Annotated in this window: 110 protein-coding genes (1 of these 110 running past the window's edge); 51 read left to right on the top strand and 59 right to left on the bottom strand. The window is 54.3% G+C overall.

Going from position 1 to position 115,343, the window contains the following annotated elements:
- Positions 1–981, bottom strand: partial view of a TRAP transporter large permease subunit gene (locus Q0824_RS14170; protein WP_298452002.1) — the start only. It extends 1,083 nt beyond the left edge of the window; 981 of the gene's 2,064 nt are visible here — the first part of the coding sequence; its start codon is at positions 979–981; its stop codon lies beyond the left edge, outside the window.
- A gap of 27 nt (positions 982–1,008) precedes the next feature.
- Positions 1,009–1,956, bottom strand: a complete 948-nt coding sequence (locus tag Q0824_RS14165; protein WP_298452638.1) for a hypothetical protein — start codon at positions 1,954–1,956, stop codon at positions 1,009–1,011.
- 394 nt (positions 1,957–2,350) lie between these two features.
- Here Q0824_RS14165 and Q0824_RS14160 point away from each other — a divergent pair, with 394 nt between their 5' ends.
- Positions 2,351–2,629, top strand: a complete 279-nt coding sequence (locus Q0824_RS14160; RefSeq protein WP_298451999.1) for an HU family DNA-binding protein — start codon at positions 2,351–2,353, stop codon at positions 2,627–2,629.
- 77 nt (positions 2,630–2,706) lie between these two features.
- Here the strand turns inward: Q0824_RS14160 and Q0824_RS14155 are convergent, their stop codons facing one another.
- The 8 genes from Q0824_RS14155 to gshB form a co-directional block, all read right to left on the bottom strand.
- On the bottom strand, positions 2,707–3,744 hold the full coding sequence (locus Q0824_RS14155) for a putative solute-binding protein (RefSeq protein ID WP_298451996.1): 1,038 nt from the start codon (positions 3,742–3,744) through the stop codon (positions 2,707–2,709).
- A 219-nt stretch (positions 3,745–3,963) separates the two neighbouring features.
- Complete coding sequence (locus Q0824_RS14150; RefSeq protein WP_298451994.1) at positions 3,964–5,265, bottom strand: dihydroorotase; 1,302 nt, start codon at positions 5,263–5,265, stop codon at positions 3,964–3,966.
- A complete protein-coding gene (locus Q0824_RS14145) occupies positions 5,262–6,284 on the bottom strand; it encodes an aspartate carbamoyltransferase catalytic subunit (RefSeq protein ID WP_298451991.1) in 1,023 nt (340 codons plus the stop codon). The genes Q0824_RS14150 and Q0824_RS14145 overlap by 4 nt, the downstream gene beginning before the upstream one ends.
- Before the next feature lie 27 nt (positions 6,285–6,311).
- Entirely contained in the window at positions 6,312–6,821 is a 510-nt protein-coding gene (gene pyrR, locus Q0824_RS14140; RefSeq protein WP_298451988.1) for a bifunctional pyr operon transcriptional regulator/uracil phosphoribosyltransferase PyrR, read from the bottom strand.
- A gap of 15 nt (positions 6,822–6,836) precedes the next feature.
- Entirely contained in the window at positions 6,837–7,268 is a 432-nt protein-coding gene (gene ruvX, locus Q0824_RS14135; protein ID WP_298451985.1) for a Holliday junction resolvase RuvX, read from the bottom strand.
- Entirely contained in the window at positions 7,261–7,827 is a 567-nt protein-coding gene (locus Q0824_RS14130) for a YqgE/AlgH family protein (protein ID WP_298451983.1), read from the bottom strand. Before Q0824_RS14130 ends, ruvX begins: the two co-directional genes overlap by 8 nt.
- Positions 7,824–8,690, bottom strand: coding sequence for an energy transducer TonB (locus Q0824_RS14125; RefSeq protein WP_298451980.1), 867 nt, complete (start codon positions 8,688–8,690; stop codon positions 7,824–7,826). The genes Q0824_RS14130 and Q0824_RS14125 overlap by 4 nt, the downstream gene beginning before the upstream one ends.
- A gap of 45 nt (positions 8,691–8,735) precedes the next feature.
- On the bottom strand, positions 8,736–9,689 hold the full coding sequence (gene gshB, locus Q0824_RS14120; protein ID WP_298451977.1) for a glutathione synthase: 954 nt from the start codon (positions 9,687–9,689) through the stop codon (positions 8,736–8,738).
- A gap of 299 nt (positions 9,690–9,988) precedes the next feature.
- On the opposite strand from gshB, the gene pilG reads away from it, so the two are divergent.
- From pilG to znuB, 11 genes are all read left to right on the top strand, one after another.
- Complete coding sequence (gene pilG / locus Q0824_RS14115; protein WP_100637866.1) at positions 9,989–10,381, top strand: twitching motility response regulator PilG; 393 nt, start codon at positions 9,989–9,991, stop codon at positions 10,379–10,381.
- A gap of 35 nt (positions 10,382–10,416) precedes the next feature.
- Complete coding sequence (gene pilH / locus Q0824_RS14110) at positions 10,417–10,779, top strand: twitching motility response regulator PilH (RefSeq protein WP_298451969.1); 363 nt, start codon at positions 10,417–10,419, stop codon at positions 10,777–10,779.
- A gap of 19 nt (positions 10,780–10,798) precedes the next feature.
- The gene (locus tag Q0824_RS14105) at positions 10,799–11,344 is read left to right on the top strand and encodes a chemotaxis protein CheW (RefSeq protein ID WP_298451966.1); all 546 of its coding nucleotides are present in this window, start codon (positions 10,799–10,801) and stop codon (positions 11,342–11,344) included.
- 91 nt (positions 11,345–11,435) lie between these two features.
- On the top strand, positions 11,436–13,511 hold the full coding sequence (locus Q0824_RS14100) for a methyl-accepting chemotaxis protein (protein ID WP_298451963.1): 2,076 nt from the start codon (positions 11,436–11,438) through the stop codon (positions 13,509–13,511).
- A 27-nt stretch (positions 13,512–13,538) separates the two neighbouring features.
- Positions 13,539–14,438, top strand: coding sequence for a CheR family methyltransferase (locus Q0824_RS14095; RefSeq protein WP_298451960.1), 900 nt, complete (start codon positions 13,539–13,541; stop codon positions 14,436–14,438).
- Positions 14,439–14,449: 11 nt separating this feature from the next.
- On the top strand, positions 14,450–21,922 hold the full coding sequence (locus tag Q0824_RS14090; RefSeq protein ID WP_298451957.1) for an Hpt domain-containing protein: 7,473 nt from the start codon (positions 14,450–14,452) through the stop codon (positions 21,920–21,922).
- Positions 21,922–22,974, top strand: a complete 1,053-nt coding sequence (locus tag Q0824_RS14085) for a chemotaxis protein CheB (protein ID WP_298451954.1) — start codon at positions 21,922–21,924, stop codon at positions 22,972–22,974. Before Q0824_RS14090 ends, Q0824_RS14085 begins: the two co-directional genes overlap by 1 nt.
- Positions 22,975–22,985: 11 nt before the next feature.
- Complete coding sequence (locus Q0824_RS14080) at positions 22,986–23,447, top strand: chemotaxis protein CheW (protein ID WP_298451952.1); 462 nt, start codon at positions 22,986–22,988, stop codon at positions 23,445–23,447.
- A 76-nt stretch (positions 23,448–23,523) separates the two neighbouring features.
- Positions 23,524–24,015 carry a Fur family transcriptional regulator gene (locus tag Q0824_RS14075; RefSeq protein ID WP_298451949.1) on the top strand — a complete coding sequence of 164 codons (492 nt, stop codon included), beginning with the start codon at positions 23,524–23,526 and terminating at the stop codon, positions 24,013–24,015.
- A complete protein-coding gene (znuC, locus tag Q0824_RS14070) occupies positions 24,008–24,796 on the top strand; it encodes a zinc ABC transporter ATP-binding protein ZnuC (RefSeq protein ID WP_298451946.1) in 789 nt (262 codons plus the stop codon). The genes Q0824_RS14075 and znuC overlap by 8 nt, the downstream gene beginning before the upstream one ends.
- The gene (gene znuB, locus Q0824_RS14065) at positions 24,783–25,607 is read left to right on the top strand and encodes a zinc ABC transporter permease subunit ZnuB (protein WP_298451943.1); all 825 of its coding nucleotides are present in this window, start codon (positions 24,783–24,785) and stop codon (positions 25,605–25,607) included. The genes znuC and znuB overlap by 14 nt, the downstream gene beginning before the upstream one ends.
- Positions 25,608–25,625: 18 nt before the next feature.
- On the opposite strand, the gene Q0824_RS14060 is transcribed toward znuB, so the two are convergent.
- On the bottom strand, positions 25,626–26,708 hold the full coding sequence (locus Q0824_RS14060; RefSeq protein WP_298451940.1) for a patatin-like phospholipase family protein: 1,083 nt from the start codon (positions 26,706–26,708) through the stop codon (positions 25,626–25,628).
- A gap of 210 nt (positions 26,709–26,918) precedes the next feature.
- On the opposite strand from Q0824_RS14060, the gene Q0824_RS14055 reads away from it, so the two are divergent.
- Positions 26,919–27,983, top strand: coding sequence for a GGDEF domain-containing protein (locus tag Q0824_RS14055; protein WP_298451938.1), 1,065 nt, complete (start codon positions 26,919–26,921; stop codon positions 27,981–27,983).
- An 18-nt stretch (positions 27,984–28,001) separates the two neighbouring features.
- Here Q0824_RS14055 and Q0824_RS14050 read toward each other — a convergent pair whose 3' ends face one another.
- Entirely contained in the window at positions 28,002–28,883 is an 882-nt protein-coding gene (locus tag Q0824_RS14050) for an alpha/beta hydrolase (RefSeq protein ID WP_298452635.1), read from the bottom strand.
- Between the two features lie 242 nt (positions 28,884–29,125).
- On the opposite strand from Q0824_RS14050, the gene folE reads away from it, so the two are divergent.
- From folE to Q0824_RS14000, 10 genes are all read left to right on the top strand, one after another.
- Positions 29,126–29,695, top strand: coding sequence for a GTP cyclohydrolase I FolE (gene folE / locus Q0824_RS14045; protein WP_298451935.1), 570 nt, complete (start codon positions 29,126–29,128; stop codon positions 29,693–29,695).
- Positions 29,696–29,719: 24 nt separating this feature from the next.
- Positions 29,720–30,094, top strand: a complete 375-nt coding sequence (gene folX, locus Q0824_RS14040) for a dihydroneopterin triphosphate 2'-epimerase (RefSeq protein ID WP_298451932.1) — start codon at positions 29,720–29,722, stop codon at positions 30,092–30,094.
- 36 nt (positions 30,095–30,130) lie between these two features.
- Positions 30,131–30,562, top strand: coding sequence for a CoA-binding protein (locus Q0824_RS14035; RefSeq protein ID WP_298451930.1), 432 nt, complete (start codon positions 30,131–30,133; stop codon positions 30,560–30,562).
- Between the two features lie 95 nt (positions 30,563–30,657).
- Complete coding sequence (locus tag Q0824_RS14030; protein WP_298451927.1) at positions 30,658–32,931, top strand: EAL domain-containing protein; 2,274 nt, start codon at positions 30,658–30,660, stop codon at positions 32,929–32,931.
- A gap of 19 nt (positions 32,932–32,950) precedes the next feature.
- On the top strand, positions 32,951–33,271 hold the full coding sequence (locus Q0824_RS14025) for a hypothetical protein (protein ID WP_298451923.1): 321 nt from the start codon (positions 32,951–32,953) through the stop codon (positions 33,269–33,271).
- Between the two features lie 221 nt (positions 33,272–33,492).
- A complete protein-coding gene (locus Q0824_RS14020) occupies positions 33,493–33,924 on the top strand; it encodes a MerR family transcriptional regulator (RefSeq protein ID WP_298451920.1) in 432 nt (143 codons plus the stop codon).
- Between the two features lie 6 nt (positions 33,925–33,930).
- Positions 33,931–36,546, top strand: a complete 2,616-nt coding sequence (locus tag Q0824_RS14015) for a heavy metal translocating P-type ATPase (RefSeq protein WP_298451918.1) — start codon at positions 33,931–33,933, stop codon at positions 36,544–36,546.
- A gap of 141 nt (positions 36,547–36,687) precedes the next feature.
- The gene (locus tag Q0824_RS14010; RefSeq protein WP_298451915.1) at positions 36,688–37,137 is read left to right on the top strand and encodes a DUF411 domain-containing protein; all 450 of its coding nucleotides are present in this window, start codon (positions 36,688–36,690) and stop codon (positions 37,135–37,137) included.
- Positions 37,138–37,333: 196 nt separating this feature from the next.
- Positions 37,334–39,052 (top strand): diguanylate cyclase, encoded by a 1,719-nt coding sequence (locus Q0824_RS14005; protein ID WP_298451912.1) that lies wholly within the window; start codon positions 37,334–37,336, stop codon positions 39,050–39,052.
- Positions 39,053–39,122: 70 nt separating this feature from the next.
- Complete coding sequence (locus Q0824_RS14000) at positions 39,123–41,150, top strand: VacB/RNase II family 3'-5' exoribonuclease (RefSeq protein WP_298451909.1); 2,028 nt, start codon at positions 39,123–39,125, stop codon at positions 41,148–41,150.
- A 26-nt stretch (positions 41,151–41,176) separates the two neighbouring features.
- Here Q0824_RS14000 and Q0824_RS13995 read toward each other — a convergent pair whose 3' ends face one another.
- Positions 41,177–42,070 carry an acyltransferase gene (locus Q0824_RS13995; protein ID WP_298451906.1) on the bottom strand — a complete coding sequence of 298 codons (894 nt, stop codon included), beginning with the start codon at positions 42,068–42,070 and terminating at the stop codon, positions 41,177–41,179.
- 168 nt (positions 42,071–42,238) lie between these two features.
- Here Q0824_RS13995 and Q0824_RS13990 point away from each other — a divergent pair, with 168 nt between their 5' ends.
- From Q0824_RS13990 to Q0824_RS13970, 5 genes are all read left to right on the top strand, one after another.
- Entirely contained in the window at positions 42,239–43,390 is a 1,152-nt protein-coding gene (locus tag Q0824_RS13990) for an alpha/beta fold hydrolase (RefSeq protein ID WP_298451903.1), read from the top strand.
- Positions 43,391–43,438: 48 nt separating this feature from the next.
- Positions 43,439–44,350, top strand: a complete 912-nt coding sequence (locus Q0824_RS13985; RefSeq protein WP_298452632.1) for a LysR family transcriptional regulator — start codon at positions 43,439–43,441, stop codon at positions 44,348–44,350.
- A 220-nt stretch (positions 44,351–44,570) separates the two neighbouring features.
- Complete coding sequence (locus tag Q0824_RS13980; protein WP_298451899.1) at positions 44,571–45,791, top strand: multidrug effflux MFS transporter; 1,221 nt, start codon at positions 44,571–44,573, stop codon at positions 45,789–45,791.
- 124 nt (positions 45,792–45,915) lie between these two features.
- Positions 45,916–46,413: a thiol peroxidase gene (gene tpx, locus Q0824_RS13975; RefSeq protein ID WP_298451896.1), complete on the top strand. Its 498-nt coding sequence runs from the start codon at positions 45,916–45,918 to the stop codon at positions 46,411–46,413.
- A gap of 306 nt (positions 46,414–46,719) precedes the next feature.
- Positions 46,720–48,006: an MATE family efflux transporter gene (locus Q0824_RS13970; RefSeq protein ID WP_298452629.1), complete on the top strand. Its 1,287-nt coding sequence runs from the start codon at positions 46,720–46,722 to the stop codon at positions 48,004–48,006.
- Here the strand turns inward: Q0824_RS13970 and Q0824_RS13965 are convergent.
- Positions 47,992–48,417 carry a thioesterase family protein gene (locus Q0824_RS13965; RefSeq protein WP_298452626.1) on the bottom strand — a complete coding sequence of 142 codons (426 nt, stop codon included), beginning with the start codon at positions 48,415–48,417 and terminating at the stop codon, positions 47,992–47,994. The two genes, Q0824_RS13970 and Q0824_RS13965, sit on opposite strands and share 15 nt — an antisense overlap.
- Before the next feature lie 190 nt (positions 48,418–48,607).
- On the opposite strand from Q0824_RS13965, the gene Q0824_RS13960 reads away from it, so the two are divergent.
- Entirely contained in the window at positions 48,608–50,245 is a 1,638-nt protein-coding gene (locus Q0824_RS13960; RefSeq protein WP_298451893.1) for an MBL fold metallo-hydrolase, read from the top strand.
- Positions 50,246–50,285: 40 nt separating this feature from the next.
- Here the strand turns inward: Q0824_RS13960 and Q0824_RS13955 are convergent, their stop codons facing one another.
- Positions 50,286–50,444 carry a YqaE/Pmp3 family membrane protein gene (locus Q0824_RS13955; RefSeq protein ID WP_100638698.1) on the bottom strand — a complete coding sequence of 53 codons (159 nt, stop codon included), beginning with the start codon at positions 50,442–50,444 and terminating at the stop codon, positions 50,286–50,288.
- 190 nt (positions 50,445–50,634) lie between these two features.
- On the opposite strand from Q0824_RS13955, the gene Q0824_RS13950 reads away from it, so the two are divergent.
- The gene (locus Q0824_RS13950) at positions 50,635–52,044 is read left to right on the top strand and encodes a succinylglutamate desuccinylase/aspartoacylase family protein (protein ID WP_298451889.1); all 1,410 of its coding nucleotides are present in this window, start codon (positions 50,635–50,637) and stop codon (positions 52,042–52,044) included.
- 10 nt (positions 52,045–52,054) lie between these two features.
- On the opposite strand, the gene Q0824_RS13945 is transcribed toward Q0824_RS13950, so the two are convergent.
- Positions 52,055–53,236 carry a PatB family C-S lyase gene (locus tag Q0824_RS13945; protein WP_298451886.1) on the bottom strand — a complete coding sequence of 394 codons (1,182 nt, stop codon included), beginning with the start codon at positions 53,234–53,236 and terminating at the stop codon, positions 52,055–52,057.
- Positions 53,237–53,336: 100 nt separating this feature from the next.
- On the opposite strand from Q0824_RS13945, the gene Q0824_RS13940 reads away from it, so the two are divergent.
- Both Q0824_RS13940 and Q0824_RS13935 read left to right on the top strand, forming a co-directional pair.
- Positions 53,337–54,224: an AEC family transporter gene (locus Q0824_RS13940; RefSeq protein ID WP_298451884.1), complete on the top strand. Its 888-nt coding sequence runs from the start codon at positions 53,337–53,339 to the stop codon at positions 54,222–54,224.
- Between the two features lie 132 nt (positions 54,225–54,356).
- Positions 54,357–56,858, top strand: coding sequence for an acyl-CoA dehydrogenase (locus Q0824_RS13935; RefSeq protein ID WP_298451881.1), 2,502 nt, complete (start codon positions 54,357–54,359; stop codon positions 56,856–56,858).
- A 58-nt stretch (positions 56,859–56,916) separates the two neighbouring features.
- On the opposite strand, the gene Q0824_RS13930 is transcribed toward Q0824_RS13935, so the two are convergent.
- The 3 genes from Q0824_RS13930 to Q0824_RS13920 all read right to left on the bottom strand — a co-directional run bounded on the left by Q0824_RS13930 (position 56,917) and on the right by Q0824_RS13920 (position 60,722).
- Complete coding sequence (locus Q0824_RS13930) at positions 56,917–58,209, bottom strand: DSD1 family PLP-dependent enzyme (protein WP_298451878.1); 1,293 nt, start codon at positions 58,207–58,209, stop codon at positions 56,917–56,919.
- A 49-nt stretch (positions 58,210–58,258) separates the two neighbouring features.
- On the bottom strand, positions 58,259–59,644 hold the full coding sequence (locus Q0824_RS13925; RefSeq protein WP_298451876.1) for a D-arabinono-1,4-lactone oxidase: 1,386 nt from the start codon (positions 59,642–59,644) through the stop codon (positions 58,259–58,261).
- A 130-nt stretch (positions 59,645–59,774) separates the two neighbouring features.
- Positions 59,775–60,722 carry a LysR family transcriptional regulator gene (locus Q0824_RS13920; protein WP_298451873.1) on the bottom strand — a complete coding sequence of 316 codons (948 nt, stop codon included), beginning with the start codon at positions 60,720–60,722 and terminating at the stop codon, positions 59,775–59,777.
- 125 nt (positions 60,723–60,847) lie between these two features.
- On the opposite strand from Q0824_RS13920, the gene Q0824_RS13915 reads away from it, so the two are divergent.
- Positions 60,848–61,765, top strand: coding sequence for a DMT family transporter (locus tag Q0824_RS13915; RefSeq protein ID WP_298451870.1), 918 nt, complete (start codon positions 60,848–60,850; stop codon positions 61,763–61,765).
- A 135-nt stretch (positions 61,766–61,900) separates the two neighbouring features.
- Here Q0824_RS13915 and Q0824_RS13910 read toward each other — a convergent pair whose 3' ends face one another.
- Positions 61,901–62,464 carry a gamma-glutamylcyclotransferase gene (locus Q0824_RS13910; protein WP_298451867.1) on the bottom strand — a complete coding sequence of 188 codons (564 nt, stop codon included), beginning with the start codon at positions 62,462–62,464 and terminating at the stop codon, positions 61,901–61,903.
- Positions 62,465–62,473: 9 nt separating this feature from the next.
- Positions 62,474–63,112: a MarC family protein gene (locus Q0824_RS13905; protein ID WP_298451863.1), complete on the bottom strand. Its 639-nt coding sequence runs from the start codon at positions 63,110–63,112 to the stop codon at positions 62,474–62,476.
- A gap of 158 nt (positions 63,113–63,270) precedes the next feature.
- Between Q0824_RS13905 and Q0824_RS13900 the strand changes: the two genes are divergently transcribed.
- Together Q0824_RS13900 and pntB are read left to right on the top strand one after the other, a co-directional pair.
- Positions 63,271–64,848, top strand: a complete 1,578-nt coding sequence (locus tag Q0824_RS13900; RefSeq protein ID WP_298451860.1) for a Re/Si-specific NAD(P)(+) transhydrogenase subunit alpha — start codon at positions 63,271–63,273, stop codon at positions 64,846–64,848.
- A 12-nt stretch (positions 64,849–64,860) separates the two neighbouring features.
- Positions 64,861–66,258 carry a Re/Si-specific NAD(P)(+) transhydrogenase subunit beta gene (pntB, locus tag Q0824_RS13895; RefSeq protein WP_298451857.1) on the top strand — a complete coding sequence of 466 codons (1,398 nt, stop codon included), beginning with the start codon at positions 64,861–64,863 and terminating at the stop codon, positions 66,256–66,258.
- Positions 66,259–66,321: 63 nt separating this feature from the next.
- On the opposite strand, the gene Q0824_RS13890 is transcribed toward pntB, so the two are convergent.
- Positions 66,322–67,434 (bottom strand): NADH:flavin oxidoreductase, encoded by a 1,113-nt coding sequence (locus tag Q0824_RS13890; RefSeq protein ID WP_298451854.1) that lies wholly within the window; start codon positions 67,432–67,434, stop codon positions 66,322–66,324.
- 150 nt (positions 67,435–67,584) lie between these two features.
- Here Q0824_RS13890 and Q0824_RS13885 point away from each other — a divergent pair, with 150 nt between their 5' ends.
- Together Q0824_RS13885 and Q0824_RS13880 are read left to right on the top strand one after the other, a co-directional pair.
- On the top strand, positions 67,585–68,055 hold the full coding sequence (locus Q0824_RS13885) for a helix-turn-helix domain-containing protein (protein ID WP_298451851.1): 471 nt from the start codon (positions 67,585–67,587) through the stop codon (positions 68,053–68,055).
- Positions 68,056–68,214: 159 nt separating this feature from the next.
- A complete protein-coding gene (locus tag Q0824_RS13880) occupies positions 68,215–68,940 on the top strand; it encodes an OmpW family outer membrane protein (protein ID WP_298451848.1) in 726 nt (241 codons plus the stop codon).
- A 95-nt stretch (positions 68,941–69,035) separates the two neighbouring features.
- Here Q0824_RS13880 and Q0824_RS13875 read toward each other — a convergent pair whose 3' ends face one another.
- From Q0824_RS13875 to Q0824_RS13860, 4 genes are all read right to left on the bottom strand, one after another.
- A complete protein-coding gene (locus Q0824_RS13875) occupies positions 69,036–70,364 on the bottom strand; it encodes a DEAD/DEAH box helicase (protein WP_298451844.1) in 1,329 nt (442 codons plus the stop codon).
- Between the two features lie 274 nt (positions 70,365–70,638).
- Positions 70,639–72,165, bottom strand: coding sequence for an NAD(P)/FAD-dependent oxidoreductase (locus tag Q0824_RS13870; protein WP_298451840.1), 1,527 nt, complete (start codon positions 72,163–72,165; stop codon positions 70,639–70,641).
- 97 nt (positions 72,166–72,262) lie between these two features.
- On the bottom strand, positions 72,263–72,985 hold the full coding sequence (locus Q0824_RS13865) for an SGNH/GDSL hydrolase family protein (protein ID WP_298451837.1): 723 nt from the start codon (positions 72,983–72,985) through the stop codon (positions 72,263–72,265).
- Positions 72,986–73,000: 15 nt separating this feature from the next.
- Complete coding sequence (locus tag Q0824_RS13860) at positions 73,001–73,291, bottom strand: ferritin-like domain-containing protein (protein WP_298451834.1); 291 nt, start codon at positions 73,289–73,291, stop codon at positions 73,001–73,003.
- A gap of 156 nt (positions 73,292–73,447) precedes the next feature.
- Here Q0824_RS13860 and Q0824_RS13855 point away from each other — a divergent pair, with 156 nt between their 5' ends.
- Positions 73,448–74,482: a histone deacetylase family protein gene (locus tag Q0824_RS13855; protein ID WP_298451831.1), complete on the top strand. Its 1,035-nt coding sequence runs from the start codon at positions 73,448–73,450 to the stop codon at positions 74,480–74,482.
- Between the two features lie 55 nt (positions 74,483–74,537).
- On the top strand, positions 74,538–75,695 hold the full coding sequence (locus Q0824_RS13850; protein ID WP_298451829.1) for an iron-containing alcohol dehydrogenase: 1,158 nt from the start codon (positions 74,538–74,540) through the stop codon (positions 75,693–75,695).
- Between the two features lie 71 nt (positions 75,696–75,766).
- Here Q0824_RS13850 and rlmE read toward each other — a convergent pair whose 3' ends face one another.
- A complete protein-coding gene (gene rlmE, locus Q0824_RS13845; RefSeq protein ID WP_298451827.1) occupies positions 75,767–76,387 on the bottom strand; it encodes a 23S rRNA (uridine(2552)-2'-O)-methyltransferase RlmE in 621 nt (206 codons plus the stop codon).
- A 182-nt stretch (positions 76,388–76,569) separates the two neighbouring features.
- Here rlmE and Q0824_RS13840 point away from each other — a divergent pair, with 182 nt between their 5' ends.
- The 3 genes from Q0824_RS13840 (at position 76,570) to Q0824_RS13830 (ending at position 79,756) form a co-directional block, all read left to right on the top strand.
- On the top strand, positions 76,570–78,219 hold the full coding sequence (locus Q0824_RS13840) for an NAD(P)/FAD-dependent oxidoreductase (RefSeq protein WP_298451823.1): 1,650 nt from the start codon (positions 76,570–76,572) through the stop codon (positions 78,217–78,219).
- Positions 78,216–78,959: an RNA methyltransferase gene (locus tag Q0824_RS13835; RefSeq protein WP_298451821.1), complete on the top strand. Its 744-nt coding sequence runs from the start codon at positions 78,216–78,218 to the stop codon at positions 78,957–78,959. Before Q0824_RS13840 ends, Q0824_RS13835 begins: the two co-directional genes overlap by 4 nt.
- A 128-nt stretch (positions 78,960–79,087) precedes the next feature.
- Entirely contained in the window at positions 79,088–79,756 is a 669-nt protein-coding gene (locus tag Q0824_RS13830; RefSeq protein WP_298451818.1) for a transglutaminase family protein, read from the top strand.
- 93 nt (positions 79,757–79,849) lie between these two features.
- Here the strand turns inward: Q0824_RS13830 and ahpF are convergent, their stop codons facing one another.
- Positions 79,850–81,415, bottom strand: a complete 1,566-nt coding sequence (gene ahpF, locus Q0824_RS13825; protein ID WP_298451815.1) for an alkyl hydroperoxide reductase subunit F — start codon at positions 81,413–81,415, stop codon at positions 79,850–79,852.
- Positions 81,416–81,711: 296 nt separating this feature from the next.
- On the opposite strand from ahpF, the gene Q0824_RS13820 reads away from it, so the two are divergent.
- Complete coding sequence (locus Q0824_RS13820) at positions 81,712–82,443, top strand: DUF3581 domain-containing protein (protein WP_366521677.1); 732 nt, start codon at positions 81,712–81,714, stop codon at positions 82,441–82,443.
- A 109-nt stretch (positions 82,444–82,552) separates the two neighbouring features.
- Here the strand turns inward: Q0824_RS13820 and ahpC are convergent, their stop codons facing one another.
- The 4 genes from ahpC to Q0824_RS13800 form a co-directional block, all read right to left on the bottom strand.
- Positions 82,553–83,116, bottom strand: coding sequence for an alkyl hydroperoxide reductase subunit C (ahpC, locus tag Q0824_RS13815; protein ID WP_298451808.1), 564 nt, complete (start codon positions 83,114–83,116; stop codon positions 82,553–82,555).
- Positions 83,117–83,260: 144 nt separating this feature from the next.
- Positions 83,261–84,565, bottom strand: coding sequence for a TRAP transporter large permease (locus Q0824_RS13810; protein WP_298451804.1), 1,305 nt, complete (start codon positions 84,563–84,565; stop codon positions 83,261–83,263).
- Positions 84,555–85,049 carry a TRAP transporter small permease gene (locus Q0824_RS13805; protein WP_298451800.1) on the bottom strand — a complete coding sequence of 165 codons (495 nt, stop codon included), beginning with the start codon at positions 85,047–85,049 and terminating at the stop codon, positions 84,555–84,557. Before Q0824_RS13805 ends, Q0824_RS13810 begins: the two co-directional genes overlap by 11 nt.
- A 63-nt stretch (positions 85,050–85,112) precedes the next feature.
- Positions 85,113–86,123 carry a DctP family TRAP transporter solute-binding subunit gene (locus tag Q0824_RS13800; protein ID WP_298451797.1) on the bottom strand — a complete coding sequence of 337 codons (1,011 nt, stop codon included), beginning with the start codon at positions 86,121–86,123 and terminating at the stop codon, positions 85,113–85,115.
- Positions 86,124–86,331: 208 nt separating this feature from the next.
- On the opposite strand from Q0824_RS13800, the gene Q0824_RS13795 reads away from it, so the two are divergent.
- Positions 86,332–87,498, top strand: a complete 1,167-nt coding sequence (locus Q0824_RS13795) for an AI-2E family transporter (RefSeq protein ID WP_298451794.1) — start codon at positions 86,332–86,334, stop codon at positions 87,496–87,498.
- A gap of 14 nt (positions 87,499–87,512) precedes the next feature.
- A complete protein-coding gene (locus Q0824_RS13790) occupies positions 87,513–87,968 on the top strand; it encodes an MgtC/SapB family protein (RefSeq protein WP_298451791.1) in 456 nt (151 codons plus the stop codon).
- 26 nt (positions 87,969–87,994) lie between these two features.
- On the opposite strand, the gene Q0824_RS13785 is transcribed toward Q0824_RS13790, so the two are convergent.
- Together Q0824_RS13785 and Q0824_RS13780 are read right to left on the bottom strand one after the other, a co-directional pair.
- Positions 87,995–90,787: an EAL domain-containing protein gene (locus Q0824_RS13785; protein ID WP_298451789.1), complete on the bottom strand. Its 2,793-nt coding sequence runs from the start codon at positions 90,785–90,787 to the stop codon at positions 87,995–87,997.
- 5 nt (positions 90,788–90,792) lie between these two features.
- Positions 90,793–91,671, bottom strand: a complete 879-nt coding sequence (locus tag Q0824_RS13780) for a FecR domain-containing protein (RefSeq protein ID WP_298451784.1) — start codon at positions 91,669–91,671, stop codon at positions 90,793–90,795.
- Positions 91,672–91,848: 177 nt separating this feature from the next.
- On the opposite strand from Q0824_RS13780, the gene Q0824_RS13775 reads away from it, so the two are divergent.
- Complete coding sequence (locus Q0824_RS13775) at positions 91,849–93,327, top strand: ShlB/FhaC/HecB family hemolysin secretion/activation protein (RefSeq protein ID WP_298451781.1); 1,479 nt, start codon at positions 91,849–91,851, stop codon at positions 93,325–93,327.
- On the opposite strand, the gene Q0824_RS13770 is transcribed toward Q0824_RS13775, so the two are convergent.
- Positions 93,324–94,235, bottom strand: a complete 912-nt coding sequence (locus Q0824_RS13770) for a lysophospholipid acyltransferase family protein (RefSeq protein ID WP_298451778.1) — start codon at positions 94,233–94,235, stop codon at positions 93,324–93,326. The two genes, Q0824_RS13775 and Q0824_RS13770, sit on opposite strands and share 4 nt — an antisense overlap.
- Positions 94,236–94,400: 165 nt before the next feature.
- On the opposite strand from Q0824_RS13770, the gene Q0824_RS13765 reads away from it, so the two are divergent.
- Complete coding sequence (locus Q0824_RS13765; protein WP_298452670.1) at positions 94,401–94,565, top strand: hypothetical protein; 165 nt, start codon at positions 94,401–94,403, stop codon at positions 94,563–94,565.
- Positions 94,566–94,639: 74 nt separating this feature from the next.
- Positions 94,640–95,167: a shikimate kinase gene (locus Q0824_RS13760; protein ID WP_298452623.1), complete on the top strand. Its 528-nt coding sequence runs from the start codon at positions 94,640–94,642 to the stop codon at positions 95,165–95,167.
- Here Q0824_RS13760 and chrA read toward each other — a convergent pair.
- The 5 genes from chrA to Q0824_RS13735 form a co-directional block, all read right to left on the bottom strand.
- Positions 95,164–96,342, bottom strand: a complete 1,179-nt coding sequence (gene chrA / locus Q0824_RS13755; RefSeq protein WP_298451775.1) for a chromate efflux transporter — start codon at positions 96,340–96,342, stop codon at positions 95,164–95,166. The two genes, Q0824_RS13760 and chrA, sit on opposite strands and share 4 nt — an antisense overlap.
- Positions 96,343–96,348: 6 nt before the next feature.
- Positions 96,349–97,290, bottom strand: coding sequence for a M14 family metallocarboxypeptidase (locus tag Q0824_RS13750; RefSeq protein ID WP_298451773.1), 942 nt, complete (start codon positions 97,288–97,290; stop codon positions 96,349–96,351).
- 7 nt (positions 97,291–97,297) lie between these two features.
- Positions 97,298–97,963 carry a glutathione S-transferase gene (locus Q0824_RS13745; RefSeq protein ID WP_298451771.1) on the bottom strand — a complete coding sequence of 222 codons (666 nt, stop codon included), beginning with the start codon at positions 97,961–97,963 and terminating at the stop codon, positions 97,298–97,300.
- A 102-nt stretch (positions 97,964–98,065) separates the two neighbouring features.
- Positions 98,066–99,379 carry a DKNYY domain-containing protein gene (locus tag Q0824_RS13740; protein ID WP_298451769.1) on the bottom strand — a complete coding sequence of 438 codons (1,314 nt, stop codon included), beginning with the start codon at positions 99,377–99,379 and terminating at the stop codon, positions 98,066–98,068.
- Between the two features lie 276 nt (positions 99,380–99,655).
- Positions 99,656–100,444, bottom strand: a complete 789-nt coding sequence (locus Q0824_RS13735) for a DUF2071 domain-containing protein (RefSeq protein WP_298451766.1) — start codon at positions 100,442–100,444, stop codon at positions 99,656–99,658.
- A 139-nt stretch (positions 100,445–100,583) separates the two neighbouring features.
- Here Q0824_RS13735 and Q0824_RS13730 point away from each other — a divergent pair, with 139 nt between their 5' ends.
- A complete protein-coding gene (locus Q0824_RS13730) occupies positions 100,584–100,829 on the top strand; it encodes a type II toxin-antitoxin system CcdA family antitoxin (protein ID WP_298451763.1) in 246 nt (81 codons plus the stop codon).
- Positions 100,829–101,146 carry a CcdB family protein gene (locus Q0824_RS13725; protein WP_298451760.1) on the top strand — a complete coding sequence of 106 codons (318 nt, stop codon included), beginning with the start codon at positions 100,829–100,831 and terminating at the stop codon, positions 101,144–101,146. Before Q0824_RS13730 ends, Q0824_RS13725 begins: the two co-directional genes overlap by 1 nt.
- 73 nt (positions 101,147–101,219) lie before the next feature.
- Here the strand turns inward: Q0824_RS13725 and Q0824_RS13720 are convergent, their stop codons facing one another.
- The 6 genes from Q0824_RS13720 to Q0824_RS13695 form a co-directional block, all read right to left on the bottom strand.
- Entirely contained in the window at positions 101,220–101,483 is a 264-nt protein-coding gene (locus Q0824_RS13720; RefSeq protein WP_298451758.1) for a Txe/YoeB family addiction module toxin, read from the bottom strand.
- Positions 101,480–101,722: a type II toxin-antitoxin system Phd/YefM family antitoxin gene (locus tag Q0824_RS13715; RefSeq protein WP_223134566.1), complete on the bottom strand. Its 243-nt coding sequence runs from the start codon at positions 101,720–101,722 to the stop codon at positions 101,480–101,482. Before Q0824_RS13715 ends, Q0824_RS13720 begins: the two co-directional genes overlap by 4 nt.
- A gap of 177 nt (positions 101,723–101,899) precedes the next feature.
- On the bottom strand, positions 101,900–102,403 hold the full coding sequence (locus tag Q0824_RS13710) for a DUF2931 family protein (RefSeq protein ID WP_298451751.1): 504 nt from the start codon (positions 102,401–102,403) through the stop codon (positions 101,900–101,902).
- 126 nt (positions 102,404–102,529) lie between these two features.
- A complete protein-coding gene (locus tag Q0824_RS13705; protein WP_298451748.1) occupies positions 102,530–104,395 on the bottom strand; it encodes a DUF2235 domain-containing protein in 1,866 nt (621 codons plus the stop codon).
- Between the two features lie 104 nt (positions 104,396–104,499).
- Positions 104,500–104,991, bottom strand: a complete 492-nt coding sequence (locus Q0824_RS13700; protein WP_298451746.1) for a DUF523 domain-containing protein — start codon at positions 104,989–104,991, stop codon at positions 104,500–104,502.
- 107 nt (positions 104,992–105,098) lie between these two features.
- Complete coding sequence (locus Q0824_RS13695; RefSeq protein ID WP_298451743.1) at positions 105,099–105,479, bottom strand: VOC family protein; 381 nt, start codon at positions 105,477–105,479, stop codon at positions 105,099–105,101.
- Between the two features lie 160 nt (positions 105,480–105,639).
- Between Q0824_RS13695 and Q0824_RS13690 the strand changes: the two genes are divergently transcribed.
- A complete protein-coding gene (locus Q0824_RS13690) occupies positions 105,640–106,683 on the top strand; it encodes an IS110 family transposase (protein ID WP_298451740.1) in 1,044 nt (347 codons plus the stop codon).
- Positions 106,684–107,152: 469 nt separating this feature from the next.
- Here the strand turns inward: Q0824_RS13690 and Q0824_RS17370 are convergent, their stop codons facing one another.
- The 13 genes from Q0824_RS17370 to Q0824_RS13630 all read right to left on the bottom strand — a co-directional run bounded on the left by Q0824_RS17370 (position 107,153) and on the right by Q0824_RS13630 (position 114,893).
- Positions 107,153–107,446, bottom strand: a complete 294-nt coding sequence (locus tag Q0824_RS17370; RefSeq protein WP_366521676.1) for a lysozyme inhibitor LprI family protein — start codon at positions 107,444–107,446, stop codon at positions 107,153–107,155.
- Between the two features lie 142 nt (positions 107,447–107,588).
- Positions 107,589–108,431 carry an IS3 family transposase gene (locus Q0824_RS13685; protein WP_298451737.1) on the bottom strand — a complete coding sequence of 281 codons (843 nt, stop codon included), beginning with the start codon at positions 108,429–108,431 and terminating at the stop codon, positions 107,589–107,591.
- An 11-nt stretch (positions 108,432–108,442) separates the two neighbouring features.
- Positions 108,443–108,751, bottom strand: coding sequence for a transposase (locus Q0824_RS13680; RefSeq protein WP_216008835.1), 309 nt, complete (start codon positions 108,749–108,751; stop codon positions 108,443–108,445).
- Between the two features lie 570 nt (positions 108,752–109,321).
- Positions 109,322–109,669, bottom strand: a complete 348-nt coding sequence (locus Q0824_RS13675; RefSeq protein ID WP_298451732.1) for an antibiotic biosynthesis monooxygenase — start codon at positions 109,667–109,669, stop codon at positions 109,322–109,324.
- Positions 109,670–109,783: 114 nt separating this feature from the next.
- Entirely contained in the window at positions 109,784–110,059 is a 276-nt protein-coding gene (locus Q0824_RS13670) for a hypothetical protein (protein WP_298451729.1), read from the bottom strand.
- Positions 110,060–110,624: 565 nt separating this feature from the next.
- A complete protein-coding gene (locus tag Q0824_RS13665) occupies positions 110,625–111,029 on the bottom strand; it encodes a nuclear transport factor 2 family protein (protein ID WP_298451726.1) in 405 nt (134 codons plus the stop codon).
- 114 nt (positions 111,030–111,143) lie between these two features.
- On the bottom strand, positions 111,144–111,674 hold the full coding sequence (locus tag Q0824_RS13660; protein WP_298451724.1) for a hypothetical protein: 531 nt from the start codon (positions 111,672–111,674) through the stop codon (positions 111,144–111,146).
- A 93-nt stretch (positions 111,675–111,767) separates the two neighbouring features.
- A complete protein-coding gene (locus tag Q0824_RS13655) occupies positions 111,768–112,571 on the bottom strand; it encodes a glucose 1-dehydrogenase (RefSeq protein WP_366521665.1) in 804 nt (267 codons plus the stop codon).
- A 123-nt stretch (positions 112,572–112,694) separates the two neighbouring features.
- Positions 112,695–112,919, bottom strand: coding sequence for a hypothetical protein (locus Q0824_RS13650; RefSeq protein ID WP_298451722.1), 225 nt, complete (start codon positions 112,917–112,919; stop codon positions 112,695–112,697).
- 114 nt (positions 112,920–113,033) lie between these two features.
- Positions 113,034–113,591 carry a DUF3592 domain-containing protein gene (locus tag Q0824_RS13645; protein WP_298451719.1) on the bottom strand — a complete coding sequence of 186 codons (558 nt, stop codon included), beginning with the start codon at positions 113,589–113,591 and terminating at the stop codon, positions 113,034–113,036.
- 112 nt (positions 113,592–113,703) lie between these two features.
- Positions 113,704–113,946, bottom strand: a complete 243-nt coding sequence (locus Q0824_RS13640; protein WP_298451716.1) for a hypothetical protein — start codon at positions 113,944–113,946, stop codon at positions 113,704–113,706.
- A gap of 69 nt (positions 113,947–114,015) precedes the next feature.
- Positions 114,016–114,444 (bottom strand): hypothetical protein, encoded by a 429-nt coding sequence (locus tag Q0824_RS13635; RefSeq protein WP_298451713.1) that lies wholly within the window; start codon positions 114,442–114,444, stop codon positions 114,016–114,018.
- Between the two features lie 101 nt (positions 114,445–114,545).
- Positions 114,546–114,893, bottom strand: a complete 348-nt coding sequence (locus Q0824_RS13630) for a DUF3024 domain-containing protein (RefSeq protein ID WP_298451710.1) — start codon at positions 114,891–114,893, stop codon at positions 114,546–114,548.
- Positions 114,894–115,343 lie beyond the last annotated feature (450 nt).

The following is a 115,343-nucleotide window of genomic DNA, read 5'->3' as shown; positions in this document are numbered from 1 at the left end:
CCAGGGCCGAAACAGGTTGAATACCAGCGTAGCCAGGCGCGTTTGTTTAAGCATCATGCCGACCCAAACATACAACCCCACATTAAGGAACATGTCCGCTAGCTCGACCATCTTGCCAAGATAAATACCGATGCCTGAGGTGTGACCAATCAGCGCAAAGTAGCTTCCGGAAATCAGACACATCACCGTATACAGCGGCACCGCCAGGAATGCCTTGTTCGGTTGCCCGCCGGGAGCCAGATCTGCCGGCACGCGAACCAGTCGGTAAAGGCTGGCCAAGGTAAGGCATGCAAAACCTACGACCCAAAAGTTATGGAGCAGCAGATCGTCGGATGACACCGCCGTTTCTGTGCCCAAACTGGACTGGCGGAAAATCAGGCTGGACCCCAGCAACATAGCGTTAGCAATCGTCTGGAGCGTCAGCGAAACCGTATAGTCCAAACGGGTTTCCATAGCCCGCATGGCTATGTGGTGGCGCGTAAGCGTGGCTGTGGCAGCACACAGCATAACCAGCAGAACCAGAATGTAGCGTTGCGACTCAAGGCCAAAGGCAATCAAATCAGCAACAAACAGCTCTACTGCACGGTAGACCTTCACGCCGGGGGTAAGCTTATCCTGCAGGCTGTCGTAGCTTTGGTAGGCCGCTTTGCAATCGGCAACGGAGCGCTCAATCGCAAGCCGGACATCCGCAGGGTTTTTCTCCTGTGCGCCCAGCAACATTGCCATGGGGTCGTCGTCGGCTGGCTTTTGAGCAAGCTCTTGCGCCACTGCCGCATCAATGTCCCGATCTGCGTTACAGGTTGGCGCAACCGGGTCCATCCGCAGTTTGTAATAGCCACTCCAGAGCTGCTCACCACCACGCAGCATCTGGTTATGGATATCACTGCTTGTGGAAAAAAGCACCACAGACAATAAAAGCAGACAGGCAGGTAGTGATGAAAACCACTCCAGACCACTCCGACGAAAACTACCCTTGGTCATAACTCTACACTCTGGAACATTAACAAATTACAGCAGGCCATCCAGGCTCATGGTTTCAACTTCTTTCTGCTGGTCATCCCAGAAGGTGCCAAGCTGGCCCAAAGGGGTGCGGTGGCCGGTATTCTCTACCCAAAGGCGGTCGGAGATTGAGACGATGATATTGGTCGCCATGGCATCCACGAAGGCCCACTCTTCATTTGCAGGCTGCTCTTTGAGCGACTCAGCGTGCCGACGCACCACGGACTTCACCATTGCCTCGTCACCCTTGTTGGTGGCAGAAATTGCGTGGAAAACGTGGCTGAGGCGTACACCCGCTTCTTCACCCTTGCGGTCTGCTATGGCAAGCCGCTCGAAGGCATCTTCACCTTCCGGTTGTGCGCCCGGTATCATGGCCCATACCGTTGCTTTCAGCGCCATTGGCGCACCCCACCACTTGTCATTTTCAAGACAGCTGGACGCTCTGGCTACAATTGAGCCAATGTTCTTGGGAACACCAATAGACGATGTTGACTGGATCTCAGCATTAAGTGCCTGCAAACCAGACAACAAACCGGCAAGGTAAATGAACTCATCCAAATCGTCGTCAAAGTCCGGGCACTCACCGGTGCCGGGTTCTCCGTAATAGGTGTTGTGGTGCTGCCACGCCTTGAAGTAGCGCTTGGATGCCAGGGTGTAGGCGCGCTTCTGGCGAATCATGGCGTCTTCCGCGGCATTGCCTTTTCTTTCGTACATGGCGGCCAGTGCAGCCAGTTCATACTCACGGCCTTGATCTTCAGCGCAGCCACCCGCTGAAAGATAAAGCATTACTGCCAGTTGGTCGGGCTCGTCGGTCACTCGGCCGAAGGACATCAGTAGAGGCGCAGTGGCCTCACTCATGGCGCAACCCATGGCAAGATCGCCGCTTTCCATCAAGTAGGGAATCGTGTGCTCCCTGGAAAAGCCCTGCATTACATCGCCAGTGGTTTTGTACATCATGTTGTTGATCACGCCACAGCCTGACAACAGTGTACCGAGGCTCAATGCAACAACAACGCCCTTGCAGCGGGCGAACGAATGCCAAATTGACTGCCCGACAGATAGCGAGCGGGAATAATTCGGGTTGGAGGGGGCTGCTAATGGAATCCCGGTTTGCTTCATGGTTTTTAAACCTTCTTAACGTTTTAAATTATTATTCTGAACGCGCCGTTAGCCGGGCATTATGGCCTACAGCGCCTACTTATTTTGAGACCGGCACCGCAAATGACGCCTGTGTACACAGATTTTATGGCCCCTCGGATTTGCACAAAACGCCGCAAACCGCTATAGATTCAGGCAGCCGCACTCACGTTGAGTTGTGACTCCATTGGATAAAAACAAAAAGGAATACCCGATGCGCAAACCTGAACTTGCTGCAGCTATCGCCGAACGCACTGGCCTCACTCGAGAAAAGGCCGGCGAAGTGATTACCACAATTACAGACCAGATCTCGGCTGCTGCGGCTCGCGGAGAAGACACCACCCTTACGGGATTTGGCACCTTTAATGTCCGCGCCCGTGAGGCACGGGATGGCAGAAACCCTCAAACTGGAGCAACAATCCGCATTCCTGCCAGCAAAACCGTTGGTTTCAAAGCAGGTAAAGCATTCAAGGATGCGCTTCGCTCAAACTGAGAACCATATCGACTGCCAAAGCTGAAACGGCCCGCCCGCATTGCATCAGGCGGGCCTGTTTCAGGTTGCGCGTTAAATCAGGAAGCACACTCGGAACGTGTGGCGTCCACACGACACCGAATAGCCTTCATCAGCTTGATTGCACGCTCGTCGTACACACCATCGTCGACCAGTGACAAACGTACTTTCTGCAGCATTTTGTCGTACTCCGCTGTCACTTCCCTTGGCAATGTCATCCATACACTTTCCGGCATTTCGGCTTCTGCCTGGGAAATGATGTCATAGGCCTCACCCATGCGTTTGACGGCCTCGTCACGCACCATCTGGCCCGCGCTATCAGGGAAGCGATCGCGGTGGAGGATAATCTGGAAGTTCATATAGGCCAGTGCGTACTTAAGCACGCCGCCGTTTGGCTCAACGCCTTTGTACAGTTCCAGTGGCTGATAGGCCACGGCAGGGGCGTAGGCAATATCAACACTGCCATTATTGAACTTGCCGGCAAAGTTGGCGGAGTTGGAACCAACAACAGACGCACCCACATGACGAACCATGCGAACCGATGCCTGATCGAAATCCAGTGTTGCAACGCGTTTGCCCTGAAGTTTCTCTACGGAATCAATGCTGCGGTCACGGGTGTGGAGGTAAATCGCACCCGCCGGGAAAACTCCCGCGACTTCATAGGGCCCATCTATCAGCAATGGACGCGCGTTGGGCTGACTGAGCGTGTTGTACAGCAAACGCATTTCTTCTTGGCCCGGCACGGCACCCATGGCCTCCAGACTGCCGGTAAACTTGTTGAACTCACGAGCGCGGGTTCCGGTAAGGAAGACTGCATCACACTGACCAGCCTTGAAATCTTCTGCAGCAACTTTTTCGTCAGTGTAGGCACTCAGGTTCAGCTTGATGCCATTCTGAAGAGCAATGGGCTGAAAGGTTTTGGTGATGGTGAAAAGTGGGCCGTTAGCGCCAACCGGATCAAATACACAAAAGCTTCGCTCAATAATTTCATCGGCTGCTTTCGGACTGGTTTGGGCATTACCCACTGAGGGGAGCAAAAAGCTGGCACACAGGGCAGCCGCCAAGGCCACCTTTTGCGGGAAGAATACTGACGTCACGGGATGACTCCTGAATCATTATTGTCCGGCAGCAGTGCTTGCTATCTGAACTGACACGCTGCGCATTTTATTGAAGTCGACATTATGCCGAAAGGCATAAGAATACGTTGGCACAGGCGCCCCTTCTCAAGGGTTTTTAAGCAACATTTTGGATTATGTGATGGCGTCGACAAAGATTGGCGCAAACCCGGGCACTCTTTTCATACCCATCCAGAGACTTCAGGCGCTACGCCAGGCCTCTCGCCCTTCTACCAGCGTAAACCGAACAACGCCCGGCAACGGCCGATCGAGCACGGGCGCGTGGTGACCGGCCGAAATCAGGGTCTGCTTGCTCGGAGTCCAATGCGCATCAGGATCAAATACACACAGATCCGCTACATCATCCTGGCCAATCGTAGCATTGAGCCCGGCCACCGAGGCCGGACCGGAGGTAAGCCCACGAATCAGTTCGGTAAGGGTTAACTCACCTCGCTGCACCAGTTCAAGCCCGAGGGAGAGCAGACTTTCTATGCTGGAAAGACCAGGCTCGGTGTCTGGCAGCGGCGCCTGCTTGGCAGCGCTTTCATGGGGCAGATGCTGACTGACGATGGCATCAATGACGCCTTCGCGAACGCCGGCAACCAGCGCTTTTCGGTCCGCCTCTGAACGCAGCGGCGGGCGCAAATGGAAACGGCTATCAAAGCTCGACAGCGCCTCTTCCGTAAACACAAGCTGATGCATGGCTACATCAGCGGTGACGGCAATACCCCGGCGGCGGGCATCGGCAACCATTTCAACGCTGCGGCCGCATGAAAGCTGGCTCAAGTGCAGCCTTACGCCGGTTTCTTCAGCCAATAAAAGCATTTCCATTACGGATGCGGTTTCAGCCACTTCCGGAATACCCAGCAAGCCCAAACGAGCTGACACCAGACCATCATGGGCATAGCCATCTGCGGCCAGGGACTGATTCTCCGGGCGCAACATCACAATCAAACCAAAAGTCTGGGCATAGGCCATGCAGCGGCGCAGCACCCGGGCATTGCGCACACCGCGGGAACCGTTACCCACCGCAATACAGCCAGCGGCGGTCAGGCCCGACATATCACTGAGCATTTCTCCATCAAGCCCACGGGTCAGAGCGCCCACAGGCAACACACGAATCGGCGAGCTGACATAAGCGCCATCCCGAATCAGGTGAGTCACGGCCCGGGAATCGTTAACCGGGGACGTTTCGGGCGATACGCATACGGTGGTGAAGCCGCCCCGGGCAGCGGCACGGGTCTCGGACACCATGTTGCCTTTCTGGCCATTGCCCGGTTCACGCAGGTTGCAGTACAGATCAACAAAGCCCGGTGAAATCACGCAGCCTTTGGCATCAAATAATTGGTCTGCGTCGGCTTTTTCGGCCGCTTCGCCAATGGCCGCAATGCGCCCGTTCCGGATCAACAGGGCAGAATTTGGCGCTTCACTGCCATGGCCATCCAGCAGGCGGCCGCCAGTAATTTTGAGGCTGGCACCGGAGAATTGGTCGTTTCCGCTCATGCCAGGCCTCTCTCATTCATTTCGTTCAGTTTCTGCTGTCGTTCAGCCATCTGTCCACCCATGGCCATGGACATAACAGCCATACGAATGGCGATACCATTGGTAACCTGGTTCAGAATGACCGACTGAGGGCCATCCGCCACCGAGGATTCAATCTCGACGCCACGATTAATCGGGCCTGGGTGCATCACAATGCACTCCGGATGCGCCAGCGCCAGCTTCTCCTGACTCAAGCCGTAGAGCCGGTAAAACTCACGCTCGCTGGGCAGCAGAGCACCTTCCATACGCTCTTTCTGCAGGCGTAGCATGATCACCACATCCAGGTCCTTCATGCCCTTGGCCATGTCGTATTCCACCGTACAACCGAGGCTCTCCACATCTTTTGGCAGCAGGGTTCCGGGGGCAATAACCCGTATCTGTTCGGCACCCAGCTCGTTCAGCGCACGGATTTGGGATCGCGCTACCCGCGAGTGGAGAATGTCGCCCACTATGGCCACTTTAAGACCCTCAAAACGGCCTTTGTGCTGACGAATGGTCAGCATATCGAGCATGGCCTGAGTGGGGTGTGCGTGGCGACCGTCGCCGGCGTTAATAATCGCTACGCCTGGGGTCACGCTTTCAGCAATAAAGTGTGGCGCGCCGCTCTGGGCATGGCGCACAACAAACATATCGCTGGCCATGGCCTCAAGGTTGAGAAGCGTATCTGAAAGCGATTCGCCCTTGGACGTTGCGGAGGTGTTGATATCGAGGTTAAGTACGTCGGCAGACAGCCGTTTTGCAGCAAGCTCAAAGGTACTACGGGTGCGGGTACTGGCTTCAAAAAACAGGTTGACCACGGTTCGGCCTCGCAGCAAAGGCACCTTCTTGATACTTCGCTCTCCCACCTCGATAAAAGAATCTGCCGTATCCAGAATGTCGGTCAGTAGCTCCCTGCCCAGCCCGTCCAGAGTCAGAAAATGCCGCAACTGGCCATCCCGGGTAAGCTGCAAGTGGTTGGGAGAAGCTGCGTTTGCGGTCATGGAGTGCCTGCTATCGGTTTCGAGGGTTTACTGTTCAGTTGTCTGAATTTCTATCCGGAGTGGATCCGGGCCGCGAAGTTTTATGCGCTGCGGCGCATCCAGCGTCAGCGACTGCCCGGCCACATCGGGCTGGATGGGCAGTTCACGGGCACCGAGATCAATCAGCGTGGCGAGTATGATACTGGCTGGGCGGCCATAATCGAACAGTTCATTCATCGCCGCACGTATGGTACGGCCACTCATAATAACGTCGTCGACCAATATGATATCCCGATCTTCGGTATCAAACGGCAGGCTTGAGGGTGTGACCTTGGGATTCAGCCCAATCCGGCTGAAGTCATCCCGGTAGAAAGAAATATCCAACTCCCCGAACGGCTCTTCAATTCCAAGGCGCTTGCCAATGATATCGGCCACCCATACGCCCCCGGTGCGAATGCCAATAAGCACCGGCGACTTGATACTGCGCTCTTCAAGCAGGTTACGCAGCCCTGCTTCCAACTTGTCCAGAAGCTGGTCTACATCAAGCAATGCGCTCATTACATCCTCGCTTTATTATTCTGTTTGCAACCGACACCAGGTTTCCAGTATCAGCACCGCTGCGCGATCGTCTACGCCATGACGACCATAATCCCGGCTACCACCGACAGCCATTACCTGACCTTTCGCTTCGTAACTGGTCAGGCGTTCATCGACCATCTCTATCGGAACATGGAAGCGACCGTGCAGGCGCTTACCAAACTTTCGGGCGCGGCCACACATGTCATTTTCGCTGCCATCCATATTCAGGGGCAAGCCCACCAGCACCAGATCCGGCTGCCACTCCACCAACAGCTTTTCGAGCTGAGCCCAATCGGGGGTTCCGTTGTCGGCGGGGATCATGGTCAGGGGCTGGCCTGTCCCGATCATCTCCTGCCCCATAGCTACGCCAATACGGCGGAGACCAAAATCGAATGCCATCACACTGCGCTGGCCGCGTTCAGGCATGCCCCACCGTTTCACTGAGTTGATTAATATCTATCCCTATCAAGGCAAGAACGGCCTTATAGCGGTCAGCCCACGGTGTCCTGAACAGAATATCGGGAGTGGCAGGGCAGGTTAGCCAGGAGTTGCTGCCCAGCTCTTCCTCAAGCTGCCCCTCACCCCAGCCCGAGTATCCCAGCGCCATCAAAAACTCTTCCGGACCTTCGTTGAGGCCAATGCCGGCCAGTATATCGCGGGAGGTTGTCAGCATAACGTCGTCGGCGACCTTGGCGGTACTCTGCCAATCCGCTCCGGGGGAGTGCAGTACGAATCCTCGTTCTTGCTCCACCGGCCCCCCGCTAAACACAGGCAAATCAAGCTCGCCACCCTGAAGATCGAGCTGCTCCAGAATCTCTCCCAAATGAATATCGAGAGGTTGGTTGACCATCAACCCCAAGGCGCCGTCGCTGGAGTGCTCGCAAAGATAGATAACAGCACCATGAAAGCGAGGATCCGCGAGATAGGGCGATGCCACCAGAAAGTGGTGTCGCAAGCTGTGAGGAGAATGCTTAGATGCCGTCATCCGGATGTCAGCCCCCTTTGCTGAAAAGACCAGGTACGTATGATTTCCAGTTCGTCCACGTCTTTTCGCATTTCGTCAGGAAATGGCGCGAAGGGTGCAGCCATCCTGACAATACGAATTGCCGCATCATCCAGCAGCGTGCTCCCGGACGATTGCAGAATAGCTACTTCCTTGATTGTGCCATCTTTCTGCATGGATACCAGCATTCGCAGGGTGCCATAAACGCCGGCGCGCCGGGCTTCAGTGGGGTAGTTAATATTGCCAACCCGCGTCACTTTGCTCACCCAATTCTGCACATACCAGGCGTTACTGGACTTCAGGGTGGAAGCTGCCGTTACCCGCATCACTCTCGGCTTGCGGGCATAGGCCTGCTGCTGGGCGTCAAAGCGGGCCTCCAGGCTCGCAATTTCCAGACTGCGCTCCATCAGGCTTTTCTTTTCACGCACCGGCAAGGGCTCTTCTACGGGCTCAGCACGCTGCTCAGGCTGATGAACCTTCTGACTGGACCGACCCTCCGTTTGCACAACCGCCCGCTCCTGCCGGCGAACAGGTTCAACCTGCGCCGGGGGCTCTGATTGAACCTGAGTCACTTCCGGCTGGCTGATTTCAGCAGGTTGTGGCGAGGTCATTTCCCGGGGCTCATCTTCAGTACCACTACCCTGCTGGTTGGTCTGAGCCAGAAAGTCTGCCTTATCGGGCGCCTGCTCATCATCGAACTGTGACAGAGTGATTTCCATAGTCTGTGCAGAAGAGCGCGGGGACTCCGGAGCAAAGGTAATTCCCAGCACTACAACCGCATGCACCACCAGCGCCATAAACAGTGTGAAGGAAAACCTGTCAAAATCGCTTACCTGCACTGCCATGACTAAACCCGTTCCTGTGATTGGCTCTGACCCATAACGATCACATCAGCCCTGGCTAAGACGCTTATCAATGGCATCAATCAACATGCCGCCTATATCCGTCCCGAAGGTGTCATCCAGCTCCCGGATGCAGGTTGGGCTGGTGACGTTGATTTCGGTAAGGTAATCACCAATCACATCCAGGCCTACGAACATCAAACCTTTTTCTTTGATTACCGGCGCTACCCGCGCACAGATCTCACGGTCACGGTCCGTTAGCTCACGACCCTCGCCCCGACCACCGGCCGCGAGATTTCCGCGATTTTCACCTTGCGATGGAATTCGTGCAAGGGAGTATGGCACTGCCTCACCTTCAATCATCAGAATGCGCTTATCGCCGTTGCTGATTTCAGGAATAAACTTTTGGGCCATCGCCTGACGCGTATCATAATTGGTCAGAGTTTCAATAATCACTCCCAGGTTAAAGTCGTTTTCCTTAATGCGGAAAATGGAATGGCCGCCCATACCGTTCACCGGCTTCATAATAATGTCACCGTGCTGCGCATAAAATTCCCTGAACCGCTTCGCCGACCGACTGACCAGCAGAGGCGGCGTAAGATCTTCAAACTGTGTGGCAAACAGCTTTTCGTTGCAGTCCCGCAGGGTTGCCGCCGGATTAACCACCAGTGCGCCTTGTTGCTCGGCGGACCCAAGAATATAGGTGGCCATCAGAAACTCATCATCGACCGGCGGATCTTTGCGCATCAGGATCACATCAAGCTCACCCAGGGGCAGATCCCGCGCGGTGCCATAGCTGAACCAGTCTTCAGGGTCCTTGCGCACCGTCAGGCTGCGCATGTGGGCCATAGCCTTGCCACCGTCCAGATAAAGGTCAGGTAGCTCCATGTATTCGATTTCCCAGCCGCGGTTTTGCGCAGCCAGCAACATCGCCAATGAACTGTCTTTTTTGAAATGGATATCCTCGATGGGATCCATCACAATTCCAAGTCGAACGGTCATAGTGTCTCTGGCGCTCCTGAGGGGTGAAAAACACGAACCGGTATGCAGAGTAAACCGGGTAATAAGTGCTATGCTGAGAAATCAGATGGTATTGTACCCGAGCCTTGAATGCATCCGGAGAAATCCTGGGTAAATTACGTGATGTTGCAGGCAAAAGTACATTTGGACACAAAGTAATACTTTTTATCAGGCCACTGATAATCTATAAATGCACAGGGTTTATAGAAGAACCTTAAGGTTTATGCTAAAAAGCCCCCGTTTAAAACAATGACAGTCGCTGAGCGCAAGGCACCTGGACAATGGATGACAACTTCGAGAACTTGAAGATCATGGTGATCGACGATAGCAAAACCATCCGTCGCACCGCAGAAACCCTCCTGAAGAAGGTAGGCTGTGAGGTTATCACCGCGACAGACGGTTTTGACGCTTTGGCTAAAATCGCCGACTCACAACCCGATATCATCTTTGTGGATATCATGATGCCCCGCCTGGACGGCTACCAGACCTGCGCGCTCATCAAAAATAATTCCTCATTCAAAAAGACGCCGGTCATCATGCTGTCAAGCAAAGACGGGCTTTTTGACAAGGCCAAGGGTCGCATCGTCGGCTCTGACCAGTACCTGACCAAACCGTTCAGCAAGGATGAGCTGCTCAATACCATTCGCCACTATGTACCTGTGGCACCACAGTAATCCCTGCTGACATATAAAGAACCATCGAGGAACCAATGGCTCGCATTCTGATTGTTGACGACTCTCCTACCGAGGTTAAAAAAATCTCCACCATTCTGGAAAAGCACAAGCACGAAGTGCTTACTGCCGATAACGGCGCAGATGGTGTTGCCAAGGCCCGTGCCGAAACCCCGGATCTGGTACTCATGGATGTGGTTATGCCTGGCCTCAATGGCTTTCAGGCAACCCGCCAACTTACCCGGGCTCCCGAAACGGCTTCCATTCCGGTGATTATTGTCACCACGAAGGATCAGGAAACTGACCGTGTTTGGGGTACCCGCCAGGGCGCCAAAGGCTACTTGGTCAAGCCGGTAAACGAAGACGACCTGATCAACACAATCAACAGCTTGATTGGCTGATCCCAACTTCGGAGAAAGCATGTCCGCACAGGCCGCCCCCTTTGCCGTACTGACGGATATCGCCCGACGCAGCCGATCCATGGCCGCCGGTCTGCCCGAACAGCAAGAAGCCGTTGAACTTTGGAACGGCATCGGCTTTGTTCTTGCAGGCGAGCGCTATGTGGCTCCCATGGGTGAGGTCACTGAAATACTGCACGTTCCCCGGTTTACACATATTCCGGGCGTACGGCCGTTTCTGATGGGTGCTGCCAACGTGCGCGGGCGCCTCCTCCCCTTGGTTGATCTCGCCGGCTTCTTTGACATTCCCCGCTCATCCCGCAGTCAGCGGGAACGGCGGGTGCTTGTGATTGAGCAAGGCGACATCTTCAGTGGCCTGGTGGTCGATTCCGTGTTGGGCATGCAGTACTTTGCAACCGATAGTTTCAAGGCCGCACCCGCGGGTGTGCCTGAAAGCGTTCAGCCGTTTGTTGCAGGCGGCTACGAACGAAACGAAGAAGTCTGGAAAGTGTTTTCCGCAGTCGACCTGCTCGAAGACGAACGCTTTCTTGACGTCGCGCAGTGGTAAGGGTGATGACAGTGGCAGGAAAAACACCCTGACTGCCTGAAACCTCATTAAAACAACTTGCCAAATTCCAGAAGAGGCCGGGAGCCAGAAAATGAAAAACAGAGCCGGAAGAATCGGTACGGGTCAGGGGGGCAACAAACTTGTTGCCGGCCTGATTACCTCGCTGATCGCACTCACTGTCCTGCTCGTTGTGGTCCTGTTTATCATCAACAGGGACAGCCAGAACGACCAGGAATACATTGCCAACTCAGCTGAACTCAGGGTGTTGTCGCAGGAAATCGCGAAAAACGCGACTGAAGCCGCCGGTGGTACCGCCGAGGCGTTCAACCAGTTGCGCCGTTCCCGCGATGAGTTCCAGCAGCTCTGGTCTAACGTGACCGAAGGCAACCCCGAAACCGGCCTGCCGCCCAGTGAATTGGCCCGCGAAAGTGGTGTTCAACAGCATTGGAACTCGGTACGCGAGAACGCAGACAGCATTCTATCCACCCGGGACGCCGTTCTTGGTCTGCACGAAGTAGCACGCACCCTGAACGAAACCATCCCCCAGCTTCAGGTGGAGTACGACGATATCGTACAAATCCTGCTGGATAGCGGTGCACCAGCGGAACAGATTGCACTGGCTCAACGCCAGTCACTGCTTGCAGAGCGTATTGTGCGCTCGGTAAACAACGTACTCTCCGGTGATGAAGACGCCGTAATTGCCGCTGACCGCTTTGGTCGCGACGCCAGCCTGTTTGGACGCGTACTCGACGGTCAGTTGAATGGCAACCCGGCTATGGGCACCACCAAAGTTGATGATGAAGACGCAATCTACGGCCTTGAGGCAGTTGATGAGCTGTTCGAGTTCGTCGCCCAGAACGTAGACGCTATCCTTGAAGCCTCTCCCGACCTCTTCAAGGTACGTAACTCTGCCAGCGACATCTTCCAGAACTCCGAGATTCTGCTGTCTGAACTGTCTGTTCTTGCCGAAAGCTTCCGCGCCCAGAGCGGCTCACGGCTGGTAAGCCCGACTCTGGCCTTTATTATCCTGGCCGCCATGGTCGCCATGGTTGTGTTCATCGGCCTTGCCCTCTACCGGGAAGCCCAAACGCGGCTATCCACTACCCAGGAACAGAACGAGCAAAACCAGAATGCGATCCTGCGACTGCTGGACGAACTGGCCGATCTGGCTGATGGTGACTTGACCACGGAGGCCACGGTAACCGAGGACTTCACCGGTGCCATCGCTGACTCCATCAACTACGCGATCGACCAGATGCGCGGACTGGTACAAGCAATTCGTGGTACTGCGGTGCGAGTGGCCTCGGCGGCCCAGGAAACCCAGTCTACCGCCATGCACCTGGCCGATGCTTCCGAGCACCAGGCCCAGGAAATTGCCGGTGCATCTGCTGCTGTTAACGAAATGGCTGTCTCTATCGACCAGGTATCTTCCAACGCGGCGGAATCTTCTGCGGTTGCGGAGCGCTCGGTTGCCATCGCCAAGAAAGGCGCAGAAGTGGTACAGAACACCATTCGCGGCATGGACAACATCCGTGAACAGATCCAGGAAACCTCCAAGCGTATCAAGCGTCTGGGTGAGTCTTCCCAGGAAATCGGTGACATCGTATCCCTGATCAACGACATTGCTGACCAAACCAACATCCTGTCTCTGAACGCTGCTATCCAGGCCTCTATGGCCGGTGACGCAGGTCGAGGCTTTGCGGTAGTTGCGGACGAAGTTCAGCGCCTTGCGGAACGTTCCTCTGCTGCAACCAAGCAGATTGAAGCGCTGGTTAAGACAATCCAGTCTGACACCAACGAAGCCGTTATTTCCATGGAACACACCACCGCCGAAGTGGTACGTGGTGCACGCCTGGCACAGGACGCGGGTATTGCTCTCGAAGAAATCGAGAACGTATCCATGAGCCTTGCAGAACTGATCCAGAACATCTCCAACGCGGCACGCCAGCAGTCGTCTTCTGCGGCACACATTTCCAACACGATGAACGTTATCCAGGAAATCACCTCCCAGACCTCGTCCGGTACCAACGCGACGGCGAAGTCTATCGGGAACCTGGCGGAAATGGCTTCCGAGCTGCGGTCCTCCGTTGCCGGCTTTACGCTGCCCGAAGAAGATATGGCAGGCCACGACGAAGAGGAAGACAGCAACGTTCCGGTGGTGGGCTGATTTACAGCCCGGGGCTAATGGCGGTTTATGTCTGAACTTCATAACAACCCGTCAACTGCCGAAAGTTCCTGGTGTCTGCGCCGTCTTCCGGAAATGGATAAGGCGCAGTTCAACCAGTGGCAGACCCTACTGGAACACCGTACTGGCATGACACTGCCTGCAGAGCGCCGCTCGTTTCTGGAAACCAATCTGGCCATCCGGATGCGGGAAATAGGCTGCAGTAGCTATCAGGCCTACTACGAAACGATTATCTCGGGGCCGGATGCCATTCGGGAGTGGTCAACGCTGGTGGACCGGCTTACGGTGCAGGAAACCCGCTTTTTCCGGGACCCTGACGCTTTTCGACTGGTCGCCGATTACGTTCTCACACGACCTAGGGAACAGTTCCGAAAACGGCCAATTGAGGCATGGAGCGTCGGTTGCTCCTCCGGTGAAGAGCCTTACACCTTAGCCATGGTGCTGAACGAGTGTATGGCTCAACTGGGACTACAGCCGCTCTATGGCGTTACTGGTTCGGACATCAGCACACCGGTTATCGAGAAGGCCCGGACAGGCCAGTTCAATGCCCGCAAACTGCTGGGCATGGACGAAGACATGAAAACCCGGTATTTCCGCCCGGCCGAGCGGAACACCGTTGAAATTGTCGAAAGCATCCGGGAGCGGGTCTGCTTTACCAGACTGAATGTGTTGGATCTGGATAAAGCGCCCATGCACGGAATGAATATTATCTTCTGCCAGAATTTGCTGATTTATTTCCGTCGCTGGCGCAGACGGGACATTGTCAGGCGTCTTGCAGAGCGGCTGGCGCCCGGGGGACTACTGGTTCTGGGCCAGGGAGAGCTGACCGACTGGCAGCCCCCAGGCCTACAAAAAGTACCCTCGGAACATGTACTGGCGTGGATCAAGCGCCAGACTGACGAAGAATAACCGGAGAGGTTATGGGCAACCACCATGACAACATCGCCCTCGACTGGGTTCGGGGCGAGATACAGGACACGCTGACCCAAGGTCAGCATGCGCTGGAGGCGTACGTTGAAAATCGTGACGATACAGCACGCCTGCGTTTCTGCCTGAATTATCTCCATCAGGTGCATGGCACCCTGCAGATGGTTGAACTATACGGCGCAGCCCTGCTGACCGAAGAAATGGAAAAGCTCACCCAGGCGGTGCTGGATAACAGCGTCGTCAGTGTGGACGAAGCCGTTAATGTTCTGATGGAAGCCATACTTCAGCTCCCACAGTATCTGGAACACCTGGCCAGCAGCCAGGATGATTTCCCCATGGTACTGCTGCCTCTGCTGAACGACCTGCGGGCTGCGCGGGGCGACTCTCTGCTGTCTGACACCTCTCTGTTCAAGCCAGATCTCGCTCCATCGCGCATGCAGGTTGCAGACAATGTGTCGCAGCGCCTGCAAGATCCCAAAGTACTCGGCCACATCCGCAAACTGCGGCAGATGTACCAGTTTGCCCTTGCCGGGATCATTCGCGAAGAAGACCTTGATGCCCAGTTCGTCTACCTGCAGAAGGTTATTCACCGGCTCACCCGCCTTTGCCAGAAAACGCCCCGTGGCGAACTCTGGAAAGCTGCGGCTGCCTTTGTAGAAACACTTCAGGCAAAGGCGAACCCGGTCAACGCAGCGGTCAAGTCCCTGCTTCGGGAGCTCGATAGCGAAATCCGCCGCCTCACCGACGAGCATGGAGATATCCTCGCTCAACCAGCACCCGATGCACTGCTCAAACACCTGCTTTATTACGTAGCACGGGCGCGGGATCTGGATTCCGAAAATGTAAGGGATCTGCGTAGCCGCTACCAGCTTACAGAGGCCCTGCCTTCAGAAGACGATGTAGATGCGGCCCGGAATCGCGTCTCCGGCCCTGGCCGTGAAGCCATCCACTCCGTCGTCAGCGCACTGAATGAAGAACTGGCCAAGCTGAAAGACCAACTGGACCTTTTTGTCCGTTCAGAGCTGCGAACAAACAGCGAGCTTGAAGACCTTCTTCCCGGCCTGGTTCAGGTGGGTAATACGCTAGCGGTGCTTGGCCTGGGTATTCCTCGGAAAGTTATTACCGAACAAATTGAGCTGATTGAAAAGCTGGGAGCCCAAAGCGAACTGGTTGACGACGGCACTCTGATGGATATTGCCGGAGCTCTGCTTTACGTGGAAGCCAGCCTTGCAGGTCTGGATAGCGACCGGCAGCCAGAGCCTTCCTCGAGAAACGTTGACAGCCTTCCTGCCAACCAGGGTTCCCGCGAGCTTGGGGAAGCCAGCAGTGCCCTTCTGAGAGAGTCCCGCAATACGCTGGAGCAAGTAAAGTCAGCGGTTATCAACTTTATTGCATCCCAGTGGGACACCCGTGAAATCGAACACGTCCCCGGCCTGCTCCACAGCATCCGTGGCGGCCTGAGCCTGGTACCGCTGGAGCGTGTTGCCAGCATGCTGGCGTCTGCCGAGCGTTATATTTCTGATGTTCTCCTCAGCGACAAGCATGTTCCCGATTGGAGGCAGCTGGATACCCTCGCAGATGCCATTACCAGTATTGAGTATTACCTTGAGCGACTGGCTGAAGGCATAAGCGACAATGCAGACATTCTTCGGATTGCTGAAGAAAGCCTTGCAGGCCTCGGGTTCCCGGTAGGCGAAGAGCCCACTTGGGGCACTGAATTGGCACAGGATGACGTGCCCGTTGTAGAGCCCATGGCGTCAGAAGATACTGCGGCGCATAGCGGCAGTACCGCCTCCAAAACTTCGGATGAGGAGCTTCTGGACGACGAGATCCTCGGCATCTTTGTGGAAGAAGCCGAGGAGGTTCTGGAAACTATCCACGAATTCTACCCGCGCTTGCGCCAGAACCACGACGACCGCCCGGCACTGACCGAAGTCCGCCGCGCTTACCACACGCTTAAAGGTAGCGGCCGACTGGTTGGTGCCAGAAGCCTCGGCGACCTGGCTTGGTCAGTGGAAAATCTGCTGAACCGGGTAATTGATCAGAGCATCAAACCGACCGACGACCTGTTCTCGTTTATTGATGAAGCTAATGCCCGCATTCCCGCGCTGATTCATGCATTCCGTGACGGCCAAGCCGCCGACGATGTCGCAGATCTGGTTGCTCGTGGGGAAGCCATGGCAACAACCCGTCGCAGTGACAATGAACAAGTGACCGCAGCGGAAACAGCCGAAGTCACTGAGGCGGAAGCAGCGGTTGAAAGCGCTGCGACACCGGAATTGACTGGCGATAGTGAGCAGCAAGACGACCTGATAGACGACGAAATCCTCGAAATCTTTGTCGAGGAAGCCGGAGAGGTTCTGGAAACCATCCGCGAATACCTTCCCATGCTGCTGCGCCAACACGATGACCGCAGCGCACTCTCCGAAGTGCGCCGTGCATTCCACACGCTCAAGGGCAGTGGACGCATGGTTGGTGCGATGGTGGTAGGTGAGCTGGCCTGGTCTATAGAAAATATGCTGAACCGCGTAATCGACGGCAGCACCTTCATGAATGACGACATTGCCAGCCTGCTGGACGAGGCTACGGGCGTTCTTCCGTCTCTGGTCAGTGATTTCGAGAATAAACAGCCGCCGTCGATGGACCCTTCCAGCCTCGAAGCCCGCGCCAAAGCTCTTGCCAATGGGGATATCCCGGACGCAAGCACAATGCCCTCAGCCGAAGATGACAGCGCCTTCGCCAGTAGTGCTATTGAGCTAACGGAACCCGATTACGATACGGATGATGATCGCGACGTTGATCCAGTGTTGCTGGATATCTTCGAGAGTGAAACAGAAACCCATCTGCAAACCCTCAGAGAGTTTTTGGCTGCTGCAGGCGACAAGGTAACCGTCTCTTATACAGACGACCTGTCGCGCGCTCTGCACACCCTCAAAGGAAGTGCCCACACCGCGGGTATAGCGCCGATTGCGGCAGTTATTGCCCCGCTTGAACGCTTCATTAAAGAATCCCGTGCCCAGAACCTGCGCGCAGACCGCGACGTGCTGTCGCTGATTGAGGCTGCCTGCGACTTCCTGACACAAGGTTTGGCTCAGATACGCAATGAGCCTCAGGCTTCGTTGCCGAGCACTGAAGCTTTCCTGGAAAAGCTGGAACGCATATCCAACGACCGGCTTCGCACCTACAGCGAAGAAATCAGCCACGATGGCACACAACCAGCGCCGTCCCAGCTGGTGCAACTGTTCCTCAGTGAAGGGCTAGATGTCGTTCTGGATGCTGACCTTATCCTTGCCCAGTGGGCGGAAACCCCTGAAGACCGGGGCCCGCTCCAACGCCTGACTGCAGAGTTGGCCCAGCTTACTGATGCAGCATCCGACGCCGGGCTGGCCGATGTCGCCGCTTTGTCAGAGGCTCTCCACGAAGTTTATGTAGCCGCCGCAAACCAGAGTGAGGCACCAGAGGATTGGTTCTTCTTATCCGTTCGCAATGCCCACGAGCACCTGATCAACATGATGGATCAGATTGCCGCAGGGTTGGCCACTGAGTCCGGTGACGAGCTGGTGGCCGAGCTTGAAGCGCTCACCCAGGCCCTGCTCGGTGCCGAAACTGAGACCACAAGCGCATTCGACCAGGAATTCACTGAAGATCTGGAGGAAATAGACCTCAGCTTCGATATGGAAGAGCTGGAAGCCACTACAACCAGCGACCTGCCGCTGCCTGAAACTGATGAAGGCGTTGAAGCGTCCGACAGTGACATGGACGACGAACTTGCGGAGATCTTCCTTGAAGAGGCTCGCGAGCTTATCGACAGCACCGCAGAGGCTCTGCAAAACTGGAGCGAAGACACCGGCAACCTCGACATTTTGCGTCTGCTGCAAAGGGATCTTCACACCCTCAAAGGGGGTGCACGCCTTGCCGAAATTGAGGCCGTAGGTGATCTGGCCCATGAGCTAGAAACCCTGTTCGAGGGCCTGACAGATAAGAAACTCTCCGTAAACGACGAGCTGTCTGACCTCTTGTTCCGCTGCCATGACCGTCTCGCCGGCATGGTGGACAACCTGGAAGCCAAGGAATCACCACGCCCGGCACCTGATCTGATCAGCGAAATCCATGCCTACATGGACAACACGAGCCGTTCACGACCGGTTACAGATGTGGCAGCACCGGCTGAGCCGGAAAGCCCTGATTCCGCAGATGATCTGCCGCCGTTGCCTGAGCTTGAGGGTCTTGATGAGCCGGAAACTGCCGACGTCGGCACCGATCTCTCGCACATGGACCCGGAGCTCACCGGCATTTTCCTTGAGGAAGCTTACGACCTGATCAACTCCACAGGCAGCGCCCTGCATGCCTGGAGTGAAGACCCGTCGAACCGGTCCGTGGCAGCAGAACTGCAACGCGACGTTCATACACTGAAAGGCGGCGCCCGCATGGCGGGGGTTGACGCCATTGGCGATCTGACCCACGTTCTCGAAGACCTGTTTGAAAAGGTAGCTGAGGGCCAGCTTGCTTCCAGCAGTGCAATGAACGACCTGCTGTTTGCATGCCACGACCGACTGGCGCAGATGGTTGAACAGGTTGCTACCCAGAAGCCCTGCCCGCCCGCCAACGATCTGGTGGATCAGGTCGAAGCGATTCTCCGTGGCGAATCCTCGCCCACAGAGACAGTTGTTGAGACTGAGGTTGAGTCAGCAGACATTGATACTCCGGCACCACTTCCGGAAATCACGCAAGCTGACGCAAGCCATGACGACGACATTGCCAATATTTTCCTGGATGAAGGCCATGAGATCTACGACGCCATCAGCGAGTGCCTCGACCAATGGCGTGAAGACCCCCAGGCAATGCATGGCGTTCCACAGCTTCAGCAAGAACTGCACACACTCAAAGGTGGCGCTCGACTATCCGATGTCGATCCCATCGCTGAACTGGCGGACGCTTGGGCTGGCGCCCTCGAAGCGGTAACATCGATCCCCGGTAACCAGCGGCTTCTATTAGCCCTGAGCACCCGCGGACTTGATAACCTGAAGTCCATGCTCGGTGAGCTGGCGTTTGGTACAGAGCCAGCGGCAGACCCCGATCTTCTGATGTCCTTCAGCAGTGCCCAAACTCTGGAATCAGACAATTTTGAAGCGTCACCAGAAGTAACGGCCACCGCTGATCAGGAAGCGATTGATCCAGAGATTCTGGAGATCTTCCTGGAAGAGGCTGGCGAGATCATGGACCAGCTGGAGCACCTTCTTGCAGATTGGCGCAAGGATCCTGCCAGCAAACACTTCAATCAGGAAGCTCAACGCGCACTGCATACCTTGAAGGGCGGTGCCCGTTTATCCCAGCTCACGCTGCTGGGTGATAAGGCCCACAATTTTGAATCACGCTTGATTGACCTGGCAGGCAAGTCACCTGATGACACCCAGTGGCAAGCCATTACCGAAGATCACGACGGTATCATTGCCCTGGTTGCTGACATACGCGAACGCTACGAGTCTGGCGCAGTGGCGCCCGCACCTGTGGCCGAAGCTGCACCGGAAGTACAAGTACCCGAAACGCCAGAGGCGCCAGCAGAGCCTACACCAAAGCCTGCGCCTGCCAGGGCCAAAACCTCAAAGCGCATTGTTGATGCACAGCGCGCAGCACAGGAAACCATTCGGGTATCTGCTCCCTTGCTGGATGATCTGGTTAACCTGGCCGGTGAAACCAGTATTACCCGTGGTCGACTGGAACAGCAAAGCAGCGACTTCAGCCATACTCTGGATGAAATGGCTGCCACCATCGAGCGTTTGCGGGAACAGTTGCGCCGGATGGAAATCGAAACCGAAGCACAGATTCTGTTCAGTGCCGAGAAAGAGCATGGTCCAGATTACGGGGACGATTTCGATCCGTTGGAAATGGACAGGTATTCCTCCATTCAGCAGTTGTCGCGGGCTCTGACGGAATCGTCTTCAGACCTCGCAGATCTGCGCGAAACCCTTGCCGACCGGGTGCGGGATACAGAAACCCTGCTGGTTCAGCAGTCCCGTATTAACACGGAACTTCAGGAAGGTCTGATGAAGACCCGAATGATTCCGTTCTCTTCCATGGTGCCGCGCTTGCGCCGGATTGTTCGCCAGATCAGCGGTGAGCTGGGCAAGAAAGTTGAGTTTGATGTACGCAACGCCGAAGGCGAAATGGACCGCACCATACTTGAGCGAATGATTGCGCCGCTCGAACACATGCTGCGTAACGCCATTGACCACGGCATTGAAAAGCCGGCGGACCGAAAGAAGAACGGCAAAGCGGAAGCAGGTGCAGTCACCCTGTCGCTGGCACGCGAAGGTGGCGACGTGGTTCTGCGCATGGTAGACGACGGTGCTGGTATCCCTTCAAATGTCATCCGGGAAAAGGCTATTCGCCAAGGGCTGTTGCGGGAGGATGAAGAACTCTCCGAACGCGAGATTCTGCAGTTTATCGTGCAGCCCGGGTTCTCAACCGCACAGAACATTACCCAGATTTCCGGTCGTGGCGTTGGTATGGACGTGGTCGCCAGTGAAATCAAACAGCTGGGCGGCAGCCTGGACATTGAATCGCAGGTCGGTCGCGGCACCGTGTTCACCGTCAGGTTACCCTTTACCGTTTCGGTAAACCGGGCCCTGATGGTATCCACGGGCGAAGATTTCTACGCCATCCCGCTCAACACCATCGAGGGTATCGTGCGGGTCAGCACTTACGAGCTTGAGGAATACTACAAGCCGGATGCGCCCATGTACGAATACGCTGGCCAGGAATACCGCCTGCAGTACCTTGGCAGCCTGCTGAACAGTGATCACCATCCGAAACTTCAGGGCCAGGCCCTGCCGCTTCCGGTGATTCTGGTTCGCGGTGCCGAGCAACCTATGGCTCTGCAGGTAGATAACCTGATGGGCAGCCGTGAAATCGTGGTTAAGTCGCTGGGGCCGCAGTTCGGCACCGTTCGCGGTGTGTCCGGTGCCACCATTCTTGGTGATGGCAACGTGGTGGTGATTCTCGACCTGCCCGCCATGATTCGTTCCGACATATTGTCTGAGCGCCAGCGTCTGGCCGACCTGGACAAGACAAGAGAGTCTACCCGCTACGAAGAGCGCGCCACGGTTGTCATGGTGGTGGACGACTCGGTTACCGTGCGCAAGGTTACCTCGCGCCTGCTCGAGCGTAATGGCATGGAGGTCATCACTGCAAAAGATGGCCTGGATGCGGTGGCGCAGCTGCAGGATCATAAGCCGGACATCATGCTGCTGGATATTGAAATGCCACGCATGGATGGCTTTGAGGTAGCCAGCTTCGTAAGGCACGATGATAACCTGCGTGATATGCCGATCTGTATGATCACATCCCGAACCGGCGAAAAGCACCGTGAGCGGGCATTGGCCATCGGCGTAAACGAGTACCTCGGCAAGCCGTTCCAGGAGACGGAACTGCTGAAGACCATAGCACGGCTAACCGGTAAGCAGTGATGGCCGGCCAAACCGGTCGGGCTCAGGTCGGCATTGTTTCGGACGTTGTCCTGCAGCGACACAGACTGCAGGCGGCGGCCGCCAAATTCGGCCTTGAGGTGTGTTTCTCTGGTGATCCGGAGCGCCTGCAGAACCATCGTGAGTTCCCGGAAGCCGGGCTCTGGCTGGTGACACTGGAAGACGAGGCAGATCACCCTGCCTTGTTTGATTACCTTCTGGATAACACTGAGGCTCCGGTTCTGTTCGGATTGGATCAGGCACCCGGGGCTGGAAGCACAGAATATTTTCGCTGGGAACGGCGATTGCTGGGCAAGCTGGAACAAGAGCTGGGAGACCTGTCACAGCTGGATTCCAAAGACAGTATCGAAGAGCTTGAAGCAGAAGCCCCGCAAAACCCGGAATCGTCGGAGCTTCCGCAGTGGCTAACCCCTGCGGCACCGGGTTCCGTAGCAGAAGAGATTTGGGTGTTGTGCGCATCGCTGGGTGGTCCGGCGGCCGTGAAAGCGTTTCTGGACTGCCTTCCACCGGGTCTGCCAGTGGGCTTCGTTTATGCCCAGCATATTGACGGGAATTTCGCCGAAGTGCTCACACGGGTGCTTGGCCGCCATGCGCATTACAAGCTGCAGCATGCCGAAGAGAATTACCGGGTTAAAAACGGCGATGTGGTACTGATGCCGGTTGAGCATGAGTGGAAGTTTTCTGCTACTGGCGCTTTGACTGAGCTGGATACACCTTGGCCCGGGCCTTATAGCCCGTCGATTGACCAGGTGTTGCTCAATACTGCAGACCACTACGGCTCCCATTGCCATGCCATTCTGTTTTCCGGCATGGGTAATGACGGCGCAATTGCAGCACCTCTGCTCAAAGCCTATGGTAGCCGAATCTGGGTTCAGGAGAGCTCCAGCTGCGGCAATAGCTCAATGCCGGATTCCGTGGCTGCCACCGGCTGCTCCAGCTTTACCGGCACACCGGAGCAACTGGCCCGGGAACTGGTCAAAACCATCGAAAAATCCTGCCTGCTGAAAGGCCGGCAGAAACGGGGCTCCGCCTGAGGACACAAGCAATGAATGACAACAGCCAAACCCTCTCCTGCGTCATGATTCCCGTGAGCGGGCGGCAACTTTTACTGCCCAACGTATCCATTGCCGAAGTGGTGGACTACGCCAGCAGTGAGGCCGGCGTCGGGGCACCTGACTGGCTTGCTGGCCGCCTGGAATGGCGAGGCCTTAACCTGCCTGTTATTTCCTACGATGCAGCCAATGGCGGAACCTTGTCCGTACCTGGTGAAAATCGGGGCCGAATTGTGGTGCTCAATAGCATCACCGACAACAACAAAAAGCTGCGTTTCTTGGCACTGATTACTCAGGGCATTCCAAGCCAGGTTCGCATTACCGAAGAGCAGATCAAGAAAATGGAGGCAGAAAACGGGCCTGCTGATCTTATGCTCGTTGACGTTGACGGCGAAACGGCCTGGATTCCTAACCTGGATTACCTTGAATCTCTCGCCAGCGATTCCCTGGTATAAGCCTTCTCGATTCTTACCCTTGGCAGTCGGGCTCCTGCGGATGTTATAATGTTACAAATTCTGCAGGATTCCGATCATGTCCGCGCGCGCGCTACCTTACCGCCCTCACAACCACGATGACTGTGTCAGCCAGGCTTTGGCTGAAGCCAGAGCCATCTGCCAAGAGCAGCATGCTCGCCTGACACCCACCCGTGAGCGAGTTCTTGAGCTTATCTGGGAATCCCACAGACCACTCGGCGCATACGACGTACTGGCGAAGTTGGCATCAGAAGGCCACAGTGCTGCGCCTCCGACGGTCTACCGGGCACTCGACTTCCTGCAACAGTACGGGCTGGTGCACCGTATAGCCTCCCTGAATGCCTTTATCGGCTGTGCCCATGCTGGCGAGCATCACACAGGGATGTTTCTCATCTGCCGCTCTTGCGGCAATGCTCTGGAGTTAACAGACACAACTGTCTCCAAAGCCATACACGAAGCGGCCGGCGCCGAAGCATTCGTTACCGAATCCATAACTCTTGAAATAGCAGGCCTGTGCCCCAGCTGTCAGGGAGAGCAACCTAATGGATGAACCGCTGGTTGCCATCGAAAACCTTACGGTCCGGTTTGATGACCGCCCGGTTGTTGATCGGGTCAGCCTGGTGCTGCACCGGGGCGATATCATTACCATCATTGGCCCAAACGGCGCCGGCAAAACCACCCTGATCAAGGCGGTTCTGGGCATACAGGCCGCTACAAGCGGCCGTATCCTGCGCGCAAAGGGCGTGGTGATCGGGTATGTCCCCCAACATCTAAGCCTTGAATCAACGCTTCCCCTGAGCGTAGAGCGCTTCATGTTGCTCAGCGGCCAACCTCTTGCAGCCTGCGTCGCTGCGCTGGATCGAACCGGTGTCAGCCATCTGCTGAAGGCATCTGTCCACCATTTGTCAGGAGGAGAGCAGCAGCGCCTTTTGCTGGCCCGGGCACTGGTACGGAAACCGGATCTCCTGGTGCTTGATGAACCTGCACAAGGTGTCGATATCAACGGCCAGGCGGCGCTTTATGATTTAATTCGTCAACTTAGAGATGAACTCAACTGCGGCGTCATCATGATTTCTCACGATTTGCATTTGGTTATGGCCGCAACCGACAAGGTGATCTGCCTGAACCAGCACGTATGTTGTAGCGGACACCCTGCCGACATTTCACACGATCCGGCGTTTATTGAAACCTTCGGCCGGCCGGTTGCGGAGTCTCTGGCGGTGTATCACCACAACCATAACCACAGCCACGATCTGAGCGGCAACGTGGTTGGCACAGACCATTCAGGTTCAGCCAACGAACATGGGGAGTGCGACCATGAGCATCATTGATACAGTGCTGAACGACTTCTTCTGGCGGGCCCTCATTGGTGGTTTGGGCGTTGCCCTGATTGCCGGGCCGCTGGGCTGTTTTGTGGTATGGCGGAGGATGGCCTATTTCGGCGACACTCTCGCGCATTCTGCGCTGCTGGGCATAGCGCTGAGCTTTCTGTTCAGTCTTCCACTGAACCTTGGCGTCCTTATCACCAGCGTTGTGCTCGCCATGGCGCTGTTGCTGTTTTCCCGCAACAAAACCCTGGCGACAGACACCTTGCTGGGCATTCTTGCCCATAGCGCCCTGGCCATTGGCCTGGTCGCGCTGAGCTTTATGCCGGATGTACGGATTGACCTGACCGGCCTTCTGTTCGGCGATCTGCTAGCCATGAACCGAAACGACCTGCTGTGGATTTATGGCGGCGCTGTTGTGATCCTGACGCTATTAGCCGTGCTTTGGCGCGGCTTGCTGATGAGCACCATTCACGAGGAGCTGGCGAGGGTGGAAGGGGTGCCGGTTGAGCGTCTTCGCCTGCTGCTGATGTTGATGTTTGCGCTGGTGATTGCCGTTGCCATGAAGATGGTGGGCGTATTGCTTATTACCGCTATGTTGATCATTCCCGCCGCCACCGCGCGCAGGCTGGCCAGCACCCCGGAACAGATGGCAGCGCTGGCGGTTGGATTCGGGTTTGTTGCGGTAGCGGGCGGCCTGAGTATGTCGTGGCACCTGGACACGCCCGCAGGCCCATCCGTGGTGGTAACGGCTTTTGCAACATTTCTGGTTGTTTACGGCGGCGCTGGCCGGCTCTCCGCAAGCCGTCCTGCCTGAGCAGCGGCTCGCTATGCATCACAAAGGCTGAATAACGTCCATCAAACGGCCGGTTTCCAGTAGCTCAAGGAACTCGTCTCCCAGGCGCTCGCTTTCGGCAATCGCTTTCTGCCATGAGCGCTCCCGGCCTCCGTCATTGCCCAGATAGGTTTCGAAATCCTTACGATCCGGGAGCTTGCGGTCCGGTAAGTGCCCCAGATAATCCTTCGACGGCGCTACCAGCAGCACATCCTGCAGCCGAGTCCCATCACCGCGACGCCATGGCAGGGTCTTGTCAAACCAGCCAGGCACAATTCGATCGGTGAAGTGCGGATACAAAACCACGCCCGGCTGTTCATAGGGCAGATCGAGATGATAATCCAAAAGCCCACCATCTCTGTATATACCCTGCGGAGCGCCTGGAATATTCCGGACACCGGACATCACCATGGGTATGGACGCAGAGGCTAATAATGCAGAGTGCAAGTTGTCGCGGCTCAAAGGCACTTCATGGCTTGAAAAATCCGCCAACGGCGACAATGGCGCCTTCAATCTGGCATCGTGAAGAATACCCCGCTCCATGAAACGCCCAAGGTGTCGTCGGCCAACGGCATTAGCACTTATGGCGCTCATCAACCCGAGGCTCAGGCGCGCTTTGGTGTCTGGTTCGAGCATGCCCAAGCTGCGAACCACCATTACATTCAGGCGATACCAGGGGTGTTCAAGAATATAATCCTCACGGCCGCCAATCAGTTCTTCAAGGAATTTAACACTTTGGCGCGTAACCTCAGCCGCACTGACCCCTTTTTCGAAGCGTTGGGCCGTGTAAAGCTCCGCCAGCCGGGTAAGTTGTGCCCGTGGGTTGTCCGAGGAGGCAATGGCAGCAAACCGCCAGCTGCCGATGGAGGAGCCTATCAGGGCGCGCTCCTGTTCAACCCGGGGCAGCCAATCCCCAAAGATGGCTTTATCCAGGCCGCTGAGCCCAAGGGCTTTGGGGCCGCCAGCCGCACCGGGGATAACGTGCACATCATCCGGCGTCAGGGGTTTTTCCTGCAACCGCTGCAGGGTTCGACGGCCTGCCCGGATAGTCAGTGCCGGGGCACGGGTATGGATGGCGGTCATGGCGGCGTTCCTGTCAGCGTTCAGCATGAATAATAATAGGTTCAGACGAGGTATGGATTTTAACGAAGTGGTCACTATGGGCCAACATAACAAAACTAATACTATCGATACTCAGATACTTCAGCTCCACTGGAGAATACCCATGCTAGACTTGAACACACGCCCGCTTTCAGCAGCTGGGCGATATTACAAAAACAGCCGGAGCTTGCTGTGAGCGCGTTTACCTCGACGGATTCCACCTCAACCAACCCGACCCTTGCGGTGCTTGGTTTCAAGCGGCAACTGGTCTATCACCTGCATTTTTGGGCTTTCATTGCAGTCGCGCCGCTTGTCGTCGTGCAGTGGCAGCATCACCACTTTCTGCTCTCCGGAATGCTGATTCTATTCTGTGGCAATGCGCTTGCTGTCATGGCCCTGTTGCGCTTTCGCTCCACCTACTTCCTGAAAGGCCGGTTGTTTCCTTTGCTTGCAGTGGTGTGCGCCGCCTATTCAACGGCCATTAACGGGCATGCCGGTTTGTACTGGGCATACCCTGCTGCTTCAGCGCTGTTTTTCCTGCTTCCAATCCGGGAAGCCATTGCCAGCAACACCATTTTTGTGACCGTCATGGCAGTGGTTTCTTTCATGAAGTTTCCCGAAGCAGATTTCTGGCGCATTACCTTCTCGCTGGGGCTTACCTGTCTGTTCTCCATGATTTTCGCCTGGCTGGTGGGCAAGTTACAAATGGAACTCACCCGGCTGGCAACCACCGACCCCCTTACCGGCTGCCTCAACCGATCACAGCTGGCTGACATCCTGAACGGCCAAATCCAGATGCGTGAACGCTACGGGCGAGTATCCAGCATGGTTCTTCTGGATCTGGATTACTTCAAACTGATCAACGATCAATGGGGCCACTTGGCGGGGGACAAAGTGCTGAAAGAAATGGCGTTGCGACTGCGTAAGCGCCTCAGGGAAAGCGACCAGATTTTCCGGATCGGTGGTGAAGAGTTCATGATCGTTCTGCCCGAAACCAATCAGCATGAGGGCAATCTTCTTGCCCATCAATTGCTCACGAGCATCAGCGCCCGGCCGTTTCTTGAAGATATCAAGGTAACGGCAAGCGCCAGCATTGCCGAGGTCAGTAAGGGTGAAACCTGGTCTGTCTGGCTGAACCGTGCCGACCAGGCGCTCTACGATGCCAAATCAAGAGGGCGCAACCAGGTCGTGAGTGCAACCAGCCTGGCAGCTGGCGACCAGAATACCAACGCCCCTCCAACTCCCGTTTCCGGCTAGCGGCTATTTTCAACCCGGTCACCGTCGCTTACGAAATTCTCTGTAAGCGCCAAATACTTCCCACGGGCTCTCGAAGTGGGGGTAATGTCCCACATTCTTGAGCTGCACTACATCGGCGACCGGAATCATCTCCTGATAACGCTGCGCCGTGGCCGCGCCCGATACAGGATCCGCAACACCTGAGATAAGACGCATGGGTTGTCTGGCGTTTTGCAGCGCAGAGACCCAGCGATGCCGATGGCACCGGCGTTCTTCCATAAAATGGATCAACTGGTGCAGAATCCCGCGGCCGTTGTTGTAGGTGATCAGATGCCAGAAATCATCCAGATCCTGCTGATCAGGGAGACATTTACTGCCAAACAACTTCATGAAGCTGCGCTCAAAACTACGTCGGGTCAGTGCCCGACTGATCAACCCTCCCAGCGGGCTACGCAACAGGTTCTGAATCAACAACGGGCTGTGCACTTCGGGGAATAATGCGCCGTTCAGGAAACACACGCTGGCAATCTCGAAAGGTAGCGCGCCTTCCTGCTCTCGGGCCAAAAGCTCCTGAGCAACACTGCAGCCATAATCGTGGGCCAGAAGATGAACCGATGTCAGGCCAAGGCCCTCCAGCATGCCCTGGATGAGATCTGATTGATCTTCAATGCTATAGGAATAATGTCGGGGTTTGTCGGAGAAGCCGAATCCCAGCAGGTCCGGTGCGAGCAAATGATTACCCTGAATCAGCATGGGCCATAGGCGATGCCAGTCCCAGCTTGCGGTAGGAAATCCGTGAATCAGTAACAACGGCTCCCCCTGTCCCGCCATACGGCTGAATATCGCATGACCTTCATAGGTAAACCACTTGCCACTCTGTTGCCACGCCTCTTGCGCAGTCACCTCACTACCTACGGGCATTCCCTTCCATGTACCCGATGTATGCTGATCCATGCGATGTCCCCGATGTATTCTTCACAGCCTGCGACTTTAGAATAAACCCGACCCCTCGGCCAGAACCACACCACTGTTGCCCGTAAACTACTATCAGCGTTTGGTCTTTTCCGTGCCCGGCGTCGTAAATCGTAGAGATACAGGGCAAATTCACTTAAGCTTTGTCCCTTGTATCTACCTCAGCATTTTCAAGAGAACCGGAAAAGACTATGACCAAACTCCTTGACGACCTCGCGGACCACTACCGCGCCATCATCAACGGGCTGGGTGAAGACACCAACCGTGAAGGTCTGCAGGACACCCCCATGCGTGCCGCCAAGGCCATGCAATTCCTTACCCGGGGCTACGAGCAAGATCTTGGCGATCTCGTCAACAATGCCGTCTTCGAATCCGCAATGGATGAGATGGTCGTGGTACAGGACATCGAACTCTACAGCATGTGCGAACATCATGTGCTGCCCTTTATTGGCAAGTGTCACATCGCCTATCTGCCACAGGGTCGTGTTCTCGGACTGTCCAAGTTTGCACGCATTGTGGATATGTATGCGCGTCGCCTGCAAATTCAGGAAAACCTGACCCGGCAAATTGCAGAAGCGGTAGAAAGTGTGACCAATGCCAAAGGCGTTGCTGTGGTTATCGAGGCGCAGCACATGTGCATGATGATGCGTGGCGTGGAAAAACAGAACTCGAAGATGAAGACATCCATGATGCTGGGCCAGTTCCGAAAATCCCAGGCAACGCGCACAGAATTCTTTAATCTGATCAGTGGCAATCGCTGATCACAAAGGTCGGATGGAGGCGGTATGACAGAGGTTTCCTGCAACCACCAGGCAAGAATACAGATCAAGAACTTACTGCTGCGGGCCTACATTGGCATCAAGGAAGAGGAAATCAACAACCAGCAGGATGTGATCATCAATGTATGCCTGACCTACGATGCGACGGAAGCAATCAGTCGCAACGAAATTGCAGCGGCACTCAATTATCGCACCATCACCAAGCAGATTATCGGCCACGTCAATGGCAATCGCTTCGCTTTGTTGGAGCGTCTGACTCACGAAGTGCTCAACATCGTTATGGAGAACTCTGCCGTGCAGTGGGCGCAGGTAGAAATCGATAAGCCCCACGCGCTACGCTATACAGAATCTGTGTCTGTCTGCCTTGAGGCGCACCGTTGATTCCATTCCGTTAATGCCACACAGGGGCTCGTTACCATGCCAAGCAATCAACCTGATCAGATGCGCGCCATCCTCGAAAGTGTCCGCACTATAGCCCTTGTTGGCGCCAGCGAGAAAACACATCGGCCTTCCCATGAAGTCATGGAGTTCATGCAGCAGCAAGGCTACCGGATGATTCCGGTCAACCCTCGCCTTGCCGGCCAGAAAGTACTGGGCGAGACGGTTTACGCTGATATAGCGTCGCTGCCCGAGCCGGTGGATATGGTGGAGCTGTTCCTGGCGCCGGAACGCACGGGGGCGGTAATTGACCAGGCTATTGAATTGAAGATCCCGGTAATCTGGCTGCAGATAGGGGTGATTAACGAGGCAGGTGCCGCCAGAGCCGAAGCCGCAGGGCTGACGTTTGTGATGGACAAATGCCCGAAGCAGGAAATCCCACGGCTGGGTATTCCGGCGGTCAGCTCCTGAATCCGAGCCTGTAGCAGCCGTGCATAAGCGGCTAATGATTTTCGGCCATCAGCCGTTAAACTTTCTGGCCGGTTTTCTGATCAACGGAGTAACTATTGGAACATTCACCTGTAAAAGGCAGGCTTTTTTTAAAGCGCATATTACACCCTGCCTTTCCAGTGGTTATCTTCCTTATTTTTCTCATTACTGCCTCAGGGCTTCGTTACGGCCTGATCCACCAGTACACCGAGCAAATCCAGGCAAACCTCGAGAATGAAGCCCAAAGCATGGCTCACAACCTCGAATGGGAGTTCAAGGCCCATGCCAGCGCTATCCAGAGAATGGCCATGCGCTTGGCCGCAGACCCAAATACGCCAGAAAGTGAGTGGCGCCGAGATGCCCGCAATTATCTCGATGACTTTCGCATCTATACCGTCATTGAATGGATAGACCGAGACTATTTTATTCGCTGGCTGGAACCATTTTCATTAAATGAGGCCGTTCTCGGCTTCAACGTAGCCTTTAATGAGCAACGACAGCAGGCTCTGGAGGCCGCCCGGACTTCGGGCCACTATGACATTTCTGATGTGTTGGAACTTCGCCAGGGCGGCAAAGGCATTGTTATTTACGCACCCGTAGGTACAGGTCCAGATAATAACGGATTTATCGCCGGGGTTTTCAGAATGGAAATACTGGCCCGTGAATTGTTGGCTACACGGGAGCAAGCTGCGTTCCGCATCGTGCTAAGCAGCAATGGCGGCCCTGTCTACACACAGGATTCGCATCAGAATGCTGACACATCCATGTCTTATACCCTACCAATCAACTTGCCAACACTAGACTGGCAACTAACCCTTGAGCCGTCTCAGGCCTGGATTGACAAGCAGCGCAGCCCATGGCCCCGGTGGACCTTTGTCGCGCTTCTTTTCATGGGGTTGGTGACCAGTATCGCTACGCTTCTGCTGCAGCTAATGCTGAAACGCAATCAGGATTTGCTGGCAACACGCAGGGAGCTGGATGTGGAAATTGCACAACGCAAAACCATGCAGCAAGACCTGATGCGGTTGGAGTCTACCGATGTTCTCACCGGCTTGGCGAACCGCCGCTTCTTTATGGAAGATCTGGCCCATGCGCTAACACTTGCCGATCGCCAGATGCGACAAGTAGCGCTTGTTATGCTGGATCTCGACCGTTTTCAGATGCTGAATGACTCTCTGGGCCACCAGTTTGGCGATGAGCTATTGGCTCAGGTTGCCAAGCGCCTGAACCAACTCAGTGATGAGCGTGTTTCTGCGGCCTACTCTGGTGGTGACGAGTTCATGATCTGCCAACAGTATGTGGAAGACATTGACGACGTTATTCACCTGCTGGGGCTTATCAAGCAGTGTTTTGAAGCGCCTTTCGACGTTCAGAATGAAGTTCACAGCATTACCGCAACCCTGGGTGTCGCCGTGTACCCGCAGAGTGGCACGGATGCAGATACCCTGTTGCGCAATGCTGATATCGCTCTATACCGAGCCAAGGACCAGGGGCGTAATACCTATCAGTTTTACACGGAGGGTATGCAGGAGCGCGAGGTGATGCGTCTGGAGCTGGAAAAGGATCTCAGTCAGGCTCTGGCCAACAACGAATTTGTGCTGCACTACCAACCACAGTTAAATCTGAACAACGGCGAGATCACCAGCGTTGAGGCACTGATTCGCTGGGAGCATCCCCGGCGTGGGCTTCTGGCCCCGGGTGAATTTATTCCTCTGGCGGAGGAGAGTGGCCGAATTACGGATATCGGCAACTGGGTAGTGATGGCGGCTTGCCGGCAGTTGGCGGCCTGGAAAGGCACCCGCTTTGAGCACCTCAGGGTTGCCGTGAATCTGTCCGGGCGTGAGCTGGATAACGAGCATCTGGTAGATCATATACGTGATGCCTTGAAAGCAGAGGGTATTCCACCTGAGCGGCTGGAGGTGGAACTTACGGAAGAAATTTTCATCCAGAATATTGAACGCAACCGGGATCAGCTGTCCCGCCTGCACGATCTTGGCGTACATCTGGCGATTGATGATTTCGGCGTGGGTTACTCTTCTTTGGCGTATTTGAGGGATTTCCCGGTTGATCTTCTGAAAATCGATCGTTCGTTCATTACGGAGGTGACCGAGCGCCATGATGATGCTGTAATCACTCGGGCTGTGATCAATCTTGCCCATAACCTTGGTTTACGGGTAGTAGCCGAGGGCGTGGAGACCCAGGCACAGTTGGATCTTCTCAGGGGCCAGGGTTGTAATATGGCTCAGGGGTATTTAATCAGTCGCCCGGTTCCAGCTGCGGAACTGGAGCAGGCGTTGGTCGGTGGCACGCTAGACAAGTTTGCGGCGACTGAGCGGGGGGTTGAAATTTGAATTGTGCAGGTAGGATTTTATGACCACGGGGTATCTGACACCGGAACAGGATTCGAAGCTTCGGCGCTGGGAGCGCTGGAATCGAAATTATTTCATTTTCGCGTTTTTGGCGTTGGTGATTGTGCTGGTGTTCAGCAGTCAGCTTGGGCTTTCCAGTGGTGATGAGTGGGGGCCTTTAGGGCTTTTGCTTGTGGCGTTGATTACTCCCATTGTGATTTTGCAGTTGCGTCTGGCTTGCCCGGCGTGTGGCGTGAAGATTGGCTGGCAGGCCAAGTTGATGGCGCCTGATCAATGTAAAAGCTGCGGTACCTTCCTTCGGGCGAAAAGCCCCTCTTCCTGAAAAGCTTTGACCTATGAGTAGGTCACAGGTTTTATTGTAGTATCAAATTAAAGCCCCGGGCGATTTAGCTTGGGCTATATCCGCTTTGGTGTGGGTGGCCCTTCCGAAAACCGCTGTAAATACGTCCCTGTACGCTTGCTCTCCGCCATCCATGGCTCCGAGCATTTTCGGAAGGGCCACCCACACCAAAGCTCGTTCAAACTTGGCGGGTACTGCCGATTATGAAAGTTAAAGAGCTTGCTACCGCTGCCGGGGTTAATCCGGACACTGTTCGATTCTATACACGCGAGGGGCTGCTTAAACCCACGCGGAACCCGGATAACAATTACCAGCATTACGATGCCGAGGATCTTCGGCGGCTGCGTTTTGCCCGTAAGGCACGGCAGTTGGGGTTTTCGTTGGTCGAGGTTCGGCAGATTCTCGACCAAGCGGATGACCATCACTCGCCCTGCCCTATGGTTCGCGATGTGTTTCAGCAGCGGCTGGCCGATGTGGAGCGTGAGATTGGAGAATTGCAGCAGCTGCGCAAACGGATGAAATCAGCGCTGGGCGCCTGGGAGGATATGCCAGACGGCACACCGGATGGCCGAACTATCTGCCGCTTGATTGAACATTGGGATGACAAGGCTCCCGCAAAGCATGTTGAGGAGTAGATCGTTATGAGTGAAGCACCTGAGCTAAAAGCCACACTGAGCATTTCTGGCGCCACCTGTCAGGGCTATGTGAAGAAGATTCGCAATGCCCTGGAACCGTTGATCGGTGATGCGAATCTGGTTGAGGTTAATCTGGAGGATCAAACGGTCGCCTTGCCGGAAGGATTTGATACTACGGAGGTTGCCAGAATTGTGTCGGAGGCCGGTTTCCCGGCAGAAGTAGTGGGCGCAGCTGAAAAGCCCGCCAGCTGTTGCGCGTCCAAAGCAAAGAAAGACGACTCAGAGCCTGATACAAATTCAGGCAAACAGGCCAAAGCGCCGGAGAATAAACCGGAGAAGCCGGCAACGCCTGCGCAAGGTGACGACCAGATGCTGCTGGCGATAACCGGCGCTACCTGTGCTTCCTGTGTGAATACCATTGAGAAGGCGCTGAAGTCGGTGCCGGGCGTTACCCACGCCCACATGAATCTTGCGGACAATACCGCCACGGCAACGGGCGTGTCAGACGCGCAGGCTTTGATCAATGCGATAGAGAGTTACGGATACGGCGCCAGTGTGATTGAAGATGCCGATGCCGCGGATGATCAGAAGCAGAAAGAAGATAAGAAACAGTACAAAACCCTGCTGTTAAAGATGGCGATCAGCCTGGGGCTGGGTGTGGCCTTGATGGTCTATGGCATGGTGTTTGGTTCCATGACCATATCCGAAGCAAACCAGGGCGTGTGGTTTGGGCTCGGTGTGCTAACCCTGCTGGTTATGGCCGGCACAGGCGGGCATTTTTTCAACGGGGCGTGGAAGGCTTTCCGGCACCACAACGCCAATATGGATACCTTGATTGCGCTGGGCACAGGGACCGCTTGGTTGTATTCCATCACGGTGGTGAGTATTCCCGAGGCTTTGCCGGAGATGGCGCGGCATGTGTATTTTGAAGCCTCGGCCATGATTATCGGTTTGATCAATCTGGGGCAGGCACTGGAGCTTCGGGCCAAGGGTAAAACCTCTGAAGCGGTTCGTCGGCTGCTGGATTTACGGGCGAAAACGGCACGGGTGATTCGTGATGGGCATGAACAGGATATTCCGGTAGAGGATGTACGCAAAGGCGATCACATTCGGGTTCGCCCGGGCGAGAACCTCCCGGTAGACGGGCTTGTGGTGGAAGGCAGCACCCGTGTAGATGAAAGCATGCTCACTGGCGAACCCATGCCGGTTACCAAAGCAGAGGGTGACGAGGTGTCTGCCGGTACTATGAACACTCATGGTGCGATTGTGTATGAGGCTACGCGGGTAGGCAGCGAAACGGCCTTGGCGCAGATTATTCATCTGGTTAAAAAGGCCCAGGGCTCGAAGCCCGCCATTGGGCGGCTGGCGGACAAAATATCCTCGGTGTTTGTGCCCAGTGTGATGCTCATTGCGGTGGCCGCGGCACTGGTTTGGTACAACGTTGGGCCAGAGCCTGCTGTAGTGCATATGATCATCGCGGCAACCACCGTTCTGATCATTGCCTGCCCTTGCGCGCTAGGCTTGGCCACACCTATGTCGGTGATGGTCGGTGTTGGCAAGGCGGCGGAATACGGCGCCCTGATTCGTCAGGGGGATGCCCTGCAAACCGCCGGCAAGCTGGACCTGGTGATTCTGGATAAAACCGGCACCATCACCGAAGGCCATCCGGCGGTGACCAGCGTGCATGCGGTGAATGGCGATGAACAAGCGCTGCTGGCACTGGCTGCAGGGTTGGAGCAGCATTCCGAGCATCCGCTTGCAGAAGCTATTGTAAATAAAGCAAAAGAGCAGAACGCACAGCCTCTGAACGTCACCGGCTTCGAGGCCCTGAACGGCAAGGGCGTAGCGGGCGAATTTGAGGGTGAGCCGATTCGGCTCGGCAACCGCCGCTGGCTGGAGTCCGAAGGCCTGTCGCTGACGGATCTCGCCAAGGTTGAAGATTCTATTACCGAGCAGGCAGGCACGCCGCTATTCCTTGCCCGGGGCAAAGAACTGCTGGGGGTCATGGGGGTGGCGGATGCCATCAAACCGGATTCCGAAGCAGCCATTCAGCGCCTGCACGATGCCGGCATACGAGTCATGATGGTTACCGGCGATATCGATGCCACCGCCAAGGCCATTTCCGCAAAAACCGGCATTGATGAATACCGCGCGGAAGTTCTGCCCGAAGACAAAGCCGACATAGTCAACGAAATGCGCGCGAAGGGTTACACGGTTGCCATGGTGGGCGATGGCATTAACGACGCACCCGCGCTTGCCGCATCGGATGTTGGCTTCGCCATAGGCACAGGCACCGATGTGGCCATCGAAAGCGCCGCCATCACCCTGATGCGGGGTTCCTTGCACGGGGTGCCGGATGCCATTGAAATCTCCCGGGCCACGGTGAAGAACATTCACCAGAACCTTTTCGGGGCCTTCGTTTACAACACCTTGGGCATTCCGGTAGCTGCAGGCCTGCTGTACCCGATTTGGGGCATATTGATGAGCCCGATTCTTGCGGGTGCCGCCATGTCGCTGTCTTCGGTTACCGTAGTGACCAACGCCAACCGGTTGCGCCTGTTTAAAACCAGTAGCAAACCGGCTCAAGCGCCAAGCGAAAAATCAAAAGAGGAGCGGAACTGATGGAAACTATATTGGTCAATGCCGGTGGGCTTGTTCTGATGGTCGCCATCGTCTGGTGGTTCTGGCTTTCATCATCCAGCAACGACGCACCTGCACAAGATCACAGCCATCACTGAACACCACATTAAAGAGAGAAACACCATGAAAAAGCAGATTCTGGGAATGGCCCTGACCGCCACACTTGGCTTCAGCGCACCTGTAGTAGCCGCCGGCGCCGCACAGAGCATTCACGTATACAAATCACCCACCTGCGGCTGCTGCACCGCCTGGGTTGACCACATGGAAAGCAATGGCTTTGACGTGGAAACCACAGATACCCACGACATGAACCGCGTCAAATTCGAAGCCGGAATCAGCCGCAATCTGGCCAGTTGCCACACGGCTTTTGTGGGTGACTATGTAATCGAAGGCCATGTGCCCGCCGCTGATATCCACAAGCTGATCGCAGACGCTCCGAAAGCCAGAGGCCTGGCCGTTCCCGGCATGCCTGCCGGTTCACCGGGTATGGAAATGGGCGACCGCAAAGACCATTATCAGGTGCTGATGTTTAACGATAAGGGTCAGACCAAGGTGTTTGCCGAGCACAACTAGCCTTCTGCCGGGCGCTGTCGCAACGCAACGCCCCCAAAGCGCCTGGTAAACCGTATCGGTGTAGTGCAGGCACCGATACGGACCTGCTGCCGGTTCCGGTGATTTGCTTACGTCTGGCCCTGCAATAATTCCTATAATCTTACCCACCAGTGCACTATCATTATTTCCGATCCCCCTTGTACGGAGACGGAATTGCTTGCGCCTTAAAACCCGGTTCCTCAGCATCGCTGCCGGCCTTATCATTATTGCTGCATGCGCCTCCTGGTTAGCCTACCGGGAACTCTCCGCTGATCTGATTGAGCGCTGGGGCCGACAGGTGGCCGAAATACAGGTGCGCTATGACAGCGCCCGCCTGCTGCAGTCCCTGGAGCGCGAAATTGGCCTCGCCCGGCAAATGGCAAACTCCACCGCACTGGTCAACTGGGCAGCAGAACCTCAGAACAAGGCTCTGGAAGCTGATGCCATCCGCGAAATGGAGAGCTTTCGCGACAACTTCCGGGACAACAGCTATTTTGTCGCTCTTCGGGAAAGCGGCCGCTACTACTTCAACAACGAACAAAATGACTACGCCGGCAAGCAGTTCCGCTATGTCCTGAACCCCGAAGAGCCCAATGATGCGTGGTTTTACCAGCTGATCGAAGAAGGGCGAAATTTCCATCTGAACGTCAATCCCGACGCCGAACTGGGTGTTACCAAACTCTGGATTGATGTGCTGATGCGCAGCCCTGACGATCGGATTGTGGGCATGGTTGGCACCGGCATGAATCTCGATACGTTTCTGCAGGATATTGTTGATATCAATCAGGAAGGCATCACCACCCTGTTTGTTGACTACAACGGCGCTATACAGCTATACCGGGATCGTAACTACATTGATTTTGCCAGCGTTATAAAACCCGAAGGCCAGAAAAACACCGTCGACCTGCTGTTTGACGCCCCCGAGGACAAACAGAAAATTCTTGGCATGCTTCAGTTACTCAAGAAGAACTCGGACAAAGCGGGTCATGTCGAAAGTGGGTTTGTCACCGTAGAGGGTCGCCAACACCTCGCCGGCGTGGCTTTTTTACCTGCAATTGGTTGGTTCGAAATCACCCTGTTGGATCTGAACACACTATTACCCAAAAGCTATTTATGGCCTCTGGTGGCAGTATTCATCGCCAGCCTTCTGATTACGCTGATTGTCTTCCACCTTATTCTCCAGTCGCGCATCGTAAAGCCCATCGTGGGGCTCGAAAAGGCGGTGGAAAAAGTTCGCAGCGGCAGCTTTACCCTCCCCCGGCTGGACAAACCCGACAACGAAATTGGCCGTCTCGTGGACCACTTCGAAAAAATGACCGAAAGCTTGCGGGACTCCACCAGGGAACTGGAGAACAAAGTTGCCCAACGTACTGACGAACTGAATCAACTCGCCCGAATTGATCCCCTCACAGGACTGAAAAACCGCCGGGGAATAGACGAAGCTCTGGATGATGAAATTCAGCGGTCAGCCCGCTCGGGCAACAGCTTTGGTCTGATATGGCTCGACATAGATCACTTCAAAGCCATAAATGATCAGCTTGGCCATCAGGCAGGTGACGAAATCCTATGCCGCGTTGCCCTGTGGCTGAAAGCCAGCCTTCGCCCCTACGACCACCCGGGGCGCTGGGGCGGTGACGAGTTCGTCATCCTGCTTTCTCCCTGCGATCCGCCAACTCTGGAACACATCGCTAAACGCATTCGCGAAAGTGTCGAGGTTGAGAGCCGTAAGACCGGTACACCCGTCACTATCAGCGTGGGCGGGTATTTCTCCAAACCCGGGGACAACATCAGCAAGGTTCTGCGAAATGCAGACCAGGCTCTGTACCGGGCCAAGAAAGAAGGACGCAACCGCGTTTGCATCAACACCAGGGAAGATACGGAAATTAACCCAGCGTAACGGGTCTGACTCGCATCGCCATAACCGTTATACTCCGCCCCATCATTCATTTTTTTAGCCAGGTTAACCCATGCTCAACGCCGACGCTCTCAGCCAGTTGCGCCAGCTAAAGTCTGACATTGAGGAAAGCAAAGTTGTTTTCCCCGGAACCGTTAAAGCCACCAACGGCCGCTTTGGATTCGTCGCACTGGATGAAGGGCGGGATGTATTCCTGCCACCGGAAGAAATGCAAAAAGTGCTCCCGGGTGACCGGGTGAATGTCACCGAACAGGAAGTGGAAAAGGGTAAAACCCAGGGTGTCATCGACGAGCTTATCGAAAGCCGGCTAAGCACCTTTGTCGGGCGTTATCTGGTGAAGGGCAAAGGGCATTTTGTAGTGCCGGAAACCCCGGGCATTAATCGCTGGATTTTTATTCCGCCAAAAGAGCGCATGAACGCGCAGCCTGATGATTACCTGTATTGCTGCATGCACAAACACCCGATCAAAGATGGCAAGGGGCAGGCAAAGGTTCTGCGAGTCATTGGCAAAGCCGGCGAGCCGGGCATTGAACGCGCCCTGACCCTGGCCACCTTTGATCTTACAGACACCTGGCCGGCCCCGGTTGTAGAACAGGCGGAAAGCTTGAGCGAGGCGTCCATTGAAGCCCTCGGCGAAGGCCGGGAAGACCGCACAGGCCGGGACTATGTAACCATCGACAGCCCCGCCACCCAGGACATGGACGATGCGCTTCTGGCCGAACCCAACGCTACTGGCTGGGCCTTATCCATAGCCATTGCCGACCCGGCTGCGGTTATTGACCAAACGAGTGCGGCCGAGCTCGAAGCCTGCAAACGCGCAACCGCCATTTATTTCCCTGGCGACCCTCTGCCCATGCTTCCAGACACCATCAGCACCCGACTGTGCTCGCTGATGCCAGACGTGAAGCGACTGGCCCTGGTGTGCGATCTGCAGGTCAATAACGACGGCAGCCTGGGCGATTACAGCTTCCACCAGGCCGTCATCAGCTCCAAAGGTAAGCTCAGTTACGATCTGGTCTCCAATCTGATTGAAGGCCGCGAAGACGAAGATATCAAAGCCTTGCCGGATTCCGTTTGCAACAGCCTGGATCAACTCCATCAAGCCGCCACCGCATTGCGCAAATGGCGCAGTGAACATGCTTTGCTAAGCGGTGATCGCCCGGAATTCCGGTTAAGGCTGGATGAAAACCGGCGCATTCGCAGCATCGAGCCTTCGGTACAGAACGAAGCGCACCGTCTGGTTGAGGAATGCATGGTAGCGGCTAATCGCTGTGCTGCGGATTTCCTGTCCAGGCAGGCGTCGGGCCTGTTTATCCAGCACCCGGGCCTGAGGGATGACCGCGCCGACAACGTGCGGGCACTGATTGAGGGCTACGCGCCACACCTGGCGGGTATAGATGCCACCACGCCGGAAGGGTTCAAAACGCTGATGAAAGAGACGTCACAGCTGGAAGCCGAAGTGCCGGTAAAAACCATTCTCTCGCGCCAGCTGGCCCGGGCAGAGATGTCATTCACTGCAGCACCACACCAGGGCATGGGGCTAAACGCCTACACCACCTTTACCTCTCCACTGCGCAAGTATTCTGACCTGTATGTTCACAGGATGATTAAAGCGGCGCTTTGGGACACCCCAATGAAAGCCTTGGGCAGTGACGAGCTGCTAATGCTTCAGACCGCTCAGTTCAAAGCACGGCAGGCCGCCAACAGCCTGGAAACCTGGCTCAAGAGCGATTTTGCCAAAACTCTGGGCGAAGAACCTCTGGATGGTGTGATCAGCCGAACCATTCCTGCGGGCTTTTTCGTGCGCTTGGAATCCAACGGGCTGGAAGGGTTTGTAAGCTGCCGGGACCTTAACGGCAAGTACAGCTTTGACCCGGTCACAATGCGCCTGATTCACAACAAGAACGGACGCATATTTCAACTGGACCAAGTTGTTAAAGTCAGTTTTTCCGGAGTGGAAGAAGAGCGCCGGCAGATTAACTTCAAGCTGGTAGACGTAGTCGAAGAGGTCGCCACCAATGCCAGGGCGAGTGCGCCGGAGAGCGCAAAGGAAAGCTCGAGCGACGCCAGCAAAAGCTGACGTCGCTCGTATATGCCAGGCAGTGATTACGGTGTGAGCATTTCTTCCAGGCGGGCATCCTTGGCCTGCCACTGCTCGCCCAGCCAGTTCTTCACATTGCGCCGGTGCTCTGCATCGGTCGCATAATCCCGACCTTTCAGGTGTTCGGGAATCGTCACGGTATGAATTTCCATTTTCACTTCCTTCACCCGGCCGCAAATAAAGTCCCAGAATGACGGAGCCCCACCCGGGTAGGCAATGGTGACATCCACCAACGTTTGTATTGAATCGCCCATGGTGTCCAGCACGAACGCAGCACCGCCCGCTTTGGGCGTGAGCAAATGCTTGTACCGGGATTTTTGCTTCGCGTGCTTTGCCGGGGTAAACCGCGTGCCCTCTACAAAGTTCATCACACTCACCGGCGTATAGCGAAACTTCTCACAGGCACGGCGGGTGGCTTTAAGATCTTCTCCGCGCTTCTCCGGGTGCTTGATCAGATACTCACGGGTGTATCGCTTCATGAACGGGAAATCCAGGCCCCACCAGGCAAGCCCGATAACCGGCACCCAAATTAGCTGCTGCTTCAGAAAGAACTTCAAAAAAGGTGCGCGGCGGTTGAACACTCGCTGCATGGCAAAGATATCCACCCAGCTTTGATGATTACTCAGGACCAGATACCAGCTTTCACGACGCAGGTTTTCCGCGCCAGTTACGTGCCATTTCGTACCGTGGGTCAGCTTCATCCAGCCAGTGTTACAGGCCACCCAGGACTCTGAAATCCAGATAATGATCTTGGTACAAAGTACCCGAAAGCCCTTGTGTGGAATAATGAGCTTCAGCAGGGCAGGAATATAGAGCAACACACACCAGAAGAGTGTGTTAATTGCCAACAAAATAGAGTTGAGCACACCAATAACGGGAGCAGGTAGGAAACTGAGCATACGGTTCCTGTTGTGATTATTTAGCCAGTGGTGGGCAATCATACCAATCAGCACCGGCTATGGGCAGTGGCTGATTGTGACCGCCCTGCCAACCAAAAGTGACAGCATTGCCATGGCGCTGCCAAGTGTTTGGCATTAGCCTCACATCTTTTAACACGGATTTTCTTGATGCCCAATATTATCAACACCGCGACTGCAAAAGTTGCCGGGCTGGCACGGCAAACATCACGTTATGCGGGCAATGCCTTTGACCGCGTTTTCCGCGCTGCTAGCCTGGTGCAAGCCGGGCAAACACCTTTTGAAACTCTTCATACCGATGGCCTGGTCAGCTTGCGCTATTACGCGCCACTGAAAGAAGGCTTCATTGATCTGGATGGAATAACCATTCCCGTTGAGCCAAACCGGCATAAAACACCGGTGGTGATTGTTCCGCCGCTTGCCGTAAATATGTTGATCTATGACCTTTTCCCCCAGCGCAGCCTCGTGAGATTTCTGCGGGCGAAGGGCTTTGAGGTGTATCTCATAGACTGGGGCATACCGACGCGGGCACACAGTCATTACAACTTGCATACTTATGTGGCTGAACTGCTACCCGCCTCCCTGGACAGGGTTCGCCAGCACAGTGGTGAGCAGGAACTATCGCTGCACGGATGGAGCATGGGTGGCATGTTCACCCTTTTCTATTCAGCCCTCAGCAAAGACCAGCATATCCGCAATGCCATTGTTCTGGGCTCACCTATCGACAGCCACGCATCGGGCGTTTTGGGACTGTTGAACCAGCGGCTGGCGGATATTGCCGGAGCCGTTCACAAGCGCACCGGCTTTCAACTTCACAACCTCAAACCCCACTGGTTTCACAGCCCGGGCTGGGCAAACACCATCGGCTTCAAACTAACCAACCCGATCGGCAGCATTATGGGTTACTGGGAGCTGGTTATCCGACTGGGGGATCGGGAATTTGTCAGCAGCCATGCCACTACCTCCGCCTTCCTCGATCGCATGGTGGCCTACCCCGGCGGCATCGTTCAGGACGCGATGGTGCGCCTCTGGATCGGCAACGAATTATCCTGCGGTAAGGTGCAAATTGGTGATGATCATGCACAGCTGATCAACGTAACCGCCAACCTGTTTGCCATTGCCGGTAGCGAAGACACCATGGTAACGCCCGAGGCTGCTATGAGCTTGATGGACCATGTCAGTTCCGTGGACAAAACCTTCCGCGTAACTCCGGGCGGGCACATGGGCATTCTGGCCGGAAGCAAAGCGCCCCGGGAAAGCTGGCTGGAAATCGCAGAGTGGTTGGCCCAGCGTTCAGATTGATAGCCTGCCCGGTTCCGGGATCGGCGGTTGTGGATTACACTGCTACCCATGAACCTTATTGATACATTCAACCTTGATATCCGCGCGCTTCAAACCTTCGTTGCCGTTCTTGACGAAGGCAGTGTCTCCCGCGCGGCCGTCAAGCTTGGAGTCAGCCAGTCAGCCGTAAGCCACACGCTCGACCGCCTGCGCAAAGCCCTCGGCGACCCCCTGTTCGTCAAATCCGGGCGCGGCATCACGCCCACACGCTACGCAGTGCAGGCAGGCCCGCACATTCGCCAGATTCTCGACGACCTGCACTCTCTGGCCTCCGGCCCACCGTTCACCCCTGAAACTACAGAATTCACCTTCACAGTTGCGGCCAATGATTACGAGCGAGATCTGCTTTTGCCGCAACTCATGCAGCGTCTGCGGCAGCAAGCACCGGGTATCATGCTGCAGGTGATTGCCTCGGGCATTCCCACGGCAGACATGCTGCGCAAAAACATCTGCGACCTGATCATCTCCCCCCACGCCCCCGAAGCGACAGACATTATGCAAAGAGGGCTGATGGGCGATCGCATGGTGGTTTTTTACGACCCCAGCCAGCGCGAAGCCCCTGAAACGGTTACCGACTACCTGAAAGCCGACCACATCGCTTTGGTGTTCGGCACCGGAGAAAAACCCGCCCTCGAAGCCGGGTTATCTGCGCGCGGCCTGACCCGCCGCAACGTCATTACCGTCTCCAACTTCTCCGGCCTGCCGGAATTCCTCCGGGGCACTGACATGCTGGTTACCGCGCCTGAGCGAATGAGCAAATACTTACTTCGGGATTTTTCCTGGGTGCCCCTGCCCTTCAGTTTCAAGCCTTTCACCCTGCTGATGGTGTGGCATCGCCGCAACCAGAACGACCCGGCACACCGCTGGCTGAGAAACCACGTAAACGCCGTAGCCGCCACCATGAATGGCCTCAACGACTAACTTATCTGTTTTGCTCATATATCCTATGAGCAGCGCCCCTGTTATTTTTTCGTTAGGCACCCCCTAGAATCCACCCCAAAGTTGACTGCGATTGAGGGGGCGAGGCTTCCCAAACTGTGCGGAGCCATGGATGGCGTAGCCAAGCGTACACGGACGTATTCACAGCGTGTTTTGGAAGCCTCGCCCCCTCAATCGCCACCCCCCAAGGTATGGATAGTAGATGCTCGCACTCACCAGTATATGGACCACTATACTGCTCGCCGCCGCCGTAGCCCTCGGCCCGCTTGCCACCGACATGTATTTGCCGGCATTGCCGCAAATCGGCAGCGACTTTGGCACAGGCACCAGCCAGGTTCAGCTAACCCTGAGCCTCTACATGGTTGGTTTTGCCATAGCGCAGCTGATATGTGGCCCGCTGGCAGATCGCTTTGGCCGCAAGCCCATCATGATTGGTGGCTTTATAGTGTTTGCCATCGCCAGCATAGGTTGCGCACTCGCCAGCAACATCGAAACCCTGATTCTGTGCCGCTTTTTACAGGCGTTGGGCGGATCGGCTGGGCCAGTTTTGGGCCGTGCAGCCATCAGGGATATTTACACACCCCGCGAAGCCGCGAAAATAATGGCACTACTTGCCAGCATCATGGCGCTGGCGCCAGCCGTCGCACCCACACTGGGCGGCATCATGGTGGCCGGCTTGGGCTGGCACTCCATTTTCGTCGCACTGGGGGGCTACGCCCTGATCATGGCCGTCGTCGTTGCCTTCGGCATCCCCGAACCCATGCGGCCTGAATATCGCCAGCCCCTGAAGCTTTGCAGCCTGTTGCAAAATTATCGCGCCATAGGCACAGATATCAGCTTCCTGGGCTATACCCTGACCAACGCGCTGCTATTCTCCGGACTGTTTGCATTTCTCTCCGGCTCCTCATTCGTACTGATCGATTTTCTCAAAGTGCCACCTCAACAATTTGGCCTCTATTTCGCCGGCATTGTGGTTGGCTATGTCACCGGCAACCTCTCGGCAATCCGCCTTGGCAGCCACCTGGTGCCAGATCAAATTCTGGTTCGCGGGCTAGTCATAGCTGTAGCAGGTGGCAGCCTGATGGCAGCCCTGGCACTGGCAGAAGTCTTCAGTGTGTGGGCAGTTATACTGCCGCAGGCGCTATTTATGGCAGGTACAGGCATGGTGATGCCCCAAACCATGGCCGGCGCCATGGCCAACTTCCCGCGTATGGCTGGCTCGGCTTCCGCGCTGTTCGGTTTTGCACAAATGGCCATCGCGGCCTTCGCGGGCATGCTTGTAGGCATTCTTCACGATGGCACCTCTCTGGTTATGGCTGTCACCATTGCCATCAGCGCCGCTGCCGCACTGGCGAGCTACCTGCTATTGGTTCAACGCCACCCCGCTCCCGGGTTCGAACCGCAGGCCGCATCCAGCCAGTAGGCATACTCAATCGGCCCGAAGGGATGCAAAGTCATCCAAAATGGACTAAACAGGGTAGGTTGTTTCAGACTATCTCTGTTTAGCTATTTCCGTATCACCTTCTGTATCACCCAAGGAGCACTCCATGAGCACAGTTACTTTTGACGGCAACCCCATTGAACTGAGCGGCGAATTTCCTAAGAACGGCGACACAGCACCCGCCTTCACGCTCACCAGCAGCGGGCTGGAAGAAGTCACCCTCGACAACTGGGCAGGCAAACGCAAAATCCTGAACATCATCCCCAGTATCGACACAGGTGTGTGCGCCACATCCACCCGTAAATTCAACGAAAAAGCAGGTTCCCTCGACAACACGGTTGTACTGGTTGTCTCCGCCGACCTGCCCTTCGCCGCGTCCCGCTTTTGCGGTGCCGAAGGCCTGAAAAATGTAGAAACCCTCTCCACCTTCCGGAACTACAGCTTCCAGCAGGATTACGGCGTAGGGCTTCAAGGCGGCCCACTTGCCGGTCTCTGCGCACGAGCGGTAGTGGTTCTGGATGAATCCAACAAGGTTATCCACAGCCAGCTGGTCAGTGAAATCCACGACGAGCCGGACTACGACGCAGCACTGAAGGTGCTCTGAGCAGACTTTTAAAGCGGCACTAGAAAAACCTGGCGGAAAACCACTCCGGCCCGGAGCCTTTTGGGTGTGTCGGGCTCCCCAGACTGTGCATTGCCAAGGATGGCAATGCCAAGCCCCCACGGACGGGTTCACGGCGTGTCTGGGGAGCCCGACCCACCCGAAAGGTTAACTCCAAAGTAAAACTGTTAGACTTCCACTCCCAAACCCAAACCCAAACCCAAACCCAAACCCAAACCCAAACCAAGGCACCACCCAAAACCCGTGAGCACCACCCAAACCGCAAGCCTACCCCGACAGCTTTACACCATGACCTGGCCCATGCTGTTTGGCGCACTCTCACTCATGACCTTCCAGCTCGCGGATAGCGCATTTATCGGCCAGCTTGGCCGGGATCCACTGGCTGCTTTGGGCTTCACACTCCCCATGCACCAACTGATCATCGGGTTACAAGTTGGTCTCGGCATTGCCACCACCGCCATCATTTCGCGAACACTTGGGGTAGGCGACGAACTCCGGGCATTTCGCTTGGGTGGGCTTGTCATAGTCGTTGGCAGCACACTGGTCTTCGTACTGTGTGTTATCTTGTGGCTTCTTCAAACTCCCATCATGACCGCACTCGGCGCAGACAACACCCTGCTCCCTATGGTGCGCAGTTACTGGTTACCCTGGCTATTTTCCGCCTGGATCGGCGCTTTTTTATACTTTGGCTACAGCATCTGCCGCTCCCATGGCGACACAAAACTACCCGGTTACATGATGGTGGCTACCAGCCTCGCCAACATCGCTCTGGACCCGCTCTACATATTCGTATTCGGCTGGGGACTGCCCGGTGCCGCCTGGGCCACCGTAACCGCCTTCGGAATAGGCTGTCTGTTTATTTACCCCAAACTGTTGAAGCGCGGCTGGGCTCGCTTCGATCTTCGCGAACTCGCCTTGGGTCGCGCCCTTAAACAACTCAACAGCATCATGGCGCCCGCCATGGTCAGCCAGCTTATGCCGCCCGTTTCAGCCATGCTGGCAACGGCCATGGTCGCCGGTTTCGGCTCCGCCGCCGTGGCAGCCTGGGGCCTGGGCACACGCCTGGAATTTTTCTCCATTGTGGTCGTGCTCGCACTCACCATGTCCATGCCGCCCATGATTGGCCGACTGCTGGGTGCCGGGGATATTGAACAGATTCGCAAACTGGTGCGAATTGCCGTGCGGTTTGTGGTGGGCTGGCAGCTGGCCATTGGCCTGCTCTGGCTAATCGCCTCTGGTTTGGTATCGGAACTGTTCAGCAGTGACCAACAGGTGCAAGAGATTCTTGGTGCCTACCTTGTGCGGGTGCCACTCAGCTACAGCGGCCTGGGGGTGTGCATGTTGATGGTGTCCATCTGCAACGCCCTTGGCCTTGCCGTGCGGGCGTTGCTGGTTTCAATGCTGCGGTTATTTTTGTGCTTTCTGCCCCTGCTGTGGCTGGGCAGCCAGCTCAATGGCATTTACGGTTTGATGAGCGGTGCGCTGGTGGGCAACCTGCTGGCCGGCATTATGGCTTACAGCTTCTATCGCGCCGGCATGAAACAACTCCGGGAAAGCGCCTCAGGCAAAGCGTGACCGGAAGCTTTCCGGAACGGGGGTGACCTTCTTCTGGAGGTAATCAAAAAACACAAATCCATACTTTGCCAAAGCAACAGCCTGCTCCGTCTCGGCCTTGGTTACCCTGAACACAAAATCCCCGCCGTATTTATTGAAGTCCATCACTCCCACTTCAAATCGTAGCATTTCCGGGAAAAAGGATTCCGACTGATACATGGTCGCAAGGTCCGTCACTATAATGCCCTGGCCGCTGTTGTTGCCCTCAGAAATACCAAGACTGATCAAAAACTGAGCCCGCGCTTCCGACAGCATCGACACCAGTGCATCGTTACCGAGGTGGTTGGCACCGTTAATATCCGTTGTTCGAACTTGCATGAGGGTTTCAAAACAGAACACATTATCGGGGAAGGAAAGCTTGATTCGGGCCACTTCAGGTACCTGTATAGCAAAGGGTCGTGTGCAGCACTGAATGATACCCTCTTGTGCCACGACCTTCATCTCAATGATCTTGTTGCAAAAATCGGTTATCGTCAGTGCTGGTCTTTTAGCGCTGAATTCAGCCTTTGCGCGCTGCATGTAAAGGCAAGTTGAGGTGACAGTTGTGAACAATGGAAAATCTATGGATATTCGCCCTGCGGCCACTCTGGCACTGGTAAGGGACACCCCCGAAGGCATCGAAGTGTTACTGCTACAACGCACCTGGAGCGCCGTTTTTCTACCCGGCTTTTATGTGTTTCCAGGCGGTGCGGTAGATGAGCAGGAATCCCATGGGCGCCTGCACGCAGCGGGCGTGAAAGACACGGAAATCAGCCACACCATGAGCCTGAGTGAAGGCGGCGCGGATTATATGCTGGCGGCTGTTCGCGAATGCTTTGAGGAGGCCGGCGTACTGGTGGCCATGGATGCCGACCGGCAGCTCATCGGCGGAGACCACCCTGCCCACGATGACCGCAAAGCGGTATTCAAAGGCGAGCTGCCCCTGGCCGAGCTGTGCCAGCGCCACCAGCTAACCATCCCTCTGGACAGACTGGCCTACCTGAGCCACTGGATTACCCCTCCCGGCCCTCCCCGGCGCTTTGATACCCGATTCTTCGTGACCGAAGCACCAGAAAACCAGTACGTGAGCCATGATGGCGAGGAAACCATTGATCACGTATGGATTCGCCCCGAACAAGCGCTGCAAGAGCAGCGTGCCGGCACGCGCTTGATGACGTTGCCAACCTTGGGAACCCTCAGGGTTTTGCGGGATTTTGACTCTGTAGACAGCCTCATGCGCTACGCCTGGGCAAATCCTCCCGAGCCCTACCCGAGCCAGCCCTGGCCAGCGATCCGTCGTGGCAAGTCGGTGTTTCTGGAGCCGGATTCTCCGGCCTACGCGGAGGCCGTCAAGCTGGACCCGGAAGGGGAAGGCAGTACCAAAGCAGAGATTGTTCCCGGTGAGGCGGTTGAGGTTGCTGCAGGCGTGATTCGCCTTACAGCACCTAATCCCGGCGTGATGACCGGCCCTGGCACCAACACCTACATTCTGGGTCACGAACGCTTTACCGTGCTCGACCCGGGTCCAAGCCATGCAGGGCACATAGAACGTATTCTTGAGGTAACGGGGGGCAAAATTGATTCGGTGGTAGTCACTCATACCCATCTGGACCACTCACCGGGCACCCAGGCGCTGAAGGAGCAAACGGGCTGTCGGGTTTACGGTCGACCTGCACCAGATGGCCCGGGCCAGGACCATAAATTCGCGCCCGACCAACAGCCTGAGCATGGGGATTTGATCAAAACCGATGCGGGCACTCTCAAGGTTCTGCACACACCCGGACACGCCTCCAACCACCTGTGCTTCCTGTTAGAGGATCAGCAGCTGCTGTTTTCAGGGGATCACATCATGCAGGGCTCAACAGTGGTTATAAACCCGCCGGACGGCGACATGAAGGCCTATCTGGAATCGCTCTACGACCTGTTTGCCGAAAAAATCCGCTTCATTGCCCCTGCCCACGGATTCGTGATGGGGCAACCGCAAGCGATCATCGACTATCTGATCACTCACCGGCTGGCCAGGGAGCATAAGATTGCGCGCGCCCTCGCCAAGCTTTCACCGGTGAACCTGAAAGACCTCACCAGCAAAGCCTACGGCGACGTGCCAGCGGCTATTCATGGCGTTGCAGCCCGCTCTGCCTTGGCCCATTTGCTGAAACTGGAGGCTGATGGCCGCGCCCTGCAGGAAGACGGGCTCTGGCAGGCCACAAAGTCCACCTGAGCCCGGCCCATCGGCAGGCGTGCAAAGCGCCTGTCGATGCTTATTTTTTGGCGATAATGTATACCGCGTGCACGATACCGGGAATGTAGCCCAGAATCGTCAGCAGTATGTTGATCCAGAAGTGTTTTCCGATACCCACCTGCAAAAACACACCCAGTGGCGGTAACAGAATGGCAATAATAATTCGCAAAAAGTCCATATAGTTAACTCCCTCAGTCGGATATAACTGGATAGGTCAGGTACGCATGTACCCTGCGTACCATAACTATTATTGGCAACAATGTTCATGTCTGCACCATGAAAATGGCATTAAATCTGTGTTATTGCCATATTCATGACCCTCGGCCAACCTTTATCCTTGGGCCTTCGTGAACGACCCGTGAGGAATCATGCTGTTTTACAGGCTGAAAATGCTGACCGCTCTGACACCGCCTTTTTGCTTGCTCATGCTGGCCTTGCCTTCTGTTTCACTGGCAGACCCACCTAAAAGCAGCGGCCAGAATCCTGTAATCCAGGAGATTCTGCTGGCAGAATTGGCGGACGATGAAAACGTTGAGGATGTAGAGCGCTCAGAGCCACGACGGGAACCACCTGACACGCCCTCAGTGGAAGCGGTCCCTGCAGCTGAAGAAGCCGCACAAGCACCCAAACCAAAGCGTTCGCCAAAGCCGAAGAAAGTAGCGCCCAACATTGACCTGAAGGAAGTTGCGCCTGCACCTACTCCTGAGCCGCCGAAAGACCCTGCCATTCAGGAAAGCCCAGGCACCGAAGAGCCGGTAGTCGTCGCCGACGCTCCAGAAGACAAAGCATCCGAACCAGAAGTTAAAGGTCCACAGCCCGCAAAAAATCTGGCTCTGCTTGGCAGCGAAGTGTTACCGGGTACATCAACCCGCCTGGCCTGGTCGTCTGGTATTCAGATTGCCGGCTTGTCGCAGCCCACACCGGTATTGGTGGTTAACGGCGTCAACGCCGGCCCCACCCTATGCCTGACAGGCACCATCCATGGCGACGAGTTGAACGGCATCGAAATTATCCGCCAGACGATGTACGACCTTGATCCGGAAAAACTCAGTGGCAGCGTGGTGGGCATCCCCATTGTGAACCTGCCCGGATTCCAGCAGGGTAGCCGATATCTGCCGGATCGCCGCGACCTGAACCGGCACTTCCCCGGCCGGCCGAATGGCAGCCTGGCAGACCGGATTGCCTACTCACTTTTCGAAAAAATTATCCGGCACTGCGACATGCTGGTGGATATACATACTGGCTCACTGAAGCGCACCAACCTGCCGCAACTTCGTGCTGACATGAACAATCCCACGGTGGCAGAATTTACCCGCGGGTTTGACCGCATGGCGGTGGTGCACAGTAGCGGGTCACCCGGGATGCTCCGCACCGCTGCGGTAGATGTGGGCATTCGTGCGGTAACACTGGAGGCTGGCGAATCCCATCGCATACAGGAGCATCAGATCAAGGCAGGCGTAAACAGCCTCACCAGCCTGATGGAAAAGCAGGGCATGATCTCGCGGATGTTCGTATGGGGCGACCCGCAACCCGTGTACTACAACTCTGCGTGGGTGCGGGCAAACGACGGCGGTATTCTGTTCAGCAAGGTTAAATTGGGCGCGAAAGTGTCCAAGGGTCAGATTCTTGGCTATGTCGCCGACCCGATCACCAATGCCCAGTACCCTATCCACTCCAACAGCGATGGCCGAATCATTGGTATGGCGGTAGATCAGGTGGTCATGGCGGGCTTTGCTGCCTATCACATAGGTACAGAAGCCAAGGTACCGGGAGAATAGCGCTCAAGGTTTACGTGCGCGCGTTCAAAGCCGACTCGATGCGCTGCAGCACGTCGACCAACACAGCACTGGGGCAACCAATGTTCAACCGCATGAAACCGCTGCCCTGTTCACCGAATGAGATGCCGGGGTTCATTCCGACTCCGGCGTCCTGCACGAAAAACCGCTTCAAGGCTGCATCGTCCAACCCCATTCCTCTGCAATCCAGCCACACCAGATAGGTTCCTTCTGGCGCGCGGGTTTTGATGCCGGGCAAGCGTGCATTCACCGTGTTGATCACAAAGTCCCGGTTCTCCTGCAAATACGCCATCAGCTCATTCAACCAAGGCCCACCAGAACGGTAACCCGCTTCAAATCCCGCAATACTGAATGGGTTGCACTGGGGCACATGCAGGGAATCGAAGACTGCCTGCATGGCATTGCGTTGCGCCTTATCGGGGATGGCAAGAGCAGACAGCCCAAGCCCGGGGATGTTGAAGGTCTTGCTTGGTGCAATAGCCGTGATCAGTGCATCGCCAGGCCGAGCCAGCGTTGCCAGCATCCGGTGCCGTGGCATGTCGGCATAGGTAAGGTCGCAGTGGATTTCATCTGAAATCACCACCAGATCATGGCGTCGGGCAATATCCAGAACAGCTTCAAGCTCTTGCTCCGACCAGGTACGCCCAACCGGATTATGGGGTGAACACAGCATCAGCAGGCGGGCATCCGGGCGGGCGGCGCAAGCTTCCAGGTGCTCCAGATCCATCCGGTAGTAACCGGTTTCATCGCAAACCAGTGGATTTTCAATAATCTCCCGCCCGCTCAAGCGAACCGAACTGAAAAACGGCGGGTACACTGGCGGCTGAATAATCACGCCTTCACCCGGAGCAGCACAAGCCATACAGGCTGCATGCAAGGAAGGAACAACCCCTGGCGCCATCAGTATCCAGTGGCGCTTGATTTCCCACCCATGTTGCTCACGAAACCAGTCCTGTATTGACTGGTAAAGGCTATCGGGGAAAAGCGTATAGCCATAAACCGGATGTGCGGCACGCTCTGAAAGCGCGCGAGTAACCGCCTCTGGTGCGGCGAAATCCATGTCTGCCACCCACACTGGAATCACATCCTCTCGGCCAAATACTGCCTTGCGGACATCGAGTTTTACCGAGCAAGTATCTTGGCGATTAAGAGGCTGATCAAACGGGCTTGTCACTGGTAAACTCCATAACCGATTAGCAATCCAGGTATCCGGGCTATTGTCGTCGGGTAACACTACCACCGCAACCAACCTGCGGCGCCTATTGGAGTTTTTGATGATTGGCCAGATTCTTTCAACCCTGCTGCCGGTATTTCTCATTGCTGGTTGCGGTGCCCTTTACGGCCGGTTTCGCACCCCGGATATTCGTGGATTAAACGTTCTGAACATGGAGCTGTTTGTGCCTATGCTGGTGTTTGCAGTACTGGCCGATCAGCAAGCGCCTCTTCAGGATTATGCCGGGCTTGCGCTCGCCGCAACGGTTGTGGTGCTCGGTTCCGGCATTGTTCTGTATCCGCTGGCCCGGGTACTCGACTTGAACCTGAAAACCTTTTTACCCCCCATGATGTTCAACAACTCCGGCAACATGGGCATTCCGCTGTTGGTTCTGGCCTTTGGTGAAGCGGCGCTGCCCGCAGCCATCGTGCTATTCATTGTGGAAATGCTGCTGCATTTTTCTGTGGGGCTGTACATGCTCGACCCGCACACCTCCATTTTGCAGCGCCTGAGACTGCCCATTGTGTTTGCCAGCATCGCCGGGCTGGCGGTTAACCTTGGCGGCGTTGCTCTGCCAGGCTGGCTATTGCACTCCCTGAACATGCTCGGGGAAATCTGCATACCGCTGATGCTGTTTACCCTCGGCGTGCGTATGCTGGATATCGACTTCAGCGATTGGAAACTGGGCATGCTGGGCGCCATCGCCTGCCCGGTCAGTGGGCTATTGCTGGCCTGGCCGATGATTGCACTGCTGGATCTCCCCGGCCTTCAAATCGCTTCACTATGGGTATTCGCCGCGCTGCCTCCTGCGGTGCTCAACTACATGGTGGCTGAGCAGTATCAGCAAGAGCCCCATAAAGTGGCTTCTCTCGTACTAATAAGTAACCTCGGCAGCCTTATTGTTATGCCGATCGTACTTGGGCTGGTTTTTGCCGCCGGTTACATCTGAGGACATAGTGAATGCCTGAAGCCATTGCGGTCTATACTGTTATTAGCAACGGTGCCCTTGCATGTGGGGAAACTTTGACCGAAGGTTAAACTGAAATTCGCCGAATTTTATCCACGATATGGAGGTCTGCCCGTGAGTGTACTTTTACTGCTCATCAGTGCCCTGATTCTGATCTATGTGGGAGTTGGCGGCACCACAGCCGCTGCGGTAATGTCTATCGCAACCCTGGTTGGCCTGTTCCAGGACGAGTGGCACATTGCCAGTATTCTGTTTGGCGGCCTTTTTCTCGCGCTTGCCCTGATTCTGGTTATTCCGAGCGAGCTGCGCCTCGACAAATTCAGCCGCCCACTGTTGGGCTGGGTTCGCAGCCGCCTTCCCAAGCTGTCTTCAACCGAAGAAGAAGCCCTGAAATCCGGTTCTGTGGACTGGGATGGTGAACTGTTTTCGGGCAAACCTGAATGGTCAAAACTGCTGGATGCAAAGCCTGCACACCTGTCCAGCGAAGAACAGGCGTTTCTTGATGGCCCGGTAGAAAAACTCTGCAGCATGCTCGATGACTGGAAGATCACCCACGAAGACTACGACCTGCCGGACAAGGTCTGGAAATTTATCCGTGAGAACGGATTTTTCGGCCTGGTGATCCCGAAAGAAGACGGCGGCATGGGCTTCTCCAACACTGCCCACTCTGAAATCGTCATGAAAATTTCTACCCGCAGCGTATCTGCTGCGGTCACCGTGATGGTACCCAACTCCCTCGGCCCGGGTGAGTTGTTGATGCATTACGGCACCGACGAACAGAAAAAACACTACCTGCCAAGGCTCTCCGGTGGTGAAGAGATTCCCTGCTTTGCCCTCACTTCGCCCATCGCGGGTTCCGATGCGGGCGCCATTCCAGACAAAGGCATAGTGTGCAAAGGCCAATGGAACGGCGAAGACGTTCTGGGTTTGAAAGTTACCTGGAACAAACGCTATATCACTCTGGCACCGGTGGCGACGCTGATTGGCCTGGCCATCAAGGTGTACGACCCGGAAAATCTGCTGGGCGATAACGAAGACATAGGCGTGACCTGTGTTCTGGTGCCGCGGGAAACCGAAGGCGTACACGCAGGCGCTCGACACCTGCCAATGAATACCGTCTTCATGAATGGGCCGACGTGGGGCACCGAAGTGTTTATTCCCATGGACCAGGTAATCGGTGGCCAGGACATGCTCGGCAAGGGCTGGACCATGCTGCTGGAATGCCTGTCCATTGGCCGCTCCATTTCCCTGCCCGCGCTGGGCACCGGTGCCGGCAAGGTAGCCAGCCTGGCAACCGGCTCCTACGCCTACACTCGCGAACAGTTCGGCCGCTCCATCAGCCAGTTTGAAGGTGTTCAGGAGGCTCTGGAGCCCATCGCTGGTTACACCTACATGATGGATGCTGCCCGCTTGCTGACCTCCAGTATGTTGGACAGGGGCGTGCGGCCCGCGGTGCCTTCTGCCCTGCTGAAATACCGCAACACCGACCTGATGCGGATAGTGATCAACCACGCCATGGATGTGGTCGCCGGTCGCGGCGTTATTACCGGCCCCCGCAACTTCATGGCCCGCGCTTACAACGCTGTACCCATTGGCATTACCGTGGAAGGCGCAAACATTTTGACCCGCAGCCTGATGGTGTTTGGTCAGGGGGCGATTCGCTGCCACCCGTTTATTGTTGATGAAATTGCAGCGGCTGACATGGAAGACGAAGATCAGGCAGTGAAGAAGTTCGACGGCATCTTCTACAAGCACCTGGCTCACACTACACGGAACGCTTTGAGGGCTTTTGTTCTTGCCCTCTCCGGCGGGTTGTTTGAAACAGTGCCACGGCAAGGAAACATCCGCTCATATTACCGCCAGCTTGCCCGCTTTTCGGCAGCGTTTGCCCTAATGACGGATGTAACCCTGCTCTCCGTGGGCGGTGGACTTAAAGCCCGACAGCGCCTCTCCGGGCGCATGGCAGACTGCCTGGTGCAGCTGTACTACGCGACGGCCGTAATCAAGCAATGGCACGAGGAAGGCTACCCTGCCGACCAGCGCCCGCTGGTGGAATGGTGCCTGCAAACCTGCCTTCAGGACTTGCAGCACTCGATGCGCGAAGCCATCACCAAGTTCCCTGTACCTGCTCTACGCTGGCCAATGCGCCTGCTGGTATTCCCGCTGGGTGCGACCGGCCTGAACGGGCCGGATGACAAGCTTGGCGCCCAAGTGGCTGCCAGCATCGTTAAAGACACACCGCTGCGCCAGCGCATCAGCCGCGGTGCCTACACCACAATGGATCCGAAGGACCCTCTTGGTCGGGTTCTGAATGCCTACAAGCTGGCAAACGAAACCGCCGATGTACGTGGCCGCATGCACGAGGCCGTTCGTAATCGTGATAAAGACGATCTAGACGAAGTGACACTGCTGATGGGCCACGAGCGCAAAAAGCTGGTGGACTGGGCCTGTGCAGAAGGCGTTGTGAAGACGGAGGAGCGCGAGAAGCTTGAAGATGCACTGACGGCTTTGTACGACGTTATCCGGGTGGATGCTTTCGACGAAGAAGGCCTGAAAGCTCTGTCCCGATGTGCCAAAGGGAAACGCAAAGTAGTTGAACGCCCTGGCGTTAAGTAGGCTCTAAAGCTGTGGCCAGCATTTTCAAGTGCTGGCCACTTGCCTTATGGCTCACTGGCTATGCCCGGGAACCGTCCTGGTATACGGGCCATTGATCAACAATCTTTCCATTGCGCATTGCCAGTATGTCGCCAAACTGCAGCAATACCGCCTCACTTTGTTGCGGGCGCAGAAACACCTGATCGTTCACTTGAAGCCCCACTCCCGGCGAGGCCGTCACCAGCTCCTGGTTCGAGCTTCTGCCATACAAGCTGTTGCTCTGCAGCCCCTCTGGCGCGACGAAATCCGCCAGCCAGTTGCCGCCATAAATAAAATAGGTAGCGCGCTGGTTGATATCCCACCAGGAGAAGATTTTCGATTTTCCATCCAACGCCGGAATATTCACTGGCCCGGTGGATTTCAGAACAGGGCTGGCAATAAACGCCGCAGGAACATGATCGCTCAAAGACGGCAAATCAAAGTGCGTGGGCATCACCATGGCCGACCCCACCGCCAACTCCGTACTCAGGGTTTCGGTTTCGTGCAGGCGGTAACTGGGGCTGCCGGCGGTATTGAGCGCAAGGCCGTCCCGCCAAAGTGCCGGATACTGGTTTCGGGTGAAATCCACAAAGCCCTGATAGCGGGTCATCACCTTGCCTAGCAACGTTTCCGGAGAACCAAGAACCGAGGGCAGTTCCATGCCGACAAACGGGTCGTAACCCATGAACCCGGAGAACTCGAGATGCTCCGGGTTATTGGCAATCAAGCCAAGTAACACATTCAAAGTATCGTTATCGGTCACACCACCGCGATGCAAGCCAACGTCCAGCTCAATGTTGATACGGAACTTGCTGTTGCGTGCTCGTGATATCTGCAAGTATTCCTGCAACCGTTCAGGCGCATCAATCAGCCACTGGATTCGCGCTGTAGGATCAGCCTGCCCTTGATGCTGCTGATAGAACACCTCAACTGATCGGGCTGGCAGCGGTTTGCCCAGCAATATATCGGCTTGCGGAAAGTATTCGGCGGTCTGATTCAGGAAGGGTTGGTGGAACGACATCAGCTTGTCGGTGCCGGTACGGCTGGCAATGTATTCCAGCAAACCGCGCGCCGGCAGCGACTTTTCGACCAGGCGCAAGGCCTTGCCGCTGCGTTGCAGAGAAGCTTTCACCACATCAATGTTGTGATCCAGACGGTCCAGATCCACCACCAATACAGGCCGCATGGGCCCGGCGCGTTTCAGCTCCGCGTTCAGCGCCTGGAAGTAAGCCGTGTAAGGTTTGCCCTTATCTGCAGGTCGTAGCAAACCAGCTCCGGTCATTATGGCCGCACCACCCAACAGGCCGGTGAACAGAAAACCACGACGATTCACAGTACTCTCCCCCTCAATCGCTCCTTCAATATATCTGTCACTCTCTACCTCACGCGCCCAGAATTGAACGCAGGTGGGCATTCAGGAACTTACCCTGCGGGTCAAGGCTCTCGCGTAACCCGGTAAACTCGCGCCACTGCGGGTACAACTTCTCCAGATGACGTGCATTCAGTGTATGCAACTTACCCCAGTGGGGCCTGCCATCGTATTTCCAGAAAATCGGCTCTATGGCCGCAAACAGATTGTGATAATCCATGCTGTAGTGCTGGTGCACAGAAATGGCACAACTATCGCGCCCCTGGAACATACTTAAAGGTATATCGTCAGCCTGCACATAGCGGTATTCCAGTGGAAACCAGGTGGGCAGGTCATTACGCTCGATAAGCTGCAGAATCTCGCGCAGGCAGGCCGGGCCATGCTCGGCGGGCACCGAGTATTCCATTTCGTTAAAGCGCACCGAGCGTATGTTGGAATAGATCTCGTAAGACTCGCCAATACGCTCATCAAAGGTGGCAAAGTGCCGCAGGTTGTTCAGCAAGAAGCGGCGGGCTGACGGGAAATCACTTCCGTATTTATCCAGCTTCTCAAGCAGGGTCACAAACTCATTGCCCCCGCTTTCTGCCTTGTTTACCGGAGGTGTGGCTGGCTCCTCGGTTTCGTTCAAGGCAATGGCCAGTGCGTAATCCGAATGGGGAATCACCAGCATTTCCCAGTGCTGGTTTTCGGACATGTGCCGGTCAATATCCGCCAGCAAGTCTTCGGTTTTGGCCACCCACATGGTTTCCCGCAGGCGATAGCCTGGCCGGTTCTGCATAGTCAGCCGGGTGATTACCCCAAGCGAGCCCATGGATACGCGGGCGGCATGGAACACCTCCGGGTTACGTGTGGCATCGCAATCCAGTACCTCACCGCTCGCAGTCACCAACTGCAACCCTTTGATGTAACTTGAGTAAGAGCCGTATTTAATGCCAGTACCGTGGGTCGATGTTGCAACGGCACCGCCCAAAGTCTGGTGATCTATATCAGCCATATTGATGAAGCCCTGGCCCACCTCATTCAGCGCCATGCCCATGAGTGCCATGGAGGTGCCCGCACCAAACTCCGCCCGATGGGTTGCCGAATCATGGCTTAACATGCCGCCAAAATAGCCGAGGGAAAGCAAGGTATCATCCGTGGGCACCAGCGGGCTGAACGAGTGCCCCGCCCCAACCGGGCGAATGGTGCCGGTGCTGCGAGTAATAACATCTACCAGTTCGTCCAGCGTTTTGGGGGATATCTGGCTTGCTGGCAGGCAGGTCTGCACACCCGACCAGTTGCGCCAGGGCTGCATGCGTTGAGGGTTGAGAAGTTGTGCAAGTGCTGCCTGGCTGCCAAGCGCACCCAAAGCACCGAGGGCGCCGGCGTATTGAAGAAACTGGCGACGGTTTAACGACATGTTGGTTCCTTGTTCACTGCGTCGGTGAATACGCGCAGCTTTGTTACTATTGAAGCAAGGATACCCGCTGCAAGATCATTCTCCGATAGCAGTAGCGCCGGAAGGGCCGACAGAAAGGGTCAATTTCGCATCATTGTGACCTGAGTCCCCCTCTGATGGCTTCATCCACCAGCCAACCTCTCAGCAGTTGTATGCTCCGCTCCCTTCTTCGGCTGGTTTTCCAGGCAAAATAGAACCGGTCGCCGGTCACCAGCGGGTGGCATGGCAAGCGCACAAATTCTTCTGAATCCTTTCGGGTGCTCAACATGTAATCGTTGGTCAGAGCGATGCCCTGATGGTGGCGCGCGGCCTCCAACGCCAGCAGCATGTGACTGAAGTGCTGAACGCGCGTGCCGGAAGGTATGGACTCATCCACAGTTTGATACCAGGCCTCCCAGTCCCCAGCGGCCTTGTCGTAAATGCTGTGAGTGGATAGCAGGGGAAAGCGGGCCACCTCCGCCGTGGTCATGGCCGGCTCATCACGCCCTGCTGCATCCGCTTCCCGACCCAACTCTCTACAAATGCGCTGCCAATAATCCTGACTGCACACGGGAAACAATTGCTCAACGTACAAAAGCTCGTAACTGTAGGCTGAAGACCCGCGATTTATCGTAATAAAACAGTCCGCCACACGATCAGACAGTACGGGGTTTTCGCTGGTCATCTCCAGCGCCAACTCTACCTGCGGGTGCTGTCGCTGCAGATTCGGCAACCGCGGCACCAGCCAACGAACGGCAAAGGAACTGAAGAGCGCAAGCCGCAACCTGGATTCTTCATGCCCCAGCAGTTTTTCACTGGCCCGTTCGATTTGCAGCAACGCCGTACTGACGGCATCGAGATACTGCCGCCCCTCGTCGGTTAACGCGAGCGTGCGCCCTCCACGCCAGAACAGCTGCTCCCCCAGATAGGTTTCGAGCTGTTTGATCTGATGGCTCACCGCACTCTGGCTTACCGAGAGCTCATCAGCAGCCAATGAAAAACTGTTGAGGCGGGCGACGGCTTCAAATACGGGCAGGGCTCTTAGTGGTGGCAGCTTCATTATCTATTTATCTAATACCAGCTCAAGAAACATCATTTTATCGGATATTAAAGCGCAAGTAGACTGTACCTGCCACTTTCTATGTGCGCGCTTTATCCACCCCCCGTGTATCAGGTAATAAAAAGATGTCAGGTAAAACTGTAAACAGCGCAATTCTTCTGCTTGTGCTTGGCAACGCCATGGCGCTGATATCTGACGTGTTTATCAAGCTCATGGAGCCGGGCGCACCGATTCTGCAGTTCGCATTTTTACGCTGCCTCATCACCCTTGTTTTCCTGGTTCCGCTGGCTCGCAAGATCGACCGGAACAACCTGTTTTCCGGCATAAAAGTACACGCCATCAGGGCGCACGTTCATCTGGTAGGCTTGCTGTGCATGATCGTTGCCTTAAGCAACCTGCCACTGGCCACGGCCAACGCCGTATTTTACGCAGCGCCGATTCTGGTGATGGTGTTTTCAGTGGTTATCTTCCGGGAGTCGCTTTCGCCATTGAGTGTGCTTGCGGTATTCAGCGGGTTTGCCGGCATCATCGTCATCTTGCGCCCCGTGGAGTTCAATTGGGCGGCGGTAGCCGCGCTGGGGTCTGCACTGACACTGGCAATCAACGCGGTGATGGTGCGCAAGTTGCCCAAGGGCCAGAGCACGGTACACAAGTTGTTTCTCAACTACCTGTTGGTTATCCCGGTGTCTGGGCTACTTGCAATATGGGAGTGGCAACAAGGTGCCACCTGGCACCCAGAGATTTTGCTAACCGCGGTCGGTTCGGCATTTTTTATTCTGGGTTACAACATCACCGTTTTGTTGGCCTACCGGCAAGTGGATGCCAATCAGGTGACCAGCGCGGAATACACAGGACTGATCTGGGCTGTAGCGATCGGCTGGATCTGGTTTAACGAGGTACCGGACTGGTGGTTCCTGGTGGGCAGTTTGATGGTTGTTGTGCCGCTAGTGATGATCGGCCTGAATCAGCGTCGCAAATCACCTCCCAGGGGCTTTAATCCTGCTACCCGGGAGGAGTCCCGAGTCGCTTCGGTGGAGGCCTGACGCAGTAGGGGGAGAAACACCTCCCGAAACACGCTGTGAATACGTCCGTGTACGCTTGGCTCCGCCATCCCTGGCTCCGCACAGTTTCGGGAGGTGTTTCTCCCCCTACTGCTTGTATGGAGCTTCGTACCCGGTTTATGAGTCTGCTTTTAGGCAAGCTTCAATTGAGAAAGTATGGGTGCACTCGTCACCCAGCGCACGCAAAGACTCCGCGAGTCTCAATAAGTATTCGGAATTGGGGCCACTCGGACCAACCGCAGAAGCAATCTGGCGGGCTATATCTGCGTCCGGCGCCTCGCCAAGGAAGGCTTCGTTATCCTCAGTGGCAATGTAAACCAGCCCCTCACCATGACTGCCGTTATCGAACGTCAGGGTTGTGGTGAATCGCAGATAACCATTCTTCTCCCGCACATCCAAATGCTCGAAGACCTTCGGTGATACCCGGAAGGCCATACCTTTGCACTTGGCGCCCGGCTGCTCGATCAGAGTCACCACACGCCCCGGCGCTTCCGGAGTGCCTCTATGATCATGGGATCCCTGCCAGAACCGGCGCGCCCAGCCCTGAATGGATGCGGGGCGCTTTTCGAGGTATGGAAAATCTACTTTGTAAATCAACGAGCCATAACCAAACAACCAGATCGAGTCGATACCGGAGAAATCCTGTCGGTTACGATTGTGCTCTGTGGTGTCTGCAGACATTGCGCGTCCTTATGCTCCCATCAATCCCGAACTGGCGATAAAACCCGTGATGCCTGTCAGTACAATTTCTGCTGCCATGGCTGAGAGTACCAAACCGCTGATCTTGGATAAGATGTTGAGGCCGGTTTTGCCTAGTGCTTTTTCCAGGTAGCCAGACAGATGCAGCAATATACCCAGTATCAATAGGCCAGAAAGCAAGCCCAGCAGGCCTCCGGCAACTTCCGGGGCATTCTTGAGTTCGGCACCGTAAACCAGAATAGCACCAATGGTGGCAGGGCCAATCATCACCGGAACGGCCAGGGGCACAACAGCGATGTCGTCGCGCTCTTCCTCGGGCAGGCCGGTGGCATGGTTACGGGTGCCGCTGGTGACCAGGCTGATAGCGGTCAGGAACAGCAGTGTACCGGCGCCAATACGGAAGGAGTTCAGAGTAATGCCGATGGCACTGAACAAAACCGGGCCACCGAAGAACAACAAAACACCCATAATGGATGCTGCAATGCACGCCCGGCGGATAATCGAGGCTTTTTCAGCAGCGGGCAATCCCCGGGTCAAGGCGATAAACATGGACACTGCAAAGAAGGGAGCCAGCAAAAACAGGAAGCGAATTGTACTGCTGACATAGGTGCTGAAAAACATCTCAATCATCGAAAAAATTCCGGTGTGTGCAAAAGCGCAAAGCATAGCGCTTTATCCGGATTTCTGCCGTACGCAACAGAACGTATGGCAGGCAAAGTCCTGAGCTTGCACTAGGCTGTAGGTAGCTCACAGAAGTTTCATAGGTTCAAACACGGGGCGTTTGCATCATGAAGATTGGCATTCCAAAAGAGATTTTCGAAGACGAAAGGCGAGTTGCAGCCACTCCGCCATCGGTACACAAACTGATCAACCTGGGTTACGACGTTACGGTCGAGGCAGGCGCAGGCGAAGCCGCACATTATCGCGATGAAGCCTACGAGGCTGTTGGCGCCGCCATTGCCGCGAGCACTGCGTCACTGTGGGGCGAGGCAGATTTTATTCTGAAGGTTCGCGCTCCCATGCTGAATACTGCGCTGGGCAAGCATGAAGCCGACCTGATGAAGGAAGGTGCCTTTCTTGCCAGCTACATCTGGCCGGCCCAGAACTCCGATTTGCTGAAGCAACTGGCGGGCCGAAACATTACCACCTTTGCCATCGACAGCCTGCCCCGAATCAGCCGGGCCCAGAAAATGGATGCCTTGAGCGCCATGGCCAACATTGCCGGATATCGCGCGGTGGTGGAGGCAGCCAATCACTTCGGGCGTTTCTTCACCGGCCAGATAACAGCCGCCGGCAAAGTGCCACCCGCCAAGGTAATGGTGATCGGCGCCGGTGTAGCCGGGCTTGCGGCAGTAGGAGCCGCCAATAGCTTGGGGGCTATAGTTCGGGCCTTCGATACCCGGCTGGAAGTAAAGGAACAGATTGAAAGCATGGGCGCGGAATTCCTGCAGTTGGATTTTGGCGAGGAAGAAGGCAGTGGCACTGGTGGTTACGCTAAACAGATGAGCGATGAGTTCATCAAAGCCGAAATGGCGCTGTTCGCAGAGCAGGCCAAAGAGGTGGATATCATCATCACCACCGCCCTGATTCCCGGCAAGCCAGCACCTAAACTGATCACCGCCGACATGGTGAAATCCATGAAGCCCGGCAGTGTGATTGTGGATTTGGCATCAGAGCGCGGCGGCAACTGCGAACTCACCGAGCCGGGAAAAATTGCCGAGCACCACGACGTTACGCTGATCGGCTACACAGACCTGCCCAGTCGCATGGCCAAGGTGGCCAGTGATCTCTATTCCACCAATCTGTTTCATCTGGTGACTGAACTGACGCCGGAGAAAGACGGTCAACCCAAGATCAATATGGACGATGACGTGATTCGTGGCCTTACCGTGGTGTTGGGCAAGGACGTAACCTGGCCGCCACCACAACCGCAAACACCCATCAGCCCCAAGCCTGCACCGGGCACAGAAGAACCTTCGGCAGAACAAAAAGCGGCAGCACACAAGGAGTCCCAACGCCGTAGCCTGATCGGCAAGGGGGCCGTGTTAGTCGTCACTCTTGCCGCACTTTATGGTGTTGGCGCCTATGCACCGGAGAGCTTCCTGCGCCACTTCACCGTGTTCGTACTGGCCTGCTTTATAGGCTGGCAGGTGGTGTGGAACGTCACTGCTTCCCTGCACACACCTCTGATGAGTGTCACCAACGCCATCAGCGGCATTATCGTGATTGGTGCCATGTTACACCTGGCCCAGGCAGAGAACGCCGTGGTCGGAGTTCTGGCGTTTGTGGCGGTGCTGATTGCCAGCATCAACGTAGGGGGTGGCTTCCGGGTTACCCATCGCATGCTCAAAATGTTCCGCAAATAGGAGGCGACCACCATGAGTACAGGACTCGTTAGTGTGGCCTACGTGGTCGCCAGCGTATTGTTTATTCTCAGCCTCGGCGGCTTGAGCAATCAGGAATCGGCACGCCGGGGTAACCTTTATGGCGTAGCCGGTATTCTCATTGCACTGGTCGCCACCATGGCCAGCGTCAGTGACAGTGGGCTTGTGGCCATTGTGATCGCGGTGTTAGTGGGTGCCAGCATTGGCATTGTCATTGCCAACAAGGTGGAAATGACCCAAATGCCACAACTCGTGGCGCTACTGCACAGCTTTGTGGGCCTTGCGGCGGTATTGGTGGGTTTTACCGGCTATATCGATCCGCTGATTCACAGCACAGGAGCCGAGCACACCATCAAACTGGTGGAAGTGTTTGTGGGTATCTTTATTGGTGCCGTTACCTTCACCGGCTCGCTGGTAGCCTGCGGCAAACTGGACGGTCGCATCGACAGCAAAGCCCTCACCCTGCCCGGCCGGCACTTGATGAATCTGGCGGCTATCGCCGTATCCGTGGTGCTGGGCTGCTGGTTCCTGAGCACCGATAGCATGGCGCTGGGCATACTGGCCCTGATACTGATGACCGTGATTGCGTCTGTTCTGGGCATTCACCTGATCATGGCCATTGGCGGTGCCGACATGCCGGTGGTGGTGTCTATGCTCAACAGTTACTCCGGCTGGGCCGCAGCCTCCATCGGCTTCATGCTCGGCAACGACCTGTTGATCGTGACCGGCGCATTGGTGGGCAGCAGCGGTGCCATTCTCAGCTACATCATGTGCAAGGCCATGAACCGGTCATTCATCAGCGTAATCCTCGGCGGGTTTGGCCAAACCAGCAGGAGTTCTGCAAGCGCAGGCCCTGACGACCGAACGGCACTGGAAACCAGCGCAGATGAAGTGTGCGAAGAGCTACGCAATGCCGATTCCGTCATTATCGTACCGGGCTACGGCATGGCGGTGGCGCAGGCTCAGAGTGGGGTCAGCGACATGACCAAGCTGTTGCGGGAGCGTGGCGTAAATGTACGCTTTGGTATCCACCCCGTTGCTGGCCGACTACCCGGCCACATGAACGTACTGCTGGCAGAAGCCCATGTGCCCTACGACATAGTGCTGGAGATGGACGAGATCAACGGGGATTTTCCGACAACAGATGTGGTGCTGGTTATCGGCGCAAACGACACGGTGAACCCTGCAGCGGCAGAAGACCCTGGCAGCCCGATTGCTGGTATGCCAGTGCTGGAGGTGTGGAAGGCACGGCAAGTGGTGATTTTAAAACGGGGTATGGCAACGGGTTATTCAGGGGTGGAAAACCCGCTGTTCTTCAAGGAAAACGCCCGCATGCTGTTTGGTGATGCCAAAGACAGCATCGACAAACTGGTCAGCGGGCTGAGGGACTAAACCGAGTAAACTTGATAGACGCGGTATCCGAAACACCCGGATACCGCTCCACACCAAATAAACTCAGTACAGATTGGTGAGGGATTTGCGGGCGAAATCGTCCACTTCACCAAGCCGTCCTTCCTGCACTTTAGTCAGCCATTCAGGGTCTTGCAGAAGTGCGCGGCCCACGGCAATCAGTTCAAATTCGTGGTTGTTCATGCGCTCTACCAGTTCGTCGATACCCGACTGCTCTACCGACTCTTGCTTGCTGGCCATGGTGCCACTGATGAAATCTTCCGTCAGGCCAACGCTGCCAACCGACATGGTGGGTTTGCCAGACAGCTTCTGCGTCCAGCCTGCCAGGTTAAGGTTGGAACCTTCAAACTCCGGCTCCCAGAAACGGCGGGTTGATGCGTGGAAAATATCCACACCGGCTTCAACCAGCGGCTTCAGGAACTGTTCCAGCTCTTCCGGGCTGTTAACCAGTTTTGCTTCGTAATCCTGCTGTTTCCACTGCGAGAAGCGCAGCATGATGGGGAACTCCGGGCCTACGCGATGGCGAACCGCTTCCACTATCTCTACTACGAAACGCAGGCGATTCTCCATGCTGCCGCCGTACTCATCATCCCGCTGGTTAGTGCCTTCCCACAGGAACTGGTCGAGCAAATAGCCGTGAGCGCCGTGAATCTCTACACCATCAAAACCCAGGGCTTTGGCGTCATGTGCTGCATCAGCAAAGGCTGTGACTACATCTTCAATATCGCCCTTGCTCATGGCCTTGCCATTGGGCTTGCCTGGCGCAAACAAACCCGACGGGCTGTATCCTGGCACCGAAGGATCCGGAGCTGTACCTTCCTTACGCACTGCACCCACGTGCCAAAGTTGCGGGAATATAGCCCCACCGGCTTCGTGCACCGCATCTACCACGTTTTTCCAGCCTGCCAGCGCTTCATCACCATGAAACTGCGGCACATTGGGGTAGCCATTGGCACCGGCATGATTCACCGTCGTGCCTTCAGTGATGATCAGGCCAACTCCCGCTTCAGCGCGGCGCTGGTAATAGGCCACCACATTCTCACCGGGCACACCTTTGGGCGAGAAGTTGCGGGTCATCGGTGCCATAGCTACCCGATTGCGTAGTGTGAGGTTGTGGATATCAAAGGGTTTAAACATGGGGCCCAGGTTCGTAGTCATCAGTGGCTACTCCGTAAAAATTCGATGTTGACGATGAAAATTAACTAGCATGGCATGGCTGCTTGGTAGCTACCTTACTAATTTGGTCTCTTAACGCAACTCTATTTAATCTGGTTTTAAGATGCAACCTTATTATGTACACTTCTACCCATGGCCAGAAAACGTTTTGATGACTCCAACTGCTCCGTCGCCCGCGCCCTGAACCAGGTGGGTGACTGGTGGTCCCTGCTTATCGTACTGCACGCTATGTACGGTACCCGCCGCTTTGTGGATTTTCAGCAAGAGCTGGGCATTGCCAAAAACATCTTGTGCGACCGTCTGGCCCGATTGGTGGATAACGGCGTACTGAAAAAAGTGGATGTGGGTGAACACGGCTCCCGTTTTGAGTACCGGCTTACCGAGAAAGGCCGGGATCTGTTCCCTGTTGTTATTGCTCTGCGTCAGTGGGGAGACAAGTGGAATCCGGCACCCGACGAGGCACCTCTGGATCTTCGGGACAGAGCGACCGGTCAGCCTATCCAAACTGTTCAGGTACAGAACATAGAAGGTGATCCAGTCACCGTGCGTGATGTGTTTGTTTCCGGTGATGCCGTGCCTGGCAGCAAAAAAGACACCGCCTGACAATCCGCAAAACTACACTCCCTAGCCTTTTCTTGAGTTACGTCAATCTGGCGTTATAACTCGAATCGTCCGCTCGCAGTTATTGCGCTATATCAAGTTCTCTATCTCCATGATCTTTAATCTGAATGCATCAACGATTCAGGTTATCAGGAGATGTTTATGTCCCGTACGTTCAAACTCAGTGTTATGGCCGTTGCCGTTATGGCCCTTGCACCCGCAGCTCAGGCTTTTGAAGCCGGCGATTTCATTCTGCGTGCAGGTGTTGTGCATGTGGCGCCAGATGATTCCAGTGATGTCATTAAAGTGGGTGGCGCACCGATTTTTGGATCTGATGCTCGTGTTGCCGTAGATTCCGACTCACAACTCGGAATTCGAGCTACCTACATGTTTACGAACAATCTGGGCCTGGGCGTACTGGGTGCCACTCCGTTCAAGCACGATATCAATGGTGCCGGAGACTTGGCAGGTGCAGGAAAGTTGGCTGAAACCAAGCACCTGCCGCCAACAATCACGCTTCAGTACTACCCAATGAGCAGCAGCTCCGCACTACAGCCTTTTGTAGGCGTGGGCATCAACTACACAACCTTCTTTGAAGAAAAGACCACTGACACGCTCAACAGTGCCGTTGCCGGCACAGTCAGCCTGCCCGGTGCCACCACCAAACTGAATCTGGATGACAGCGTCGGTATCGCTTTTGAGGCAGGTATTGACTACATGTTGAGCGAGAACTTCGGATTGAACGCTGCCGTCTGGTGGGCGGATATCAACACAGACGCCACCATTAAGGTCTACGATGCCAGCGGCAACTACGCCGCCCAGACCGACAAGTTCGACGTCGAAATCGACCCAATGGTTTACATGGTAGGTTTCACCTACAAGTTCTGATATTGGGTTCTATAATCTGAAACCAAAAACGGAGCCTTCAAGGCTCCGTTTTTGGTTTAGCGAATGGCTATAGAGCACTCGCTTAAGTTTTCGGCTTAGCTCTGGCTTTGGCGTTGCCCGGAACGTCCGCGCTGGCCCTGGCCACCTTGGCTACGACCACCACTGCGCCCACCGGGCTGATCACCAAAGCTGCGGGGCTTGCCGCCGGGGCGGCCATTTCCTGCGCCATTACCACCACTGCGGTTGCGTGCGCGGCTTGGGTCTGCCTTTGCCTTGGGCTTCATAGCTACGTGGTTTTTTGGCTCAAAACCTTCCACTTCCTTGCGCGGCAACTGCTTCTTGATCAACTTCTCGATGCCAACCAGCATCTTGAGCTCATCCGCACTTACCAATGACAGTGCATGCCCACTTTCACCCGCACGACCGGTACGGCCGATACGGTGAACATAGTCTTCTGGCACGTTGGGCAGCTCAAAGTTCACCACTTGCGGCAGTTGCTTGATATCCAGACCGCGGGCTGCGATGTCGGTTGCTACCAACACGCGCACTTCTCCGGCTTTGAAATCAGCCAACGCACGGGTACGAGCACCCTGTGACTTGTTGCCATGGATCGCGGCTGCCGTAATACCGTCGTTTTCCAGTTTCTGGGTCAAACGGTTTGCCCCGTGCTTGGTGCGGGTAAACACCAGCACCTGCTCCCAACTGTTCTCACGCACCAGCTTGCTCAGCAGAGCAGTTTTCTGGCTCTGATCAACGGTGTAGACCGACTGTTTTACTGACTCAGCGGTAGTGTTTCGGACCGCCACATCAATCTGAACCGGGTTGTTCAGAAGGCCTTGAGCCAGAGCGCGAATTTCACCAGAGAAGGTCGCTGAGAACAGCAGGTTCTGACGCTTGGCTGGCAACAGCGCAAGAATCTTTTTGATGTCGCGAATAAAGCCCATATCCAACATACGGTCGGCTTCGTCCAGCACCAGGATTTCCACTTCGTTGAATTTCACAGCGTTCTGCTGATACAAATCCATCAAGCGGCCAGGTGTGGCAACCAGTACATCCAGACCTTTACGCAGCTTCATCATCTGCGGGTTGATTTTTACACCACCAAAAACCACGGCAGCTTTGGTAGGAACATATTTGCTGTAAAGGTTTACGCTATCGTGAACCTGTGCGGCCAGTTCCCGTGTGGGGGCCAAAATAAGTACACGGGGACCTTTGCCCGTACGAGGCTTTTCAGCCAGGCGCTGCAGCAATGGCAGTGTGAAACCGGCGGTTTTCCCGGTGCCCGTTTGAGCTGCAGCCATAACATCCTTGCCTGAAAGTACGGCAGGAATGGCCTGAAGCTGAATGGGTGAAGGGGTATCGTAACCTTGATCGGCGGTTGCACGGACAAGCTGCTCGGACAAACCGAGTGAAGAAAAACTCATATATGATCAACTCTTGATTGTTCTGCCTCCACGAACACCGTTCTCGGCGAATGCGGGCAGATGCCATGAAGATTCATGGAATAAAAGACGACTACAGTCACGCGCCGGTAATCGGGGTGACGTCCTCTGACAGGTCGTATGGAGGTTCGCAACGCGGCTTAAAGCCGGAAACTGCAGAATCCTTAGAGGCAGGATGCGTGCACAGTAACAGAGGCAACAAGAATTAGCCATAAGGAATTGGAACCGGTGAACAGGGTATTACTGTCGATTTTAATCAGGCCCCGAACAGTGCGGAGCGCAAAGGCTGCAGAAAACCACCGAGGTTGCGTTCACTGGCATGGGTTTTCTTTCCATCGAACTCTATGTAGCCATCCTCGATGGGGTCAAACCGCAGCACTTTTACATCCGCCTGATAATCCTGTGAGGCTCGCCATGGCCCATGCGTGCCTTGCCGCGGGAGGCGGTCCGCAGCACGCTTGACGTAACCGGAATCCAGAGCGCCCATTACGGTATCCTCGCCCAGACTGTTTTCATTATCTCTGGCGACCGCTACGCGCAACTCCCGTTGATCCATGTGATTGATCAGGCGACACAGGTATTCACTGGCAATATCGGCCTTCAGGGTCCAGGAGATATTGGTGTAGCCAAAGATCATGCCCGCATTGGGTACGCCTTCAACCATCACATTCTTGTAAACCACCTTGTCCTTCAGAACCACTTCCTGGCCGTCTACCTTCGGCTTGATACCCCCGAGCATCTGAATATCCAGGCCAGTGGCGGGAATAATGATGTCTGCATCCAGGTGCTCACCGGATCGGAGGCGAATACCGGTTTCTGTGAAGTGCTCAATGTGATCGGTTGCCATGGATGCCTTGCCTGCCTTCAAGGCGCGAAAAAGGTCACCGTCTTTCACCACACACAAACGCTGATCCCAGGGGTTGTAGCTCGGAGTAAAGTGACGCATGTCGGTTTGATCACCAACCTGGTGCTTGATAATACCCAGAAACAAGCGGCGCATTAGCTTGGGGTTCTTGCGGGAACGCTGGTACAGAAACCGGGAAACCGTAATATTGCGCGCCCGGGTCAGCCGGTATGCTGCCTTGGCGGGCAGTACCTTCTGAAGGCCCAGGGTTACCTTATCCGTCGACGGCAGGGGCATCAGGTACGTAGGCGAGCGCTGCAGCATGGTTACATGCCCGGCTTTCTCCGCCAGCGTGGGCACCAGTGTGACCGCAGTGGCACCACTGCCAATCACCACAACTTTCTTGCCGGTATAGTCGAGGCCTTCCGGCCAGTGCTGCGGGTGGACAACCAGGCCTTTGAAATCCGCTTCGCCGGGGAAATCGGGCTTATAGCCCTGATCGTAGTTGTAGTAGCCAGTACAACCAATCAGAAAACTGGCCGTATAGGTTTCGGTTTTACCCGTAGCCTCATTCGCCGCAGTCAGCTTCCAGCATTTTTCTGCACTGGACCAATCCGCGGTTTTTACGGCAAGACCATAACGAATATGCTGCTCAACGTTGTATTCTTTTGCAGTTTCGCTGACATAGTTCTTGATGGAGGCGCCGTCTGCCAGCACTTTTCCGCCCGTCCAGGGGCGGAAATTATAGCCAAAGGTAAACATGTCAGAATCGGACCGAATGCCCGGGTAACGGAACAGATCCCAGGTGCCACCGAGTGACTGACGCCGTTCCAGAATAGCGAACGACTTACCCGGACACTCACGCCGGAGATGGCAGGCCATACCGATCCCGGACACCCCGGCGCCGATGATCAATACATCAAAGTGCTGCTCGCTCATATCCGACCTCTCAAAGTTATTGTCGTTCTTCTGGTATATATGAGAGTTACGATAGCGCAGCCGGGTATGCGGGGTGGTTAGCTAGCGGGGTCTAAAACTACTGATTTTGGGCCAGTTTGCGAATACTGGCCGCGGAATGCTCAGCCCAAACCCTGTAAGCATCCAGGCCGGGATGAAAACCATCCGAGGCCATAAATCCATGCTCCAGGGGAAAGGACACGCACAGATACTCAAGGCGCGCCTTCTCGAAAGCCCCGGTGTCGCACAGGCTTTCCATCAATCTGTTCAACTGTTTGGCCCGCAGGCCCAAGTACCAACGCAAAGGCTGAGGCAGTGCGGGAAACAGATGCATAGGCGGTATGGCGGTGAAAAGAACGAGCGTGGCCCCTGTGTCGTTGATCAACCGGTCCGACAACTCATTCAAGGCCGACACCCACTGCCCATTGTTGGTGCGGCCAGTCACATCGTTTACGCCAACAGACACGAGGACGACATCGTAGCGGGCTTCCGGTGCTGCTTTGAGTGCATCGAGAACGCCGGCTGCCGTGCGACCGGTTTCGGCCAACATACCCCAACTCACGCAATAATCCCTCGCGAGCTCGCTGACCAACTGGCCAGCCAGTGCGTCCTGCTGATGGCTCACTCCTACGCCCGCGGCGGCAGAGTCACCAAGAATAAGCAGCCGGAGGTCCGGCCCTTCGCCAAGGGTGCCGCAACGCTCACCCTCGGGTTCCGGCAATCGCGGCGTCACCCTGCGCACATAGCGCCCCTGGCCGATAAGAACCGGGGCCAGCGCGAGGGTCGACAAGGGGTACAACATAATGCTCAGTTCCGGTCAGTCATGGTGGCCAATCGGGCCTTCGGTAAACAGGAACTCCCGCAAGTGTTTGTCCATCACGGGATCTTTTCTGCGAATCCATTCAAGTACCATGGCCGCGTGTTCCTTTTCTTCATCGCGATTGTGTTCAAGAATCGCTTTCAGCTCAGGGTCCTTGCAGGCATCCACGCGCTGGTTATACCAGTCTACCGCTTCAAATTCCTCCATCAGGGAGCTGACTGCCCGGTGCATATCGCGGGTTTCATCGCTCAGTTCGCCGACCGGTTCGTGATAACTGTCGTTCGCCATATAGAAAGTCCTTTATTTGATCGTCAATGAGGTATTTTTCATGTTGCCACGCTTTGACAATAGACCAAAATACGCAATCCAAACACACCGGGTTTGTTTGAGCCACCGCAAAGGCTGTGGCACAGTCGAGTAGCAAATCAACCCCGGTAGCTAACCATGAAAACTGTTTTCTCACCCCTGCACAGCCTCCGCTCCGTTAAAACCGAACTGGACGGTGGCATTTTGATTTCGCCCCACGAAAAGCCATCACGGGCAGAAACTATTCTGGCCAGAGTAAAATCACAAACCCTGGGCGACGTGATAGAGCCTGAAGAATTTGGCCTTGAACCCACCAAGCGCGTGCACACAGCAGATTACGTGGCTTTTCTTGAGCACTGCTGGGCCGACTGGGTGGCTGAGGGCAAACCGGGGGAAGCCATTCCTGCTGTGTGGTGTGGCCGTGGTATGCGCCCCCGCATGCCCAAAGACATAGACGGTCGCCTTGGTTACTTTAGCTTTGCAGCCGAAACGTCCATTTCTGAAGGCACCTGGGAAGCGGCCTGTGCCTCTGCCGATGTCGCATTAACAGCGCAGAAGCTGGTAGCCGACGGCGAACGGGCCGCCTTTGCCCTGTGTCGCCCTCCTGGCCACCATGCCCACGCAGATCTATTCGGTGGCTACTGTTTTTTCAACAACGCCGCCATTGCAGCACAGGCATTTCGCGATCAGGGCTACGAGCGTGTTGCCATTCTCGATGTGGACTTTCATCACGGCAACGGCACCCAAGCCATTTTCTATGACCGCAGCGACGTACTGACCATTAGCCTGCATGGCGATCCAGACTTGGTATTCCCGCACTTTCTGGGCTTTGAGGATGAAACCGGAGAGGGTGATGGGGAAGGTTATAACCTCAACATTATTTACCCTCCCGGAACGCCCTACAGCAAGTGGAGCAAGGGCCTGGAAACCGCCTGCAAGCGCATTGCGGACTTCCAACCTAGCGCTCTGATCATTGCTTTGGGTGTGGATACCTTCGAGGAAGATCCGATTTCGTTCTTTAAATTGAAATCAAATGACTACTTTTCTCTTGGCCAACGTATAGAACAACTCAAACTGCCCACCGTGTTCACTATGGAGGGTGGTTACGATGTGGATGCCATTGGCGTGAACGTGGTGAACGTGATGCAGGGCTTCGAAGGGCGGGCCATTTAACACAAGGCCACCGAGCTTTTTTTAAAATTTACAGATACAACATTAAGGATTCCATGTGAATAACTTCAATTTCTACAACCCCACCCGCATCGCCTTTGGCGAAGGAAAAATTGCCGAGCTTGACCGGCTAGTCCCCAAAGATGCCAAAGTACTTGTTCTGTTTGGTGGCGAAAGCGCACGCCGCACCGGCACGTTGGACGAAGTTACCAACGCCCTGGGCGACCGTCAGGTGACTGAATTTGGCGGCATTGAGCCAAATCCCAGCTTCGAAACCTTGATGAATGCGGTCAGCCAAGTGCGCGAACAAAACATAGATTTCCTGCTCGCCGTAGGTGGTGGGTCGGTCATCGACGGCACCAAATTCGTTGCGGCAGCCGCTGTTTTCGAAGGTGACGAGTGGGATATCCTGCTCAAAGGTGGCCGCAATATTAAGCGCGCCCTGCCCTTTGGCTCAGTACTGACGCTTCCTGCCACAGGCTCTGAGATGAACAAGGGCGGCGTTGTCACCCGCCGGTCGCTGAAAGCAAAGCTACCGTTCCAAAGCGACCTTGTGTTCCCGCAGTTCTCAGTCCTTGATCCCACGAAAACCTACACCCTGCCCCTGCGTCAGGTGGGCAATGGCGTGGTGGATGCCTTCGTTCATGTGATCGAGCAATACCTGACCTACCCGGCCCAGGCACCGGTACAGGATCGTTTTGCAGAAGGTTTGTTACTGACATTGACTGAAATCGGCGAGCAAGCTTTGGCGGAGCCAGATAACTATCAGGTCAGAGCCAGCCTGATGTGGACTGCCACATTGGCCCTGAATGGTCTGATTGGCAGTGGCGTACCCCAGGATTGGGCCACACACATGCTGGGCCATGAACTGACAGCGTTGCACAATCTTGATCACGCCCAGACTCTGGCCATTGTATTGCCGTCGATGCTGCGTGAGCGCAAAGCATCCAAACTCGACAAGTTGGTTCAGTACGGCGAACGGGTTTGGGGTATTCGTGAGGGAAGTGCTGAAGAGAAAGCAGAAGCCGCGATTGCCAAAACCCAGGATTTCTTTGAGTCACTCGGCGTTAAAACCCGCCTTGGCGACTACGACCTCGGCGAAGAGCACATTGAGCCATTGATCAAGAGCCTGGAAAGCCACGGCATGACAGCGCTTGGTGAGCACGGTGATGTCACCCCCGAGGTATGCCGCCGGGTACTTCACGCAAGCCTGTAAGCTAAAACCGTTTCCTTTTGCGGGGCCCTGAAACATCAGGTGCCCCTTTTTTGCCCACTAGACCGGCAGGCTCAGCCCTTGAAGCCCTTGCCCACCACGTACACTTCCCGGGAACGGGCGCGAGAAGAGTCCGGCTTACGTATCACCACTTTATCAAAAACTTCTCTGGTGGCTTTCAGGTACTCATCGTAGCCTTCGCCCTGAAACACCTTGGCCACAAAGCTGCCTTTGGGTTTCAACACCTGACTGGCCATATCCAGTGCCAGCTCCACCAGGTACATGGAAGAGGCCTGATCAGACACAGTAACGCCGCTGATGTTCGGAGCCATATCGGAAATCAACACATCGACCCGGCTGTCGCCGAGCGCTTCCATAATGGCCTCAAAGACCGAATCTTCGGTGAAATCTCCCTGCACAAACTCCACACCGGCAATGTTATCCATAGGCAGAATATCCGAGGCCAACAGTCTGCCCTTGTGGCCCACCAGATTGGCCGCCACCTGTGACCAGCCGCCCGGCGCGGAACCCAAGTCCATCACCACCATGTTGGGGTGAATCAGCCTGTCCTTCTTGTTGATTTCAAGAAGCTTGTAGCTGGCCCGTGAGCGGTAGCCGTCTACCTGCGCCTGCTTCACGAAGGGATCGTTTACGTGCTCATCAAGCCAGCGGCCACTGCTTTTGGAACGTGCCATAGGAGCTCTTTAAAAGAGAAGTCAAAAGGGGTTATTCAATGCCCCATTGTACGTGTCGCCCGCCCTCCCGGCAAAACCCTGACATACAGGCCCGGCGCACGTACAATTACCGCCACACGTTCCGATCCCTTTATACCCGGCAAATGACCCGCCAACGGCGGCCTACCCGGGCAGGACAGACTATGATCCGCCTTACCGAATTGGCATTGCCACTGGACCATCCCGAAAGTGCCTTGCGGGCCGCTATCCTTGAGCGGCTGGGCATCGGCGACGCCGATTTGGTCGACTTCACCGTATTCAAGCGCAGCTACGACGCCCGCAAGAAGAATACCGAGATCAAATTCGTTTACATTATTGATCTGAGCGCGCACAACGAAGACGCCATTCTGGCTCGCTTCGAAAAAGACCAGCACGTTCGGCAAGCACCAGACACCGCCTATTACCCGGTCGCTCACGCGCCCTCTAACCTGACCGAGCGCCCAATTGTGATTGGCTTGGGCCCATGCGGTCTGTTTGCCGCCCTGATTCTGGCGCAGATGGGCTTTCGACCCATTGTGTTAGAGCGCGGACCCGACGTTCGCCGCCGCACCAAGGACACCTGGGCCCTTTGGCGGAATAAAACCTTGTCGCCGGAATCCAACGTGCAGTTTGGCGAGGGTGGGGCTGGGTTATTCTCGGATGGCAAACTCTACAGCCAGATTAAGGACCCGAAATTCTACGGCCGCAAGGTAATGCATGAATTTATCCGGGCCGGTGCACCGGAAGAAATACTGTATGTGAGCAAGCCCCATATCGGCACCTTCCGGCTGACCGGCGTAGTGGCTAAAATGCGTGAGGAAATCATCCGCCTTGGCGGTGAAATACGCTTTGAAAGCAAAGTCACCGACCTGCTCATTCAGAATGGCCGCGTTGAAGGTGTGGAACTGGCCAACGGCGAGCGGCTGGACAGCCGATACGTGATTCTGGCCCTTGGACACAGCGCGCGGGACACCTTCCGCATGCTCCAGCAAAACGATGTGTTTCTTGAAGCCAAACCCTTTGCCATTGGCTTTCGCATCGAGCATCCGCAATCGCTTATTGATAATGCCCGCCTGGGCAAATACGCCGGCCACCCCGCCCTGGGGGCGGCAGACTACAAACTGGTGTACCACGCCAGCAACGGCCGCGCGGTCTACAGCTTCTGCATGTGCCCGGGCGGCACGGTGGTCGCGGCAACCTCGGAACCCGGGCGGGTCGTCACCAATGGCATGAGCCAGTACTCCCGAAACGAGCGTAACGCCAATGCCGGCATAGTGGTGGCCGTGCACCCTGAAGAAGACTTCCCCGGCGGACCGCTGGCCGGTGTGGAGTTTCAGGAGAACCTTGAATCCCAGGCCTATACGCTCGGCGGCAGCGATTACTGCGCGCCTGCTCAGCTGGTGGGAGACTTCATTAAACGAACACCCTCTACCGAGCTGGGCGAGGTTGAGCCCTCCTACAAACCTGGCATCAAACTGGGCGACCTGGCTCCCGCGCTACCCGCTTACGCGATCGACGCCATCCGCGAGGCCCTGCCGAATTTTGGCAGGCAGATCCGGGGCTTTGACCGCAAAGATGCCGTTCTGACGGGCATAGAAACCCGCACCTCCTCACCGGTGCGCATCACCCGGGATCGCACCAGCCTGCAGAGCCTGAATACCCGCGGCCTATACCCTGCTGGCGAAGGAGCAGGCTATGCCGGTGGCATTCTTTCAGCCGGTGTGGATGGCATCAAGGTTGCCGAAGCATTGGCACTGGCCATGCTGGAAGACTTGGAATCCAATAGCGGAGCCACCTCGGGAACCCCATCGTGAAGCTGGACGACATCAAAAAACTGCACCAGAAAAAGTACCGTCAGGCGCTGGGTCACTATCTGGTCGAAGGCGAACATCCGGTGCTGGAACTGCAAAAGGCTGCCGCCAGCCAGCCCGCTCTGAGGGCATCTGAGCTCTATGTGACCAGCGCGTATGAGCATTGGTCTGGCCCGTTCAAAACCCATGTCATAAATGACCGTCAGATGGCCCAGCTTGCCGATACCCGCACGCCTCAAGGGATTTTGGCAGTCGTGCCCATGCCGACTAACGCAGCTGAGCCCATTTCGGAGCCCGACGAACAAGCCATTTACCTGCATGAAGTTCAGGATCCCGGCAATCTGGGCACAATCTTGCGCACCTTGGCCTGGTTTGGCGGGTTTCGATGCCTGCTGAGCCCCGGCAGTGTTGACCCCTACAACCCGAAAGTGGTCCGCGCCAGCATGGGCGCTATCTTCCACACAGCTCTGGAAACCGAGGTGCCGCTGGCAAGCCTGTCCAGCCGCTATAGCTCTATCGCTTGCCTCGACCTGAACGGTGACGGGCTCACCGCAGAGTCATTCCGCCAGCACGACTGCTATCTGTTCGGCAACGAAGCCCGAGGGGTACCGCAAGAAGCCCTGGTCCAGATGGCCGCAAAACCTTACACCATTCGGGGCAATGGTGAGATCGAATCCCTCAATCTGGCCTCTGCGGTCAACATGTGTGCCTATGAGCTCAGTCGAGGCCGGCAAGGGAAGTAACGCGTAGATTATGGAAGGCTCACGAATGATCCATTTGGGCACTCAAGGTGATGGTTATCGTTATTGCGTGTAGCAAGCTAATCAGAGATGATCGGAGGCCTGTTCCCCTAACTGGATAGACAACAACAATGGAACGCTACCTCCAGCCCACAGAGTATTTCGACTACAACCAGCCCGAACTGAAGGCCTGGATTGCCACCCAATTGGAAGGCGTGCCCGATGATAAGGTAGAGCAGGCCAAAGCCCTGTATCTGGCCGTTCGGGACAGCGTGAGCTACAACCCTTACGTTTTCCGCCCGGAGCCAGAGACCTTCAGTGCCAGCTATGCGTTAACAGCAGGTGAAAGCTACTGCATACCCAAAGCGGTATTGCTCGGCGCCGCAACGCGATCCGTTGGCATCCCCAGCCGCCTGGGCCTTGCCGATGTGCGTAATCACCTCTCAAGCCCCAAGCTGATCGAATGGCTGCGCTCGGATATTTTCCGCATGCACGGATTTATCGAGCTGTTCCTCAACGGCAAATGGGTAAAGGCCACCCCGGCTTTCGATAAACGCCTGTGCGAGCTGATGAAGGTTGAGCCTCTGGAATTTGATGGCGTTAACGACTCCATCTTCCAGGAATACACCGAAGCCGGTGAAGCTCACATGGAATACGTGAACGATCACGGCGTTTTCGACGATGTTCCCCACGAATTCATTCTGTCTGGAATAAAGGCCGCCTACGGGCACCTGTTTCCAGATGGAAACGCGCCAGAGGCCATCGAAGGCAGCCTGGCTCAGGATATTTCCGGGAACTGAAATGCAAAACGGCACGCGCCTACCAAGGCGAATGCCGTTTTCAAAGCTGTTCAGCGTCTAGCAGAGGCTTCGGCCCCGGCTATTGCCTCTCCCTTATTCCACAGAGTTGCGGATCAGGAAGTCAAAGGCACTCAGTGACGCTTTTGACCCTTCACCCATGGAGATCACAATCTGCTTGTAAGGCACCGTGGTGGCATCGCCTGCCGCAAACACACCTGGAATTGAGGTTTCGTTGCGGTCGTTAATGATGATCTCACCATGCTGGCTCAGCTCAATGTCGCCCTTCAACCATTCGGTGTTGGGCACCAAGCCAATCTGAACGAACACACCTTCAAGTACTACATGGTGATTTTCACCTGTCTTGCGGTCTGTGTAGTTCAGACCACTAACCCTGCCATTCTCACCCACCACTTCCGTAGTCTGGCCAGAGGTAATGATGTCCACGTTCTTCAGGCTGCGCAGCTTCTTCTGCAACACTTCGTCTGCACGCATTTCATCGCCAAACTCGATTAGTGTTACATGGCCAACCAGGCCAGCCAGGTCGATAGCGGCTTCCACGCCGGAGTTACCGCCGCCAATCACTGCAACATGCTTGCCCTTAAACAGCGGGCCATCACAGTGCGGGCAGTAGGCCACACCCTTGTTGCGGTATTCGTCCTCGCCGGGAACACCCAGCTGGCGCCAGCGAGCGCCGGTAGACAGCACCACTGTGCGGGCCTTGAGTGAGGCACCATTGGCCAGCCGAACCTCATGGGGCTCGCCACGCTTGGCCGCAGGGATCAGCTTCTCTGCCACCTGCATGTTCATGATATCCACGTCGTAGTCTTTAACGTGCTGCTCCATCGCTGCAACCAGCTTCGGGCCTTCGGTGTAAGGCACAGAAATCAGGTTTTCGATACTCATGGTGTCTGCAACCTGACCACCAAAGCGCTCCGCCGCGATGCCAGTCGCAATACCTTTACGAGCCGCGTAAATGGCTGCCGCTGAACCCGCTGGGCCACCACCGATCACCAACACTTCAAAGGTGTCTTTCTGGCTGATCTTCTCGGCCTCTTTTTCATCGGACTTGGTATCCAGTTTCGCGGCAATCTCTTCCAGAGTCATACGTCCCTGACCCCAGGGCTCACCATTCAGGTAAACACTGGGCACCGACATAACTTCGCGCTTCTCTACTTCGTCCTGAAACAAGGCACCGTCAATAGACGTGTGGCGAATGTTCGGGTTGAGAACGCTCATCAGGTTCAGCGCCTGGACCACATCAGGACAGTTCTGACACGACAGCGAGAAGTAGGTTTCAAACTCAAACTCGCCATCCAGCTGCTGAACCTGCTCGATCGCTTCCTGAGACGCTTTGGATGGGTGACCACCTACTTGCAACAAAGCCAGAACCAGCGAGGTAAACTCATGGCCCATGGGAATGCCCGCAAAGCGAACTCCCACGTCGGTACCCACCCGGTTGATGGCAAAAGACGGACGTCGAACGTCGTTTGACTCTTCTGTGCGCAGGCTGATTTTCTCAGACATGGACGTGATTTCTTCCAGAAGTTCCCGCAATTCCTGGGATTTGGGGCCATCATCGTAAGCGGCCACCAGCTCAATCGGCTGCTGCAGTTTTTCCAGGTAAGCATTCAGTTGCTGCTTGATATTTGCATCCAACATAATAGGAGTTCTCCTTTTGAAATCTTTAAGCTGATCCTTTGAATGTCGAATTCAAAGTGATCTTTGTTTGGGGTATGAATAAACAATACGGCTTGGCAATCGAATGCTCAAATCAATAGATCCAAACTGATTGATAGCCGAATACTATTAATGGGCACCTGCCAGGGCATAAAAGGCGCCTGAAAACCTTTCTGCCAAGGCGAATGGACAAATAGCGCATACCCATGAACGCCGTACCTCGGTACCATGGCCAGATAGATTGTGGCGTTACCCATTGCACTCAGGACAAACAGCACATGTTTCCAGACCGTTTTCATTCAATTCAGGACGGACGTGTACATATCTCCGCATCTCAGGCCAGCCAGTTTGCCAAAGAGATAGCCGGAGATTTCAACCCGATCCATGATCCCGATGCTCGCCGGTTCTGTGTCCCCGGAGATCTGCTTTTTGCCGTAGTGGTTTCACGCTTCGGCCTTTCCCGGCATATGACGTTCCATTTCCGTGCCCTGCTGGGCGACGGTATACCACTGGAGTTCCGGGAGGATGGAGATGAAACCATTCTGGTATGCGATCAGGCCGGTAAGGTGTACATAGAGATAACTCGCAGTGGCGAGATTACCCATGATGAACAATTTGTTGAGGAGTTCATCCGTGGCTACGTGTCAGCCTCAGGTAAAAACTTCCCGCATACGCTGAAACCTTTGATGGAATCAGAGGGTGTGATGTTCAACCCCGATCGCCCCATGGTCATGTATGAGAGCATGAGCTTGACCCTGGAAAGCCTCGACGCTTCATCACCTGATCTCGAACTACACAATGCCGACCTGGTGGCGAATGGCAAGCGCGGGAATGTCACCCTGGAATACCGGCTGAACTCCAATGGCAAACCTGTGGGTGAAGTGTCCAAGCGCCTTTTATTGGGCGGGCTCAGGCCCTACTGCCCGGACGCCATGGCGGGTGTTATTGAAGAATTCTATCGGCTGAAAGCCCGCGGATCGCAATACGGCGTTATTACTGCAGAAAGCTGAATCAATTTCGTCAGCCGCAGATAAAGAAAACCCCGGTAGATCCGGGGTTTTCTTTTTGTTACAGGCCCTTGAAGGGCCTGAACTGTTCGCTTCCCGTTTGAAGGGTTGCTTAGATCTTACCAACCAGATCCAGTGAAGGAGACAGAGTAGCTTCGCCTTCCTTCCACTTGGCCGGGCAAACTTCGCCTGGGTTGTTGCGAACGTACTGAGCCGCTTTCACTTTGCGCATCAGGTCGTCTGCATCACGGCCAATACCTTCTGCAGTGATTTCCATCGCCTGGATGATGCCATCCGGATCGATCAGGAAGGTAGCGCGGTCTGCAAGGCCTTGACCTTCACGCATCACACCAAAGTTGTTGGTGATGCTGCCGTTCTGGTCGCCAACCATGAAGTAGTTGATCTTGCCGATGGTCTCGGAGCTGTCGTGCCATGCTTTGTGGGTGAAGTGCGTGTCGGTAGACACGGAGAATACTTCAACGCCCATCTTCTGCAGTTCTTCGTAGTGGTCTGCCACGTCGCCCAGTTCAGTTGGGCAAACGAAGGTGAAATCAGCTGGGTAGAAGAAAAAGATCGCCCACTTGCCTTTCACATCTGCTTCAGAAATTTCAACAAACTCGCCCTGTTTGAAGGCGGTTGCGTTAAACGGTTTAATTTCGCTGTTAATCACGCCCATGGAATTCTCTCCTTTGGTTCGTTTGTATGTTGATGAATCTACGGTATTAATATTAGCCAACGTGGGAAGTTAAGTGAAATTGATTAAATTCAACCTCGCGATAGCATTTACCTATAACCATCGATTACTTGGCGTTACTGCCTATTACCAAGGCCCCACGACATAGCCAAGCTGCTCAGGAAGCCAGAGTGCTATGCCTGGCATGAGCATAACCAGCAAAAGGCTAACGCTCATGGCCGCGATAAACACCAACGCCCACCCAATGGTATGTTCCAGGCGAATATTAGCAATACGTGTTGTAACCATCAGGTTAACCGCCACTGGAGGCGTAAACTGACCGATGGCAATGTTCATAGCCAGCAGAATGCCAAACCAGACCGGGTTCCAGCCAAAGTGATTCATCAACGGCAGTACAATGGGGATGAGAATCAGATAAATCGATATCGCATCCAGCAACATACCGGCAATTAGCACCAGCACCATAACCAACCCCAACAATACCCAGCCATTTTCAGACAGCGACAAAAGCGCATCGGCCAGATGCTGGAAGGTGCCCAGCGTTGTCCCTGCCCAGGCGAAAATACCCGCCAGCGCAATGATCAGCATAACCACGCCGGATGTCACTGCAGCATCGGTCATCAATTCAAACAGGCTACGGAAGCTCAGGTTTCGGTATACAAGCGTGCCTACAATTACGCCATAGGTTACCGCTACCACCGCAGCTTCGGTGGGCGTGAACAAGCCTGAGCGTAAGCCACCCAGAATAATAACAGGGGCAAAAAGAGCCGGCAGTGCCGCTTTGAAGCTGGGCCAAAAAGGGGGGCGCTCAGATGCCTCCGGGTTTTCCCAACCGTATTTGCGGGCCAGGTAAACTGCTGGCACCAGCAAAGACAAACCCGCCAGAATGCCCGGGAACAACCCGGCTGCAAACAGCGCCCGCAAATCCACACCCGGCACCACTATGGAGTAAAGAATCAGCGCTATGGAAGGTGGAATGAGGATCGCAGTAGACGACGACGCGGCAATCAGCGCAGCTGAAAACGGCTGTGGATAACCCGCCTTGCGCATACTGGGCAGCATAACCATGGCCACAGCCGCCGCATCTGCAGGCCCTGAGCCGCTCATGCCACCCATAATCAGGCACACCAGTACCGCCACAACCGTAAGGCTGCCATGCCGCGGCCCTATAATCGCCTGGGCAAAACGCACCAGGCTGGCAGCCACACCTGCTCGCTCAAAAATAAGACCGGTGAGAATAAACAAAGGGATCGCGATCAGCGGATACTTGGCAACGCTGTTGTAGGTATTGGTGCCGAAGGTCGCCAGCATATCCGGTGACAACCCCGATACTATACCCACCAATCCACCCAAACCCAGAGCGATAGCCACTGGAACACCCAGCAACAACGCCAGCAAAAAACTGCCGATCATCAAAATATCAGGACTCATGAATCACCTCCGGGGCTTTCTTTCCACGCAAGCGATCAATGAGGTTTTGGGTCATGCGAACAATGATTGCACCCGCCAACACGGGCAACCAGATGACATAAATCCAGTTTGGCAGGCCCAATCCCGGTGACAACGACTCCCAATCGTACTCCTGCATCGCAAAAATACTTCCGTACCATGCGGTAACGCCCATAACAGCAACACCCGCAAGCCATTGCAGAACAAAAAGCCCCTTCAATGCAGCTGGCGGCAAATAGTGTTCAACCAATTCAATGCGAATGTGCTGATTGTCGCGGGCAGCAACAGCCGCTCCGCCAAACGTGAGCAACACCAACAGGAACACCGAAAACTCCTCGGTGAATGCAAAGGAAGCATCCGTGGTGTAACGGACAACCACGTTGCCAAGGCTGATCAGGCAAATAGTAATCAGGGCAACGGATGCCAACCAGGCTTCCGGACGGAACTTGGGGGGTCGGGGGGGCATGAATACTCCGGGTTCTGGTATCAGCACCCGTCACACAAGGGCGAATGCTGATACCACGGGCTGTTACTGGTTACGGTTGGCTACGGCCGCTTGAGCCTGTTTCACCAGGTCGTCACCAATACGTGGCGTCCACTTCTTGTATACAGACCGTGTGGCGTTCACGAACGCATCGTGCTGTTCCTGGGTCAACTCGGTAACCGTCACACCACGATCCTTGATAGCTTGCAGTGTTTCCGCCAACTCAGCGCGGGACTTTTCAATTTCCCACGTACCTGCGTCCACGGCTGCCTGCTTCAATAGAGCCTGGTCTTCTGCGTTGAACTGGGCCCAAACGCGGTTGCTAACTGCAAATACCAGCGGGTCGGCCATGTAGTGCCACAGTGTGAGGTGTTCCTGCCCTACCTGATCGATGCGCGCCACATCAAACACTGAAAGCGGGTTTTCCTGACCATCTACAGCCCCAGTAGTCAGTGCCGGCTTGGCGTCTGCCCAGCTCATTTGGGTAGGGTTGGCGCCCAGCGCTGTGAACGTATCCTGGAACAGCGGTGAGCCTACAACCCGAATCTTCAGGCCTTCCAGATCTGAGGGTTCACTAATGGCAAGCTTGGAGTTGGACAACTCCCGAAAGCCATTCTCACCCCAGGCCAACGGCGTTACACCGCGCTTTTCAATCGCCTTGAACACCGCTTCGCCCGCCTCACCCTGGGTGATGGCATCAATGGCAGCGTTATCCGGCATAAGGAATGGAAGGGAGAAAAGGTTCAGTTCAGGCACCTGAGGCGACCAGTTAATGGTTGAACCCACGGCCATATCAATCAGCCCCGAACGCATCGCTGAAAACTCTTTGGTCTGGTCTCCAGATACCAATTGGGAGTTGCTGTAAATCTTCATATTAATGCGCCCTTCCGAGCGCTCTTTTACCAGTTCAACCCACTTATCAGCAGCCTGTCCCCAGGGAAACGCCGACGGCAAAACAGTAGAAACTGTGTATTCATCTTTGTATTGAGCGTTCGCCACAGAGCCCAGCAGCAATGCCGCCGCTGCAACTGCAACCAAAGAGCAAGACTTCAACATTTTGTTTTCCTTTTTTATTTGCAAGAGAAAATTCAAAAATCAAGGTACCCAGCACATCGCAGTATTGGGGATTATAGGAGTGGGCGCTATCACGACGCAAAATAAAAGCGCCTGAGGAAAAGTCAGGCTTGCTTGTTTTTGCTCGCAAGTCGCCAGAGCAGTCTACAATTGATGACATACACACCAGACACCCATTATTGTGGATACCATGGCAAGCAACGGACAGATTGAGCCCAGCCTCGACAATGAACAGGAAAGCCAACAGCCCGAGAAAGCGCTGATCAAAGCGGTCAGTATTCGCAGCGCGTCGCTCGTTATTCTCGCCAGCATAGCCACCGTGTATTTTATTAACTGGGCTCAGGCGGTGCTTTTGCCTCTCGTGGTCTCAGTGTTGATCAGCTACGCACTTGATCCGCCGGTATCTGCGCTTGACCGCCTCAGGCTCCCCAGAGCCCTGAGTGCAGCCCTCGTAATGATCGCATTGCTTAGCGCTGTTGCCGCGTCCAGCATCCCACTGCAACGTGAAGCCATGGCCATGCTGGACAAGATTCCTGTGGCTATCAGCAAATTTCAACGTAAAGAAGCAAGCTCCCCCAACGACGAACAAGGGCTGATGGAAAAAGCTCAGACGGCGGCAAGAAAGATCGAGGAATCTACGGCACAGGATCAAAGCGATGATCACCCGCGATTCAGGGGCATAACCTCTGTCCGCATCGTGGATAAACCCGTGGACATTCAACAATACGTGCTGAGGGGATCACCCGCTGCACTGGTGCTGATCTCACAGTGCTTCTCCGTGTTGCTGTTGGTGTACTTCATACTCGCGGCAGGGTCGCTATACAAACGCAAAATCGTGAAACTCTCAGGCCCAACATTCGGGAGAATGCGCAAAGCCGCCCGGATCATGGTCGACTTCCACCACCAGGTTCGGCGATTTCTTTTCGTGATGTTGCTCGGTGCGCTGTTTGTAGGCCTGGTCACTTGGGTGGCATTTCTGGCACTCGGCGTGGAGCAGGCCATGCTGTGGGGGGCAGTTGCCGGTATCGCTAGCGCTATACCCTACCTTGGGCCTTTTCTGGTCGTCATTGGTACCGGTTTTGCGGCGTTTATTCAGTTTGGTGAAATGGACATGGCCATTATCGTCGCCGGTACATCCTTGGCGATCACCAGTGTTCAGGGATACCTTTTGACACCTTGGTTGACCAGCCAGATTTCCAGCCTCAATGCTGTAGCGATCTTTATTGGCCTTCTGTTCTGGGGCTGGCTCTGGGGGCCTGTTGGCTTGATCATAGCGACGCCTATACTCATGATTATAAAGTCTTTATGTGACCACGTTGTGAACCTGCGCCCAGTCGGTGAGCTACTGGGAAAATAGACGGGAGGCACCCCATGTTCGATACAGAAATTCCAATACTGGATATGTTCATTCGGCTCCTTGCCGCCGCCGGGCTGGCCCTCCTTTTAGGATTGGAGCGAGAGTTCAGAGGCAAGGCCGCGGGGTTGCGCTCTCATATGCTTGTGTCGCTGGGGGCTTCTGCTTTTATCATCATGGGCATGCATATACTTTTTGCGACGGCAGAAGGGGATCCTTCCGCGAGAATTGACCCAACCCGGATTGTGGAAGGCGTTGTCGGCGGCATTGGATTTCTTGGGGCAGGTAGCATTATCCAAAGCCGGGGCAGCATTCAGGGCATTACCACCGGTGCTTCTATCTGGATTTCAGGTGCTATTGGCGTGGCTTGCGGCCTGGGAATCTTCGCGCTGGCAGGTATGGTGACCTTGATGGCATTAGTTATTCTGTCGGTGCTCGGCCGCTTTCAGCATGAAGTGATCAATGACGACTGAGACGACAAACTGAAAACTGGAGCGAGTCAGATAGGCCTTTGAGCAAGAGGGAACTTGCTTTTGCGGGCAGCTAACCAATCATCATAATCCGGCAACGTAAGCGGTTTGGCATATAGGTAGCCTTGCACGAGATCACAGCCATGAGCCCGGAGAAACTGCTCATCTCCGATAGTCTCAACGCCTTCAGCCACCACCTGCATGCCCAACTCATGAGCCAAATTAATTGTTGATCGCACGATAGCCTGATTGCCGGGAGACTGCTGCAGATTAGACACGAAGGTGCGGTCAATCTTGAGAACAGAAGCCCGTAGGCTCTGGAGATACGCAAACGAGGAGTAGCCAGTACCGAAATCATCGATAGCGATCGTCACGCCGCTGTCCACCAAATCGTTGATCATTGCCTGGGCTCGATCTTTATCTCCCAGCAAAGCGGTCTCCGTTATCTCACATTCAATATTGAAATAGCCGCTGCTTGAGCTCAGCAAATCTTTGAGGCCGGCAATGAAATTGCGATCCTGGAAAAGGCGCGCAGATAAATTCAGCGCCAAATTGCGCGGCCACTCCTTTTTCTCCCACTCAGCTTCCTGGACAAGAAGGGCCTCCACCACCCAGCGTGTTAATGGTGCAATTTGCCGGGAGGTTTCAGCCACTTCAATTAGCTTGGTCACAGGAACAACCTCACCGGCACTCTGCGGCCAGCGCAGGAGGGCCTCACAGCCAAACGGTGCCAGGGTAGTGAGATCCAGTTTGGGCTGATATACCAGATAGAAAGCATCGTTCTTAATATGGGTGCGAATAGCCGGCACCAGCTCAAGCCTGTGCAAAGCTGCCTGGCTGTCACTTTTGCTATAGCATCGAACAGCTACCCCTTCCCGCTTCCCGATTCGCATGGCATCCGTTGCCTGAAGCAGCAGAGCTTCAGCCGGGTTAGCAGAATTATCATCAGCCGCTTGATAGCCTAAGCCGTCACCGCTTCCAGTCTCCGCGGCGCCGGCAGTTGCTGATACCTGCAGCGGGACTTCACCAGTAATGGCGAGCGTAAGTGGTTGCTCAACATGCTCCAGGAGCTGCTCACAGAACTGATTACCGCCCGCCGAAAAACGCAGACCCGGCAACCACAGTGCAAAACCATCACCACCAATCCGCGCACAATGCCCAAGTTTCCCAACAAAGGTTTCAATATTTTGTGCCACCGCTTTGAGCAACTGGTCACCAGCCAGGTGGCCGTATGTATCGTTTACTTCCCGAAAGTAATCAATATCAATACAGATCAGGCAACCAAGCTGGTTTCGATCCAGGGTTTCATTAACTTTCTCAAAAAATGACGACCGATTGAGCAGACCCGTAAGACTGTCGTACGCAGCGCGATATTCCAGGTCACGCTCCCGCGCAACGCGCTCACTCATGTCTCGAAGCACAACGGTAAAAATGGCATCGCTGGATGTCGCCACCCGGCTAACCGTCGCCTGTGCAGGAATGTGTTTGCCCGAACGGGTAACCAGATAGGTATCAAACGGTGCATCGGGCAGCATCAACAGCCCGTGCCGGGCATCAGGAAGAACATCACTCAGAGAGGAATTCTGCATATCACTTTCCGAGATATCGCAAAGCGTACGAATTGCCTGATTAGACTTGGTAATCAAGCCATTGCGGTCCACGCATAGAATATAATCATTGGTAGTGGCAACAATGCGATCGAGTAATGCTTCGTTATCCCTGAGGCTGATTTGCAGCCAGAGACGCTCCAGAGTGGCGCTGTCGAGCCGAGCGAGACTAATCGCCACATAAACGATGGCGCTCAGGAGCAAAGGCTTGAACACGTCAAAAAGTAAGTTAGCTTCTGTGTATATAAACGCAAAAACACCAAGCCAAATAATGATTAGCAAGCCAAGGACCTGTAGGCCCCGCTGCCATGTGCAACGACTGAATACCACTGTCGCGCCGAGCCAGAAAAGCGCAAGAATGATAAACCCAACCAAAGGAGTGGCCGCATGCAGGCCACCATTTCTAAGGGTTTGAGCGCCCAGTGCTTGAATAACGGCACCAGGAAGCATTTTGTAGATTGGCGTGGCCAGATTATCGCCCAGTTCCACGGCTGTGGATCCAATGATCACATCCCGGCCAAACAACACGTGTTTTGACACCCGCCCCTCAAGAAGATCAATGAAACTAACGTAGCGAAAGGACTTTGGCGAAATGGTGTAATCAATCCAGGTGCCTGCATCGGGCTGTTCCGCCAGGGCATTCCATGCACCCTGATAAAACATGTCCTGCCAGGCAAAGCCCACAGAAAGAAACCGCACCAAACCGTCAGCTGCCGGATACATGTTTACAGAAACCAGCTCAACGCTATCAGCGAGGCCCTGAAGTGGGCGCCGTATCATAAGTTCTGAATCCACCTGACTGCGACGCTGAACAAAAACCGGAAGGTATGTGGGAGTTGTGGCGGAAATCGACTGGATAGCGCTTTCTATCTCTGCGTCTCCGCCCAGACTTGATGAGGCGCTGAAGTCCACATCAATCATCAACGAGCGAATGCCCGCATCACTGAGTGCGTTGATGGCAGAGGCATACACGTTCCGAGGCCAGGGCCACTGCCCAATGGCCTCAATGCTTGCAGAATCAATTTCAAGAATCAGCAGGTTACTGGCCTGCTCTTCTACCATTAAGCCAACAATGCGATCGCGAAGCCCCGCCTCCGCGCGCTCCAGCAAACCTGGCCACGAAAGTAAAGCGAAAACGACGGCGGCCAGCAAGGCGGAGAGAACAACCTTGCTGGCCGGGCGTAAACTGGAAAAGAAACCTGTCTCAGCAGGCATACTCATCAATCATCGTCATCGTCATCGTCATCGTCGTGATCATGCCCATTTCCGTGGCCATTTCCGTGACCGTTTCCATGACCATTCCCGTGGCCATGACCATGACCATGACCGTTGCCGTTGCCGTTGCCGTTGCCGTTGCCCTGATCTTCATCACCTTGATCGCTGCCTGCTACCACGGCCGCCTGCTCAGAGGTCACTTCGGCGATTTCCTCCAACTGGCTCTCAAAACTGGCCGGCTCACCTTCCATAGCTTGCGGTATACTGCCTGCCCCGGAACCGGCAGGGGTAGTCGACGTCGTTTGGTTGAGAGACTGAATGCCCGCCTGCTCGGCGCTAATTCCGGCCACATCACCAGGCGCCAGCATCAAGGTTTCGCCGCTGGCAATGTCTAGCACCTCCAAAGACCCTTCCGTCAAAGTAACAATGGAAGAGGTCTTGGTAGACACGATAACGAAGCGAGTACCTTTCACCGTTGAAACCATAAACGGCGTTTCCACACTGAACTGATCAGGCTGGCGCTCGATATGATAGAAAACCGTACCGAACCACTGCTTGACCCTCGAAACCAGTCCGCCCGACGACGCACCATCAGATTGCAAAGTGATGTGAGAACCCGCTTTGAGTTCGAACTCGGAACCGGATTGGCTCAGTAATCCAGAGCCACCTGCCAACGTCTGAAACTCCACAGGGGCAACCACAGACATTCCTGCGGAAGCGTCTTTCCAGGCTTCACTTTCATTAGCACGAAACTGCACATGTCCTGAGACTTCCTCAACGCGTATCTGCTCTGCAGATACAGACACCGTTGCAAACAACAAAGCGCAACAGACCAGGAAAAACCGAAGAACGCTGTGCTGGGCACCACTGCTATAGGCGCGCATTTTTTTCACTCCCGCTTGATCAATAATTGCACTGTAACGGATGACGCTGTTCTGGCTTAAACTTTTAAACAATGTTTTACAACATTTTATATCTTTAAAGGCTAACCTCTGTACATATTAGACGGACAAACGGCAAACGCTGTGCATGCAAGTGTAACGAGTTGTATCATCTTCCTAATGGCTCTCTGCCTGCCTGCCGTATGCGCATCGGCGCAGGAGCGAACTACAGGCGCGGTCGTTTTCGACGGCGTGTCTGTGTTTGGTCCTGCGCAATTGCTTCCTCTGTATACGGAAAGCCTCGGTAAAACTCCAGACACAGGCCTGAAAACTCGCCTGGCCACACGAACTCGCGACTACTACATCAGCCAGGGCTACCTCGCACCAGCCGTTAGCATTACGGACCATCCCGATAGCGAAAACATCCTCTTAGTGCTCGTTGAAGAGCCTCAGGTCGACGACGTTCAAGTCGCCGGAGGCTCTTCTGGTCAGCAATCTGCTGTTCGCGAACGTTTAACTCCGTTGTTTGAGCGGCCATCGGTTTCACGAAAGGATATCGACAGATTCGCCCGTGCCCTTGAGCAAGGCATCGGTGTGGGCCTGGATACAAACATTGTCGAAACAGCTCCGGGGCGTCATAGGGTTACCTTCACCATTGCTCCCCAAGTCCGGGGCGAGCTTACTTACAGTGCGGAGGGCAGCCAAAGCCTGGGTCAACACATGGTTGCCGGCAAGGTGAGTGTTATCGGCCCCGGAGCAGGCCTCAACGAGGTTTACCTATCTGGCCTTCATACAATCGAATCGGGGGGCTATCGCAATATGGGCGCGGGCTTATCTCTCCCCTCCTCCGAACGCGATACTGTTTATGCCGATATCAGCGCGTCCCGTGCCGTACCTCAGGATAATAACGCCAGCCCGAGCAGAGTGTACCGACGTATTTGGGCAAGACTAATGTGGCGACACGAGCTCATTGAGTCCAACGACCTGTCTCTGGCTCTTGATGGCAGCCTCATTCTTCGGGACTACACGCGGGAAAGGGGTTCTGAAACCGAAGTTGATGAGCGGCTTCGCATGGCGAATGCACGCGCTCTTGCGTATGTGAAGGGTGTAAACAGCACGTCCCGGTTTGGACTTGCAGGCCGGGTTGGCGTTGACGCTCTTGGCGCCGAGCGCAGCGGAACCGGGGCCAACGATGCCCTTGATCTCGACTTCCAGATTATCGATGCGCGCTACACGTTCTGGTATGGATTACCCGCTGACTTTTCGCTGAAACTGGATGTTGCTGGCCAGTACTCTGACGATAATCTTCCTTATTCACAGCGCTTTTCAGTCGGTGGAAGTCAATTCGCCCGAGCCTACGAACCGGGAGAATTCAGCGGCGATTCGGGCATTGGCTCAAAGCTTGAGCTAAGGCGGGGGTACAACAGTGACCTCTGGATTCAGGGCGCGCGCTGGGTGCCCTATATTTACTATGGCATCGCCACCGCGCACGAGAATGAAACCAGTGAAAACAGCTCCGGCGCGGCGTCTGGCATCGGGCTTAGAATGCTGACCCGTGAGATTTCAGCCTATATGGAATTAGGCAAGCCACTGACTGCGGAGTCTGAGCACTTGGGCAAAGATCCCAGATTAACCGGTCGCCTGACGGTTTACTTCTAGTAAATCTTGTCCGCGCCCTCCGGGCGTGATTTAAAGCGCTTGTGCAGCCACAGATACTGATCAGGCAGTTCGCGAACGGTGTCTTCAATGTATCGATTCCACACCTCCGTATCCTTTCGGCTATCGACCCCAAACCCTTCCTGTATTGGAGAGAACACCACGCAATAACGCCCATCAGGCATCCGCAGATGGCTTACGCAAATAACCGAGGCACCCGACACCTTGGCAATGTAGCTCGGGGATGTAATGCACCCGGTTTCCACTCCAAAAAATGGCACATACAGCTCGGTTTTGTGGCCGAAGTCTTGATCGCAGGCAAACCAGACTTCGCCTCCCTTTTTCAGAAAACCCACCATGGGCCGCAACTCGCGCTTGGTAAATGGCCGAATACCAAAGTGACGGCGGCGGCCATTTTCAATCATGCGATCTATAACCGGATTATTATTAGGACGATAGACATATCCGGGCTTCTTCAAGTGCTGGGCCAGCAGAGGCAAGGCAAAATCAAAAATGCTGTAATGGCCCCCGATCAGTAATACACCCCTGCCCTTCTCTTGGGCTTCCCTGAGATGCTCCAACCCCTGCACGTCGGTCATTTCATAATAGGGAGACATATCACGCCACCAGGCATGAGTGCTTTCCAGAAAACCACGGGTGCAGGCAATGAAGTTGTCCTCCACCAGCTGTTTGCGGGCAGCCTCATCCAAGTCAGGAAAACAGACTTCGAGATTCCGGTCGGCGACCCGAGCTCGTGATCTGAGCTTGCGACTCAAAAATCGACCCAGGCGCGCACCAAAGCGCTGCTTAGAGGCCATTGGTAACAAAGACAGCAAATAAAGCAGGAATACAATCGCCCACGAAAGCCAAAAGCGCGGATGCCAAAGGTTCGGGTTTTTCTTCTTAGTCATTCGGGCTATACGTCCTTGCCTGAAAAATTGGCCCGTGAGCCTGACACAATTTCAACTCACAGTGTAGATGAGACTGTGAATTAGTGGATAAATCCACTATCAGACCGCAAAGAACAACAATGACTTTCCGCTGTCCAGCATTGGGGCCATACTGATTGATGCTGCATGGCAGCTTGCACTGATGGCGGTGCATTGATTATTGAGGTAGGTATGATGAGTAAAGGGCAAGATAAAAAAAAGGAAACGAAAAAGAAACCGCTTTTAACGGCAAAAGAGAAGAAGGCGGCCAAAAAATCCAAGAAAAGTGATACCAATGTTCTAGGGAACTAATCCAGCAGGCTTGGGGTCAACCCGAGTGTGTGTTTACCCTCAAGCCGCCAACCCATGAGCTGATAAGGTTTACTGTGCTTTCGCCGCTGAATAATGTTGTTTTGATAGGAATGCCCGGCTCGGGCAAAAGTACCCTGGGCGTTCTCCTGGCCAAGATGGCGGCCTTGGGGTTTGTGGATACAGATCTACTGATTCAATCCCACTCTGGCACAACGTTGCAAGCCATTGTTGATGGCGAAGGCTACAAGGCGTTGCGCAGTATAGAAGAGCAGGTGTTGTGCAATCTGGATGTGAGTGGCCAGGTTATTGCGACCGGCGGCAGCGCCGTATACAGCGACCGCGCAATGCGGCACCTCAAGCAAAACAGCATCGTCGTATTCCTGGACATCTCACTCGCAGCGGTGCGCCAGCGCATCGGCGACTTCAGCCTGCGGGGCATTTCAAAGCGCCCGGACCAATCACTGGAAGACTTGTTTGCAGAGCGATATGAGTTATACACCCGCTACGCCGACGTGGTTATCCAAGGCGAACACAAAAGCCAGAATCAGGTTTTGGAAAAATTACTCAAGGCCACTGCTGAGTTTCAAACCGGCCTCAGCTAACGCCATACCTGCGAGACACTTGCGATCACGCACCAAAGCACCACCATGAGCGGGGATACTCGCCACACAACAAGCAGAGCGAATGCGACCACCGCAATGGCCAAGTCTGCCAGGCTGGTTATTCCACTAGTGAAGATAGGGTTATAAAGGGCTGCGGCCAAGAGGCCAACAACGGCTGCGTTGACTCCGGCAATGGCTCGGCCCGCTGTCGGATTGTTTGAAACGGCACTCCAGAAGGGTAGAACTCCAGCCATCAAAAGAAAGCCAGGGAGAAACATGAAGACCAACGCCGTGGCGGCCATAAGGTAGGTGCTCTCTTCAGGTGAAATAACTGCACCTAGGTAGGCTGAGAAAGAGAACATGGGGCCGGGAACCGCCTGGGCGGCACCGTAGCCAGCCAGGAATTGCTCAGGTGCTACCCAAGCCGTGGAAACAACCGAATCCTGAAGCAAGGGCAACACAACATGCCCACCGCCAAATACCAATGCACCCGCCCGATAGAACGCCTCTGCCACTGATGCATAAACCGGTTCGCCCGTTGCAATAAATGGTAAGCCAAGCAGAAGGCCACCGAAGGTCGCCAGCAGAGCCCCGCCGGTCCGAGGGCCGTAGGAAATCAAAAACCCGCTATCACTCTTTGGTGTGGATACTCCACGGAGATAAAAAACACCAACAACGCCAGCCACTATCACCACGGCAAGTTGGGAAAATGCCGAAGATGCAACCAGTAACGCTGCCGCAGATAACACGGCAATAGCCCTTCTCGGCGTGTCTGGGCACAACTTCTTGGACATGCCTAGAACGGCATCGGCAACCACCGCACAAGCGACAAGCTTTAAACCGTGTATTGCGGCCTCTCCGACAGCACCGGAGAGCAACGGCAACGCAGCGGCAAACGCCACCAGCAGAAGCGCCGATGGCAAGGTGAACCCAACAAAGGCCGCAAGTGCGCCCCACGAGCCGGCGCGAAGCAAACCAAGCGCAAACCCTAGCTGGCTACTGGCCGGGCCCGGCAGGAACTGGCTGATGGCAAGCAACTGCCCGAATTGCTCATCACTCAGCCAGCGGCGACGCTCAACTATCTCCGTTCTGAAGTAACCCAAGTGTGCAACTGGCCCACCGAAAGACGTCAGGCCGAGCTTCAAGAACACCAGGAAAACTTCAGAAACTCGCATCAGTTCCTAGCCTTGCGACTTGTGATCACTGGCAGCCAGCGCGTAATCAATCCCCGCACACACCGCCGCAACCTGCGCGGCATTGCATTGCTCAGGAGTCACACCGGCGCTGTCGGGATAGACCTCAGTGGTGGTTTTGTAAGCTGCGCTGGTGATACTGGCGCACAAACCCAGTTGCGCGAGCGGGTACTGAATAACGCCCCGTGCGACCACTGGCGAGCCGAACATCTCGCCTTTGTCATCAGCCGGAGCGATATGGGTAACCTGCTCCACCGCCTTGATCAACGCCTGCTGGAATTCAGGCTGCGGGTTCTCGCTGTCATCCACCAGATAGAAGCCATCGGGAATCTCACCCGGCTCAAATGGTTTGCCATCCCGGGCGGCCAATGCAGGGCGAAACTCACTTTCGTCGGTGTCAGTCGTCTCGTGCAGGTCCAAGTGCACTATCACACGATCACGGATCGGCACAACCAGTCGCATGAGCGCCGCCGACTCCCCTGCTGCGCTGTTCTGATGGAAGGAGCGATTCGGGTCGATGGCATTCGCGTTCCAGCGATGGATACGCTCGTATGCCCAAGGGCTAACACAAGGGGCGACCAGCAAGTTGATGCGACCCGCGTAATCTTCCCCATGCTGATCCACAAACTGCAGCGCGCCATGCACACCGCTGGTTTCATAGCCATGCACCCCGCCGGTAATCAGGACAACTGGCAAATCATCACGCCAGTCGCGGCTTCGGATCGCCATCAGGGGATATGTCTCAGTGCCGTAGTCCAAGCGACCGTACTCTTCCACATCGAAGCGCGAGCGCAAGCCTTCGATCACACTCAACACCTCGGCTTCATAGCTGCGTTGTTGGCTCTGCCGGGACAACCACTGGGCGCGTTCCTCGGCGCCCCAAGGCGTGCCGGGGGTTCCAATGGGATAGGATTCAGGGGCTGTGTTCATCTTACGCTTATCCTCCTTTGGGGGTGTCGCTTGGAAATATCACTAATTCATCGCCTTCCTGCCAGGGCTGAAACTTGACCATGGCCTGCTGGAATAGCGGGTGTTCCAGCCAGCTCCTCAGCCATTGCTGCAGATTTGGATAAGGCAGGCTGTAAAAAACGTCCCGGTCTACATGGGCGAACTGGCGTACAAAAGGCATGATGCCAATATCTGCGATACTGATGCTATCACCCAGCAGATACGTGTTCTTGGCCAATAGATTCTCTAACGCCTGCAAAAACACCTCGCCCTGCTGCCGGTATTCCAGCTGGCTCAGCTCCGGATGGCGGTCAGCGTACTTATAGCGATCCAGCCAGTGTTTGAATTCGTTATCGTTCCGGTCGATCAGGGCGTTCGCAGATACCAAATCGGTGCTTAACAAACCTTGCGGATCATTCTGCTGCAATGCCCATTCGAGAATTTCCCGGCTTTCCTCAATAACAGGCCGGGTAGAGCTGTCACCTGCTGCCAGCTCCAGAACGGGAACCGTGCCTTTTGGGCTGATCGCCAACATCTGCGCCGGCTTATATTTCAGCACTATCTCGCGCAGCTCCACCTTCATCTGGGCAAACAAGATTCCGAGGCGAGCGCGCATAGCGTAAGGACAACGACGGAAGGAGTACAAGCGGTGCAATGAAACAGTGATAATGTTCCTCCAAGCTTTAATGGAAAAATAAATTAGTATAAAAATTAGCCAAGACATAAATAAACGCAAATAAAACCGCTCAACACCAGACTAGTTTTCATCTAATTTTAAATTATACCCACCCCCACCATTTTCGACCGCATATAAATTATTTTTATATTTAAAAGTTGATGGATGTGCATCTAGAACTCTGTGCTCAGCCCAAAACACATGGTTGGCGTCTTTTGAAAAGCGGTCTGAAACAACAGTGAAGGTCTCTGGATCTGCACCAGAAATAGCTGTGCCATAGTAAAAAACTTGTTTTCCTATGCGGGTAAATGCTTTGTCGCTCTGATCCAGAACGACGACATCTTCAGGCTTAACGCCTGCCAGCTTTTCAGTCCTCGAATAGACATCGTTGTTATAAGCATAGAAGTCGTTGGTAATGTCTTCAACATCATCACTCGGAACCAGAATCACCAATTTCTCGTCTAAATGGAGTGATCTCCACTTCCATAGCTTTTGCAGTTCATCTGCGTCGGATCGACTTATCTCCGATGGCTTTTTATTTTCAACGATATTCCCATTGTAATATATATTATTCCTATCCTTTGAAATGGCATCATTGAACACTTTAAAGGTCTCCGGATCACTTTCCGGAATAGGAAAATTAAAGTAATAAGCCTGATTCTTATCTTTCCTGTAATATGGAGAAATAACAGTAAACCCATCAGGCACCATGCCTTCAACTACCTTACCATGAGAATAAACACGAAAATCGTCCTTCGCATATTCGTCGTTGATAGGTTTAAAGCTGCCAGCTTCTCCACTAATGACCTCGCCATTATAAAGTACTTGTTCACCATACCTGATGTATCTATCGTTAGCATCAGGAATTACTGCAGGGGTCACTTTACGTGGTATTTTTATGTCGATGTAATAATATAGGTAATTCTTATCCATGGCGTATGAGCCAGTAAGGTAAGAGAAAGACGCTGGATCGGCTCCATCAATGACCTCTCCATAGCAGAAAACCTTACCATTACTAATAAGGTAGCCTGAATTAGCACTGTTTTTTTCAAACTCTGATTCAACAAACTCTACTGAGCTGGGGTTAGCCCCTTCAACAGCTTTTCCGTCGTAATAGACCTTATTTATGTCCTTTGCGTAGGACTGATCAATCACCTCAAAAGTGTCAGGATCCGCTCCCTCAATGTCTGCACCCCCAACTTGAAAGAAGTTGCCATCCATAACATAAATTACTTTGTTGTCACGCATGTAATATTGATTACTGACTTTACTGTCATAAGCGATAGCGTTATATGTACCTGGATTACTGACATAAAATGAAAAAGCAGCAAATACAACAGCACAAACTATAAATATAACTAAAAATGCAACTCCAATCCAAATTAGCACTTTCATTCAATTGTTCCAAAGGTTAGATATTATATTCACACGTCAGACAATGCGAAGATTTCACGGGCGGCTTGAGCCCCAGATTATGCATCAATGAGTTTCCTGTATTGCTCCAAGGGAAGCTCGTGCTCAACCCACGTCTCTTTGTATTTACTTGGCCCACCCCGCGTTTTCAACGATATAGGATATAGATAGACTTAATTTATTTTCCTGGATAGCGCTCAGGTAGCCGGCACCGTAGCACCAGCGAAGGGAACCAAAAGCGGCGAGCTTGTTAAATTTTCACCCGACAACGCTAGGTGGCAGGTAGATGGTAAATTCGTTTATTGGTTCTATTAGAACGCTATAAGGAGCGCTTTGCTCTCCTGCTTCAACGATGCCCAGATCAGACAAAAGCTTGAAATTAGCCGACTTTAGTTTAGCTGGCTTAACCTTAAGCTCTTTGTGCCACACCCGATATGTACCTAGCTTTTTGTCTCTTCGATAATAGAAACCAGCAAGCGGGTGTGTGAGATAAACCAGTGCCGACTCAACATCAGGAAAACCAGGAAACTCTAACTCGTCGGATTCCGATTGAACCAATTCAGCTGAAGCTTCAGCCCACTTGGATGATGTTTCCATGCGGTACTTTTCATACAATCCGGTTGATTCATTTAAGTAACAATCGAAATGTACTTTTCCGGCATGCCACGGCAAATTCCATAGATATCTTGGGACCGCTAAAGCCCACGAATCAAGCGTTGTGCCAAGGAACCATACGCAACGTTCACGAGTCTCAGTATCGATTATATAAATACGATAGTTTGTCTGCCCCATAGTAAATTTTGGGAACGGGAACACAGCTGAAGTGAAATCGACATCAATAAAAGGGACTACTGATATTAAACCCATAGCTTGACCGTCCATTTCTACTACATCGAGTTGAAATCGGTCAGGGAATATCCCTTTGAACCTCTCCGCTGGAACAGCGTAAGTGATGATCGCGAAATGCTTCAGGCCACAAAGCACGTCTATGCCCTTCGGCTTCGGTCTCTCTATCAGATAATCTATCAGCTTTCGCGATTCTTGCACGATGCTTCCTTGAAAATTAACGCTCGGCTTTGCAGCGTGCCTGAGCGTAGCGTAGGCGCGTACGACAACAGCCTCTGGTTAAATACAGTTGAATGCGCATAACCTATTGCTAAGTGAGTTACTGCAACTGGAGGCTATAATGGCCGATCTATACAACACAACCGTCCCAAAAAAAGCCGCAAATTTGTCGGTTAACAGCGACTTGCTGAAAAAGACACGCGCTCTGAACATTAACCTGTCGGCGACCCTTGAGCGAGCATTGAAAGAAGAATTAGCAAAGCACAAGGCTGACCAATGGGTAGAGGAAAACCGGACAGCAATCAAACGCTACAACGAGTTCGTCGAACAGCACGGCTGTTTCGGGGACGAATTTCGGGAGTTTTGATGGCTCAGTTCGACGTTTACCAAAACCCGAGCAAAATCAGTGAGACGTATTATGCGTACTTAGTGGATGTTCAAAGCCCTCTTCTGAAAGGTCTCGTAACTCGTACCGTTATTCCACTGGGCAAGCGTTCGGCATTCGGCGGCCAAGCCATGCGAGGCCTCACACCAGAAATAACCGTTGCGGACCAGGAACTGCTGTTGCTGACACCTCAAATTTCTTCAGTGCCTGAAAAACAGCTGAAAAATCCAATTGGCTCCCTATCGCACTTCAGGGACCAGATTGTTGGAGCTCTGGATCTTGCAATCACTGGTATTTAACGCGAAGCTTGGCGGCAATTTTGCAGCCGCAAAGCGGTGGAAAAATTGTCCGGCAACAGCGGTTGGTTATGCATTACTCGTAGTAGCTCCAGAGCCTGAGAACTTTCACCACTCGCTCGTCATCGAGCACTTGGTAGACCAGACGATGCTGAATATTGATGCGGCGTGAATAGGCCCCCGCAAGATCACCAATGAGCTTCTCAAATGGAGGCGGCTTACGGTATGGGTCTTCCGCTATCAGCGCTAATAGTCCCTGGGCTTGTGGCTTGAGGCCGCTGGAGGCCAACTTCTTTGCATCTTTCTGGGCTTGCTTTGTATAGACCAACTTCCATGTCACCAGTCCAGCTCCTCATCGCATTCATCCACGGGGGTATCCATCCCCTCACGAATAGACTCCCGCATGCCCGGTACCGACAATAGGTACAGTGTTTCCTGAATTGCAGACCAATCTTCTTCGGACACCAAGACGGCCCTGTTTCGTTTACCCATGATGATGATTGGTTGGTGGGACTCGGCAGTTTCGTCGATCAATCGATAAAGGTTGCTGCGCGCCTCAGTTGCTGTGATTCCGGTCATGACGCACCTCTTGCGTGTTTAACTTTTAACCGATTGTACGCCTTTACGTACGTGCGTCAAGACGAACGCCCTGCATAACGCCCGCTATCACCGGTGACAAAACCGTAGCGAAGCGGAGGGTTTGGCATCCGGTGCATGGCATGGTTATGTGGTGCCTGCCTCGTTGGTCTGAGGAACTCACCAACCTTCGTACCGTATTCCATTTTGTTGCAGAAAGTTTCCCTCTCTTTCGAGGTAACTTTCCGTTCGGCGAGTATAGCTCTCTCCTTCTTTTTTATGATCATAAGGTTTTGCCTGATATCGCCCAACCTCAATGGCATTTTCCCCACGATTCATGATCCAGAGCACCACAGTACCGCCGGGTGCCAACCCCAGCACAAGCGTGTCCCGAGGCCGAACAGCAATCTCACCAAAGCTTTCAAACGGTGCGGGCTCTTTCATTTTCTCTACAATCTCGTCTGGATTTTCCAGCTTGATCACAGCCTCGTAGGACTGCTGCTCTGCGAATGAGAACCAACGTATCAGGAACAGTTCAGGGGTGGTTTGCCATTCAGCGCCGGACAACGGAGCGCTTTTCCAGCAACAAGAGACAATCCCAAATGGACGACGCCAACCTATATCCTCTGACAAGGACTCAATATAAAACTTGTCCACCCAGACATCGTAATGCCTGGGTGCCACAACACCGATACTCCGATAAGTCGAGTTGGGACCTGGCTTTGATCCTTCGGAGGCTGTCTGCTCCGAGCACCCTGACAGCATAAGTAGGCATACAGTGAGTACAAGGCTTTGCATCTTCATGGCGGCTCACTTGGTCTTGTTTGGATGGACAACACGTCGACCATATTTGGCCGGCTGGAAAGGATATAGCGGCCCAAGTCTCAGGTAATGATCGGAATGGTGAATATAGCGTTGCTTCAGCATCGCCCTGGATTCTGGGGTCATCAGCAATTCGCTGCCATGCCATACGTGGGCGGCGAGGTTTCTTGCGACGGTTATTAACTCATCTGGAAGAGAAAGTGACGAGTCTTCAGGATCAATTACATCGAAAGGTACACCTGCATCAACCGCCAACTTGTGCATCAGGTAAAGCGGGATGCGGGAATATTCGCCCCGGACTTCTCGATCCAGCCACAGACGAAGCGTGACGTCTCCCCCGGACAAACCACGTTGGCGCTCTTGTTCTATCTCCAGCGTGGCCGGCGGATTCAGTGGCCCAATCCAGCCCTCGTTTTTAATCAGTGCGCGCTCCTGCAGCATGCGAGAGAACTCAAAACTCGCTTCGGGATTACGGCGATCCTTTCCTTTTACCACGAGGGGCGAGCGAACTTCGATACGCTCCTGAAAACGATCCGGGTAACCACCGCCAATATCAGAATGAGCACCCGGCAACATCCATTCACTGAAATGTTCGGGTAAGTTTCCGGATTCATTTCGCAGGCTGTTCAGCGAAAAGTTGTGTCGGCGTTCATCCCGGGCAACAAATTGCACGGTTCGCTCGACATGCTCCGGCTGTACGTTAACGTTGATGCGCCCCGTATCGGCATCGTGGGCAGAGAAATCAAGGTTATCCAGGTCGGCAACCGCAGCAACGGTGTCAAATAGCCCTAGAAAACGGACCGTAACCTTGTTCGGCCAGGGAATTCCCTCCCGCTCGAAGGCCTTAACCAATCTACCTTTATACTCGCCATGTAAAGAGCCGGTGGTGTCATAAATCTCCCGGCTAACGAAATGCTGAGCGGTTGCTGCTCCACGGCTGAATCCAAACACGTCGAGGACTAGTTCGTCGATGGGTTCGGTGACGGTACGGCTTAATCGGAAAGCGAAATCATTACTGCCATCCTCGATTTTTTTCAATATGCCTTGCTCCCCAAGGCCAAGCCCCATGCTCGGACCGTCATCGGGATCACCAGATTTTGTACCGACACCAGGCACATAGGTTGAAAGCCTCACTATGGTCTCGCCATTTTCGCCTTGACCACCTGTTCTCTGATACAGGTTCTCAAGCTTGGACACATTGGTTTCGGCATTGAGGTAGCTACCACCCATAATCTGCGACAGTTCACTGCTGCATTCTTCTTTCGAGATGGCTCCGGCTGCATTAGCCGTCAGACACTCGTCCATCTGCTGCTGATACGTTTGGGTATTGTCGCGGTTATTGCCTGTGCCATCGAAAAAGATGCCGGCTTCAACCCGGACTATGGGACGATCCTCTTTTTCGGACGAATCATCTGGTGATTCGTCCGAAATGCCTTCGTCAATCAATGCGCCTTTCTGCGCAGCTTTGCGCAGAAATTCCTGCGGGTCTTTATCGAGCAGCTCCTTGGCGGTAGGGGTAAGCTGGCCTTTGTCATCGAGCGCACCCGCCATGGCAAAATCCACAACCGGAGCGGTGTTGGTGGCGACACCCAAAAGCACCCGTGAATTACTGCTAACAATAGAGCCGCCATGGCTGGTGGGACTGCCAAGATACGCCACCGGCATACCATCAGCCAACGCCAGCGGATAGCCTTGAGTAATAACCGCACCGCAACCGGTGACATCGCCTACCCGGGCAATGGGCTTACCTTCAACAAGGATGCTTGAGCCGTTTGGAATAATGGGGGAAGATCCGTGCCCTTTGATCGGGCAAGCGTGCATATCGCCGACGCAGGCGGCAATCAAATTGCTCATGGTCAGAGTTCCTTTCTATTTAGGGGCAGCTTCCTGGCTACCCGTAATTAAATATTGTTCAAAATCCGCGATCATAGCGCGGTTGGCACCACATAACGCCGCCATCACGCGCTTGTCGCGTGGATGGCCTTGTTAGCATCTGCTATTTCATGTTGGCTAAAAACTTGAATACCATGTCGGCGTAGCAACGCTGCTGTAACACCCATGCCGGGAATTCGATTACTCGAAAAGCTACCGTCATAGACAAATGAACTTCCGCAAGAAGGACTAGATTCAGCCAGTATAGCTATTTCAATGCTGAACTTTTTGCACAATTCTAGGGCTATTGAAGCACCTGCAATAAAATCGTCGGTAACAATATTCCCGCCATTTTCAACAACATCAGCTTCGCCGTCTAATACATTGCTCCCGCTTCCTTTGGAAATCTCTGCAGGTTTCCTAGGGATACTCATTCCAGCCTCAACTTCGGGACAAACTGAAACAATTCGGCCTTCAGATATCCACCTCTCTATAAGCTGGTCATTCACCGAAAGGCTCCCACCATCGTATCGAACCCTTTTCCCTAAGAGGCATGCACTCATTAATACTTTTCTCAAGTTTCTAGACTCCTGTATTGTGGTGCTAACGCTTAGGTAACCGGCGCCGGAGCGCCAGCGAAGGGAACCAAAAGCGGTACGCTTTTGGTGTCCGGTTGACCGTCTGGTTATGAGTTCCCTGATGGCTCAATCTCTTCTCCGAACATGATTCGATGACCCTCTGGTGTTGCTACACCAAACTCACGTAAGCCCCAGGGTTTAACCGATATTGCCTGAAAAATCTCGGCGCCGGATTGCTGATAGTCGCGATAGAGGTCGTCAATGCCCACGCAGTTCACATACGCGAAGTACGAGTGGTCATGCGTATCACGTGCCGAAAGCTCATCCGGACAATGCCCCAACATGATATGAAAGCTGCCGAGACTCAAGAACGACCAGCCGTCCACGCGGAACCGGACGGAGAACCGAAGCTTGTCGAGAAAGTACCCCTCGGTCGCCTCAAGATCCCTGACCGCCAGAACATGCTGAGTTGTTTTTACGTCAAACACTGATGACTCCCTTCACGAGTGTGGATACTCATAACGCCGAGCGAAGCGGCGCGTCTCACGCGTCCGCCTTACGCGTTTTGATACTGATTGAGCCTTCTCCCCAGCCCGGCGGTTACCCGCTAAGCTGGAAGGCGACCAAGCACTACAAGGGAGAAGACTCATGAACTTTTACCATAGCACTCACCGTCATTATTGTGGAATCGACCTGCACGCTCGCAGCCTGTATGTCTGCATTCTCGACCAACAAGGCGAGGTGTTGTTGCACAAAGAAATCAAAGCCCGACCGGAACCGCTACTGGCACTGCTTGAACCCTTTCACGATGACCTTGTGGTGGGCGTTGAATGCATGCACTGCTGGTACTGGATCTCGGATCTGTGTGAAGAACACGGCATCCACTTTATCTTGGGTCATGCGCTTTACATGAAGGCCATTCATGGCGGCAAATCCAAGAATGACCGCATCGACTCTTTCAAGATTGCGATGCTCATGCGTGGTGGTAATTTCCCTATGGCCTATGTCTATCCCAAGAAGATGCGTGCCACACGTGACTTGTTGCGACGTCGCACCCGCATCGTCCAGCATGGCGCCATGCTCAAGGCCCACGTCGTCAATACCGTGAGTCAGTACAACTTGCCGCCCAGCAAGGCCAACCTCAACAACCCCGGCGGTCGGTTACAGCTCGCCTCGGCTTTTAGCGATCCGGACGTTCAACGGAACGTCGATCTGGATCTCGCTATCGTCGACAGCTATCAGCACGAGCTCAAAAAACTCGAATGGCACCTGGAACAGCAAGCCAAACAACACGACCCCGCCTCGCTTACTGTGCTGAAAACCATTCCAGGTGTGGGCCGCATTCTCGCGCTGACGATTCTTTACGAAGTCGGCGATATTCAACGCTTCGAATCCGTTCAGAAATTTGCCTCCTACGCTCGCCTGGTGAAGTGCAAAGCGGAATCTGCTGGCAAGGTCTATGGCACTCAGGGCAACAAAATTGGCAATGCCCATCTGAAGTGGGCCTTCTCCGAAGCGGCGGTTCTATTTATCCGCAACAACGATAAAGCCAAACGCTATGTCGAAAAACTTCAGAAGCGCATGAACAAACCCAAAGCTCTTTCTGCGCTGGCCCACAAACTGGGGCGGGCGGCTTACTTCATGCTCAAAGACAAGAGGGTATTCGATGAACAACGATTCCTGAAAGGTTAGTCACGCCACGGGCTGAGCATGATGTCTAACTGGATCAGAGAGGATGACTGTGAAGACCGCGAGTCCCCTGACTGGCACTCGATGCCAAAGCAGTTTTCTGTCACCGATGTCGAAGCCAGAGCGACTTGATTAGCCAGTCCGTGGGCGTGCTTTAATACCATGAGCCAGTGCGCTTACACCGGTCCTGAGCCTGAACCTAACTGGAGCTACGCAGTCCGACGCTTGAATAGCGCCAGTGACCGGTTAACCGATGAATGTCTGGTGCCCCTGACCCACTGATGGAACGACCGATCAGGCAGTGGCCTGAAGCCACCTAAGAGAGCCCCTATATGTGTTTGCTGTAAGTGCCTGACAGCTCGACGAGACTAGCGAAGCAGGCGTTCTCGCTCATGGATTTAGATTGGCCGCTAGCGCGGCCAAAAAAATGACTATTGCCTATTGATTCAGAGAAGGCTTATATGTGTTAGGCTCAGTATGGACAACCATTGTCTCTGCAGGCCACATACGCCTCCAATTGCTCAACCCTCGACTTTGTTCGCTCTGCAAGACAAGCATTTCGTGCAGCGGGCCAGATCGAGCCCGAATTTTCTCGCTTTCCCACTGAATACAAACAGTCTTTATCCCGGAAGCTTTTCCACGCTAGTTGCGCTTCTTTGAACAGCATTTTCCTGCTTTCCGTTTGAAGGTGATTCATTTGAATCGAATACAAATGATCAAGCTGGTCTTCATAAAACTCCAGCATCTCGCCCGTGCAGTTGTTCATGCTTCGTTGATCACGATCACATTCGTCTTTCCAAACGTAGTCGTCAGCAAAACATAGACTAGGAACAATCAGTAAGAAAAATATAAACCTCACGGTACCTCCATAGGAAAGCTGGTGTTACCCACGAAAAGTAGACACTCGGTTATGCGCATCTGCGCTCATATTCCACCGGGCTGACATAGCCCAAGGCGGAGTGTCTTCTCTTCCGGTTATAAAACACTTCGATGTACTCGAAGATAGCCGATTTGGCTGCCCTGATCGAATCGAAACACTCGGCGTAGATCAACTCAACCTTGAGCCGGCTGAAGAACGATTCCATGGGGGCATTATCCCAACAATTTCCCTTCCGACTCATGCTGGGCACACAGTTCCAAGAGCGCAGATAATCCTGATAGCCCGTTGAACGGTATTGAACACCTCGGTCCGAATGCACAATCAAACCGGGAACCACCTCGCGGCGTCCATAGGCCATGCTCAGGGCATCTGTAATCAGCTGCTCCGTCATGCTCGTATCCAATGACCAACCAACGATTTGCCGCGAGAACAAATCCATCACCGTCGCCAGATACAGCCATCGATCGTTGACCCAGATATAGGTGATGTCGGTGGTCCATTTCTGGTTTGGACGCTCAGCGGCAAACTGACGCCACAGCAAGTTATCGGCAACATTGTTCATTGCCTCTGACGAACGGCTGTATTTAAATGCCTTGCCATTGCGAGCGCGAATAGACTTCTCCCGCATGATCCTGGCCACGTAATTGACCGAACAAGGAACGCCGGTTTCGGTTAATTCTCTGGCAATACGAGGGGCTCCGTAGCGCGCTTTGAAGCAGGCATACGTTTCCATGATGGCTGACTCTATCTCCGCCCTTCGTTGATCCTTTAAGCTTGTAGGGCGCTGCTTCCAGCGATAATAGCCACTGGCTGAGACCTGCATCACCCTGCACATAAGCCGCACGGTATACCACTGACGAAACTGATCCATCAGCGCGTACTTCACTCTTGGGACTTCGCGAAGTACGCAGACACCTTTTTTAAGAACTCGTTCTCCTTCTTAAGGGTATCCATTTCACGCCTGAGCTTGCGCATGGCCTCGCTCTCAGCCTTGGAGTAATCGACGCCACCAACCGAATTAAACTGCTTGTCTGATAGTCTCTTGAACTGCTGACGCCAGTTGTAAATCTGACCCGGGTGAATTCCCAGTTCGCGTGCCACAGCCGCAGCTGTGTTATCCGGTTGGTCAGCTCTGCGAACGGCTTCCCGACGAAATTCTTCGGTATAGGCTTGGGTCTGTTTGCGGCTCATAGAACACCTCCGTGCTAGGGGTCACCCTAACTATAGAAGGTGTCTACTATTCATGGGTAACTCGGAAAGCTAACGCTGAGCTTAGCGGCGCCACTTCAGTGGCGTCCGGTGGACGGCCCTCGGGCCGGGAACGTACTACAGCGACTGGTTAGCTGGGGGCATCAATGAAGCCCAATCCCTGGCAACCAACTTGATAGCCTACGCCGCTGCCTTTGCACCAAAACCCGGTGATGCACTGCTTATAAAATCACCGCCAACGATGCGGTGAATGAACCTGAACGTCAGAGTAGCAGGTAAGCAAGGAACCGTTTACCGGCGGACAGCCCCACGACCAGAACACTCAAGTTACTACCAACACCGCTGACCAATTGAGCTACCAGCAACACGCCAAATTTGCGGGCCTTGGCAACACCACCGCGCTACCAGATTTGCCACCCGTTTTCGGCCAAGGCCACTGGCACCCAACCACCAAAAAAAGACCAAAGCACTACCAGCTAACGCTGAAATAAGCGGCGGCCCGACAGGGACGTCCGGTGGAGGCCGCAGGCCGGAACGAACTTGATTGACTTGTTACAAAGCAAGATCACCCGTTTGCCCTCGCTGCACTGGTGAAAGCTGGTGCTCAATGACCTCATAGTGCTGTACAGAAAGGTCAGGCTCAAGCTCATAGATCTCATCTTCTGGGTACAAACGTGCCTGAGAAATGTCTGCGCCAGCGAACGCCTTGATGGCCTCCAGCTTATCCCAGTATGTGATGAGAGTAAGTTCAACTTTGCCTGCCAGAGAGCGGCGGAAAATCTGCGCGCCGAGAAACCCCGGAGTTGCTGAAGAATCCTTGATACCGGTTTCGTAAAGATAGCCCGTGAACCCTTCACTGTGGGCTTCAGGCACTCGACATTTCCATTCCCTGGCGATCATAACTGCACACTCTCCCTTGCTTTGTAACGCCTAAATTAAGCGGCGGCCCGACAGGGGCGTCCGGTGGACGGCCGCAGGCCGGGAACGAACTTGAATGATTGGTTATACATAAGGCTACCAGCCCCACCAACGTTCAACCTTGAGTATGCTGCGCCAAATACCCCCAAGAATAGATGGAAAAAGACGCGGGAGCAGCAACGCAAGCGCAGAAAATACGATAATGCAGGCAATAAGATAGGTACTTCTGAAGAACCCCGCATCAAAGTACGCCAGCTGCTTGTTAACCCCAAACCAGATCAGAGCAGCGGTCGGAACAGAGAAAAATAGAGATGCAAAGAGGCTGATTAGCCGTGATTCGAGAAAGCCGCCTTGGCTACGATTCCTTGCCATTTTGAGCCACTACTCCTTGTGTATAACGCCAATATTAAGCGGCGCCCGACTAGGGCGTCCGGTGGACGGCCGCCAGGCCGGGAACGAACTTGAATGACTGGTTAGAGGCTTTGTTTGAGGTCATGTAGGTCCACGGCCGCGGGACATATTACTGATTCCTCGTTGGCTTTCTGCGCAACGAGTTTAAAGCTCGACTTCTCAGGTCCATTCTCAATCGGTCGAACTCCATCCAGCACACATAAAACCCCAAACAAGGTAGTATCCGCTGCCTCTCGCATTGCTCTAGCCACCATATCGCGATCAGCGGACGACAATGATTTGAACCACTCCGACATCTGAACAAGCGATGGATCAGGTTTGCGCCCCGGGGGTGACTCAAAATCTTCCAGGCACCCTTCTACAGCTGAATCCCTGCACTCATTCTCAAGAGCTTTTACAAAATACTCGGGTTCCATATTGCCTCTAACGCCGAAGCACAGCGGCGACTTTGGAGTGGCGACGAAGGAGCCACGGAAAAGGCGTCCGGCGGCCATTGGCCGCGAACTGCTGCGACTTGTTATACGTTTTATTCACCGGCAGCCATTGGTGATGAAACATGGTGATGCGCAAATTGCCATACGCCACCCTCTTTAATAAAGCAGAACGTAGCACGAACGGTGTCTCGTATTTCATTTCCGTCTGGGAGACGTCCGCCACAGTCGATTAAACAATGGGCAAAACCGACCTCCTCTTCAGCTACCACTTTCAATTCTTTCAACTCGAATAAACAGGGAACCTCGAATGGGGGTTGCCACTCATCGAAGCTTTTACGATACGCAGCGGTTCCCTCGTATTGTAACGGTGCCAAAGCATCGAAGATAACGGCCTGTGGAAGATGATTGGCCAAAATATCATCCTTTTCATCATTCCGAGTTGCTTCTACCCACTGGGATAGGATCGATTCGATTTCGCTGACACTAATTGAGTTCATCGCAGACTATTCCTGTGGCTCAAATTTTGGAAAGACGTATAACGCTTGCAGCATGCGCGTCCACAGAATGGAGCCGAAGGCGCAATGTAGTGGGCGTCGCCGTGCCTGCACTGGTTATGCGAGACCATCCTCAGCCTGATAGTCCGGGAAGATTCTCCAATTATCCTCAAATTCGGCCACGTCCTTGATATTGAGAATCGCCTGCGGAGAGGCGCCGCCTCCAGGACGGCGATAGTCGTGCCTCTCCATAAAAGCCGAGTACCGGGCGACGATCTTCTTTTGTATGTCGCGCTCAGTGCAGATGAAAAATCTTGCTCCGTTGATTCCCGAATCGCCCAGCCGCACCAAAATCCAAATCAAATCCTGATGTTTAAGCGGTTTCAATGGACCAATTGTTTGACGATTATCTTCGCCGATACTGTGGTCGCACCACTTATCGATTGAGGACTGAACCAACGCACCCTTCGTACTCGCTTTAACCTGAACAGGAAATGACTTGAGAGATTCAGAGTGGACCGCTGTGACATCAAATCCGGGAACGTTTCCAGAGTAAGGAGAAGCGTAGTATCCAAGTGTCCCAAGTACAGCCGACACTAGGTGCTCACCAACCTGTCCCGTTAATTTATTCGATACACCGGATGCCATACTCTCAATTATTCCTTAGCGCATAACGCCTTGCTCACCGGAAAATTGGGAGCGCAGCGAGTAATTTTTCCGCGTGCAGCAACTGGTTATACGCTATTCTTGTGATGGCGCAGCAGAACTACCTGCCAAAATACCACCATCTACATTTAGCTCGATTCCAGTCACATATTTGGACTCTTCTGAAGCCAAATAAAGAGCCGCGTATGCTACATCTTTAGCTTCGCCCATTGTATTTAGAGGGATGTCTTTAGCAATACTTTTAATCGCATTCTCTCTTGCTTCTCCTTCGCCCAGCATGGCATCCCACATCGGAGTCAGAATTGCACCTGGGTGTATTGAGTTGCACCGAATGGAATAACCTTTTTCTGCACAGTACAGAGCCACCGTTTTAGTGTGGTTTCTTATTGCAGCCTTACTTGATGCATATGCTGCGGCACCGGGAATTCCAACGATACCTGAGCGAGAAGACAAATTTACAATGCTTGCGCTATGCGTACCTTTCATTAGCCTGATAGCTTCTTTACAGCCGAAAGCCACGCCATCTAAATTTACTCGATGCACTTTATTCCAGCTCTCAATATCTAAATTTTCAGGGTCATGTGGGCCTGCGGTTTCAAGAAACCCAGTAATACCAGCATTATTAATTAAAATATCTAATTTCCCATATTTTTCTAAAATATGACTACTAACAGTTTTCCAATCTTTTTCTTTAGAAACGTCTAAATGATGATATTCAGCTTCCCCACCAATTGCAGAGGTGACTTTTTGGCCAAGCTCATCATTTATATCGCTTAGTATTACTTTAGCACCTTCTTTACTAAACAGCTCTGCAATCGCCTGACCAATACCTCTAGCGGCACCAGTAACCAAAACTATTTTACCTTTCAATCTATGCACGATATCTCCTAGAGCGTATAACGCCTAGCATTTGCGGCGGTTTTGGAGCGAGGAACGAGCGGAAAAACCGTCCAAACCACGCAGTGGTTTATGCAACATGCTTTTGTTATGTTTCTACGATTATCAATCACCACCGCCCCCACAGTCTCCATCTCCACCATCCCCCCAAAAGCCTCCGCCAGAATTGCCATTTGAAGATCTACTTGAAAAATCCAGCATCTTTCCCTTTTTTCTACCTTTCAAAACACCAACGCCAAAAATAAAAGAAATAAACCCAAAGGGAAGGTTGGATTCAATCAATGAATAGACGCCAAAGGCAAGGAGAGCAAGACCAATTAAAAGTTGCATATTACTAATCCTTAAAACATAACGCCTCATTCAGAGGCAAATAATTGTTGGTTAAAATAGCGACGCAGGAGCAAAGCCAACTGTTATTTGTCCTGCTTGAATGGCTTGTTATATTTACTTTAACACGACAATATCTGACCAAATTAAAATAGGCATAACAACCATCATTGCCCCGAGGATAAATCGAACATAATGTACGGAATAAACTCCAGGATTGATAACATTAATAGCAGGATCTGAAGGTTTGTAGTAGACCATAAGAGGTGTCATGCTTTTGACTGAATCAAGCTTTTTATTTGCAACATCCTTGGAGGTGTAACTAGCACTAAAATCATACTCGGCTCCCTCGTATTCTTTATCACCAACATTAAACTTACACTTAATAACTGGAATATAACTTTTAACATTACTATTGGTAATATAGTTTAATGAGCACCTTAAAGAGTGCGCTTTTTCTTTTGGCCAGTTATAGCTATCTTTTGCTTCTTTGCGTGTAATAATTCCAGTGGTAAAAATAAAGAAACCTAATATCATTAACATTATCCAAGCAATCCCATTTAGGACTGGATAATTAGTAAAAAAAGCAACTGGCGCGAGGAACATGAATATAAGAAGAAAATATATTGAAATTTTATTTCTTCCCGTGACAATTTCAACAAACATTTTTGACATTTCGCCTAACCTCCATGTAAATATAACGCTTGCAGCATGCGCGCCCATGGAATGGAGCCGAAGGCGCAATGTAGTGGGCGTCGCCGTGCCTGCATTGGTTATGCACGGTCGTTCAGAGGAACTTGTTAACTAAATATATTACACCGAGCACAATACCGAACATCAGCAGACCCCATAGATCCCGCTTGGGCAAAATCCGTTGAGATTCGTAAACAGCGCTGTCATTAAGCTCTGACTGCTTTCTTTCCTTCTCTATCTCACTAAGAGCCCACTTTTTCAGCTCCGCTATCTGTTCATTAGTTTTTTGCGTTTCGTCCCTAATTTCTCTGAGAAGAGCTTTGGTTTCGTTATCCATGCATATTTCCCAAAAGTGCATAACGCTGAACGAAGCGGCGCGTCTCACGCGTCCGCCTTCCGTGACTTGTTATGGGTTTGCGTTCCGAGCACCCAAATCTTCCAAGATGTTAAAGGCCGGCTTGTTCACCAAGAAAATACACGTTGCCGTCGCAGTTACACATACCAGCAGGAAAAGGAACAAAAAACCGACCTTACCTACAACAGCTATTTGCCAACCCACAATCATCGGAGCCGCTACGCCTGATGCCAGAATACTCAGGAGGTTTATCTTCAACCGACTGAACCTCGGGTATAAGGAAATAAGCAGAGCCCAATTCGCCAGCCCCGCCAGAAATGCTGGACCAATTCCCCCGATGTAGGCTGGAAAAAGGTCAGACAAAAATCCATCGAGTGGAGTCGGGCTCGCTAGCACAAAAACAAAATAGCCAACGGGCGGACCGACAACCAGGAAAATGAAGAGCACCAATACAAAGCTGAGCAATAGAGCTAAAAACATACGGTAAGGTACCCATAACGCCAAAATTAAGCGGCGACCCGTCAGGGGCGTCCGGTGGACGGCCGCCAGGCCGGTAACGAACTTGAATGACTGGTTATGTGCTACCCGAAGAAACAGCCATTCTCGTCGGCATTCACGATAGCAAAAAATTCATCTATGGAGCGTGACTCAGGTTCCGGCGCGTAGGCATGCCATTTCAGATCACTGCGCATCCAGTAAATTTTCCAGCGTTGAGCCTTTTTGACGTAGGTAGCTTTTGCCACCGGCGACTCAATGATGGTTGATGGCTCACGAAGATGGGGCCGAATCTCGACAATTTGTACACTTTGGCCCGAAACTCGGACATCTAAATCGAGCTTGGGTCGGATAGCGACTGGTGGGCGCCGAGCCTCCAGAAACTCCGAAGCGGCACGCTCAATTTTCTTTGCTTCAAACTCGCTGAATGCCATACGGATTCTCTATAGAAGTGCCCACATAACGCTGAGCTTAGCGGCGCCACGACAGTGGCGTCCGGTGGACGGCCCTCGGGCCGGGAACGTACTACAGCGACTGGTTAGTTGGGGGCATCAATAAAGCCCAATCCCTGGCAACCAATATCGCAGCCGACACCGCTGCCCTTGCACCCGAATTCGCCGGTGCATCATTATTGAAACCACCACCAACAATGCGGTGGATGAACCTGAACATCAGAGTAGCAGGTAAGCAAGGAATCGTTTACCGGCGGACAGCCCAACGACCCGAACACTCAATTTAGAACCAGCCCCGCTGGCTAATTGAGCTGCCAACACGATGCCCAATTCGACGGGCTTGGCAAAGCTACAAAACGTCCGACTTTGCTATCCGTTCGAGGCCAAGGCCACTGGCACACAGCCACCAAGAATGGACGAGGCACTACCAAC

The sequence above is a fragment of the uncultured Marinobacter sp. genome (assembly GCF_947488835.1).
Lineage (GTDB): Bacteria > Pseudomonadota > Gammaproteobacteria > Pseudomonadales > Oleiphilaceae > Marinobacter.
The sequence above is the reverse complement of the archived record's forward strand: the minus strand, read 5'-3'. Positions and strand labels throughout refer to the sequence as shown.

What these genes read in the sequence shown, in the direction of transcription:
- Q0824_RS14010 (WP_298451915.1), top strand. Translation starts at nt 36,688, where the DNA reads ATGAAAAAGCAGATTCTGGGAATGGCCCTGACCGCCACACTTGGCTTC.
- Q0824_RS13690 (WP_298451740.1), top strand. Translation starts at nt 105,640, where the DNA reads ATGAACTTTTACCATAGCACTCACCGTCATTATTGTGGAATCGACCTG.
- folE (WP_298451935.1), top strand. Translation starts at nt 29,126, where the DNA reads ATGACCAAACTCCTTGACGACCTCGCGGACCACTACCGCGCCATCATC.
- Q0824_RS14080 (WP_298451952.1), top strand. Translation starts at nt 22,986, where the DNA reads ATGAATGACAACAGCCAAACCCTCTCCTGCGTCATGATTCCCGTGAGC.
- Q0824_RS13670 (WP_298451729.1), bottom strand. Translation starts at nt 110,059, where the DNA reads ATGGCAAGGAATCGTAGCCAAGGCGGCTTTCTCGAATCACGGCTAATC.
- Q0824_RS14145 (WP_298451991.1), bottom strand. Translation starts at nt 6,284, where the DNA reads ATGACCGCAAACGCAGCTTCTCCCAACCACTTGCAGCTTACCCGGGAT.
- Q0824_RS13790 (WP_298451791.1), top strand. Translation starts at nt 87,513, where the DNA reads ATGTTCGATACAGAAATTCCAATACTGGATATGTTCATTCGGCTCCTT.
- Q0824_RS13910 (WP_298451867.1), bottom strand. Translation starts at nt 62,464, where the DNA reads ATGTCTGCAGACACCACAGAGCACAATCGTAACCGACAGGATTTCTCC.
- Q0824_RS14060 (WP_298451940.1), bottom strand. Translation starts at nt 26,708, where the DNA reads ATGACCGCCATCCATACCCGTGCCCCGGCACTGACTATCCGGGCAGGC.
- Q0824_RS14025 (WP_298451923.1), top strand. Translation starts at nt 32,951, where the DNA reads ATGACCACGGGGTATCTGACACCGGAACAGGATTCGAAGCTTCGGCGC.
- Q0824_RS13640 (WP_298451716.1), bottom strand. Translation starts at nt 113,946, where the DNA reads ATGGATAACGAAACCAAAGCTCTTCTCAGAGAAATTAGGGACGAAACG.
- chrA (WP_298451775.1), bottom strand. Translation starts at nt 96,342, where the DNA reads ATGCGAGTTTCTGAAGTTTTCCTGGTGTTCTTGAAGCTCGGCCTGACG.
- Q0824_RS14050 (WP_298452635.1), bottom strand. Translation starts at nt 28,883, where the DNA reads ATGCCCGTAGGTAGTGAGGTGACTGCGCAAGAGGCGTGGCAACAGAGT.
- gshB (WP_298451977.1), bottom strand. Translation starts at nt 9,689, where the DNA reads ATGACCGTTCGACTTGGAATTGTGATGGATCCCATCGAGGATATCCAT.
- Q0824_RS13730 (WP_298451763.1), top strand. Translation starts at nt 100,584, where the DNA reads ATGGCCGATCTATACAACACAACCGTCCCAAAAAAAGCCGCAAATTTG.
- Q0824_RS13650 (WP_298451722.1), bottom strand. Translation starts at nt 112,919, where the DNA reads ATGCAACTTTTAATTGGTCTTGCTCTCCTTGCCTTTGGCGTCTATTCA.
- pntB (WP_298451857.1), top strand. Translation starts at nt 64,861, where the DNA reads ATGAGTACAGGACTCGTTAGTGTGGCCTACGTGGTCGCCAGCGTATTG.
- folX (WP_298451932.1), top strand. Translation starts at nt 29,720, where the DNA reads ATGACAGAGGTTTCCTGCAACCACCAGGCAAGAATACAGATCAAGAAC.
- Q0824_RS13785 (WP_298451789.1), bottom strand. Translation starts at nt 90,787, where the DNA reads ATGCCTGCTGAGACAGGTTTCTTTTCCAGTTTACGCCCGGCCAGCAAG.
- Q0824_RS14090 (WP_298451957.1), top strand. Translation starts at nt 14,450, where the DNA reads ATGGGCAACCACCATGACAACATCGCCCTCGACTGGGTTCGGGGCGAG.
- Q0824_RS14105 (WP_298451966.1), top strand. Translation starts at nt 10,799, where the DNA reads ATGTCCGCACAGGCCGCCCCCTTTGCCGTACTGACGGATATCGCCCGA.
- Q0824_RS13675 (WP_298451732.1), bottom strand. Translation starts at nt 109,669, where the DNA reads ATGATCGCCAGGGAATGGAAATGTCGAGTGCCTGAAGCCCACAGTGAA.
- Q0824_RS14100 (WP_298451963.1), top strand. Translation starts at nt 11,436, where the DNA reads ATGAAAAACAGAGCCGGAAGAATCGGTACGGGTCAGGGGGGCAACAAA.
- Q0824_RS13630 (WP_298451710.1), bottom strand. Translation starts at nt 114,893, where the DNA reads ATGGCATTCAGCGAGTTTGAAGCAAAGAAAATTGAGCGTGCCGCTTCG.
- Q0824_RS13915 (WP_298451870.1), top strand. Translation starts at nt 60,848, where the DNA reads ATGTCAGGTAAAACTGTAAACAGCGCAATTCTTCTGCTTGTGCTTGGC.
- Q0824_RS14150 (WP_298451994.1), bottom strand. Translation starts at nt 5,265, where the DNA reads ATGAGCGGAAACGACCAATTCTCCGGTGCCAGCCTCAAAATTACTGGC.
- Q0824_RS13665 (WP_298451726.1), bottom strand. Translation starts at nt 111,029, where the DNA reads ATGAACTCAATTAGTGTCAGCGAAATCGAATCGATCCTATCCCAGTGG.
- Q0824_RS13830 (WP_298451818.1), top strand. Translation starts at nt 79,088, where the DNA reads ATGGAACGCTACCTCCAGCCCACAGAGTATTTCGACTACAACCAGCCC.
- Q0824_RS14020 (WP_298451920.1), top strand. Translation starts at nt 33,493, where the DNA reads ATGAAAGTTAAAGAGCTTGCTACCGCTGCCGGGGTTAATCCGGACACT.
- Q0824_RS13900 (WP_298451860.1), top strand. Translation starts at nt 63,271, where the DNA reads ATGAAGATTGGCATTCCAAAAGAGATTTTCGAAGACGAAAGGCGAGTT.
- Q0824_RS14130 (WP_298451983.1), bottom strand. Translation starts at nt 7,827, where the DNA reads ATGACGGCATCTAAGCATTCTCCTCACAGCTTGCGACACCACTTTCTG.
- Q0824_RS13810 (WP_298451804.1), bottom strand. Translation starts at nt 84,565, where the DNA reads ATGAGTCCTGATATTTTGATGATCGGCAGTTTTTTGCTGGCGTTGTTG.
- Q0824_RS13820 (WP_366521677.1), top strand. Translation starts at nt 81,712, where the DNA reads ATGTTTCCAGACCGTTTTCATTCAATTCAGGACGGACGTGTACATATC.
- Q0824_RS14035 (WP_298451930.1), top strand. Translation starts at nt 30,131, where the DNA reads ATGCCAAGCAATCAACCTGATCAGATGCGCGCCATCCTCGAAAGTGTC.
- Q0824_RS13705 (WP_298451748.1), bottom strand. Translation starts at nt 104,395, where the DNA reads ATGAGCAATTTGATTGCCGCCTGCGTCGGCGATATGCACGCTTGCCCG.
- Q0824_RS13750 (WP_298451773.1), bottom strand. Translation starts at nt 97,290, where the DNA reads ATGAACACAGCCCCTGAATCCTATCCCATTGGAACCCCCGGCACGCCT.
- Q0824_RS13715 (WP_223134566.1), bottom strand. Translation starts at nt 101,722, where the DNA reads ATGACCGGAATCACAGCAACTGAGGCGCGCAGCAACCTTTATCGATTG.
- Q0824_RS17370 (WP_366521676.1), bottom strand. Translation starts at nt 107,446, where the DNA reads ATGAACAACTGCACGGGCGAGATGCTGGAGTTTTATGAAGACCAGCTT.
- Q0824_RS13920 (WP_298451873.1), bottom strand. Translation starts at nt 60,722, where the DNA reads ATGAAGCTGCCACCACTAAGAGCCCTGCCCGTATTTGAAGCCGTCGCC.
- Q0824_RS13775 (WP_298451781.1), top strand. Translation starts at nt 91,849, where the DNA reads ATGGCTCTCTGCCTGCCTGCCGTATGCGCATCGGCGCAGGAGCGAACT.
- Q0824_RS13890 (WP_298451854.1), bottom strand. Translation starts at nt 67,434, where the DNA reads ATGACTACGAACCTGGGCCCCATGTTTAAACCCTTTGATATCCACAAC.
- Q0824_RS13955 (WP_100638698.1), bottom strand. Translation starts at nt 50,444, where the DNA reads ATGGACTTTTTGCGAATTATTATTGCCATTCTGTTACCGCCACTGGGT.
- tpx (WP_298451896.1), top strand. Translation starts at nt 45,916, where the DNA reads ATGAGCACAGTTACTTTTGACGGCAACCCCATTGAACTGAGCGGCGAA.
- Q0824_RS13990 (WP_298451903.1), top strand. Translation starts at nt 42,239, where the DNA reads ATGCCCAATATTATCAACACCGCGACTGCAAAAGTTGCCGGGCTGGCA.
- Q0824_RS14160 (WP_298451999.1), top strand. Translation starts at nt 2,351, where the DNA reads ATGCGCAAACCTGAACTTGCTGCAGCTATCGCCGAACGCACTGGCCTC.
- Q0824_RS14085 (WP_298451954.1), top strand. Translation starts at nt 21,922, where the DNA reads ATGGCCGGCCAAACCGGTCGGGCTCAGGTCGGCATTGTTTCGGACGTT.
- Q0824_RS13780 (WP_298451784.1), bottom strand. Translation starts at nt 91,671, where the DNA reads ATGCGCGCCTATAGCAGTGGTGCCCAGCACAGCGTTCTTCGGTTTTTC.
- Q0824_RS14125 (WP_298451980.1), bottom strand. Translation starts at nt 8,690, where the DNA reads ATGGCAGTGCAGGTAAGCGATTTTGACAGGTTTTCCTTCACACTGTTT.
- Q0824_RS13865 (WP_298451837.1), bottom strand. Translation starts at nt 72,985, where the DNA reads ATGTTGTACCCCTTGTCGACCCTCGCGCTGGCCCCGGTTCTTATCGGC.
- Q0824_RS13940 (WP_298451884.1), top strand. Translation starts at nt 53,337, where the DNA reads ATGATTGGCCAGATTCTTTCAACCCTGCTGCCGGTATTTCTCATTGCT.
- Q0824_RS14075 (WP_298451949.1), top strand. Translation starts at nt 23,524, where the DNA reads ATGTCCGCGCGCGCGCTACCTTACCGCCCTCACAACCACGATGACTGT.
- znuB (WP_298451943.1), top strand. Translation starts at nt 24,783, where the DNA reads ATGAGCATCATTGATACAGTGCTGAACGACTTCTTCTGGCGGGCCCTC.
- Q0824_RS13885 (WP_298451851.1), top strand. Translation starts at nt 67,585, where the DNA reads ATGGCCAGAAAACGTTTTGATGACTCCAACTGCTCCGTCGCCCGCGCC.
- Q0824_RS13950 (WP_298451889.1), top strand. Translation starts at nt 50,635, where the DNA reads ATGCTGTTTTACAGGCTGAAAATGCTGACCGCTCTGACACCGCCTTTT.
- rlmE (WP_298451827.1), bottom strand. Translation starts at nt 76,387, where the DNA reads ATGGCACGTTCCAAAAGCAGTGGCCGCTGGCTTGATGAGCACGTAAAC.
- ruvX (WP_298451985.1), bottom strand. Translation starts at nt 7,268, where the DNA reads ATGCCTGAACGCGGCCAGCGCAGTGTGATGGCATTCGATTTTGGTCTC.
- Q0824_RS13860 (WP_298451834.1), bottom strand. Translation starts at nt 73,291, where the DNA reads ATGGCGAACGACAGTTATCACGAACCGGTCGGCGAACTGAGCGATGAA.
- Q0824_RS13925 (WP_298451876.1), bottom strand. Translation starts at nt 59,644, where the DNA reads ATGTCGTTAAACCGTCGCCAGTTTCTTCAATACGCCGGCGCCCTCGGT.
- Q0824_RS13870 (WP_298451840.1), bottom strand. Translation starts at nt 72,165, where the DNA reads ATGAGCGAGCAGCACTTTGATGTATTGATCATCGGCGCCGGGGTGTCC.
- pilH (WP_298451969.1), top strand. Translation starts at nt 10,417, where the DNA reads ATGGCTCGCATTCTGATTGTTGACGACTCTCCTACCGAGGTTAAAAAA.
- Q0824_RS13680 (WP_216008835.1), bottom strand. Translation starts at nt 108,751, where the DNA reads ATGAGCCGCAAACAGACCCAAGCCTATACCGAAGAATTTCGTCGGGAA.
- Q0824_RS14095 (WP_298451960.1), top strand. Translation starts at nt 13,539, where the DNA reads ATGTCTGAACTTCATAACAACCCGTCAACTGCCGAAAGTTCCTGGTGT.
- Q0824_RS13765 (WP_298452670.1), top strand. Translation starts at nt 94,401, where the DNA reads ATGGCAGCTTGCACTGATGGCGGTGCATTGATTATTGAGGTAGGTATG.
- pyrR (WP_298451988.1), bottom strand. Translation starts at nt 6,821, where the DNA reads ATGAGCGCATTGCTTGATGTAGACCAGCTTCTGGACAAGTTGGAAGCA.
- Q0824_RS13770 (WP_298451778.1), bottom strand. Translation starts at nt 94,235, where the DNA reads ATGACTAAGAAGAAAAACCCGAACCTTTGGCATCCGCGCTTTTGGCTT.
- Q0824_RS13875 (WP_298451844.1), bottom strand. Translation starts at nt 70,364, where the DNA reads ATGAGTTTTTCTTCACTCGGTTTGTCCGAGCAGCTTGTCCGTGCAACC.
- Q0824_RS13795 (WP_298451794.1), top strand. Translation starts at nt 86,332, where the DNA reads ATGGCAAGCAACGGACAGATTGAGCCCAGCCTCGACAATGAACAGGAA.
- Q0824_RS13645 (WP_298451719.1), bottom strand. Translation starts at nt 113,591, where the DNA reads ATGTCAAAAATGTTTGTTGAAATTGTCACGGGAAGAAATAAAATTTCA.
- Q0824_RS13725 (WP_298451760.1), top strand. Translation starts at nt 100,829, where the DNA reads ATGGCTCAGTTCGACGTTTACCAAAACCCGAGCAAAATCAGTGAGACG.
- Q0824_RS13800 (WP_298451797.1), bottom strand. Translation starts at nt 86,123, where the DNA reads ATGTTGAAGTCTTGCTCTTTGGTTGCAGTTGCAGCGGCGGCATTGCTG.
- Q0824_RS13685 (WP_298451737.1), bottom strand. Translation starts at nt 108,431, where the DNA reads ATGGATCAGTTTCGTCAGTGGTATACCGTGCGGCTTATGTGCAGGGTG.
- Q0824_RS13740 (WP_298451769.1), bottom strand. Translation starts at nt 99,379, where the DNA reads ATGAAAGTGCTAATTTGGATTGGAGTTGCATTTTTAGTTATATTTATA.
- Q0824_RS13970 (WP_298452629.1), top strand. Translation starts at nt 46,720, where the DNA reads ATGACCTGGCCCATGCTGTTTGGCGCACTCTCACTCATGACCTTCCAG.
- Q0824_RS14015 (WP_298451918.1), top strand. Translation starts at nt 33,931, where the DNA reads ATGAGTGAAGCACCTGAGCTAAAAGCCACACTGAGCATTTCTGGCGCC.
- Q0824_RS14000 (WP_298451909.1), top strand. Translation starts at nt 39,123, where the DNA reads ATGCTCAACGCCGACGCTCTCAGCCAGTTGCGCCAGCTAAAGTCTGAC.
- Q0824_RS14165 (WP_298452638.1), bottom strand. Translation starts at nt 1,956, where the DNA reads ATGATGTACAAAACCACTGGCGATGTAATGCAGGGCTTTTCCAGGGAG.
- Q0824_RS13840 (WP_298451823.1), top strand. Translation starts at nt 76,570, where the DNA reads ATGATCCGCCTTACCGAATTGGCATTGCCACTGGACCATCCCGAAAGT.
- Q0824_RS13985 (WP_298452632.1), top strand. Translation starts at nt 43,439, where the DNA reads ATGAACCTTATTGATACATTCAACCTTGATATCCGCGCGCTTCAAACC.
- Q0824_RS13635 (WP_298451713.1), bottom strand. Translation starts at nt 114,444, where the DNA reads ATGTTTTTAGCTCTATTGCTCAGCTTTGTATTGGTGCTCTTCATTTTC.
- ahpF (WP_298451815.1), bottom strand. Translation starts at nt 81,415, where the DNA reads ATGTTGGATGCAAATATCAAGCAGCAACTGAATGCTTACCTGGAAAAA.
- Q0824_RS13980 (WP_298451899.1), top strand. Translation starts at nt 44,571, where the DNA reads ATGCTCGCACTCACCAGTATATGGACCACTATACTGCTCGCCGCCGCC.
- Q0824_RS13805 (WP_298451800.1), bottom strand. Translation starts at nt 85,049, where the DNA reads ATGCCCCCCCGACCCCCCAAGTTCCGTCCGGAAGCCTGGTTGGCATCC.
- Q0824_RS13855 (WP_298451831.1), top strand. Translation starts at nt 73,448, where the DNA reads ATGAAAACTGTTTTCTCACCCCTGCACAGCCTCCGCTCCGTTAAAACC.
- znuC (WP_298451946.1), top strand. Translation starts at nt 24,008, where the DNA reads ATGGATGAACCGCTGGTTGCCATCGAAAACCTTACGGTCCGGTTTGAT.
- Q0824_RS13905 (WP_298451863.1), bottom strand. Translation starts at nt 63,112, where the DNA reads ATGATTGAGATGTTTTTCAGCACCTATGTCAGCAGTACAATTCGCTTC.
- pilG (WP_100637866.1), top strand. Translation starts at nt 9,989, where the DNA reads ATGGATGACAACTTCGAGAACTTGAAGATCATGGTGATCGACGATAGC.
- ahpC (WP_298451808.1), bottom strand. Translation starts at nt 83,116, where the DNA reads ATGGGCGTGATTAACAGCGAAATTAAACCGTTTAACGCAACCGCCTTC.
- Q0824_RS13660 (WP_298451724.1), bottom strand. Translation starts at nt 111,674, where the DNA reads ATGGCATCCGGTGTATCGAATAAATTAACGGGACAGGTTGGTGAGCAC.
- Q0824_RS13960 (WP_298451893.1), top strand. Translation starts at nt 48,608, where the DNA reads ATGGATATTCGCCCTGCGGCCACTCTGGCACTGGTAAGGGACACCCCC.
- Q0824_RS13995 (WP_298451906.1), bottom strand. Translation starts at nt 42,070, where the DNA reads ATGCTCAGTTTCCTACCTGCTCCCGTTATTGGTGTGCTCAACTCTATT.
- Q0824_RS13880 (WP_298451848.1), top strand. Translation starts at nt 68,215, where the DNA reads ATGTCCCGTACGTTCAAACTCAGTGTTATGGCCGTTGCCGTTATGGCC.